Below are 113,809 nucleotides of genomic sequence, written 5' to 3'. Positions count from 1 at the left end.
TATCCTGGGCACCGTCATTGGACAGGTGCCGAGTGTTGGACGTTCCCTTCGTGCGCAGGCTTTGTTCAATCGCTTCGATAACCTGCGGCTGTCTGAGGATGGTCGCGAAATGCCGCTGCAGGATATTCTGGCCCAACAACGTCTTTGCTTCGGTATTGACCGCAATAATCCGTTCCGTCTGGTCAACCATCAGCGCGGGCATCGGGATGGCGGTTACAATTTCTTCAAGTTGGTCGTTGGTCATAAAGGGGCAGTTCTCTTAGCAACGCAGTTGGACGCTAGGATAGCTCTCGCATTGTATCGCGAAAATGACGCATGTTTTCTTGATAATGCAAGGCGCTGAAGGTCAGTTTCTGGGCGGTTGCAGCGTCGATCTCGCGCACCACTTTACCCGGTGATCCCATGACCAGAGAGTTATCCGGTATCTCTTTTCCTTCGGTCACCAAAGCCCCTGCCCCGATCAGACAGTTTTTGCCGATCTTGGCACCGTTCAACACGATGGCCCCCATTCCGATCAGGGTATTATCCCCGATCGTACAGCCATGCAGCATGACCTTATGCCCAATCGTGCAGTTCTTCCCGATGGTCAGAGGATACCCCGCATCAATATGCATCACGCAGTTTTCCTGAACATTGCTGCCCTCACCAACCCGGATTTCTTCGTGATCAGCGCGGATCGTACAGCCGAACCAGACCGAGGCCCCCTGTTCAAGCACGACTTTGCCGATCAGATTGGCGTCTGGGGCGACCCAGGTGTCCTCGTGGATTTGCGGTACATCAGAGCCAAGGGCATAGATGGTCATGACTGATCCTCGAATTCGTTTTGCAGCGTACGGACATGATCCTGAAGCTTGGGTTGCTGGATACGCCGCATTCGCTCGGCACTGACGATGGTTTTCAGCTTTTCTTCGGTCTCGTCCAGATCGTCATTGACCAGCACATAGTCGTAATATCCCCAATGACTGATCTCATCCCAGCTTTTGAGCATCCGCTTGGAAATAACCTCTTCACTGTCCTGACCGCGGCTTTCCAATCGGCGGCGCAATTCGGGGATCGACGGTGGCAGGATGAAAATCGACAGGGCGTGTTTGCCCAGATCCGAGTTCCTAATCTGCACCTCGCCCTGCCAGTCGACATCAAACAGAACGTCCTTGCCGTCATTGATGGACTCGCGGACTGGCCCAGCCGGAGAGCCGTAGAAATTGCCAAATACATGGGCATGTTCCAGCATCTGTCCCTCGGACACCTGCTGTCGAAAGGTATCTTCGGTCAGGAAATAATACTCACGCCCATGTTCTTCCCCAGGCCGGGGCGCGCGTGTTGTGGCCGAAACCGAGAACTCCAGATCTGTGTCCCATTGCATCAAACGCTTGGCCAACGTGGATTTCCCTGCGCCCGAAGGCGAGGACAGAATGATTAATAGGCCGCGTCGATCCGCCATCAGGGCGCTCCTGTCATTATTCTACGTTCTGCACTTGCTCGCGCATCTGATCTATTACCGCCTTTAACTCAAGCCCAACCGATGTCAAATCGGCGCTTTGTGCCTTGGAACACAGCGTATTGGCCTCGCGATTGAACTCTTGCATCAGAAAATCAAGCTTGCGCCCCACGGCGGCATCCTGTGCAAGCAAATCGCGTGCGGCAGTGACATGGGCTTTCAGCCTGTCAATTTCTTCCGTTATATCCGACTTGACTGCGATCAGAGCCAGCTCCTGTGCAACCCGGTCCGGATCCGCGCCTTGCGCATTATCCATCACGCGCTGCAGGTTTTCTTGTAAGTTTTCAGCGATTTTATCCCGGCGCTCTTCAGCGAGCTTGGCGGCTTGCTCCGTAAGGCTTGAAACCTGCGATAGCTGCGCCTCCAGCACATCGGCCAGGGCCCGGCCTTCGGATTCACGCATCTTAATGAAATCGCTCAGCAAATCTTCTAACGCGTCGGTCAGATGTTTGACCAAGGGGGCCGGGTCATCCGCATCCCCACCGGTTTCCAACATGCCTTTGACAGCAATAAGCTCGGCCGCCGTCGACGGGGCCAGCGCTAGTCCCCGTTCTTCTGCCATCGTCTGCGTTCGCGCCAGAGCATCCAGAGCAGCGGCCATCGCAACTGGATTCAGCACGAGATCGGCTGTCGTTTCCTCGCGGCTCAGCTTGAGCGAAAGCGTCACATTCCCCCGGCCCAGGCTTTTCGAAATCCGTGAACGAAGCGCGGTTTCGAGCCCGGTGAGCCATTCAGGCACCCGCAGACGCATATCCAGCCCTTTGCCGTTTACGCTGCGCAACTCCCAGGTCCAGCTATGTGAACCATGTGTTCCCTTGCCCGAGGCAAATCCGGTCATGGATCTGATCATGCCTGTCTTCTCCGCTTTGCCCGCCCAGTGTTCTTGTCCGCACCTAATGCCATCCTCGTGTGCAGGGCAAGAGTTTGCTGAGAATGACAGCGTCGGACAGAGGTTAACCATTCATTAAAGAATTACTCCAAAATTGACTCAACCCGTGCCAATCTCGTCTAGGCAAGTACCGACAAGGCGCAAAAGCTCCCGGTATCTTGCATTTTATGAAAATGACGGTCGATTGCAGTTAGGGTGATGAAAATGAAGATCTTTTTCGGTAACGGTTCCGGGACTAAATTTGGAAAGATCGTCGCAATGGATCGTTTTGACAGTGGGCGCAGTCTATCGCCCATACGACAGGCCGAAGCGTACTGGACAGCCTTGCTGTCCGGCGATGGTGTTCCTATGCGATCTCAGATCGACCCGCGCGGGCTTGAGAATATCCTGCCTAACACCTTCATCCTTGAACGCATTGCACCCGGTCTGGCCCGGTTTCGTCTAGCCGGCAGTCACTTGAACACACTGGCGGGTATGGAGGTCCGGGGAATGCCGCTGACCGCTTTTTTCGAACCCAGCGCACGAACTCAGGTTACGGAAGTCCTTGAACAGGTTTTTTCCGGTCCTGCCATTGCTGAACTTGAATTGGCCTCGACCGGTGGGTTTGGGCGCACGGATCTTCAGGCGCGAATGATCCTTTTGCCGCTGAAAAGCGATTTGGGCGATGTCAGCCGTGTTCTTGGCGTCATGGTCAGTGACGGGACGATTGGGGCAACCCCTCGGCGCTTTGATGTAAGCCATCATAAACTGCGTGCTGTGTCAGAAATACATGCGCCTCAACAACCGGTTCAGCCTGTTGTCGAAGGATTTGCCGAAGAACAACAAGAGTTCAAACGTCCCGGATCTCACCTTCGATTGGTCGTATCACGGGATAAGTAACGAGTAACGCGTGTTAAATGTAAAGAAGGCGGGCCAATTAGACCCGCCTTTTTAAAACCGTCTGACCAAGTGGTTAGGAGGCTGCGCGTTTGCCGCGGTTCCGGCGCAGATCTGTCAGTTCTTCCGCAACAAGGAAGGCCAGTTCCAACGACTGCGACGCGTTCAAACGTGGATCGCAGGCAGTGTGGTAACGGTCTGACAGATCTTCTTCTGTTACAGCGCGTACACCTCCAGTGCATTCGGTCACGTCTAGCCCCGTCATCTCAAAATGCACACCGCCGGGGATCGTGCCCTCGGCCTGATGCACACCAAAGAAGTCGCGAACTTCGCGCAGCACGGAATCAAAGGGCCGGGTCTTATAGCCGGTGGCCGATTTGATCGTATTGCCGTGCATTGGGTCACAGACCCAGGTCACCTTGGTGCCCTCTTCCTTGACGGCTTTGACCAGACGCGGCAGATGCTCTCCCGCCTTGCCTGCACCAAACCGCGCGATCAGGGTCAGACGCCCTTCTTCGTTTTCCGGGTTCAGTTTGGCCATCAAAACTTTGAGGTCTTCGGCAGATGTCGTCGGACCGCATTTCAGACCGATCGGGTTCAGAACGCCGGAACAGAATTCAACATGCGCGCCATCAGGTTGACGGGTGCGGTCGCCAATCCAGATCATGTGGCCGGACCCGGCCAACCAGTTGCCCGATGTAGAATCAAGACGGGTCAGCGCCTCTTCGTATTCAAGCAGCAGACCTTCGTGGCTGGTATAGAATTCAACCGACGAGAATTCATGCGTTGTGTCCGCGGTGATGCCCGCAGCCCCCATGAAATCAATCGAATCCTGAATTCGGTCAGCAATTTCAGAGTATTTCTGAACATCCTGGCCATCGGCAAAGCCGAGTGTCCACGAATGCACATGGCTCATATCGGCGAAACCACCGGTCGAAAAGGCGCGCAATAAGTTCAATGTTGCCGCTGCCTGCGTATAGGCTTGCAACATCTTGGACGGATTCGGAATCCGCGCCTCGGGCGTGAAATCCAGCTCGTTGATGATATCGCCGCGATAGCTGGGCAGCTCAATGCCATCCACCACCTCTGTCGGTGCGCTGCGCGGTTTGGCGAACTGTCCAGCCATACGGCCCACTTTGACCACCGGCACCTTTGCGCCATAGGTCAGAACCATGGCCATCTGCAGCATCACCTTAAAGGTGTCGCGGATCGCATCCGCGCTGAATTGTTCAAAGCTTTCAGCACAGTCGCCGCCCTGCAGCAGGAAGGCCTCACCCCGCCCCGCAGCACCAAGATGTTGCTTGAGCCGACGTGCCTCACCTGCAAACACCAGCGGCGGATACTGCGAAAGCTGAGCCTCGACTTTTGCCAGCGCGGCTGCGTCTGTATAGTCTGGCATCTGAACCCGGGGCTTGTTGCGCCAGTTCGTTTTTTGCCATTCGGTCATAGCTTTGATCTCCGCTGAAGTATTCAAGTCGCCTCTATACAAAAACGTTTGATGAGAGGCCATATACGATTTGGACCTCTTGACGTCGCAAACAAGCTTTGATCATGGTGGCGGTCAAATCTGTCGCCGGACGTAGGGTCAAACGGCGCCGAATCAAGGACACCTCGCCATGCAAGAGCAACGCCAAGTTGTCACGGTGGAAACCACTGCGGCCAGCCCTCGTCATTTCGTGTTTGTCCTGTTGGACAAATTCTCGCTGCTGTGTTTCGCATCCGCGCTGGATAGCCTGCGCATCGCAAACCGCATGGCCGACAAAGAGCTTTACAGTTGGAGCCTGTCTGGCGAAGGCGGCGAGACGATCAAATGCTCCGCCGGGACCGAGTTCAAACTGGACGCTGATCTAGCCGAGCTGCAGCGCGATGACGTCGTGCTGATCTGCGGCGGTGTCGATGTTCAAGCCGCTACCACCAAGAAAATTCTGAACTGGGTCCGCCGCGAAGCACGCCGGGGATTGCGCATTGGTGGGCTGTGTACGGCAGCTTATACCTTGGCCAAGGCGGGTTTGCTGGATGGCAAGCGTGCGACGATCCACTGGGAAAACTCGGACAGTTTCACCGAAGAATTTGATGAGGTCGAACTGACCAAATCCGTATTCCAGATTGACGGAAACCGGATGACAACAGCCGGTGGTACTTCCTCTATCGACCTGATGCTGAAAATCATCGCCGAGGATTTCGGGGAAGACCTTGCCAACGCGGTGGCCGATCAGCTGATCTATTCCTCGATCCGTACTGATCAGGACACCCAGCGTCTGTCGACCCCGACACGGATTGGGGTGCGCCATCCCAAGCTGAGCCAGGTCATCCTGATGATGGAGAAGAACATCGAAGAGCCGATCTCGCCTTCGATTCTGGCCAAAGAGGTCGGCATGTCCACACGGCAGCTAGAGCGTCTGTTTCGCCGTTACCTCAGCCGGTCGCCTAAACGCTATTATATGGAGCTGCGCCTGCATAAGGCCCGGAACCTGCTGATGCAGACCGACATGAGCGTGATCAACGTGGCGCTGGCATGCGGGTTTGCCTCGCCTAGCCATTTCTCGAAATGCTACCGGGCGCATTATAACACCACGCCCTATCGTGAGCGCGGTGCGCAAAGCGGGCGCTTGTCTGTTTAATCGCTGGGGGTCATGCGAAAGACAGCGCCCTGCCCGACGGAAATAAACCAGATTGATCCATCCGGTGCCTCGACAATGTCGCGGACGCGTTCCGTCTGAGGGCCCTTGATCTGCTCGACCTCAGTCAATGGAGTGCCTTCAAGCCGAGCAATGTAGTCGAATTTGAGCGACCCGACGAATAGATCACCCTTCCATTCGGGCCAAAGCTTGCCTGAATAAATCAAAAGGCCGGATGGGGCGATGGAAGGGTCCCAATAGAATTCAGGCTGCACCATCCCCGGTTTTGCCGTCCCCTCGCCGATTGTTTGTCCGGAATAGTGCTTGCCATAGGAAATCACCGGCCAGCCATAGTTCCGCCCCGGCCGGATTAGGTTCACTTCATCACCGCCCTTGGCTCCATGTTCCGATACCCATAGTTGCCCCCGTGCATCCAGCCCTGCACCTTGGGGATTCCGGTGGCCATAAGACCATATCTCTGGCTGAATTCCCGGTTGTCCGACAAATGGATTATCAGCCGGCACCGAGCCGTCCCGGTTCACACGGATCACCGAGCCGTTGTGACTCGATTGATCCTGGGCGGTCGGGCGATCACCACGATCGCCGATAGTGACAAGTAAAGTCCCCTCCTTTGCTTCGACAACACGAGAGCCAAAATGACGCCCAGAATCCCAACCATTTTCAGCTTCGAAAATCGTGCGCAGATCGGTCAGCTCTGATCCGTCTTCGGACAGGCGCGCAATCGCAAGTGCAGTGCCTGCCCCCTTTGGTTGAGGCTTGGAATAGGTCAGGAAAACCTCACGGCTTTGCGAAAAATCCCTGGCAACGGTTACGTCCAGCAAACCGCCCTGCCCCTTTGCAACCACATTGGGAGTGCCTTTGACGCGAGCTATGTTTCCCTCCGACACGAACAGAAGATCACCGTCGCGCTCAGTTACCAGAAAGGACATGTCAGGCAGGATACCGACTGCCCAGGGCGTATCGAGCCCCTTCACCATCGCCGTCACACGCGCCGATCCGGAGCTGGTAGTTAGCGATTCTGCCCCGGCCAACCCTGAAACAACAGAAAAGATGAAGATCATAGCTAGTCTGAACATCTCGTTCTCCTTACCGAAAACACCGCGCCGGGCACATCTGAACAACTAGAACTGTGCGCCACAAAAACACGTTTGCGTTAGGACTTTTCTTTTTCGAACAGCTTGCCTAGGGTCGTGCCCAGAACGAATACGTTCACAACTGGGAGTAACCATATGAAAAAGCTGCTTACAGCAACTGCAGCAACCGCCCTTCTTTCGGGCGCAGCTATGGCCGAAGACGTCACATTGGGTGTTCTGTTCGGCTTTACCGGACCAATTGAATCGCTGGCACCCTCAATGGGCTCAGGCGCAGAACTGGCAATGGCCGAAGTGACCGAATCCGGCAAATTGCTGGATGGCTCTACCGTCACTGCATCGCGCGCTGATACTGGCTGCATCGACAACGGTCTTTCCACCTCGAACGGTGAACGCATGATTGCCGACGGCGTTGCCGGCATCATTGGCGGTGACTGCTCTGGCGTGACCGGAGCGATCCTGCAGAATGTCGCGATCCCGAACGGGATGGTCATGATCTCGCCCTCGGCCACCTCGCCCGGTCTGTCGACCATGGAGGATAACGGCCTGTTCTTCCGCACCGCCCCTTCGGATGCGCGTGAAGGTCAAGTGATGGCAGATATCTTGAATGATCGCGGTATCACTTCAATCGCACTGACCTACACCAACAACGACTATGGCAAGGGTCTGGCAGACGCGATCCAGTCCTCGTTCGAGGCATCGGGCGGCGAAGTCACAATCGTGGCAGCGCATGAGGATGGCAAAGCGGACTACTCGGCCGAAGTTGGCGCGCTGGCCTCGGCCGGTGGCGACATTCTGGTTGTAGCCGGGTATCTCGATCAGGGCGGATTGGGCATCATTCAGTCGGCGCTGGACAGCGGTGCATTCGACACGTTCGGCTTGCCCGGCGGCATGATCGGTGACTCGCTGCCCGCAAATGTCGGCCCCGACCTGAACGGCTCGTTCGGTCAGATCGCCGGTTCAGGTGGTGAAGGTGCTGAAAAGTACTTTGCCATGGCCGAAGCCGCCGGTTTTGACGGATCGTCGCCCTATTCGCCTGAAAGCTATGACGCCGCAGCGCTGTTCATGCTGGCGATGCAGGCCGCTGGTTCGACCAACCCGGCCGACTACGGCAGCAAGATCCTAGATGTTGCCAACGCTCCAGGAGAGAAGATCTATCCGGGTGAGCTGGCCAAAGGTCTGGAACTGTTGGCCGCTGGTCAGGACATCGACTATGTCGGCGCGTCCGGCGTTGAGCTGATCGGCCCCGGCGAAAGCGCAGGTTCGTATCGCGAGATCGAAGTCACCGACGGCGAAAACAAGACCGTCAACTTCCGTTGATTTTGACCTAAGAAGACCTGAAAATAAGCAGCCCGGACCTTGTGTCCGGGCTGCTTCAGTGAAAAAAGACCGCACCTCTTCAATGAGGGTGTGAAAACAAGAACGCCGAAAACGGCGGCTAGGGGAAAAGATGATCGTCGTCGAGGACGTGCATAAGCATTTCGGCGGGTTTCATGCGGTGGATGGGGCATCGCTGGAAATCCAGAAGGGTTCGATCACCGGCCTGATTGGGCCGAACGGGGCCGGAAAGACAACTCTGTTCAACGTGATCGCGGGTGTACTCCCGCCCACCTTTGGACGCGTGTTCATGGATGGCGAGGACATAACCGGCTTGCCACCACACGATCTGTTTCACAAAGGTCTGCTGCGCACTTTTCAGATCGCGCATGAGTTTTCCTCGATGAGTTGCCGAGAGAACCTGATGATGGTGCCCGGCGCGCAATCCGGGGAATCACTTTGGAACACCTGGTTCGGCCGCAAACGCATCGCTAATGAAGAGCGCGCGTTAATGGCTAAGGCCGATGAGGTGTTGGAGTTTCTGACCATCGAACATCTGGCCGATCACAAGGCCGGTCAGGTCTCGGGCGGGCAGAAAAAGCTGCTGGAACTTGGCCGTACCATGATGGTCGACGCCAAGATCGTGTTTCTGGACGAGGTCGGCGCGGGCGTGAACCGCACCCTGCTGATGACCATCGCCGACACGATTCTGCGACTGAACAAGGAACGCGGCTATACTTTCGTGGTTATCGAGCACGACATGGATTTCATCGGCAAAATCTGCGACCCGGTCATTTGTATGGCCGAGGGCAAGGTTCTGGCCCAGGGCACTCTGGACGAGATCAAAGCCAATGAGCATGTGATCGAAGCCTATCTGGGCACCGGCCTGAAGAACAAAGACAAGCTGGAGGCCGGGGCATGAGCGATAATCCTTATCAGGATGACCACGGCAACAAGGATGCCTCGATCACCAATACACACGGCATGGGCACAATGACGCCCGCACATCGCAAAAGCGGAAAGACGCACCGCGTCGAAGGTGGCCCATTCCTGATCGGCGACACCATGACCGGAGGCTACGGCAAGGGCCCGGATATCCTGCATGATTGCACGATTTCCGTCGACGCCGGTGAAATCGCTGTAATCGTTGGCCCCAACGGCGCCGGTAAATCCACTGCAATGAAGGCCGTGTTTGGGATGCTGGATGTCCGCGCGGGATCTGTGCGACTGGACGGAGAAGACATCACCAACCTGTCGCCCCAGGATCGGGTGATCAAGGGGATGGGCTTTGTTCCGCAGACCTCGAACATCTTCACGTCGATGACGGTCGAAGAAAACCTTGAGATGGGCGCGTTCATCCGTCGTGACGACTTTTCAGACACGATGGAACAGGTCTATGACCTGTTCCCCATCCTTCGTGACAAACGCAACCAAGCCGCCGGAGAGCTATCGGGCGGTCAACGCCAACAGGTCGCCGTGGGTCGTGCGCTGATGACTCAGCCTAAGGTGCTGATGCTGGACGAACCAACCGCCGGTGTCTCGCCCATCGTGATGGATGAGTTGTTTGATCGAATTATCGAGGTTTCCCGCACTGGCCTGCCGATCCTGATGGTCGAACAGAACGCCCGGCAAGCGCTGGAGATCGCAGATAAGGGATATGTGCTGGTTCAGGGGCGGAATGCCTATACCGGCACGGGCAAGGAACTGCTGGCCGATCCCGAAGTTCGTAAGAGTTTCTTGGGGGGGTGAGATGAATAGATTTAGCTGTCTCGCCGCCTTCTTCGTCTGTCTTTTGGGAACCGTCGTTTCTGCTGAGAACACGGTAGTTCTATCAAAACAAATTGAAGCAAAAGTTGTGCTTCGTTGTACGTTTGAGGATAAACGAACTGTGCTGCTTTCCGCGACCGAACACCAAGTAATCTGGCAAGAAAACGGCTCTGAATACCCGACTAGTGATTGGACACACATCCGGATCACACACGATCCTATCCTTTCAGTCTTTGCATATGGCCCAGGCATCGGCAGTCCAAGGCTCGATGTGTTTCAAGGCGTTTTTAACGCCGACAAACCTAACTATGAGCTCGGGACTGCAATCATAAGCGACACACTGGTTGGGCGCGACAAACTACTGACAAGGTCAGTTGAAGGTTTTTGCGAAGCGGAGAATCAAAACTAATGGACTTCCTCAACGCCCTAGTGGCGCTCTCCAACTTCGTCCTTGTTCCCGCAATCGCCTATGGCAGCCAGTTGGCGCTGGGCGCGTTGGGGGTGACGTTAATCTATGGCATCCTGCGGTTCTCGAACTTTGCCCATGGCGACACGATGGCCTTTGGTGCGATGATCGCCGTGCTGGTCACATGGGGCCTGCAGGCCGCCGGGGTCAGTTTCGGGCCGCTGCCAACCGCTCTGCTGGCCCTGCCCTTTGCCATTCTCGGCTGTATCGTTCTGGTTCTGATCACGGATCGGCTGGTGTACAGGTTCTACCGGGAACAAAAGGCCAAGCCGGTCATTCTGGTGATCGTCTCGATGGGCGTGATGTTCATAATGAACGGGCTGGTGCGGTTCATAATCGGGCCGGATGATCAAAGGTTCTCGGACGGTGAGCGGTTCATCGTTTCGGCGCGGGAATTCAAGGCAATGACCGGGCTGCGTGAGGGGCTGGCGATCAAGACCTCTCAGGGCATCACCGTGGTTGTGGCCGTTGTCGCCGTGGCACTTTTGTTCTGGTTTTTGAACAAAACCCGCACCGGCAAGTCGATGCGCGCTTATTCGGATAACGAGGATCTGGCGCTGCTGTCCGGCATCAACCCTGAACGTGTGGTGATGATCACCTGGATCCTTGTCGCGGCGCTGGCGACAACTGCGGGTGTGCTTTACGGGTTGGACAAGAGCTTTAAGCCCTTTGTCTATTTCCAGCTTCTGCTGCCGATCTTCGCTTCGGCCATCGTCGGCGGCCTCGGCAACCCGTTGGGCGCTATCGCGGGCGGGTTCATCATCGCGTTTTCCGAGGTGACGATCACCTATGCGTGGAAAAAGGTGCTGACCTATATGGCACCGGAACATCTAGAGCCTTCGGGATTGGTCCAATTCCTGTCCACCGATTACAAATTCGCGGTCAGCTTTGTTATCTTGCTTATCGTGCTTCTGTTTAAGCCCACAGGTCTGTTTAAGGGGAAAGCAGTATGACCGAGACTGTCAAAAATACGCTGCTTTTCGTGGTTGTTGGCGGCCTGATCCTGTTGACCGGATTCACGCAAAGCTGGAATTCGGCGATCCTGATCCTGAACATGGGGCTGATCTCGGCCATCATGGCGCTTGGGGTGAACTTGCAATGGGGCTTTGCGGGCCTGTTTAACGTTGGTGTTATGGGCTTTGTTGCGCTGGGCGGGCTGGCAGTTGTGCTGGTCTCAACCCCGCCGACACCCGGCGCGTGGTCATCCGGAGGATACGGGATCGTCCTTGCGTTGCTGTTGGGGGCTGCAACCGTCGTTGCGGCGGTTCTGGTGGCAACAAAAATACCGAGGGGCCGTGTACAGACGATTGCCATCGTCGCGATTCTGATCGCCGGGTTTTTCATTTACCGTGCGGTGTTTGACCCCAGCGTTGCTGGTGTCGAAGCCATTGACCCAGCCGTTGCGGGCAACCTTGGCGGGTTGAATCTGCCGGTTCTGTTGGCCTGGCCCGCGGGCGGTGTGCTGGCCGCCGGTGCCGCTTGGCTGATCGGCAAAACTGCCCTTGGCCTGCGCTCGGACTATCTGGCGATTGCGACGCTTGGGATTGCCGAAATCATCATCGCAATCATGAAAAACGAGGACTGGTTGGCCCGAGGTGTCAAGAATGTCTACGGCATCCCGCGCCCCTCGCCCGTGGTCGGCTATGAGGTTGAGCTGCAGCAGGATCCATCCTTCATTGCCCGTGCCGATTGGTTTGGGCTGGACCCTGTCATCGCCTCGACCCTGTCGGTCAAGCTGGGCTATTCCCTGCTGTTCATGGTTGTTCTTCTGATCCTGCTGTGGATGGCCCAGATGGCGCTGCGCAGCCCCTGGGGCCGCATGATGCGCGCCATCCGTGACAACGAGGTTGCAGCCGAGGCGATGGGTAAAGATGTCACCCGCCGCCATTTGCAAATCTTCGTTCTGGGCTCTGCCATCTGCGGTATCGCGGGCGCGATGATGACAACGCTGGACGGGCAGTTGACGCCGGGTACCTACAACCCTCTGCGCTTTACATTTCTGGTCTGGGTCATGGTGATCGTGGGCGGATCGGGCAACAACTTTGGTGCTGTGCTGGGCGCGTTCCTCATCTGGTTTCTGTGGGTCCAGGTCGAACCGATTGGGTTGTGGCTTATGAACCTGATCACGTCCGGAATGCCCGATGGCAGTGCGCTCAAGACGCATCTGATCGACAGCGCGGCCCATATGCGACTGTTCACGATGGGGTTGATTCTGCTGATTGTTCTTAGATTCAGCCCAAGAGGGTTGATCCCCGAGAAATAGGGCCACAGAACCTCCAATATATGGAACCGCGTCAAGAAATTGGCGCGGTTTCTTGCTTTTGAGTGAGGAACTTACTAGAGCAAATCATCGGCCTGACATGTTTCACAGTCGTGTTCACCAATTATTTGCCTTTGTGCAGACTACTACCATTTGCCCGCAGGGAATAGAAAACACCGATGAAAACCACTCTTACAAAGACACTCATTCTGTTGCCGGTTCTTGCCTCTTTGACCGCATGTATTCCGTCACCAAAAGATCTGGAAACCACTCCGGTCAAAGTCCAGACCCCCAAGGGCGTGGTGACATGCCAGCTCTACCGGCAGAACCGCGTGGACTGGGACCGGGCAATCGACTTTCCGGCAACAAAAATGTCCGTCCCCGAGGCTGATGCATATTGCAGACAAGAAGGCCAACGCCGCCTGAAGTGACCGTTGTGAGGCCGGGCAATTAGCCCGGCCCGCCATTCAACGATTACGAAATAACCCGCCCAGAATGCCTCGGACGATCCTGCGCCCGGTTGTTCCCTTAAGCTCCTTAATGACAGCCTCGCTCATGGCGGTGGCAAAGGTGTCTTTCTTTCGCACGATCCGCGAAGAAGACCGCGTTACTTTGCTACCTGAGTATCGGCGAGCCGTGGCAAATTCGCGTTCTGCAATCGATTGAGACTCAAGCTGTTCTTCTGCCTCGGCTGCGGCCTGTGCTGCGGCATCAGTCCGCGCCTGGAGCATCTCAAAGGCTGATCTGCGATCTATGCGGGTTTCGTATTTGCCTTTCATCGGAGACGCATTCATTACCGTTTGCCGTTCGGCAGCGGTAATCGGCCCCAACTGTGACCCAGGGGGACGGATCAAAGTGCGTTCGACGATGCCCGGAACCCCTTTCTTTTGCAGCATGGATGTAACCGCCTCGCCCACGCCAACCTCACGGATGGCGGCCTCAGTATCAAAGGTTGGATTCTCGCGGTAGGTTTCAGCCGCAAGGCGAAGGTTTTTCCTGTCTCGGGCGGTGAAGGCTCGCAAAGCATGCTGTACCCGGTTACCCAACTGACCCAGAATGTCTTCTGGGATGTCTGCCGGGTTTTGCGAGATGAAATAGACCCCTACGCCCTTTGATCGGATAAGGCGGGCGACCTGCTCGACCTTGTCCACAAGCACTTTGGGCGCGTCTTCGAACAACAGATGCGCTTCGTCAAAGAAAAATACCAGCTTGGGTTTGTCCGGATCGCCGACTTCGGGCAACTCTTCAAACAGTTCGCTCAGCAGCCATAACAAGAACGTCGCATACAGTCGAGGTGATCCCATCAGCTTGTCAGAGGCCAGGATGTTCACCATGCCATACCCGTTGGCATCGGTGCGCATAAGATCGGCCAGTTCCAGGGCAGGTTCGCCAAACAGATTGGTGCCCCCTTGATTTTCAAGAACCAACAACCGTCGCTGGATGGCACCGATCGAGGCGGTTGAGACATTCCCATAGCGCAGCGAAAGATTTGCTCTGTTCTCTCCGATCCAGACCAACAGGGCTTGCAGATCTTTCATATCCAACAGGGGCATACCTTCTTCATCGGCAACCCGAAATGCAATGTTAACAATGCCTTCTTGTGCTTCGCTCAGGTCCATCAGCCTGGACAACAACAAAGGTCCCATCTCGGATACTGTGGTTCGAACCGGATGGCCTTGCTGACCGAACAGATCCCAGAAAGTGACCGGGCAAGCGGCATATTCGTAATCCGTGAATCCGATGGTTTCGGCACGCTTCTGAAATGCCCCATGTAGCTTGTGACTTTCACTGCCCGCCAACGCCAAACCAGACAGATCACCTTTGACGTCAGACAGAAACACCGGCACCCCGGCCTTGGAAAACCCCTCGGCCAGGATCTGAAGCGTCACGGTCTTGCCAGTACCGGTCGCACCGGCAATCAGGCCGTGGCGGTTGGCGTATTTCAACGACAACGTCTGCCGTTGGCTGTAATCTGCGCCACCACCGCCAAGAAATATGTTCTCACTCATATGTTTAAGGCCCTGTTTCCTACCGATCTCCGCCCAGCATACAAAGTTAACCTTTGGCTGCGATAGTTTTCTGGTTGTTCGTGTATGAGAATTGCGCGGTCAACAAACTTCCTCCCTGTCGACTGGCCGCGCGTTCACGCGCGGCCCTTTTTCCACCATAGCTTCATAATTAAATTTTCAGGTTAGCAGTTGACCACCGCGCCGCCCTCTCGTAACGTCTGCACATAATTAAGTCGGCCGGTCCGACGGGGAGAAAAATTCATGAAAGGGAGCCGCTCCACCGGCTCCCTTTTATCTTGGCCACACGTGTTGCCCACGGGGCCTCAGGCGAGATTCCGATCACTTCTGTCTTTTTACGCTGCATAATGCCTGACACTGCGCGCCAGTGGTGCTAGACCCGGCGAAAAGCCACATCAACAATCACGAGGCAATTATGTTCAGGACACCGATAAAGCTTGTTGCGGCAGCTTTTCTTTTCAACGGCGCCGCCCTGGCGCAAGAGACCACCGACACGACAGAACCTGCCACCGAATCCCCTACGACCGAGCAGGTGGACAATGGTCTCGACCTGGGGCAGCCGGTCGATGAAACCGTCAAGGTCGGACAGCGCTATGACAAAGAAAAATTCGGCGACTGGAGCCTGAACTGTTTGAAGATGAACGCGGGCAAAGATCTGTGTTCGCTGCTGCAGGTCATAAATGGCCCGCAAGATGTGCCTATGGCTGAGTTTTCCATGTTCCGCCTACCCGAAGGCGGTTCGGCTGTAGCCGGAGCAAATATCTTGGTTCCGCTTGAAACACTGTTGCAAGCGCAGCTGACCCTCTCAATCGACGGGGCGCCTGCCAAACGCTACAACTATTCGTTTTGTAACCCTGTTGGCTGTGTTGCCCAAATCGGCCTGACCCAAGGGGATATCGATGCAATGAAGCAGGGTAGCAAGGCGACTTTGACCATCGTTCCAGCGCCCGCGCCGGATCAGGTGATCGAACTTGACCTGTCTTTGTCCGGGTTTACTGCAGGCTACGACATTGTTGATGTCGCAACCAACTGAAGACTACATTTCGAGAAAGCCGTTTAACCCAGCGGCTTTCTCAAATCCGCTTTAAGGCAAGTACTGCGTTCAGACCTCCGAAAGCAAAAGCGTTGCTTAGCGCAACCTCAACTTTCGCTTCGCGTGCCTCGTTGGGCACAACGTCCAAAGCACATTCTGGATCAGGTTCTTCGTAGCCAATCGTCGGTGCAATCACCCCATCTCGCAGGGCCATGATACAGGCCAAAAGCTCTACCGCGCCGGTTCCGCCAATCAAGTGACCATGCATCGACTTGGTGGATGAGATCAAAAGTTCGTCCGCATGCGGGCCGAAAACGCCAGCTACAGCGGCACATTCCGTTTTGTCATTGGCCGCAGTACCTGTGCCATGGGCGTTGATATAACCCACCTGATTGGCATTCAGGCCAGCATCAGACAACGCCCCTGACATCGCACGGGCAGCGCCCTGCTTGCTGGGCATTACAATGTCTGATGCATCCGAGGTCATCGCGAAACCAACAACTTCGCACAAAATTTCTGCCCCACGCGCCTTCGCGTGTTCGTATTCCTCGAACACGAAGATGCCCGCTCCCTCTCCTTGCACCATACCGTTTCGGTTGGCGCTAAAAGGACGACAGGCATCCTTGGACATCACCCGCAGCCCTTCCCAGGCCTTAACGCCACCAAAGCACAACATGGATTCTGAGCCGCCGGTGATCATCGCAGGGGCCGCCCCGCTGCGCACCATCTGAAAGGCTTGCGCCATCGCATGGTTCGATGAGGCACAAGCAGTCGATACCGTAAAGCTGGGACCTTTGAGGTTATGTTCCATCGATACGTGGCTTGCCGCCGCGTTGTTCATAAGTTTTGGTACAACAAATGGATGGACCCTGTTCTTCCCGTCCTCATAGACTGAACGGTAGTTGTCGTCCCAGGTCGAAACGCCACCACCTGCTGTTCCCAGAACCACGCCAGATCGTGCAGCCAACTCACCGTGGAATTCGATCCCGGACTGATCTATGGCCTCTTTGGCCGCGGTCAGGGTAAACTGTGTAAACCTGTCATACAGAGTCATCTGTTGGCGGTTGAACCGACCCTCGGCTTCGAACCCCCGGACCTGCCCACCGATCTTGATCGCCAACCTGTCGACGTCTCGAAATTCAAGTTCCGAAATGCCACAACGGCCTTCCCGCATCGCCTCAAGCGTATCTGGAACTGAATGACCAAGCGAATTGATCGTGCCTGCCCCGGTTATTACTACCCGTTTCATTTGCTTGGGTCAGGCCTTTTCTGCCACAAGCTTTTCGATCCCAGCAATGATCGCGGCGACATTTGAGATGTCAAAGTCACTGGCCGTTGGTTCATTGGCATTGAACGGAACGGTAATGTCGAACTCTTCTTCGATGGCAAAGATACTCTCGACCAGCCCCAGGCTGTCGATCCCCAGATCTTCGAGCGTACTTTCGGGCGTCACATCCGAAGGCTCCAACACGGCTTGTTCGGCAATGATGGCAATGACGCGGTCGGTGATGCTCATATCGATCCTCTGATTATCACGTTGAATGTGATTTAATCGCTCGGAGGCTGTTTGGAAACAGCCTTTTTCAACGCCTCCACGTCACGAAGCATCCGCGGCAATCTGCGCTGCGCCTTATAGACATCTGTAAAGGTTTCCATCTTCACAGCCGGGTAGCCCATCAACACACGACCGGCAGGTACGTTTGACAGGATTTTGGTACCACCGCCGACAATCACCCCGTCGCCAACGAAAATATTGTCCGAAACGCCTGACTGCCCACCCAGAACCACGTTATTGCCAAGCTCAACTGAACCGGAAATACCAGACTGACCACACAGCAGACAGTCATTACCAACGCGCGTGTTGTGGCCGATATGGACCTGATTATCCAGTTTTGTGCCATTCCCGATGCGAGTATTACGAATGGTCCCGTTGTCGATCGTACAATTCGCACCGATTTCGACATCGTCGCCAATTTCCACAGAACCAAGCGAATGAATGCGCAGCCAGCTTTGCGCGCTGGCGTCTCCTGCATCCCCCAAGGTCTTGCGCGCGTTCTCTACCCCCGATACTTCGGGCGTAACAAAACTGAACCCGTCGCTACCGATCCTTGCACCTGGTTGCGCGATAAAACGATCCCCGATCTGCACACGGGCACCAATGCTGACCATTTCGCGCAGAACCGCGTCTTCGCCCAACACAGCATCCATGCCTATGACGCAATGCGGTCCGATATTCGCCCCTCTGCCAACCCGGGCCCGTGCACCAATGACTGCCAGAGGGCCGATTGAGACCCCATCTGCCACATCCGCAGTTGGGTCGATGACTGCCGAAGGGTGAACCCCGGACCCAAAGCCCTGCCCTTTATCCAGCATGGAGGTGATCCCGGCCATCGCCATGCGCGGTCGTCGAACGAATATTGCTGCCTTAAGGCCCAACGCCTGCCAGTCAGCACCTTCCCAAAGGATGGCGACCTGCGCCGAACCCGATCCCAGATCCTCGGCATATTTCGGCGACATCGCCATCGCCAGATCAGTGGCAGTTGCATCCGACGGTTCAGCAGCAGCATGTACGACCAGGCTGGCATCGCCCTGGAACTCAGCGTCAAGGGCATCTGCGATTTGTTGAACTGTATATTTCATGTGGGGCTTCCCGGAACTAGGACCTGCCCCCGGTGATTACCCCTGAACGTCCGGCAGGGCCACCCCTGCTTTCTGCAGAGCATTCCAGATTTTCTGATCACGGCCATAGACGTCGCGTCGGTACTGTACCTCACCTTTCGGGCCAATAAAGGCAGTGCGGTAAATCAAGTGGACAGGAACATGCTGCTCAAGTTTCACAGTGGTCTCTTTTCCAGTTGCGAGAATCCGATGGAAAAATGCCTTTGGGTTTTCTTCTTGCTTCGCCAACAGTGCGTAAGCGAATTCGAAAGGCTGAGCCAATCTGATACAACCATGCGAGAAGGCACGAGATTCCCGAGCAAACAAACTTTTCTGCGGTGTATCATGCAGATAGATGTTGTGCTTGTTGGGGAACATGAACTTCACCAGCCCCAGGGCATTGCTTTTGCTGGGCGGTTGGCGCATCGCAAAAGGAAAGTTGCTTGCGGTGAACTGAGTGAAATCTACTGCCCCGCGATTGACCTGGCGACCACTGCGATCGGTAATCTGAATATGCCCAACGGCATTTGGGTTGGACTGCAGCTGCGGCAGGTATTCCTTGGTGATGATCGAGCGTGGGACATACCAGCTGGGGTTAATGACCATATGCTCCATCTTGTCGGAAAACTCGGGGCTCCGACGATCATGGGTGTTCTTGCCGATCACAGCGCGGGTTTCAAAGGTAATAAAGCCGTCATCAACAATCTTGGCTGAGAAATCAGCCTGATTGACCAGAATGTGGCGTTCACCGCGCTCGCGCGGCAACCAGCGCTCACGCTCCAGCGCGACATAGACGGCCTTCAGACGATCCGAAGCAGTGCGGTTCAATTCAGTAATTGTGCCCGGACCCGCGACGCCATCTGCGGCAAGACCATGTGCGATTTGAAACCGCTGAACACCTGCCAGCAAGGCATCGTCAAAAACAGGGCTGGCTGTTGGGTTCATAAAACCCATTTCAACCAATCTGTTACGCATCGCTATTACGGCGGGTCCCGTATCTCCCAGCTCTAGCTTTGCTTGTGGAACAGTAGTTCCCCAACCGCCTTGGCGAACCAATTCTTCCAGCGCAAGTTTCTGCTTCATCAAAGCCCGATACTGGGTCGAGCTTGGCGCCAACTGATCGAAATAGGCTGCATCCTCCGAGGTCGTCAGTCCACGCAGATGCCCTGCTGTCGAGGTCGGCTCGACCTTCCTGACTAATCCATCGTCTATATCGGATGGTCGTAAAAGGCCTGTCCTCATGTCCTGAGCATAGGCTGCAAAAACGCGTGTCAACTCGACCTCGACGGCCCCAAGCTCACGCGCTGATTTTGCTGATTGAAGTCGGTCAACCAAGCCCTGCGCATCATAGGCGTTCGCGGGTAGCCCGTGTAATTCGACCGCAGAAAGCCCCTCAATCAACCGTTGACGACGTTCAGCATGTGCAGCCGTGTCGCCAACCCAAACAGGCACGAATCCTCTTTCACGGTAGAAATCGGCAATCTCAGACCCGGAAGGTGCAAATTCGGCAACCGCCATCTGGAATGCGGTGTCAGGCTTGGCCTCAGTGTTCGCCATCGCCGAAGACGTTAGAAAACATGCGGCCAAAGCAATACCGGTGCTTGCACGAAGAACAGAGAACATTTGGAGCCCTTGAATTTTCAATATAATACGCCGTTTCAGGCAATGCCGAACAATTATGGTTTTGCTTGAAACCCATTGTCTATTCACAAATGCATCAATTTCGTGCTTATACCCAAGCGTGATGCTTGTTTGCATCGGACAGATTTCGGCGACGGCCTAAGACGTTGGATCTTTGCCATTTTGCACCACCTGCGCAAAAAACTGCCGAAAATTCCCCCTTGAAAAGATGAATTTGAAAGACTTCTTGGCCGCCCTTCACGACTGTGTCATAAATCCCTCATCTGGGATGGGAATAAATTAATACAGCGCGCGTAACATCGTGTGCAGGCAGGAACAGTACGGGACGAAACACAAAATGACGACGAGCAGTTCCTCGGGTTTGACCCGGCGTGCTTTATTGGGCGCATTCGCAGCTACAGCAGTTGTAGCGACTCCAACCTACTCCAATGCAGCAGGATTCCTTCGTGGCGGTGGTGATATTCGCCGTATTCGCATGTATTCCGGACGCACTGGCGAGCGGATCGATATGATCTATTGGGTTGACGGTAAATACATCAAAGACGCGGTCAAAGAAGTGAACCACTTCATGCGCGATTGGCGCACCGACCAGGCCAAAGATATGGACCTCCGCACGATCGACATCATGGCGGCGTCGCATAATCTGTTGGATGTCAACGAACCCTATATGCTGCTGTCGGGCTATCGCTCGCCGCAGACCAACGCGATGCTGCGGTCACGGTCGCGCCGTGTTGCCAAGAATTCGTTGCACATGAAAGGCCAGGCAGCCGACCTCCGCCTGTCATCTCGTTCGGTCTCGCAAATGGCCAAAGCGGCGATGTCTTGCCGTGCTGGTGGTGTTGGCAAATACCACCGCTCGAACTTCGTGCATATGGATTGCGGTGTGGTAAGAAGCTGGGGCGGTTGATCCGCCCCGCCCGTCGTCAAGAGAAGTTTGTCGGTCACGTAACCGTTTGAATGAGCAGATTTATCTGCCATTGTGGAGGTGCTATTCTACTCAGGCAGCCTCATAAATCCTGCGCAAACCGGCTGTTGCAGGTGATCTTCAATACGAGCCCAAATATTCAAGAAATGGCGCACCTGAGAGGATTCGAACCTCTGGCCTCTGCCTTCGGAGGGCAGCGCTCTATCCAGCTGAGCTACAGGTGCCTGAGCCGTTAGCTAACCTTGTTCCGGTCCGGGTGCAACTGAAAATCGACCCGGATCAAACAGGTTTCACGCGAACAGATCATGCGCAAGTTCAAGCGCTTCGATCAAGGTATCGACCTCATCTTTCGAGTTATAGAGACCAAAACTGGCGCGGCATGTCGCGGTGACTCCGAGGAAATCCATCAATGGTCCAGCACAATGGTGCCCGGCCCGAACAGCGACGCCCTTTTTATCCAAAATCGTCGAAATGTCATGTGCGTGGCCTGCACCGTCCAAAGTAAAGCTGAAGATCGCCGCTTTGTCCGGCCGTGTCCCCTGAAGCTGAATCCAGTTCAGCCCCGCAAACCTCTGCATCGCATAGTCTCGGATCCCGGCCTCATGAGCAGCAACGTTGTCCATCCCCAAATCCATCAGATAGTCCAGAGCGACGCCCAGTCCGATGGTTTGCACTATGCCAGGAGTTCCCGCCTCGAATTTCATCGGTGGATCATTGTAGATCACCTGATCCTTGCTGACCTCTTTGATCATGTCACCGCCACCGATAAACGGGCGCATTTCGGCCATCCGGTCAGATTTGATGTAAATCGCTCCCGATCCCGATGGGCCATAAAGCTTATGCCCGGTGATGGCGTAGAAATCGCAGCCGATATCCTGGACATCGACCGGCATATGCACGGCGCCTTGACTGCCATCCACCAGCACCGGGACGCCTTTGGCATGGGCGCCTTCGGTGATTGCTTTGACATCCACAACCGTGCCCAACACGTTCGAACAATGGGTCACCGCGACCAGCTTGGTTTTTGGACCGATGGCATCAATGACAGCTTGCGGATCAAGCCCGCCATCCGCATCCACATCCACCCATTTCAGCACCACTCCCTGACGCTCGCGCAGGAAATGCCAGGGTACGATGTTTGCATGATGCTCCATCACACTCAGGACGATCTCATCCCCGGCCTGAAGACGCGGCATCGCCCAGCCATAGGCGACCAGATTGATGCCTTCGGTCGTGCCCGAGTTCAGAACAATCTCATCTTCATCCGTTACGCCCAGAAATCGGGCAATAGTTCCACGAACGGATTCGTATTTCTCGGTCGCCAGATTGGACAGATAGTGCAGCCCGCGATGCACATTTGCATATTCTTCGGTATAAGCCCGCGTCACAGCGTCAATGACAACCTGTGGCTTCTGAGCTGATGCTCCATTGTCCAGATAGGTCAGCGGCTTGCCGTTTACCTCTCGGGACAGGATCGGAAAGTCAGCGCGAATTTTCTGCAGATCGAACATCGTATTTTTCTTCCCTAGACCGGGCCGCTGGGTGTGAACATGAGGACAAATGAGATTGAAATCAGTGCGGATAACAGAATGACCCCAAAAGATTTCAGCATCGAGTTGAACTTATGAGCTTCATTCAGGAAATGCATTGAGACGTAAAGGCTGACAAGTGCGGTTGCCAGCAAAAACATGACCATCATAAATGGAACAACCATCGAAACGATCAGCGTCACCGACATCGCTGCGATCTGAAGGAATTGCAGCCAGATCGTCAGGATCAGGATATCTTTGAATGTCGCAACGCCCCCGATAGTACGACCAACAAAAAGAAGAGCCACCACGCTGAGCAGCATCGCGCCTGACGAACGTAGAAGGTTCAGAATAACAGGATCAGAAACGGGAAGCGGTTCACCTTGCGGGACAGGGACCATCTGTTCGATACCAATTTGGATGGCACCGTTCAGAACGACAGCCAGAAAGAATGCCAGCCAGACAACTTCACGCCCGGGACGCAGATCCAGCAACCGTCTTGCCGCTTCGGCAGGGTTGGTCAGGGTCAGAACAGCAATCTGACTCAGCACGGCCGGATTCATTCCGCATACCTTTGCGCTTGCCTAAGGCCCGAAAACCAGAACCACAGGAATACGACGAACCAGACCAACCCGACAGTGGTCATGGTTGTCCCCTGACCGATAAAACCAGCGACAAGGCCGTTCAGCAAAATCAACGGCGTCGAGGATAGTAACGCCCAGAACAGAGCCAACCTTGCGCCATAGGCAGTCCCCTTTCCGCCGAACAGACGCGCCGCACCGTGGGACACGAAGGCCAGAAGGTAAAAGAACAGCGGCAAGATAATGACAGTTCCAAGCAAGGCACCGCCCAACAGCATGTTAAGTTCGAGGTCTTCGAGATGCGCCCGCCGGGACAAACGTGGCAGTTGCGCAATGAATGCCACCACGCAGAACGCCATTACAAAGACCAAAGCGCGGTCCTCACGTTCGCCCAAATCCAAAAGCCGGCTTACAACCCGGCCTGGTCCACGGTATGTGGCCACTATATCCGACGTTACCGGCATCAGCTTCGCCGCGAAAGCCAGCCTTCAAGGCGGTCAACCATAGCCTCCGCAAGGCCTTCATCCTCGATCTCTTCCACAGCCTCGGCTAGGAACGACAAAGTCAGCAAATTTGTTGCCTCTTTGACGGGCACACCCCGAGACCGCAGGTAGAACAGAGCCGTTTCATCAAGCGCACCTGATGTCGAACCGTGCGAACAGACTACGTCATCGGCATAGATCTCAAGCTCGGGCTTGGCGAGGAACTGACTATCATCATCCAGCAGCAAAGACTGGCTGATCTGATACCCGTCTGTTTTCTGGGCGCCCTCTTTCACAAGGATCTTGCCCTGAAACACGCCGGTCGCGCCGTTCCGCAGCACCTTCTTGAACACTTGGCGGCTTTCGCAACCAACCGCGTCATGGGTGACGAATACCGTGTCGTCATGGTGAAAGTCGCCATCTCCGACGCAGGCACCGGCCACGTGCGCCACCGCATCATCGCCGGTCAATTCGATCACCTGTTCGTTCCGGGTCAGAACACCGTTCATGGTCAGGGTGAAGGATTTGTAGACAGAATTGGCACCCAACCGTGTAAACATATGCGTCGCCGCACGACGCTCGTGGTCACGACCCTGGGCCCGCACATGGTGCAGCGAGCCACCATCGGCAATGTCAATTTCCATACATTTGTTGAAACGCGATGCCGCCGGCCCGTTTTCGAGAATGGTAACCTCGGCGTCAGTTTCGACCCGCACTACGTGATGCAGGATCGCATCCGAATCCTCGGACGCATGGCGATAGATCAGGCTGATCGGTTTCGATGGCTTACCGGTCACATGGATGGCCACTCCGTCTGATGCAAATGCGGTGTTCAATGCGGCCAGCGGGCGCTGAACCGGGACTTGTCCATTTGCTTCGAGAACGCCGTACAAGTCTTTGGCCCAATGGATATCTTTGCAGCAAATATCTTCAAGCCGGTCGATCGAAACACCTTCGAGCGTCAGATCATCGGACTCTTCGGGATTGAACACTCCGTCAACGAAGACAATCTTCAAGCGATCGAATTCATCGAACATTTGCGGCTCGTCCGACTCGAACAGCGCCGCATGCGCTGCATCAGCCGATACGAGCGTATCGGGTTGGGTGTATTTCCAGTACTCGTCGCGCCTGCTGGGCAAGCCCATTTGGCGCACACGGGCAATTGCGTCCTCGCGCGCAGCGCGAGTACATCCGGCATCGGGCAACGACAGGACAGCCAGCCGCTCCTCCGTCGCAGTCTGTTTTGCTTGGGGCAACGCCATCAGTTCACCTCGGCCAAAATGTCGGCATAACCGTTGTTTTCAACCTCAAGTGCCAACTCGGGACCGCCAGTTTTTACGATCCGCCCGTCGGCCATAATATGCACGACATCAGGTTTGATGTGGTCCAGAAGGCGCTGATAATGCGTGATAACAAGGAAGCCACGCGCCTCGTCGCGCAGCGCGTTCACGCCCTCGGCAACCAGTTTCATCGCGTCTACATCCAAACCAGAATCTGTCTCGTCCAGAATGCACATTTTGGGCTCGAGCATGGCCATTTGCAGTATTTCGTTGCGCTTTTTCTCACCGCCAGAAAAGCCAACATTCACAGGGCGCTTCAGCATATCCGCATCGATCTTTAACGATTTGGCCTTGGCGCGCACCTCTTTCAGGAAATCGGCTGCTGAAAGCTCTTCTTCCCCGCGGGCCTTGCGCTGTGAGTTCACAGCGGTGCGCAGAAAGGTCATGTTGCCAACGCCTGGGATTTCAACCGGATATTGGAACGCCAGGAAAACACCGGCTGCTGCGCGCTCTTCCGGTTCCATCTCGAACAGGTTCTCACCACCAAGGGTCGCCGAGCCTTCAGTCACTTCATACCCATCCCGACCGGACAGCACATAGCTGAGCGTCGATTTGCCCGAGCCATTTGGCCCCATGATCGCATGTACCTTGCCAGCCTCAACCTTCAGGTCGACACCTTTGAGGATTTGCTTGTCTTCTTCTTCAAGTTTGACGTGCAGGTTTTTGATTTCCAGCATGTTTAATTCCTTTGACGTATCGCAAGAGGGTCATGCCCCCTGTATGTTCTGAATTCAGGGAAAGTCGGGATTAACCCACAGATCCTTCGAGACTGATGGCCACCAACTGCTGGGCCTCCATCGCAAATTCCATCGGCAGTGCCTGTAGCACGTCCTTGCAGAACCCGTTGACAACAAGGGCCACGGCCTCTTCCTCGTCCATTCCGCGCTGACGGCAATAGAATAGCTGATCATCATCGACCTTCGACGTCGTCGCTTCATGCTCGACGCGCGATGAGTTGTTCTTGACCTCGATATAGGGCACCGTATGCGCCCCGCATTTGTCGCCGATCAACAGGCTGTCACACTGGGTGTAATTCCGGCTGTCCTTGGCTTTCGGATGCATCGAGACCAGCCCGCGATAGGTGTTCTGCGCCTTGCCCGCGCTGATCCCTTTCGAAACGATCCGAGACTTGGTGTTCTTGCCGAGGTGGATCATCTTGGTGCCAGTGTCGGCCTGCTGATAGTTATTGGTAATCGCGATCGAATAGAACTCACCTTGGCTTTCATTGCCGCGCAGGATGCAGGACGGGTATTTCCATGTCACGGCCGAGCCGGTCTCCACCTGCGTCCACATCACCTTGGACCGGTCGCCACGGCAATCCGCGCGCTTGGTCACAAAGTTATAGATGCCGCCCTTGCCATTCTCATCCCCAGGGTACCAGTTCTGAACGGTCGAGTATTTTACCTCGGCGTCTTCTTCGATGATGATTTCGACGACCGCCGCATGCAGCTGCGCAGTGTCGCGCTGAGGCGCAGTACAGCCTTCCAAGTAGCTGACATAGCTGCCTTTATCGGCAATGATCAGGGTCCGTTCGAACTGACCTGTGTTCTCCGCATTGATGCGGAAATAGGTGCTCAGCTCCATCGGGCAGCGTACGCCCGGCGGGATGTAGACAAATGACCCGTCCGAGAACACGGCCGAGTTCAGCGTGGCATAGAAATTGTCCGATACCGGAACCACCGTGCCAAGGTATTTCTTGACCAGCTCGGGGTGTTCCCTGATCGCTTCAGAGATCGAGCAGAAGATCACACCTGCCTTTTTCAATTCCGCCTGAAAAGTTGTGCCAACGGACACCGAGTCGAACACCGCATCCACGGCCACCTTGCGGCCCTCAGCAGGCATATCCTCAGCACCTTCGACGCCAGCCAGAATCATCTGTTCTTTCAGTGGGATACCAAGCTTTTCGTAAGTGGCCAGCAGTTTCGGATCCACCTCATCCAGCGATTTCGGCTTTACCTCCATCGATTTCGGACGGGCATAGTAATACTGGTTCTGAAAGTCGATTTCGGGATAGCTGACCATCGCCCATTTCGGCTCTTCCATCTTGGTCCAGCGTTCGAACGCGGCCAGACGCCATTCGGTCATCCATTCCGGTTCTTCATTCTTGTCCGAGATCAGACGGACGATATCGGGGTTCACGCCTTTTGGGGCGTATTCCATCTCGATATCGGTGTTCCAGCCGTATTTATAGGTTCCGGCCTCGCGCACCGCATCAACGGTTTCCTGATCGACACCTTCTTTTACCTGAGTCTGGTCCAAAGCGGCCATGACTTATCCTCCGTCAGATCACGCGGCACGCGCGCGATGCTTTTTCTCTTTTTCCAGCCACGTATCCGCGAAACGCAGCACATCATCTTCTGTTGTCCAAGGGCCGAGCGATACGCGAATTGCGCTGGCTGCCGTTACCTCGTCATATCCCATTGCCGTTAGAACTCGGCTGGTCTTTACCTTGCCACTTGAACAGGCCGATCCTGCGCTGATCGCAAATCCAGCCAGATCCATCTGCATAACCTGCGTCTCCCCTTTCCATCCGGGAGTTGCAAAACACAAAGTGTTGGGGAGTCGCTCCTGATCTTTCCCGACAAAAATAGTCGCTTTCGATCCGGCCTCAAGTGTGTTCTCTAGAATATTTCTAAATTTAGTAACATTTTCCCAAACACCGTTAGCCAGATCTTTCACTGCGGCCTCGGCAGCGGCACCAAAACCCGCGATTCCAACAACGTTTTCCGTCCCGGAGCGCCGGCCCATTTCCTGCCCGCCGCCAACCGCAAGCGGGTTGATGTCCAGCCCTTGTTTTAGGATCAGGGCGCCAACACCCTTAGGACCGCCGATTTTATGCGCCGAAAGAACCGCCATATCCGCATCGCTCCAGGCGAAGGAAAAGGGAATACGGCCAACAGCCTGTGTAATATCCAGCAACAACCAATCGGCGCGCCGTGCGCCATAGGGCCACTGACCTTCGACCTTTTTCGGTGGCAAGGTAACGATACCTGTTTCCGAATTCGCCAACCCCATTGCTAAGATGTGACCAGGTCCGAACGGGCGTTCGTTGCAGTTCGATAGATCAAGATGCGACCAAAGCGCGTCATGCGCCGTTGCATCGACGAACACATCGCAATTATTCGGTCTATTCTGCAGGACCCGAGCCGCTTCGGTCGCACCTGAGGTGAAAATAACTTCCTGCGGTCGGCACCCGACAGCTTCGGCCACCTGCGCCCGTGCACGCTCGACCATGGCCTTTGCCCCTCGTCCTTCAGCGTGAACCGACGAAGGGTTACCGATCTGATCCATTGCCGTGATCATCGCATCGCGCGCTTCGGGGCGAATTGGCGTTGTGGCGTTATGATCCAGATAAACACGATTCATGGATGCACCTTTTGGCAGCCTAAGGGACTTGGACAAAGCAAATTCATCTTACTCGTCCACGACCGCAAACAGATTAGGAACAGCCGGACAGGGCGCCAAGTCGTTCCTGATCACATCAGAAAGCCGCGTTTGATGCAGAAACACATAAACATGGGCACTCAGCCCTTCCCACAATCGGTTGGTCAGCGATTGCGCACGACTGCCCGATGAGGCCCCGGATGCCCCTGCCCCTTTTTTCAACGCGTCTACAGTTTCGTCGACGGCGGACAGAATTTCGACTACACGGATTTCCGACGCAGGGCGCGCCAACCGATAACCTCCGCCCGGACCGCGCACTGACGAGACAAGCTCGGCCCGGCGCAGCTTTACGAACAGCTGTTCAAGATAAGGCAACGAGATGTCCTGCCGTTCGGAAATTTCGCTCAGCGTTACCAGTCCGTCAGAAGACTGAAGAGCGATATCAGCCAAGGCCACCATCGCGTAACGACCCTTGGTCGAAAGCTTCATTCTCATTCCCTTATGGCAGTTAACGCGCGAAATCATTGACGCCGCCGCTGCCAGTGCGTATCTCCGACTGACAGCGCCCTTGCGCCGACTATCACAATTAGAACCGTTCTAAGGTGTCCGACGATTATCGTCAAGTATTTCCGGACACCCAGAAGAAAAAGACAGGACCTATGCACACATGCCCGAGGTGATTTTTCCCGGACCCGAAGGCCGCCTGGAAGGCCGCTACCACCCGCAAAAGGAAAAAGACGCACCGATCGCCATCGTGTTGCACCCGCATCCTCAATTTGGCGGGACCATGAACAACAAGGTGGTCTATAATCTGCACTATGCGTTCTACAACATGGGTTTCACTGTGTTGCGGTTCAACTTTCGCGGTGTTGGCCGCAGCCAGGGCGAATATGACCAGGGCGTAGGCGAGCTGAGTGATGCGGCATCGGCACTGGACTACCTGCAGTCGATGAACAACAATTCGAAACACTGCTGGGTCGCAGGGTTCTCGTTCGGAGCCTGGATCGGGATGCAACTGCTTATGCGCCGCCCTGAGATAACCGGTTTCATCAGCGTTTCTCCGCCAGCCAACATGTATGATTTCTCGTTCCTGGCGCCCTGCCCCTCTTCGGGTCTGATTATCAACGGATCCTCTGATCGGGTAGCCCCGCCTGCAGACACCACTGCATTGGTTAACAAGCTGCATGAACAGAAGGGCATCACAATCACCCATAACGAAGTTGAGGGTGCTGACCACTTCTTTCAGGATCGCCACATGGATACGCTGATCACTGATGTAAGTGACTATGTGAAACGGCGGCTGACAGAGAACACGCGCTAATGTCCGACACGATCATCAGGCTTGCTTCCAAGCTGGCCGAAGACACAATGAAAGTGATGGACGAAACAGGAAACGACCGCTTCTTCATGGAAGTTGGCGAAGTGATCGGGGCGTCCTCACAAACATTGGAAGAAGCATTCCTGACCGAGATCCGTGTCCGGATGGCCGAACGTAAGGCCCGCAAGTTTGTCGTCGAAAAATTGACCGAACATCGGTCAAAACTGAAAGCTATAGAAAAACAATGACGCAAAGACTGTCCGCGCAAATCGACTTTCTTAAACGCGCGGACAGGTTGAAATCTGTCAATCGTGCCAACGCCTTGTTGGATCAGTCTCGCCCAGAGAACGCGGCTGAGCATAGTTGGCAACTGGCGCTTTGGGCCCTGGTTTTGGAACCCGTTGCCGGGCCAGACGTGAATATCGACCGCGTGATCAAAATGCTACTGCTGCATGATCTGGTCGAAATCATCGTAGGCGATCACCCGATTCACCTGAAAACAGATTGGAAAGCACTGGAATTGGCGGAACAAACAGCTGCTGAAGAGCTGTTTGGCATGCTGCCTGCTGATCAGGCCACGACGTTTCTGGCTCTTTGGCAAGAATTCGAGGCCGACACCACTCCGGACGCGAAATTCGCCAAGATTCTGGATCGGTCGCAACCGATGTTTCAGGTGCTGTGTGCAGAACGGCCAAACCCAGAGCATTTAGCTGTCGTGAATGACAACCTGAAACAAGGTCGCGCTGCCTATCTGCAACAAGCTTTCCCGGACGCATATAATCTTGCCCAAGCACTGCTGAATGGAGGCAAACTCGAAACCTCCGAGCTTTCTTTGCGTTTGGGTTTCTTGTCCGAAACTGACCAACTCAAATCGGTTCAGCGCGCATCGCGTCTGCTCTATGATAACCGGTTTGAGAATTCAGCCGAACATTCCTGGCACATCATGCTTTTTGCCTGGGTCCTGTCCGAATATGCAGCCCCTTCCGTTTCTGTAAACCGCGCCCTCAGAATGCTTTTGCTGCACGACATTGTTGAAATTGACGCCGGTGATCACCCAATTCATGGGCAGGTCGACCACGCGGCACAAGCCGCCGAGGAACTTGCTGCGGCGCAAAGGTTGTTTGGAATGCTCCCAGAGGTGCAAAATCAAGAATTCATGTCGATCTGGCAGGAGTTTGAACAGGCTGAAAGCCCCGATGCCTGTTTCGCCAAAGCGATTGATCGCTTCCAAACCCCGGTTGGCAACCTCGAGACAGGAGGCGGTTCCTGGATTGATTACAACGTCACATACGAACAAATCCACAGCCGTGTGGGCACGGTGATTATTCCCGGTGCACCAGCCCTGTGGGCATGGCTGGATCCGTTGCTTCGGGGTTACTTTTCTGAGACTGCAGAAGGCTGAAAACACAGCGGAAAAAGGAGCATAACACCCCTTTTTCCTGTATTCGGCAGTCGCTTAAACCGATGTACCAATCAATCGCTCAACATTTCGGGCTGCTTTTGTTTCGACGGACCCCCCGCCAGCAAGCCACCCAAGCGCAACAATAAGTGCCGAAAGAGCGATGACGTATTTTGCAAATTTCGTCATGGCGATACTCATAAAAAAACACGATAAAACCCGGACAAAGTATCACATTGCCGAAAATCCACATAGTCGGGTAATCCTGACCCCTGACGGATGCCTGTAAACTCCTGCTATCGCTTGCGCGTATCGGTCATTTCGTGCTCAACCCAATGCAACCTTATTGAATGCGAGACCACCGTGCCCAAAGCATATCTTCTACTGCTGTTGGCAGTTGTTGCCGAAACGATTGGTACAACTGCACTTCAGGCCAGCCAGCAATTCAGCCGGTTCTGGCCGTCAGTGCTTGTGGTTGTTGGCTATGGAATTGCCTTTTATCTGATGGCCCTCACGCTCAAATACATGCCGGTTGGTATCGTCTATGCAATCTGGTCCGGTCTTGGAATCGTGCTGATTGCCATCATCGGTTTCATTGTCTTTGGTCAGAGGCTGGATTTACCCGGGATTGCTGGACTCAGCATGATTTTGGGTGGAATACTAATCATACACCTCTTTTCCGGTACAGCAGGACACTGACGATCGGTTAGGGCTGGCATATTTCGCCGAGCCGCGTTATGCGCGCGTCAACTTCCCGTTCAAAGGCTGACCTCTCATGGACCTGCGCAATATCGCAATCATCGCTCACGTGGACCACGGCAAAACAACGCTGGTCGATGAGCTGCTAAAACAATCCGGTGCGTTCCGGGAAAATCAGGCTGTCGCAGAACGCGCCATGGACAGCAATGACCTCGAGCGTGAGCGTGGTATCACCATCCTTGCAAAGGCCACTTCGGTGGAGTGGAAAGGCACGCGGATCAATATTGTCGACACGCCGGGCCACGCCGATTTCGGCGGCGAGGTTGAACGCATCCTCAGCATGGTCGACGGCGTTGTCCTGCTGGTCGATGCTGCCGAAGGTCCAATGCCGCAGACCAAATTCGTGACCTCCAAGGCGCTGGCGCTGGGTCTGCGTCCGATTGTGGTGCTGAACAAAGTCGACAAGCCCGACGCCGAACCAGACCGCGCGCTGGACGAATGCTTTGATCTGTTCGCAAACCTTGGTGCGGATGACGATCAGCTTGATTTCCCTTCAATGTACGCCTCAGGCCGGTCGGGCTGGGCAGATATGGAGCTGGAAGGACCCCGCAAGGATCTGTCAGCACTGTTCGACCTGATCGTTGACCACGTCCCTGCTCCCAAACAGATCGAACGCAAGGACGAACCCTTCCGGATGCTTGCCACGACACTGGGCAGCGACCCGTTCATCGGTCGCATTCTGACTGGCCGTGTCGAAAGTGGTACGCTCAAGGCAGGTGACACCCTCAAGGCGCTCAGCCGGGATGGAACACTTATCGAGAACTTCCGCGCCTCAAAAATCCTGGCTTTCCGCGGTTTGGGGCAGCAACCCATTGATGTGGCCGAGGCGGGCGATATCGTTACCATCGCAGGTATGAGCAAAGCGACCGTGGCAGACTCGCTTGTTGCCCCACAGGTCGAAGACGCTCTGCCTGCGCAGCCGATCGACCCGCCGACAATCACAGTGACCTTTGGTATCAACGATTCGCCCCTTGCCGGCCGAGACGGTAAAAAGGTTCAGTCCCGTGTCATTCGCGACCGTTTGATGAAAGAAGCAGAATCAAACGTCGCCATTCGCATTACCGACACGCCGGGCGGTGAGGCCTTCGAAGTTGCGGGACGCGGCGAATTGCAGATGGGTGTTCTGATCGAAAACATGCGCCGCGAAGGGTTCGAGCTGAGCATCTCTCGCCCACAGGTCCTGTTCCGCGAAGAAGACGGTCAGCGCCTGGAGCCCATCGAAGAAGTCACCATTGACGTGGATGACGAGTATTCTGGCTCGGTCATTGAAAAGATAACAGGTGTCCGCAAAGGTGAACTGGCCGAGATGCGGCCTGCTGGTACAGGCAAAACCCGCATCATCGCCCATGTGCCGTCACGCGGGTTGATCGGATATCACGGTGAATTCCTGACAGATACACGCGGTACTGGCGTTTTGAACCGTGTGTTCCACGACTGGGCACCGCATAAAGGGCAAATTCCGGGCCGCCGCGCAGGCGTTCTGATCTCGATGGAGAACGGACAGGCAGTTGCCTATGCCCTTTGGAACCTCGAAGAGCGTGGCCGCATGTTTGTTGGCCCTCAGACCGATGTATATCAGGGTATGGTTATCGGCGAGCATTCGCGCGACAACGATCTTGAGGTTAACCCGCTGAAGGGGAAAAAGCTGACCAACGTCCGGGCCAGCGGATCGGATGACGCTGTGCGCCTGACACCCCATATTCAGTTCTCGTTGGAAGAGGCGATCGCCTATATCGACGATGACGAACTTGTCGAAGTGACCCCGAACGCAATCCGTCTGCGCAAACGCTTTCTGGATCCGCACGAGCGCAAGCGTATGGCAAGATCTGCCTGATCATTGCAGTGATGCAGTTCACAGATTGGAAACAATAACACAATCGTGACATATTTGCGCACACGCGTATTAAGGCCCATCCTGGAAGGCTCGCTCTCAAAGCGGGCCTTCTTTTTGTTTTACCTACACTTTCTTCTTTAAGTTGTTTCACTTTTAACATTCACAATTTTAGGAAACTTGTAATTCTGGCTCAAAAGGGATGTATTTGTGTCCAAAGTATGGCACCTGTTTGCCTGCCAAGTTTTGAGTAATGAGTATCAAGGAGTAGCGCCATGCGCATTAAGTCTCGCTTACTTTCAATAGTATTTGTTTCAGCAACATTCCCAGTTATTTCAGCTGTATCCGCTTCAGCTTCAGACATGTGTACAATACGAACAGCCAAACAGTCGGTATCGACTGAAACGCTTTGTGCATGTTCTGTTGTAGACGCCCGGATGCTTCGCTATTTGCAGCGACGCTCAGATTTCGAGGACATCTTGTCCCGTACATTGGAGAGTTGCCCAGCTTTTGCAGCAGTTCTAACTGACTTTCCAACCGCATCTATTCTCGGAAATGAGCAACGATCAGGAGACGGCCCTGCTGATGAAAATGGCGGTGGTGGTTCCGGCGGCGGCGGCGGTGGTACCGGCGGTGGCGGCGGGGGCGGTGGTACCGGCGGCGGCGGTGGCGGTGGCGGTGGCGGCGATGGTGACGACGGCGACGATGGTGATGACGGCGACGGCGGCGACGGTGGTGACGGCGGCGACGGCGGCGAAGGTGGTGACGGCGGCGAAGGTGGTGACGGCGGCGAAGGTGGCGACGGCGGCGAAGGTGGCGACGGCGGCGAAGGTGGTGACGGCGGCGAAGGTGGCGACGGCGGCGAAGGTGGCGACGGCGGCGAAGGTGGCGACGGCGGCGAAGGTGGTGACGGCGGCGAAGGTGGTGACGGCGGCGAAGGTGGTGACGGTGGACCCAAGGGCAACCGTTCTGGCCATAGCGACGGAACCAATCCAGGCGGCCAATCTCAGAACCCGAACGGTACCAACAATCCGGGCAACCCTAAGTAAGCTAATTTAGTACTACAGAAAATGGCGAAGCTGCTGCTTCGCCATTTTTGCATTCTAACCAGCTAAGATTAGCTTTCCTCAGCTTCTGCCGAAGACCCCGACCCATTTACTGGGCCGCCGAGGGTCCTGCATCCGCAGAAACAGATATCGTGTCGCCGACCAGGGTTTGATGCGGTTGGTTACGTTATCCAGAACCAGATCGCCATTGACCGAGCGATAAACCAAAACCGCATGAGAATTTCGCTGCGTATCCAGTACAGTCGCGATCAAAAGTTTGTTCGGATCGACGCCCGCACGGATAAGATCCCTTTTCTTCAACAGAGCAAAGTCTTCGCAATCCCCACCGCGCGAAGTCGGCAGTGCCCAACGTTCCCGAGTTCTATATTGGGCCTGATCAGTAACCGAGCGGGTGGTTGCGTTTACCTGGCGGTTGACCTTTTTGATGATCTGCATCTCTTGCTGGCTCGACATTGAATTCGAAGCCTTGCTGGAACATGCCCAAGAGTATTGACGGCACAGTTGCCGCGCTCCAGACGGCGGGGGCGAAGATGCGACTGTGCGGATGAAGTTGCCTTCCCGCGCTTGCGCATCTGGTGCCACAACCGAAGACCCCAACGCCAATGCGAGGATTCCTAAAGTTCTACCAAAACCAGTCCAGATCCGCGCATTAACGGCCCTAAATTCCGTACCCATGGTCGCCATGCCTGTCCCTCGATCCGTGTTTTCCCTGCGATTGCCGCAAAACAGGACCATATTCCGTTTTCCGAAACTATCGGTAAACACGCCTAATTGTGCAATCTGTCTCAAATCTTGCAACTAAAAGAGGCGGAATTCCGTCATTGAAAATGGCATTTTTGGGTAAGAATCTGGCGCTGCTCGCCACATTCGAAACACGAACCCCTTGGCAGGCCCGACATCAAGACCCGCTAACCACTTGTAAATAAAATATTTATGGGACTTCAGGTCGACGCTTGCCGCAACGTCATAATTGGGCGGCTATCTTTTGGCTGAAAACCGCCCAATGAATAAGCTGACAGGGGTATTAAATCCCTGATCGCACGGGGTGATTCTAATCTGTGATCTCTACGACCACCAATTCCCGCTCACTTGCACCACGCGCGTGATCCAGTGCTTGCTGATATTCCACCGAATTATAACACTCTACAGCGGCTTCCAATGAGGGGAATTTGGCGACAACGTTGCGCGGCCGTTCTTTGCCTTCCAACTGCACGTATCGCGCAGCACGCGCGATAAACGCACCACCGTGTTTGGCAATCGCTGGCCCGGCGAGCTCGGCATATTTTCCATAGGATTCGGCGTCAGTAACACTGACATGTGCAATCCAAAGTGCGGACATTTTGTTAACCTCCAAGAATATTCTCTGCAGCCTTGATCGCGGCATCAGCATTCGAAGCGTCCTTGCCACCACCCTGCGCCATATCAGGGCGTCCACCGCCACCTTTTCCACCAAGTTCAGCAACCGCCGCCCGAACCAGATCCACGGCCGAGATTGCATCCGTCAAATCAGCTGTGACACCGGCCGCGACGGCTGCTTTGCCGCCCGTATCCGCTATCAGCAACACAGCACCCGATCCAAGTCGGCTTTTGTGTTCGTCGATCAACGCGGGCAAGTCCTTGCCAGATACGCCAGTAAGGGATTGAGCCAGGAACGAGATACCGTTTACCGTTTTGGCCTCAGCGCTACCGCCCTGCCCCGAACCACCAGCCATCGCGAGATCGCGGCGCAGCTGCGCAACTTCATTTTGAAGGGATTTACGTTCATCCAACAGAGCTTTGACACGAGATACAACGTCATCAGGTTGCGCTTTCAGTTCAGATGCGATCTGCCCCAAACGTTGGTCCTGGTCGGTCAGGTAAACCATGGCTTCGTCACCGGTAAGCGCTTCGATCCGCCGGACACCGGCACTGCTGGCGCTATCCCCCAATACAACTAGCGCGCCAATATCACCGGTCTGGCGAACATGCGTTCCACCACACAGTTCGATCGACCAGGTCTCACCATCCTGGCCTTTGCCAGTTGGCGCTTTGCCCATCGAAACCACGCGAACTTCGTCGCCGTATTTCTCACCAAAAAGGGCCTGCGCACCCAGTTCCCGGGCATCATCCGGTGTCATGATCCGGGTCTCGACGGTCGAGTTCTGGCGGATGAAAGCGTTGACCGAGCGTTCAACTTGCCGAATTTCCTCGGGGTTCATCGCCTTCGCGTGGCTAAAGTCGAACCGCAGCCGGTCAGCCGCATTCAAAGAACCGCGCTGCGCAACGTGGTCACCCAGTGTTTCCCGCAATGCTTCGTGCAGCAAATGTGTGGCCGAATGGTTGGCCCGGATGGCGGTGCGGCGAACATGGTCTACCTCAAGCTCAACTGCGTCTCCCTTGGACAAGGTACCGTGATCGACCGTGACCCGATGCGCATAGATTTTGCCATCCGCAAATTTCCGGGTGTCCTCGACCCGCGCGACATCATCACGCTCTTCCAGACGACGAATTTCGCCGGTGTCGCCTATCTGACCACCGGATTCACCATAAAACGGGGTTTGGTTCGCAACGACCCAGCCGGAACAACCTGTCTCGATCTTGTCGACCAAAGCGCCATCCACGACCATTGCCGCGACCTGTCCTTCAGCCTTTTCTGTATCGTATCCAAGAAAATCCGTAGCGCCCGCGATATCCAGAACGTCAAACCAAACGGCTTGGTCCGCTGCTTCCCCTGATCCAGCCCAGGCAGCGCGTGCCTTGGCCTTTTGCTCGGCCATCGCCGTATCAAACCCGTCAGTATCAACCGTCCGGCCTTTTTCACGCAGTGCATCTTGTGTCAGATCAAGCGGAAAACCGTATGTATCATACAGCTTGAAAGCGGCCTCTCCAGACAGTGCCGCACCCTCTGGCAAGTCAGAGACCTCGTCATCCAACAACTTCAGGCCGCGATCCAATGTTTGCTTAAAGCGGGTTTCTTCCAGCAACAGCGTCTCTTCGATCAGCGACTGAGCCTGGCCAAGTTCGGTGTACTGAGCACCCATCAGTTGGACCAATGTCGGCACCAGCTGATACATCACCGGATCCTTCGCACCCAACAGATGCGCATGCCGCATCGCACGACGCATGATCCGCCGCAGCACATAGCCGCGCCCGTCATTGCTGGGCATTACCCCGTCTGCAATCAGGAACGAGGTCGACCGCAGGTGATCCGCAATCACGCGGTGATGTACGTTTTGTTTCCCATAGGGATCGACATTGGTGGCACTCGCCGAGGCCTCGATCAAGGTCTTGAACAGATCGGTGTCATAATTGTCATGGCTTCCTTGCAATAGGGCACCAATCCGCTCCAGCCCCATCCCGGTGTCGATAGACTGCATGTCGAGCTCGACCATCGAGCCGTCCTCGAACTGTTCGTTCTGCATGAAAACGATGTTCCAGATTTCGATGAACCGGTCACCGTCTTCCTCGGGCGAACCAGGAGGGCCGCCCCAGATATGATCCCCGTGGTCGTAGAAAATCTCGGTGCAGGGACCGCACGGGCCGGTCGGTCCCATCTGCCAGAAATTGTCACTGGTTGCGATACGGATGATCCGATCTTCGGGGACGCCCACCTTCTTCCACATCTCGAACGCTTCGTCATCGGTGTGGTAAACCGTTGTCAGAAGGCGGTTTTTATCGACACCGAATTCCTTGGTGATCAATTCCCATGCGAATGGAATTGCTTCGGGCTTGAAGTAATCGCCGAACGAAAAATTGCCCAACATCTCAAAGAATGTGTGGTGACGCGCAGTATAGCCGACATTGTCTAGGTCGTTGTGCTTGCCACCGGCCCGAACACATTTCTGTGCTGTCGTCGCGCGCTGATAGTCACGGGTTTCGACACCGGTGAACAGGTTTTTGAATTGCACCATACCCGAGTTGACGAACATCAATGTCGGGTCGTTGCGTGGCACCAGGGGACTGGATGCCACTACTTCGTGCCCCTGTTTGGCAAAGTAGTTCAAAAAGGTCGATCGGATTTCGTTCAACGTTGACATAGGGCTCTCTCGGCGCGCAATCAGTTTGTTTCAAAAAGGGTTTATCCGCCTCCCCCGGGATAGTCCACAGGCGAGCGTCGCAGAACGGAACAAGGCGGCCCTGACGGACCGCCTTGTTCGGAATATGGTTCGTTCTTAGGAAAGAGCTGCGAAAATCGCTTTCTTCCCGAACCACTTATGCCTCGAGGATATCATCCTCTTCCGCGCCGGGCGGCACATCGAATTCCAGCCCATGTGCCGCGCGAATCTTGTCCTCGATCTCAAACGCGATGCGGTTGTTGTCGCGCAGATACTGCTTGGCATTCTCACGCCCCTGCCCGATCCGCTCATCACCATAGCTGAACCACGAACCCGATTTCTCGACCACACCGGCCTTGACGCCCAGATCCAGCAGCTCGCCCATTTTACTGATGCCTTCGCCATACATGATGTCGAATTCAACTTGCTTGAAGGGCGGTGCCACTTTGTTTTTAACGACCTTCACACGGGTCTGGTTGCCAACAACCTCATCCCGGTCCTTGATCGCACCGATCCGACGAATATCCAAACGGACCGAGCTGTAGAATTTCAGGGCGTTACCACCGGTGGTGGTTTCCGGGCTGCCGAACATCACGCCGATTTTCATCCGGATTTGGTTGATGAAGATCACCATACAGTTCGAGCGGCTGATCGAACCCGTCAGTTTACGCATTGCCTGGCTCATCAGCCGGGCCTGCACACCAACGCTGCTGTCGCCCATATCGCCTTCGAGTTCAGATTTCGGCGTCAGCGCCGCGACCGAGTCAACCACGACCATGTTAACCGCGCCCGAACGGACCAGCGTATCGGTAATCTCAAGCGCCTGTTCGCCGGTGTCGGGTTGCGAAATCAGCAACTCGTCCAAATCGACGCCCAGTTTGCGCGCATATTGCGGGTCCAACGCATGTTCCGCATCGACAAATGCGCATACACCGCCATGTTTCTGCTGTTCTGCGATGCAGTGCAGTGTCAGCGTAGTTTTGCCCGAACTTTCCGGGCCATAGATTTCAACGATCCGGCCCATCGGCAGGCCGCCAATTCCCAGTGCGATATCCAGACCCAGCGATCCGGTCGAACTGGCGTCGATGTCCTGCTTGGAATCCTCGCCCAGCTTCATGATCGAGCCTTTGCCGAACTGCCGTTCGATCTGTGCCAGCGCGCTGTCGAGCGCCTTTTGCTTATCTGCGTTTTTCTTGTCGCTCATCGTCAGAAGATCCGCCATTGTCCTGTCGCCTTCCCTTTTGTCACACCCTTGAACGGGCGGCAATCGCTGCTTTGTTCGCCTCTTGTTCCTTATGGGACCAAAAAGAGAACATTTCAACTAAAACTTACATTACTTACTGTTCTGTAATTGTATTAAGGAGTCGTTTACGCCAATCTGAGCTGGAGATAATTACTGCCGATGGACGAATAAATGCTTGTTTTTTATAAAGAACGCCTTGCGTTTCTGGCTGTCCCAAAAACCGGCAGCACCGCTTATCATACGGCTTTGCGGGACCGTGCCGATCTGGTTGTCACCGATCCGCCAGATCTGAAACACGCACCTGTCCGCCGGTATGATCGGTTTTTCCAGAACATTTTCCGTAAAATGTACGATACTGAGATGGAAATCATGGCGGTTGTTCGTGAACCGGTCGATTGGCTGGGCAGTTGGTACAGGTTTCGCGGCCGCCAAGAGCGTCTTGACCACCCGCATTCAACACATGACCTGAGCTTTGATGATTTCATCCAGGCCTATATGCGCACACCCCGACCTGAATTTGCCGATGTCGGCAGTCAGAGCCAATTTTTTCGCACCCGCAACAACGGGCGTGGCGCCACCCATGTCTTCAAATATGAAAACCAGGACAAAATTCTCGATTTCCTGCAAAACCGCTTGAATATGGATATCCGGCTGCAACGCGAAAACGTGTCACCCACACGAGACCTAACACTGGGCGCAGAGACATTGACCAAGTTCCGCAACACACACTCCGCGGAATTCGATTGCCACGCCTCGGCACTTTGAAACCCTAATTGATCTGCTGAAAAACAGCTTCGGTCAGTTGGTTTAGTGAAAATGGTTTGGGCAGGAAAGTTGAATCGGAAATCTCTGGTCCGGAATCGCCAAACGCACCCTCTGTGTATCCAGACATGAATATGACCCGGACATCTGGCCTGTTCTGCTTAGCCATACGAACCCAGGTCGGACCATCCAATCCGGGCATGACCACATCGGTGACGAATGCGTCGACATTCAATGTGCCATCTTCGAGAAGCCTCAGAGCCTCTTCTCCCGAATCGGCCTCGAGCACAGTGTAGCCTTTCAACCTCAGTGCGCGGGTCGCAAAGGCCCGAACCGGGGCTTCGTCTTCGACCAGCAGCACGACACCCTCACCCTGGCGAACCGTTGGATTCTCAGGGGATTGCGCAGGCGCTGCCTCGGTTTTTTTGGGGGCGGTTGAAACCGGCAGGTACATAATAAACTCGGTCCCTCTCCCCTGAATGCTGTCGACAAAAATAAAACCACCGGTTTGCTTTACAATTCCGTAGACAGTCGACAGGCCCAAACCTGTCCCTTCACCCGTGCGTTTGGTTGTAAAGAAAGGCTCGAACACTTTCTGTAGCTTATCGGGGGCAATCCCCGTACCGCTATCAATGACTTTGACGGTGACGTATTCACCAGGTTGTACCGTAGCGCGATCCCTTGTGAAGCGTTCTGTCAGCACGACCACTTCGGTTTCGATCCTGACCTCACCACCTTCAGGCATTGCATCGCGGGCATTTACGACAAGGTTCATCAACACCTGCTCTAGCTGGCGTTTATCCGCACGAACCGCTTTCAGAACGGGATCGTGGCTGAGTGTCAGCTTAATCTTTTCTCCGACCAGACGATTTAGCAGATGAATAAGGTCTGAGATCGTATCTCTGAGATCCAGGATTTCCGGCTGCAAAGTCTGTTTGCGCGAAAAGGCCAGCAGTTGGCTCACCAAAGCTGCAGCACGGTTTGCGTTCTGATTGATTTGTACAAGATCCCCGTAGTCAGGGTCATTCTGGTCGTGCCGCAAAAGCAGAAGATCGCAATGTCCGGAAATCGCCGTTAGCAAATTGTTGAAATCATGCGCTACACCCCCAGCCAGTTGGCCAACGGCCTGCATTTTTTGTCCCTGCACAAATTGCGCCTCTAAAGTCTTGAGTTCGGTAGCATCATTCAGAACCGCAATCAGTCTGACTTCTCCCTCGCTCAGCACACGTTTCAATGTGACCTGTACGAATATCTCGCGGTCTTCCCGTGTCAGCCTCAGGAATTCAGATCGTGAAACGGCGCCCTCATTTGAAGCCTGCTTCAGCCAATCCAGAACCGGATACCCCAGACCATGCATGATATGCACAACATTGGATTCTCCGGGCTCTATGTTTCCGACAAGACGCGTTGCCAGCCTGTTGGCCTCAAGGATGCTCCCGTCGGGAGACAGGGTCATTACCGGGACCGGAAGATCCACAAATGACGCGCCAATTCCACTTTCCTGTGCACGAACAAGCGGTAGAATAAGCAGATCGCGCGTGGTTCCTGACCGAGACAGTTCGGCCATCGTAGCCGGAATTGGCCCCTGTGCCGTCTGTACCTGCACAACCTCACCCAATTCGGGCTGCACGCCAGTCAGAACCTGTGCAAGGTTGTCGGGTCGTTGCCCCAGGATTTGTTCCGCCGCCCCGTTGATCCGCAGCAATGCTCCGTTTCTGCCTTCGGTCAAAATGGGCACAGGCACAGCATCCCACTGACCTGTTCCATCCAGATGAAACCGCCAAAAGAAAAAGTTTTTCCCAATACCGAGAACAGAAATCGGTACGGTTGTCTCTAAAGTGACAACGTCTTCTCTTGCACGGCCATGGATCTCGGCCAAAGACTGCAGGCGCAGCAGAATTGCCGACGGGTTGGCAAAAATAGACTTTAGACCTTCATCCAGCCGGTTGCCGGGAAAAACATGGAGCTGAGCCCGGGCATGAGAATTGCAAATCAGAACATCACCCTGTGCATTGGCAATCGCGCAAGGGTACAGTTCTTCTTCGGCAAAAACCTCCATAACCCTAAGCTCTCGACGTACCGAGTCGTCGGAAATCAGCGCCCTCACCACGACCAACAGTGATGCAGAAAGCAAAGACACACCTGCCACCACAAGGCCGAGATTCCAGGCTTGGGGAATGATTCCTGCCAGCGGCAGCAGTGAGAGCAACACCCCTAGCGCAACCAATGGTGCTAGACGCAAACCACTTGGTGTATTTCGTAACTTTGGGTCAGAATAGAAATCTGCGGTATCGGACATTAAATACTCAACTTGCCGGGCTAGGTGTAACCCAACGCAAAAGGGTTAACGCCCACTTAACTAACAAAGTGAGCAATTCTCCTTTAGGTTGCTATTTGTCCGCCAACTACCGCGTCAAGTGTGACGTGAAAAACCCGTCAGTACCGTGTGATACATACCACGTTTTGCGAAACTTCTCGGTCCATTCGGAGTGCGCCGCCACGAACGCATCGACCACTGCACCGTTTTCGACCTCGAGCATGGAACATGTTGCATATGCAAGAACACCCGCTGGCCCCACCAAAGGCGCGACATCATCAAGGATCGTCCGCTGCGTTTCCGTAAGCCGGTTCAGTCCATCTTGTGTAAGAGACCATTTTCCCGCCGGGGCGCGACGCCAGGATCCGCTGCCTGAACAGGGGGCATCCGTCAGCACAATGTCGAATGGTGCCTGCGCAGAGATCTCGTCATTGGTCAGGAGCGTTATCTGTGCACCCGCTCTTTCGGCTCGGGCGGGCAAATCACGCATTCGCGCCGCATTAACGTCATGCGCGAACACATCTACACCGTGATGCGCGGCCAAGGCCAAGGCTTTGCCGCCACCGCCGGAACAATAGTCCAGAACCCGCATTCCGGGGTTTAGGTCCAATGATTCAACGACGGCCTGGCTCGCCGCATCCTGCAGTTCGACCAATCCATCAGTATAGGCGCGGCTTCCTGAGATTTTCCGCTCGCCCTCGACAACTTCGAGTGCGGTCGAACAAGCGGGATGTGGCCTCGCTTGGATGCCGTCCGCCAGCAAGACCGAGACCGCCTGATCGACACTCGACTTAATCAGATTGACCCGCAAATGAATCGGGGCCCGAGCGCGCAATGCCTCGGCCACTGGAAGGGTCAAATCACCCAAAGACTCTTGAAAGGTTGGCCAAAGCCATTCCGGTATGTCGTATTTCTGGGCGTCGGATTCACATGGTTTAGCCTGTTCGTGTTCATCCAAACTGGCTGGTGCGTACCCTTCGCCATTGAATATCTGATCCAGATCGACTTCTTGCATGCGCATCGCGCCGATCATCAACCCCCGACCGGTTTCCACCCCACCTGCCGCCGCAAATGACCTTTTGCACCGCAAAGCACCAAACACGTGGTCGCGAATAGCAGCCCTGTCTTTGGAACCGGCGAAACGGCTTCGCCGCGCCCAACCTGTCAGGGCCTTTTCGACCGGGGCACCTGAAAGAATCTGATCAAGAATTTCGATGGAGGCCTGAACACGTGCGGCGGGGGTCATTTCATTCTCCGTTATAGTGCAGGGCAAAAACGCAAAGCGGCGCCCTCACCGGGGCGCCGCAGTTCAGGTTCCGGCAATTTACATCACTCGATAATTCGGGCTTTCACGTGTGATTTGCACGTCATGCACATGGCTCTCCTTCAGGCCAGCCCCTGTGATTCTGACGAAGTTGCAGTTCTTTCGCATCTCTTCGACCGTGGCGCAGCCGGTATAACCCATGGCTGCGCGCAGGCCGCCGACCAGTTGATGCACAACCGCGCTGGCCGAGCCCTTGTAAGGCACCTGCCCTTCGATCCCTTCGGGCACCAGTTTGTCGCTGGCGGCATCCTTCTGGAAATAGCGATCCGCAGAGCCGCGTGCCATCGCGCCTAGACTGCCCATGCCGCGATAAGATTTGAACGACCGGCCCTGATACAGGATTACTTCGCCCGGGCTTTCATCTGTTCCGGCGATCATTGAGCCAACCATGGCACAGGACGCACCCGCCGCAATCGCCTTGGCAAAATCGCCCGAGAATTTGATACCACCATCCGCGATAACCGGCACATCGCCGGCGGCCGCGGCGCAATCCATGATCGCAGTCAGCTGCGGCACGCCCACACCGGCCACCATCCGCGTAGTACAGATCGAACCCGGCCCGATCCCCACCTTGATGGCATCCGCGCCTGCGTCGATCAGCGCCTTGGTTGCGTCCCCAGTGGCGACGTTACCGGCAATGATCTGCACCTCGTTCGACAGGGTCTTGACCCGCTTCACCGCGTCCAGCACCCCTTGAGAATGCCCATGAGCGGTGTCTACAACGATAATGTCGACACCGGAATCCACCAGTTGTTCGGATCGTTCGAAACCAGAGTCTCCAACCGACGTCGCTGCCGCGACTCGCAGACGCCCCAACCGGTCTTTGCAGGCCGTTGGGTTCAGCACCGCCTGTTCAGTATCTTTTAAAGTCAGCAGACCCGTCAGCTTGCCCGCCCCGTCCACAACCAGAAGCTTTTCGATCCGACGCGCGCGCATCAGGCTTTTGGCCTCTTCCAGATCGGCGGGTTCCTGAAGCATCGCCAGATTGTCCGAGGTCATCATCGCGTGAACCGGCGTATCATCCGAAGTCGCAAAACGCATATCACGGTTGGTCAGAATACCGACCACGCGGCCTTCTTCGTCCACCACGGGAAAGCCGGTGAAGTTATAACGCTGCACCAACGCGTTGGCGTCCGCCAGCGTCTGATCCACCCGCAGTGTCACCGGGTTGTAAACAATACCGGATTCAAATCTCTTGACCCGCCGAACCTCTCGGGCCTGCTCTTCGATCGACAGGTTCTTGTGAACCACGCCGATGCCGCCCGCCTGCGCCATGGCGATGGCCATGCGCGCCTCGGTCACCGTGTCCATCGCCGAGCTGAGCAGCGGGATGTTCATGGTGATTTCCCGCGTCACGCGCGTGGTCGTATCCGCCGTGGCCGGCAGCACAGAAGATGCGCCCGGAACCAGAAGAACGTCGTCAAAGGTGAGTGCCTCACGAATCTGCATCTGTTAACCCCATGCAAAAGCCCGTTTGACGGTGACCCTATTGCATGGATTGCATCTAAGGAAAAGCCCCCGACATAAACTAGTTTTTACCTGCTGGTCGGTGCTGCGGCAAAAAACGACGCAACGCACACAAAACGTGCCGCTGAATGGCCTTTCCCTTTGCGTACAAAACCATATCTTGCCCGACATAGGCGCGAATATAAAAGGCAGGCCAATCATGACCACCGACCCTCTTGTTGTCTTTACCCCATCGGGCAAACGCGGGCACTTTCCCGTAGGCACTCCGGTTCTGACTGCGGCACGGCAACTGGGTGTGGATCTGGATTCCGTTTGCGGTGGACGCGGGATTTGTTCGAAATGCCAGATCACACCAAGCTATGGCGAGTTTCCCAAGCACGGCGTGACCGTAGCCGACGGTGCACTAAGCGAATGGAACGCGGTTGAACAGCGCTATGACGACAAGCGCGGATTGAAACCCGGCCGCCGTCTTGGATGTCAGGCCACGGTTCAGGGGGATGTGGTGATCGACGTGCCACCAGAAAGCCAGGTGCACCGTCAGGTCGTACGCAAGGCCGCCACAGCACGCGCCATCACAATGGATCCGGCCACCCGGCTGTATTTTGTTGCGGTAGAAGAACCCGACATGCATTCACCAACCGGCGATCTGGAACGTCTGGAACGCGCGCTGCGCGAGCAATGGAACGTCGAGGCCGTTACGGCTGATCTTTCCTTGTTGTCCAAACTGCAGCCTATATTGCGCAAGGGTAAGTGGGAGGTCACCGTTGCGGTGCATAAAGGCCACAAGGACGAGGTCGCACGGATCGTGGAAATCTGGCCTGGATTGCACGAGAACGGACTTTTCGGTCTGGCCATCGACCTCGGCTCTACCACGATTGCAGCTCACCTGACCGATCTGGACACAGGCGAGGTCAAGGCATCTTCAGGCCTGATGAACCCCCAAATCCGCTTTGGCGAAGACCTGATGAGCCGCGTGTCCTATTCGATGATGAACCCTGGCGGCGACAAAGAGATGACCCGAGCCGTTCGCGAAGCGATAAACGATCTGACAACATCCATCGCGGATGAGGCCGGGATTGACGCCAACCTGATTGTCGAAACGGTGTTCGTCTGTAACCCGGTCATGCACCATCTGCTGCTTGGGCTGGATCCGGTCGAGCTGGGCCAAGCGCCCTTTGCCTTGGCTACGTCCGAAAGCATGTCTTTGCCCGCGCGCGAAATGAATCTGACCAACATGAACCCACGTGCGCAGGTCTACATCCTGCCCTGCATTGCGGGTCATGTGGGTGCGGATTGTGCGGCGGTTGCCTTGTCGGAAGAGCCCGGCAAATCCGAAGATCTGGTTCTGATCGTAGATGTAGGCACCAATGCTGAGATTTTGCTGGGCAATACCAGCCGGGTTCTGGCGTGCTCCTCACCGACCGGCCCGGCCTTTGAAGGCGCGCAGATCAGCTCTGGTCAGCGTGCCGCCCCCGGTGCGATCGAACGGATCGAGATTGATCCTGTCACTAAAGAACCCCGTTTTCGCGTCATCGGGTCCGAGAAATGGTCGGATGAAGAGGGTTTTGATCAAGACATCGCAACCACTGGCATCAGTGGCATCTGTGGATCAGGCATTATTGAAGCGGTGGCGGAAATGCGTATGGCGGGTTTGCTGGATGAAAGCGGCCTGATCGGATCCGCAGAACAAACGGGCACATCACGCAACGTCCCCGAGGGGCGCACCCATTCCTATCTGATCCACGACGCAAGCGCCGAAGGCGGCCCACGTATCACAGTCACTCAGGGCGATATTCGCGCGATTCAACTGGCGAAATCCGCGCTTTATGCAGGCGCGCGGCTTTTGATGGACGAAATGAACGTGGATACTGTCGACCGCATTGTTCTTGCTGGTGCCTTCGGCGCGCATATTTCGACCAAACATGCAATGGTTCTGGGAATGATCCCCGATGCGCCCTTGAACAAGGTCTCAAGCGCGGGCAACGCCGCCGGTACAGGTGCCCGGATCGCACTGTGCAATATCGGATCGCGGAGTGAGATTGAACGCGTAGTGCGCGAAATCACCAAGGTTGAAACCGCCATCGAGCCCAAGTTTCAGGATCATTTCGTGGCAGCGAACGCGATCCCCCATAAGACGGATCCATTCCCGGAATTGGCCAAAGTGACGACCCTGCCCTCGCCCTCGTTCAACACCGGTGGCGGCGATGATGATAGATCCGGCCGTCGGCGTCGCAGACGGTCATAGTCGTTTCAGACGATGTGCCTGACCATGGTCGCGCTATCTGATGCCAGACCGGATGTAGAGATTTTGGAGCGGGTAACGGGAATCGAACCCGTAACAAGAGCTTGGGAAGCTCGTGTGATACCTTTTCACCATACCCGCAGCTGCGTCTTGAATAGCACCGGTTCAAGATCGGGTTCAAGGCGTTTCGGCCCGGATCATTCAGACGAAACACATTTGCCAAACAAAAAAGGCCGGATCAAAAGACCCGGCCAGCATGTTGTTTTATAACGCTTATGCGCGACGGCGACGGCCACCGCCGCGACGACCACCTCCAGTCCCTTCGGCACCGGCTTCGCTGGGGGCTTTGTTGAACTTGATCCAAGCCCCGCCATGCGGATCGTTATTGGTCAGCAAGTTGGCGGCGCGGATGGCCTCCATCTCTTTACCGGCGCGCGGCAAGGTCGAACCCAGGCCAAACAGCTGACAGAAGGTTTCGTCATCCATATCCGCAGGCAGAATGATCCCCTTTGCCTCAACTTCAGCCTTCTTCTCGGCCAGTTTCTTTGGACCAACCGGCAAGGCAACAGGGTTCATGATCGCCGAGGTCATGCCAGCGCCCATCGCCATCGGCAGGAAGGCGTTGTTGATACCATGGCGGTTCGGCAGGCCGAACGAGACATTGGACGCCCCGCAAGTGGTGTTCACACCCAGTTCCTCACGCAAACGACGAACCAGAGCAAACACCTGCTGACCGGCAGTTGCCATTGCGCCAATAGGCATCACCAGCGGATCGACCACGATGTCATGGGCCGGGATGCCGAAATCAGCGGCCCGTTCGACAATCTTTTTGGCCACTTCGAACCGCACATCGGGGTCTTCCGAAATCCCTGTATCGTCATTTGAGATCGCCACCACAGGGACATTGTATTTCTTGACCAGTGGCAGAACCAGCTCCAGACGATCTTCTTCACCCGTGACCGAATTCAACAGAGGACGGCCCTCTGCCGCCTCAAGACCGGCCTCCAAAGCACCGGGAACCGATGAATCGATGCACAGCGGCACTTCGACCAGCCCTTGCACCATTTCAACGATCTTGCGCATCAGCGGCGGCTCGGTCTCGTTCGGATTGGGGTTCGAGTTATAGACAACGCCCGCATTGATATCCAGAACGGTCGCACCGGCCGCAACCTGCGCGAGGGCGTCCTTTTCGACGGTCGAAAAATCGCCTGCTTCCAGTTCCGCCGCCAGTTTCTTGCGGCCTGTCGGGTTGATCCGCTCACCGATCACGCAGAACGGTTCGTCAAAGCCCAGGACGGCGGTTTTTGTTTTTGATTCTACGACTGTACGGGTCATGTCCGATCCTTAGGAGTTTACAGGCTTTGCCGAAGCGCCGCCGTTGTTGATGGCCCAGTTGGCGTTGGTCTTGATGCCGCCAAGCGGGAAGAAATGTACGTTTGTAATATTGAAATCAGGGTTGGCCGCTTTGTGGTTGGCCAATTCGGTGATCACATCCGTGGGCTCATAAGGTAGCAGCAGCTTGGACACATCCATAGCGCGCTTTTGCAGAACCTTCAGCGATGGACCAACGCCGCAGGCGATGGCGAATTTGATCAGTGTTTGCAGTTTTGCCGGACCGGCGATGCCGATATGAACCGGAATGTCGATCCCCGCCTCTTTCAGGCTGTCGGCCCAGGCGATGATCGGTTTGGCGTCAAAGGCGAACTGAGTGGCCAGCGCCATTTCCGCATCCGTGGTCTCAGAGAACTTCTGTTTCCAACGCAGCGCATCGTCAACATTCTTGGTCGATCCGTCAGGGTCGATGTCCTTGTTGCCTTCAGGGTGGCCCGCGACGTGCAGACGCTTGAACCCGGCCTTGTCGAACAAACCAGTTTCCAGCAGCTGCATCGAGCTGTCGAAATCACCATGAGGATTCGCGACACCACCGGCCAGCAACAGCGCCTGATCCACACCTGCTTCACCCTGGTACATGGAAATCCAGTTTTCCAGCGTCGCCGTGTCTTTAATGATCCGCGCCGGGAAATGCGGCATAACAGGATAGCCGTCCGCCGCGATGCGCTTGGCGGTCTTGACCATGTCTTCGATCGGAGTGCCTTCGATATGGGCAATATAGACGCGTGTGCCTTCAGGCAACAAAGCGCGAAAATCCTCGACCTTCTCGGCGGTGCGCGGCATCACCTCAATCGAATAGCCCTGCAGGAAGGCTTCGACGGTTGGATTTACCGGACCGTTTTCGGCGGCATCACGTTTCTTGAAGTTCAGCAAAGCCATAGCGGCCTCCCATATAGATTTCGAGCTCATGCCCAACCGTCATTGGCGATCAGAGCCTTGATACGGTCCTGATCATATTCCGTTTCCAAACGCACAGCCTGCTGTTCGGCAATTTCGGACGGATCGCCCTCAACCGCGAAAGGCGCGGCCTTGCGCCATTCGGCCAGATAGGCATCGCTGTCCTTGGCGTTCACCTTCATGGCGGCGCGGTCAATGGCTTGCTCGAACCGTTCTTCCAACTGCCGTTTTGCGCCCCGGCGGCCCTTGCCGACGATGACTTGGGCGGGAATGTCGCGCCAGTATACGATGGTGACGTCAGGCATCTGCTTTGATTCCTCCTAACCAGATGGACCGGTTCTAAACTTCAATGTGGTCGCAGGTCGGTCGATTTTCGACACAAGGCGCATTTCAAACGACGTTTTCACCTACAACGGGATACACGGCTTGTAACGAATTGTTCCTGTAAACCGCACCTCAAAATTCTCATCACTTTAATGAGTATCTTGCACGAACCAAAAGGCCGACCTATGGTCGGGGTAACTCGTAAATCGGAGGGCGTTGAAGATGGCGCCCAAGCGTCCCAAAGGTGCGGGCGCGTTCCCGAAGGCGGTCGAAAGCCCCGCGCCGGCAAGACCCGATCCTGATGCGCTTTATGCCGCGCTGGATTTGGGAACAAATAGCTGTCGCATGTTAATTGCCCAGCCCAAGGGCAGCGGGTTTCATGTGGTGGACAGTTTCTCTAAATCCGTGCAGTTGGGCGCGGGCTTAGAGCGGACGGGGCGTTTGTCTCGGTCGTCGATGGCGCGCACCATTCAGGCGTTGCGCATTTGCCAGCAAAAGCTGAAACGCAACAAGGTCAAGCGGATGCGTCTAGTCGCAACCGAGGCTTGTCGCCGTGCAAAAAATTCACGTGAATTCATTCGCCAGGTAAAGGGTGAAACCGGGTTGACGCTTGAGATCATCCAGCCCGAGGAAGAAGCGCGCCTGGCCGTAATATCCTGTGCCCCGCTGGTGTCCACTAAGACAGAACAGTTGTTGGTTGTGGATATTGGCGGCGGTTCGACAGAGCTTGTCTGGATCGACATATCCTCGCTTCCGCGTCGGGATCGCCCGGCGGCGATTATGCGTCTGCATAATGGATTTCATACAACAGATAGCCCGTTTCCTGCAGCCAAGGTTGTGGATTGGATCAGTGTTCCCCTCGGCGTTGCGACGCTGCGCGATCAGTTCCATGATGTCGAAGATGATGCGGCGCGGTTTGCTTTGATGAGCTGGTTTTTCGAAGAAAACTTGGCCGATTTTGCGCCTTATAAGGATGAACAAGCCCGCGAAGGTTTTCAGATCGTCGGCACCAGTGGCACGGTTACGACAGTCGCAGCCTCACATCTGGGATTGAAGCGGTATGACCGGACCAAGGTAGACGGTTTGCGCATGACAAGCGATCAGATTGACAAAGTGATACGCGGGTATCTAGAACTCGGCCCACTGGGGCGGCGGAGAGATCCGCGTATCGGCGATGACCGCCAGGCCCTGATCATGTCCGGCTCGGCCATATTGCAGGCTTTGTTACGATGTTGGCCAACCGACCGTCTTTCAGTGGCGGACCGGGGGCTGCGCGAAGGCCTGCTTTATGCGCAGATGAGCGCGGACGGTGTATTGGAAGACGGACCGTTCTGATGGCGAAGACACCTACTGGCAAAAACAATTCAGGCCGCGGGCAGCGCGACCTGAAGGTTAAGGTCAAAACCGCCCGCGGGCGCAAAATCAGCTCGACCCGGTGGTTGGAACGTCAGCTGAATGACCCCTATGTCAAGCGCGCGCAGGTCGAAGGCTATCGAGGGCGGGCGGCGTTCAAGATATTGGAACTGGACGATAAATTCCGCTTCCTGGTTCCAGGTGCGCGCATCGTCGATCTGGGTTGCGCCCCAGGAGGCTGGCTGCAGGTTGCGGTCCAGCGCGTTAATGCATTGGGTGAGAAAAGCGGTAAGAAAATCGGCACTGTTCTGGGTGTCGACATACAAGAGGTCGAACCGGTGGCCGGGTCCGAGGTTCACCAGTTGGACTTTATGGAGGACGATGCCGACCAGAAGGTCAAAGACTGGTTGGGTGGCAAAGCTGACGTGGTGATGTCAGATATGGCTGCTGCGTCCTCGGGGCATAAACAAACCGACCATTTGCGGATCATGGCCTTGTGCGAAACCGCCGCCTATTTCGCCTTTGATGTGCTTGAACAGGGCGGAACATTTGTCGCCAAGGTTCTGGCCGGAGGAGCCGAAGGGGATCTGCAGAAGATTCTGAAACAGAAGTTTGACAAGGTAGCGCATGTTAAACCACCGGCATCCCGCGCCGACAGTTCGGAAAAATTCGTTGTGGCAACAGGATTTCGCGGCTGAAGTTAATCTGCGAAGTCAGCCAGAGAACGCGCAAGGCGCTGTTCGCGCAGCGAAGATATTGCGTTTCCTTGCAACAACAATGCTTCACCGTGACTGATATCCGTCGCCGGTTTTGCCCGTAATTCTTCAATCCGCCGGGTCAGCGACGATGGATTTTGCGATTTCGCGCTTTCGGGCAGTTTGGTCATGAGGCCTCACCTTGATGCGTATGGGGTCACAGTCCCATGCAGTTTGGGTAAGAAACGTGCCGATTTCATGACGCAAACCGGGCTTTGAATTGCTATTTTACAGCCCCGGCTACCCTGCCCTTCAGGTTTGTCCGTTACTTTGATCCTGCAAATCCATCAGCGCGCCGTTGAATTCAGCGCCCAGAATCAGGATGGCCGCGCATAGATACAGGAAAATCAACGCAGCCATCGCCCCCGCAAGACCAGCATAAGTAGCGCTGTACGAGGCGAACTGTCCGATATAGATCGAAAAGCCCCAACCGCCCATCGCCCACAGAGCGAGTGTCAGTACAACGCCCGGAAGGATTTGCCAAAGCCGATGGCGGCGCGTCGGCAGCACAAGATGTGCAACGATAACTGTGCCCGCAGGAACCGCCACGGTAAAAGTCCAACGCAATCGATCAACAGACAACCAGTCTGACACGTTAACATCCGTCTTTTCGGACACGAGGCGCGTGTAGACTGGCAAGACGACTTCGACGGCGGCGATGGCCAGAATGGCCGCCCCGCCAACAATCACCAATCCCAGGCACAGCAAGCGTGTCTTCCAGAATGGCCAGGCGTCATGATCATGATAGGCCTGGTTCATGGCCGCCCGCACCGCAACTACGCCGTTTGAGGCAAAGAAAATGGCCAGCAAACCGCCCAGGGTGATTACCCCCGAACCTGATTCCGCCAGGACCGAGCGCAACTCTCCCACAATCGGGCCGGCGACATCTTTTGGCCAGGCGCCAAAGATCAGTTCGATCAGCTCGTCCGTGACATAATCCTGAGACAGCGTACCAGCCAGTGCCACAGTGAACAGAACAAACGGAAACAGGGCCAGCATCAGGGACATGGCAACGTGGCTGCTCATGACCATGCCGTTTTTGGCCCCAAATCGCCCCAAGGCCAGCCAAAGGGCTCGAATTACTCTTCCAGTCAGGGGAATCAAACTTGTCGTCATCCGAAAACTCTACCCTGACTGTATTCGAACCAGAACCGGCAAAACCCGACTGGACGCAATTAACCAACTCCAAATGTTTGGTTGCATTGCATAATCCCTTTGTCCCGTGCAGGATCGAAACGAAACCTACACAAAGCCGGGCGAAAAATGCCAACCAGCGACCAGAACCCAAGCATACCGAACAGGTTGCGCCTTTCGGTTGTCCGCGACACCGCGATTGTCGTGTCACTGATCGTATTGGGGCTTTATGCGGGCTCGGCTTTTCTGATCCCGCTGACCATGGCCTTGCTGATCAACGTCCTGATCATCGCGCTGAGTGACCGGGTTATTGCGCTGACCAAGGCTCCGGTCTGGTTGGCTAACCTGGCTGGAGTGACCGTGGTTTTGGTCGGGTTGTTCATGATCATGTATATTCTGGGCAATCAGGCGACGCAGTTTGCACGCTCGATCAATACATACGAAAGCCAGTTCGACGAGGCCGTTAACCGCATAAACGACCTTGTGGGCAACGATATCACGGCCTTCATCCGGGACAATCTGGTCAACATTGATATGTCTTTCGTCGCCCGGATGTTGCTGGGCAGCGCGACGTCTTTGCTGAACCAGTTTTTCCTCATCAGCCTTTACGTTGCCTTCCTGATGGCCGAACGTCTGGCGTTCCGAAAAAAGATCCGTATGGCCGCCGGTGACCCTAAAACCGGTGCCGAGTTCGCTTTGGTTCTGGACGCGATTTCCTTTAGTCTGCAGCGTTATGTCGGAGTGAAGACCTTTATCAGCCTGATAACGGCTGGAATCAGCTATGTGGTCTTCAAAACCCTTGGTCTTGAGTATTCCGAGACATGGGCCGTGCTGACATTTGCCTTGAATTTCATACCCTCGATTGGGTCGATTATTGCCGTTTTGTTTCCAGCGGCGATTGCGCTGGTCCAATTTGAAAGCATCGGGCCGATTCTGATCATAGTTTTCGGCTGTGGCACGCTTCAGTTCATGATCGGTAATTTTCTGGACCCGGCCATGCTGGGCCGATCGCTGAACATGTCGACATTTCTCGTCATTCTGGCACTTATGTTCTGGACCACGGTCTGGGGTCTGATCGGAGCCTTCCTGAGCGTTCCGCTGACCGTCTGCATCCTGATCATCTTCAGCCATATACCCGCATTGCGCCCGATCGCAATTTTAATGTCCCTGAATGGTGAACTCGGCGACGAAGGGCCGCCATCGGGGAATACAGTCTGAACAGGCCAATCCCCAATGCAACTTGAAACACTAAGGAAAATGCCAGGATCGAATCCTCCATGCTGACACTCTTTGTTTCCCTCTTTGTCCTATGTTTGTACCTGACCGCCGCGGTCTTTTCGATACGCGCCGCTCAAACAGCGCGCACACCGCAGGGTGCCGTGGGATGGGTGGTCTTTTTGATCTCGGCGCCGATAGCTGGCGTACCGCTGTACTTGTTTCTGGGACATCATCGTTTTCGCGGGTATCGCCTGGCCCGAAAGCACGCTGAGACTGTTGTCGAAGGGATAAAAAGCTTTGCGGATTTTTCGCGCCCAGATCCAGGCATGATCACGATCAATCCGCTCCCTTTCGAAGAGCTTGCGCATCTTCCCATATCACGCGGCAACGGTGCAGATTTGCTTGTCGATGGGCAGGCAACCTTTGACGCTATCTTTCAGGCTATCGACGCGGCTCAGGACTATGTGCTTGTCCAGTTCTACATCGTGCGTGATGACGGATTGGGGCGGCAACTGCAAAGCAAACTGATCGCTGCCGCAGAGCGCGGCGTGCAAGTTCGCTTTATGACCGACGCCGTAGGCAGTTATGGCCTACCGACAAGCTACATCACGTCGCTGCGCGCGGCGGGAATTCACGTTGCCGGTCAGCATGAAAAGCGTCATCCAGGACAGCGATTTCAGCTAAACTATCGCAATCACAGGAAAACGGTGATCATAGACGGTGAAATCGGCTTTATCGGCGGCCACAATGTCGGCGACGAATATCTCGGTCAGTCCGCAAAGTTCGGACATTGGCGGGACACACACATAAGGCTGACTGGACATATCGTGCGCCAACTACAACTGATCTTTACAGAGGACTGGTACTGGGCGCATCAAGAAGACCTGATAGATCAACTGGCCTGGGCGGGTCAGGAATCTGATCAGGACATGAACGCCCTTCTCGTCGCCACAGGTCCGGGGGACGAAACCGAAACCGGCGCCATGATGTTCTTTTCTGCAATCACGGAAGCAAAGGAACGATTGTGGATCGCATCCCCCTATTTCGTTCCTGATATCGACATCATGACCGCACTTCGCCACGCCGCAATGCGCGGGGTAGATGTTCGCATTCTGGTTCCCGACGTGATTGATCACCGCTTGCCTTGGCTGGCGGCCTTTGCCTATTTCGACGAGATCAGGGAATGCGGCGCGCGGGTCTACCGGTACACTGATGGATTCATGCATCAAAAAGTATTTCTGGTGGACGACACTCTGACCGCTGTTGGCACTACCAATCTGGACAACCGTTCTTTCCGCCTGAATTTTGAGGCGATGGCCCTGTTCTTTGACAAGGACGCGGCCCATGCGGTTCACAACATGCTGCTAATGGACTTTGAATCCAGCTATGAGCTGGACAAAACCTTGCCCGAACAACCGGCCTATATTCGGTTCGGCTCGCCTCTGGCGCGGTTGTTCGCACCAATCCTTTAAAGGATCGACTCTTCCTGCAGCACCCGCGACATGACTGCGACCAAAAAGGCTGTGGACAGCCCAAATGCCAAAAGCCCGGTGACCGAGGCGAAGGCACCAAAAATGCGCAGCCCGTCGTCCAGAACAATGTCGCCGTAACCCAGCGTTGTGAACGTAACCAAAGAGAAATACAGCGCCGAGTTCCAGTCCGCCAGAACATCCCCAAAGACCCAGACAATCGCCCAAAGCCAGACCTGAAAGGTATGGATCATCACGATAAAAATCAGCGCGATAGTCAGCGGGCTTGCAATGGTGACGAACCTTTTGCTTTTTTCCAGTTTGATCGACATCACCCGGATGATCTGCATGCACCAGGTCAGCAGGGCAATTTCGATCAAAAAGCAGATACCCAAATAAACGCTTCCCCAGATAATCTGCTCGGATAAGGTCACCGGCGCCCATCCCCTCTGTTTTTAAGTCTCGTCACAATCGCTTCAATTGCAGGATTGGGCAACCCTGCGTCTGCGACGAATGGAAACGATGGCGCCATTGAACTGGACACCGCCTCGGTCGGCTGCAAATTGTGAGTGGCAGAATACAGGGCGCCTATGAATGCTGCTTAAAATAACTGATGTCCATAAATCATATGCAAACGGTCGACCGATTTTGAACGGAGTATCTCTGTCGTTGGACTATGGCCAAACGCTTGCCCTAACCGGGGAAAGTGGCAGTGGCAAAAGCACGCTTCTAAATCTCGCAGGTGCGCTGGACATATTCGATGCGGGCGAAATCTCACTGGGCGGAACCAACCTGTCCACACTAGACGATACCGGGCGCGCAGCCCTTCGGCGCGAGCGTGTGGCCCTGGTATTCCAACAGTTCAATCTGATCCCGTCGTTGACGGTCGGCCAAAACCTGTCCTTCCATGCCCGGCTTGCCGGTAAATATGATCCGGACTGGTGCGATCATCTTGCCGACAAACTGGGATTGCGGGACCTGCTAGACCGCTTTCCCGAGAACCTGTCAGGCGGCCAGCAGCAACGCGTTGCCATCGGACGCGCCCTTGCGCCGCGCCCCAGTCTTTTGCTCGCGGATGAACCAACAGGAAATCTGGATGAGGTCGCAAGCACCAATGTATTGGATTTGATGCTTGCTCTGGTCGCCGAGACCAGCGCTGCCCTGCTGTTGGTGACACATTCGCAGGACATCGCGGCCCGTCTGGACCAACAGGTCCGCCTGTCCGGCGGTCATATCTCGTGACTTTGGCCATCATACAGGCGTTGATGTCGCACTGGCGTGCCCATTGGCTTCAGCTGTTAACCTTGTTGACCGGCATTGCGCTTGCGACCGGGCTATGGTCGGCAGTTCAAGCCATAAATTCCGAGGCCCGGGCAAGCTATCAACGGGCCAATGATCAACTCTCATTTGGTCAATACGATGAATTGCACGCCACCTCGGGGAATTTGACGATCGACCATTATGTCAGCTTGCGTCGGGCTGGCTGGCAGGTCGCTGCGGTGCTTGAGGGGCGTTGGCGCCATAGCGGGCGCAATCTGCAGGTCATGGGGGTCGACATGGTCGCCTTTCCACCCCTGCCCGCCCTTAGCCGTCTGGAACAAAGCGATACGCCGCCCGATCCCGCAGACATGCTGACCGCGCCCGGCAGGATACTGGTCGCGCCGGAACTGGCCCAGGTTCTGGAGCAAGCCAGCGACCTGCCGCCGATCCTGTCCAGCGACGCGCTGCCGCCTGATCTGGTCTTTACCGATATTGGCATCGCCGAACAGCTGCTTGACAAAAAGGGGCAGATTTCACGTCTGGTCATCCTGCCTGATCAACCCCGAGCGATCCCTCCGCTTGAGCAGATCGCTCCTGATCTGACACGAATTGCAGCCTCAACCAGATTGGACACGGCTCAACTGACAGAGAGCTTCCACCTCAACCTCTCTGCCTTCGCGCTTTTGTCCTTTGCCGTTGGGCTGTTCATCGTCCATGGCACCGTCGGGTTGGCTTTTGCGCAGCGCCGAGCGATCATCCGGACAATCCGTGCGCTGGGCGTATCGATGCGCCGGATCATCTGGATCATCCTGGCCGAACTGTCGCTGTTGGCCCTGATTGGAGGGGGCGCCGGTCTGGTCCTGGGGTTCTTGCTGGCCGGGGCCTTGCTGCCCGACGTGGCATCCACCCTACGCGGGTTGTATGGTGCACCAGTTGAAGGTCAGCTATCGCTTCAACTGCACTGGGTTCTCGCGGGCTTGGCCATGGCCCTGTTCGGAACGCTCTTGGCCAGTTCTCAGGCTTTGTTCCGATTGGCTCGGCTGCCGCTGTTATCAAGCCCGGGTCCGCAGGCCTGGCGGGGGGATGACACTGCAACCAAAAGATTGGCTCTGATCGGAGTATTCCTGATTGGGTTGGGGATCGTTTCAATCTTTGTGGCCGACGGTTTGGTCGCAGGGTTCGTGCTGGTTGCCGGAATCCTGACGGGTTCTGCGTTGATTTTACCGTTTCTCTTGCTGATCGCAGTAACCGGACTTCAGAAGCTACAGAACGGCCCGGTCAGACAATGGGTATTCGCCGACATGCAGGCGCAACTGCCCGGTCTCTCTTTGGCCCTGATGGCATTGATGTTGGCATTGGCCGCGAACATCGGCGTGGGCACCATGGTGTCGAGTTTCCGGCTGACATTTACCGGGTGGCTTGACCAACGACTGACATCAGAACTGTATATAACCGCATCCGACGAACAACAGGCGCAGGACATCAAGAAATGGCTGCTGCCTCAGGTCGACGCCGTTTTGCCGATCCGCAGCGTCGAGCTGGCGCACGGAAGCGGCCCCTTGTTTCTTTACGGGGTGGTGAACAATCCGGTTTATCAAGAAAACTGGCCGCTGATCGCCTCAGTGCCCGGAGTATGGGATCAGGTGATGTCCGGAACCGCCGTTCTGATCAACGAACAGCTTGCGCGCAGATCCAGTCTGTGGCCCGGAGATCAAATCACGCTCCGCCCGGGTCACAAGCTGGTCATTGCAGGGGTCTATTCTGATTATGGCAATCCAACCGGACAAGCCATCGTGTCGATGGAGCTTTTGGAAGACATCGCACCCAATACCGAGGAACGGCGATATGGCGTTCGCATGCCCCCTGATCAAGCCAGCGATGTTGCCGAAAGGCTTCGGGCGGAATTTGACCTTCCTCCGCAGGCAGTCGTTCATCAAGCTGACATGAAGGCCCGATCCACGGAAATCTTCGAAGACACATTTGTGGTGACCTCTGCGCTGAATATCCTGACGCTCGGGGTTGCTGGATTTGCGATCCTGACCAGCCTGCTGACGCTTTGGACACAACGGTTGCCTCAGATCGCCCCGGTCTGGGCGCTTGGCCTGACGCGGGCGCAACTGGCGCGGTTTGAACTGACGCAGAGCGTGCTTCTCGCCTCTCTGACCGCCGCGCTGGCCTTGCCGCTTGGGTTGGTTCTGGCCTGGACGTTGCTGACGGTCATCAATGTCGAGGCGTTTGGCTGGCGGTTACCAATGTACCTATTCCCAAGCGACTGGTTCTATCTATTTCTTCTGACCTTACTGGCCGCTGTTATCGCCGCTGCGGTTCCAGCCCTTCGGTTGCTGCGCATCCCGCCTGCCGAGTTGTTAAGAGTGTTTGCCAATGAACGCTAAAGTCTGGTTCCTAATTCTGGCCCTGCTATTGCCCGCCCAACTTCGGGCGCAGGGCTTTGCCGGTCTTGGAGGTGAGGCCGACGGGTTCGACGTCCCCCAGCTTGGGTATCAGTTGAGCTTTCCGCAGGATCACGGTCCCCATCCCACTTTCAGGATCGAATGGTGGTATCTGACCGCAAACCTGAAAGGAGAAGACGGGCGCGATTATGGGGTGCAGTGGACGTTGTTCCGCTCGGCGCTGAAACCCTATGAAGAGCAATCCTGGCAAAGCCCGCAGCTGTGGTTGGGCCATGCGGCCCTGACCACCCCCGACGCCCATTACTTCGCAGAGCGCCTGTCGCGCGGCGGGATCGGTCAGGCCGGGGTCACCGCCACCCCATTTGAGGCCTGGATCGACGAGTGGTACATGCGTGGCCCAGACTTTGATAGGCTGGAGCTGCGGGCCAATGGTGCTGATTTCGGATACGATCTGTCACTGCGTGCAATGGGGCCTTTGGTCTTTCACGGAGATGCCGGGTATTCGGTCAAATCTGCGCAGGGGCAGGCAAGCTATTACTATTCACAGCCGTTTTTCGACGTGACAGGAACCCTGCATTTGCCGGATGGGGATGTTGCGGTAACCGGACAGGGCTGGTTGGACCGGGAATGGTCCTCGCAACCTTTGGCCGAGGATCAAAGCGGATGGGATTGGTTCTCGCTCAGCTTCGAGGGCGGCGACAAGCTGATGGCCTTTCGCCTGCGCGGAGAGGCTGAGGATTTCACCTCTGCCACGTGGATCGGCAAGGATGGCGAAACCACCGCGCTTGCCGATGGCTCTGTTTCTTTTGAACCGCTTCAGACCGCTCATGTCGCTGACCGGGATATCCCGATTGAATGGCGTGTTACACTCCCCGCCCGCGGGGTGGATATTGTCGTCAGCGCCCTGACACCCAAAGCCTGGATGGCAACCCGCTTTGCCTATTGGGAGGGGCCCGTTAAGGTCTCAGGCAGCCATTCAGGCCGTGGCTATCTTGAAATGACCGGGTATTAGATCATCGCACCACGTAGACCGAGACTGTCGAATGCCGCACGACGCGCGCAGCATTCGGACCCAGCAGGTAATCCTTGAAGTCCGGCTTATGCGCCCCAATGACGATCAGGTCAGATCCGGCGCTTTCTGCGGTTTTCAGGATCTCCTGATAGGCCGTGCCCGTGGCCACCACATGGCGGATCTTTTCATTGCGCTCACTGCCCAATGTTGATGCGCACAGCTCGGTCAGTTGTTTCTGCGCCTCAGCCAAAGCCTTTTCATGGAAATCCGCCTGGAAAAAGCCGGACACCCAGCTTTCTCCAAAATCGGGCAGAACGCTGACCACATCCAGCTGCGCCCCCTCCAAATCGGCCAATGCAGCGGCCTTTTGAAGGACCGGGCCATCAATTTTGCCATTGCTGATATCAACAGCACACAGAACAGAACGTGTCATGCGGGCACCCCTTGTCTGGCGGCACGGCCGCGTTGCAGGAAGGCGATCAGACCCAACAGGATCATCGCCGGGATATAGACCAGCTGCTTGGGTGGCTGGCTTGACGGCAGGCTGACCGAGGTCAGGCGCACGGCCTCATCCCCGTAATAGTCGAAGATGCTCAGATCATCGGCAACAGGCGCGCCGAACAGCGGCTCTTCCAGTTTGATCAGACCGTCCTCTTCGATCAGCAGTAGACCCATCGCATCAACCCGTGCAGGACCGCCGTCTTCGTCGCCGACAGAGACGACAACCGTGGTATCCACCATCTCAAGCGTGTCGAAATCCGGGCCGCTGATGACCAGACGTACCTCGGTTCCGGGCGGTGTTTCCCCGATCGTTTCGGTGAAAGCTGCCGGTTCAACGGTCTGATATGGGGGTGAAATCCTGTCCATAAAGTAATCCGGACGGAATAGTGCGAAAGCAACCGCGACCAAGGCAACGCTCTCATAGATCCGGCTGCGGGTCAGGAAGTAGCCCATCGTGCCCGCCGTAAAGACAAGGATCGCTATCGTCGCAAATATCGCAACGATTATCCCTTCGACCCAGGTCACATCAATCAACAGAAGGTCTGTGTTGAAGATGAAGACAAACGGCAACGCGACCGTGCGCAGGCTATAGAAGAAGGCGATGAATCCGGTCTTGATCGCATCGCCCCCCGATACAGCCGCAGCCGCGAAACTGGCCAGCCCCACGGGCGGTGTCACATCCGCCATGATGCCAAAGTAGAAGACAAACAGATGCACCGCGATCAGCGGCACAATCAGCCCGCTCTGCGCGCCCAGCTCCACGACCACACCGGCCATCAAAGAACTGACGACGATATAGTTCGCAGTGGTCGGCAGGCCCATGCCCAGGATCAGGCTGAGGATACCGACCATGATCAGCATCAGGATCAGATTGCCGCCAGACAGGAACTCGACCAGATCGGCCATCACTTGGCCCACACCGGTCAGGGTAACGGTTCCCACGATCACACCCGCCGTGGCCGTCGCCAGCGCGATACCGATCATGTTGCGCGCGCCGTCGATCATGCCCTGCCACAGATCCGCGACACCGTCGATGAACGCGTTGTAGAGGTTGCTTTGCCCCCGGAACATCGCCTTCAGCGGTTTCTGCGTCAGCAGGATCACAAACAGCAAGGACGTGGCCCAAAAGGCCGAAAGACCGGGCGATTTCTGTTCAATCATCAGGAAATAGACCAGCACGATGATCGGCAGAAGGTAATGCAGACCGGCCTTGTAGATCTCGCTAATGACCGGCAGCGTCACCTCTTTGGCATTCGGGTCATCGGGTTCCAGATCGGGCACTTGTGCGGCCAGATACAGCAGCGCCACGTAAATTGCGCAGATGATCAGGCTGAGGACCAGACCGGCCGAGTTCGGCATCCAATTTGTCACTGCTTCCACAGGGAATTGAGAGCCATAGCAGAGCCCAGCAAAAACAATGAAGAACGAGAACATACCAACCACGGTACGTGCCAGCTTCACTTCGCGGTCGCCCAATGTGGGCATGTTCCGCTTTACGGCTTCGAGATGCACGATATAGACCAGAGCAATGTATGAGATCGCCGCTGGCAGGAAGGCGTGGGTGATCACCTCGACATAGGAAATACCCACATATTCTACCATCAAGAAGGCTGCAGCGCCCATGACGGGTGGCATGATCTGCCCGTTCACCGAACTGGCGACCTCAACCGAACCCGCCTGTTCGCTGCTGAACCCAACACGTTTCATCAATGGAATGGTGAAGGTACCAGTAGTCACAACGTTTGCTATGGACGAGCCCGAGATCAGACCGGTCGCAGCTGAGCCCACAACCGCCGCCTTGGCGGGGCCGCCGCGCAGGTGACCCAGCGCGCCAAAGGCCATCTTGATGAAATAGTTCCCTGCCCCGGCCTTATCCAACAAGGCGCCAAACAGAACAAACAGGAATACAAACTTGGTCGAAACACCCAAGGCGATACCGAACACGCCCTCGGAGGTGATCCACATATGGCTCATCGCCTTTTTCAGGCTGGCGCCTTTCCAGCGGATGACTTCGGGCACCCATTCGGATGATCCAAAGAAGACATAGGCCAAAAAGATCGTCGCAATGATCGCCATCGCCGGGCCAAGCGCACGGCGCGCGGCCTCGAACAACAGCAATAGCCCACCCAGCGCGATCCACTTGTCAGTGTTGTCTGCCAGCCCTCCGGCATCGACGATCTTGGTATAGAAGAAATATCCGTACAGCGCCACAAACGCGCCCAGAAGGCCCATGATCCAATCCTGCACAGGGATATAATCCCGTGGGCTGGATTTCAGCGCCGGATAGGCTGCAAAGGCCAGAAACATCGCAAAGGCCAGGTGAAACTGACGCGAATTGTTAACCACGCTGCCGGGCAACACATAGTTCGCCAGGGGCGAAGCAAGTACGACCTGAAAGATCGACCAGATCGCCGCCACGATCGCAAGGAAAACGCCTACATTCCCAACCGGATTACGCCCTCCGGCATCTGAAGATGCGACCAGATCCTGTAGTTCTTCTTCGGATAGCGGGCGGTTCGATTGTGTCTCGGAACTCATGAAAATGTCTCCCCGTCGTGGCCATTTGCGGCCTTCTGCATCACCCGCTTGATACGGGTTTTGTGCGGGGCGCCCGACGGGCACCCCGCGTCAGGTCTGGCTTATTGAATCCAGCCTTTTTCTTTATAGTACTTCTCGGCACCCGGATGCAGCGGGGCTGACAAGCCGTCCGCGATCATCTCTTCGGGCTTAAGGTTGGCAAATGCCGGGTGAAGCTTTTTGAAGTCATCGAAGTTCTCGAAAACCGAGCTGACAACCGCATAAACCGCATCATCCGACACGTCCGCCGAAGTCACGAAGGTCGCGCCAACGCCGAATGTCGCGGTATCACCATCCGACCCGCGGTACATGCCGCCGGGAATGGTAGCTGTACGGTAGAACGAGTTGTCGTTGACCAGCTTGTCCACGGCCTCGCCGCTGACATTGACCAGAACCGAGTCGCAAGCCGTGGTGGCTTCTTGAATCGAGCCCGAGGGGTGACCCACGGTATAGACCATTGCGTCAATCTGGTTGTCGCACAGGGCTGCGGACTGTTCCGCCGCTTTCAGTTCGGTCGCCAGTTCGAAATCGTCAGTGGACCAGCCCATTTCGCCCAGCAGAACCTCCATGGTGCCACGCTGACCGGAACCGGGGTTACCGATATTTACGCGCTTGCCTTTCAGGTCTTCGAAATTGGTCACACCGGAATCGGCACGGGCCACAACGGTAAATGGTTCGGGGTGAACCGAGAAGACGGCGCGCAGGTTTTCAAACGGGCCGGCCTCTTCGAATTTCGAGCTGCCGTTATAGGCGTGGTACTGCCAGTCGGACTGCGCGACACCAAACTCCAGCTCGCCTTCGCGAATGGTGTTGATGTTGTACACGGAACCGCCGGTCGATTCGACCGAGCAGCGCACGCCATGTTCCTTGCGCCCTTTGTTGACCAGACGACAGATTGCACCGCCAGTTGGGTAATACACCCCGGTCACGCCACCTGTGCCGATCGTGATAAACTCTTCGGCATAGGCCGCAGGCGCCATCAGAGCCGCCGTGACAACCGCGCCGAGGCTAAGCTTGCTGCTGTTTTTCATAAGTGAACTCCCATTATTTTTCTGGTGGGAGACACATCAAAGCGCCGGATAAATGGCCCTGCGATATGCAACAACGCCCGCTATACAGCAGGCATATCTTTGATTTTTCAGAATCTCCCAACCCGTAAGAGGTTTCATTCTGAGCATTAGCTTGTCAAGGCCAGCAGGTCACCAAAGCAGGCGTATCCTCAGATTTGACAAGCCCCCCTGAATTTTCCCCGCCTTTGAAGCTTTTCTTGCGCATCTGCCCCGCAGTGACCGCAAACACATCCAATTATGCGCTTTTGACATCGGGAATCCTGACCAGAACGCGAAAGTGTGAGTTGGGAATGCGAGCAATTAGAACTGCCGGAAAGAAAAAACAGAAGGCCGGTTCCCCTAACCCTCTGTTTTTACTTTGGTACCCAAGGCCGGACTCGAACCGGCACGGTATCACTACCGGGGGATTTTGAATCCCCTGCGTCTACCATTCCGCCACTTGGGCCACGGACACTGAATTAGCGTTCAAAATCGAGAAGGTCCAGAGGCAAAAAACACCCTGATTGAGGAATGTTCCAGCCTGCAAGGTTGACGGCCTGCGGGGCGCATGATTTGGCTTACCCAACACATGTACAGGGAAATTGCACCTGATGCTGCGACCTCTTTATGACTGGACCATTCGTCTGGCAGAACACCCGAATGCCTTGTGGGCGCTGGCTATTGTTTCCTTCATCGAAAGCTCTTTCTTTCCGATACCGCCGGACGTTCTAATGATTCCCATGATCCTTGCCCGACCCTCCCGGGCCTGGCTGATTGCTTCTGTTGCACTGGTAGCTTCGGTTTTGGGCGGAATGTTAGGCTATGCAATCGGCGCGTTCTTTTATGAAAGCCTCGGCCAGCCCATCCTTGAATCCATGGGCAAAGCCCACGCCATGGAAGAGTTCAACACACGGTTCAATGACTTTGGTTTCTGGGCTGTTCTGGCCGCTGGGGTTACGCCTTTTCCCTATAAGGTCATCACCATCATGTCCGGCTGGACAGGGATGCCCCTGGGCACCTTCATTGCCACCTCGATCCTGGCCCGAGCGATCCGGTTCTTCATCGTCGCCGGTCTGCTTTGGGGGTTCGGAGAGCCGATCCGCACCTTCATAGAAAAGCGGCTGGGCCTTATGTTTACCCTGTTCATCATCCTTCTGTTCGGCGGGTTCCTAGCGGTGAAATTCTTATGACACGACGAAATTTACTGATCCTGATTGCGACGCTTGGGTCTATGGCGTTGTTACTTGGCGCCTTTGCCTTTCAGTATCTTGGTGGGCTTCCACCTTGCAAACTGTGCATTTGGCAACGCTATCCACATGGCGTCGCCATCCTGATCGGCGCTGTGGCGCTGGCATTGCCACGACATTCTGTCTTGCCCCTATTGGGTACACTGGCGGCGCTGACCACTGCGGTCATTGGTGTCTATCACGCTGGTGTAGAACGCGGTTTGTGGGAAGGTCCGTCAAGCTGCACATCAAGCAGCATCGGCGGTCTGTCGGCAGAAGAACTGCTGGATCAGATCATGTCGGCACCACTGGTACGCTGTGATGATATTCCATGGGAGTTATTTGGTGTTTCCATGGCCGGATGGAATGCCGCTTTGTCTGTCGTTCTGGTTCTGCTCTGGTTCGCCGCGTGGCGTGAAGGCCGTTAGAGCTCGTCCAGTTCCGCATCCCAATAGAGAAAGTCGATCCAACTGTCATGCAGGTGGTTCGGTGGGAATTTTCGTCCAACGTTGCGCAAAGCCTCGGCATCCGGCTGCCGCGGAGGCTTGCGCAATGTCATTCCTGCTTGCCGCAGTGATTTAGACCCTTTGCGCAAGTTACATGGGCTACAGGCCGCAACAACGTTTTGCCAGCTTGTCACCCCGCCCGCCGCGCGCGGGATCACGTGATCAAAGGTCAGATCCCCACGGCTGCCACAGTATTGGCAGCGGAATTCATCCCTCAGAAATAAATTAAAGCGCGTGAAGGCCACGCGCTTTCTGGGTTTTACATAATCTTTCAGCACAACGACCGAGGGTATTCGTATCTCGGTGCTCGGGCTTCGGACAACTTCGTCATATTCGGCGACGATATCCACCCTGTCCAGCCAGGCAGCTTTTATGGCCTCCTGCCACGGCCAGAGCGATAGTGGATAGTAGGACAAGGGGCGGTAATCGGCGTTCAAAACCAATGCCGGATGATGCTTGAGCGCACCAGGTTCCCTGACAAATTCGGTTCTGAAGTCTCCGTCCATATCAGAATCGCTCCACGCTCTGCTCTGCCTCTTTTGACATCAGAGCGGAGAACCCCCGCCCCGGCCTTAGCTTTACTATATATCGTGTTAAAGCTCTGACAAGCCCTGAGTTTCCACAATATCTCGGGGATTGAGTATTCCGAATCCGTAACAGGCCGATGACAGTTATCCACAGGTTGCACCAATTCGTTCGCCGGGCTATGGCGGGTGAATGTCCTGGTTCATCCGCTTCAATAAACCATTCAATGTATTGCCGCAGTTCACGGATCGCGCGAATGCGGAGTCTCCGCGCAGTACGCTGTCGGATTTCATTGATCTGCCGGACGTGTATCCCGCCGGGCGATTGGACCGCGATAGCGAAGGTTTGATGCTGTTGACCGACAATGGTCACCTTCAGGCGCAGATAGCCGATCCCAAGCATAAAATGGCTAAGACCTATTGGGTGCAGGTCGAAGGGGAGCCAGACGCCTCCGCCCTAAAAGCCCTGCGCGAGGGTGTTAAGCTGAAGGAGGGCTTGACCCGCCCTGCCAAGGCGCGATTGATGGATCAGCCCGAGGCATTATGGCCGCGCGACCCGCCGATCAGAGTGCGGCAGACGGTGTCGGATTGTTGGGTCGAACTGGTCCTTCGAGAAGGTCGAAACAGGCAAGTGCGCCGAATGACGGCGGCCGTTGGGCACCCGACCCTTCGACTGATCCGCGCCCGGATTGGCGACTGGACATTGGACGGGCTTGAGCCGGGGCAATGGGATAGCCTATCTATGCCTGCCCTCGCTCCATCTTCTTCGCGCAAACGGGACCGGCGCCCACGTCGGTGACCGATACGCCTATTTGTGATAGGATAGAGGAATGAAGGTATCACCTGACATTCCGCAGCCAACCGGCCTTTTAGAAGCGTCACTTTATGTCGACGACCTGGATGCTGCAGAGCATTTCTATGGGGACGTTCTGGCGCTTGAGCAAATCCAGCGTGTCGCCAACCGGCATGTGTTCTACAAGGTGGGTGGTTCAGTTTTGCTGCTATTCAATGCGGCAGAGACCGAAAAACCTCCGGGCAACCCGCGCCTGCCTGTTCCCGCCCATGGCGCCCAAGGTCCGGGTCATGCCTGCTTTGGCATGGCGCGCGCGCAAATCGCGGTGATGCGAAAACATCTTATAGACTGGAACGTGCCCGTAGACGCTGAATTTGAATGGCCGAACGGAATACTGTCTCTATACGTTCGCGACCCGTCCGGGAATTCCATCGAATTCGCCGAGCCTTCCTTATGGGACTAGGATCACCGCAGCGGTTTCTTGTCACCTCCCGTGATCCGATAGATTAGACTTTCAGTCACTCCGACCTTGCCCAGCACCGCCTGAAATGTTGCCATGTGCGGCGTGGCAAAATGCGCCTCGAGCGCGGCCTGACTTTCCCATTCTTCGTAGATCCGAAACCGATTGGCATGACCCAGAATTTGGCTGAACTCATAAACCAGACAACCCGATTCCTTGACTGTCTCGGCGACCATCTCTTGCGCGGCTTTGGCAGCTTTTTCAACTCCTTCCGGCGCAACTTCAACTGTTCCCGTCACGATCAGCACAGCGTGTCCTTCCTCAGTTCATACCGTTTGGAAATCCGGTCGACCGGCGTTCCATCCTCTAACGGCACACCATAAGCCACCGAGTAATCCCGAAACCCCATCTTGCCATAATATCCGAGACCAGGGGCATTGTCGGCGCGAATGGTTGCGTTGAGATATTTCAACCCGAGCCCTGCCGCAAATTTGGAAGTTTCTGCAAACAGGGCACGCCCTGCCCCTTTCAAAGGCGGTTCACGGCGCGAGAACGTGGCGATATCCCCGCAATCGTCGGGAAGCCTGTCATTCACCCCTAGCCATTGAAACCCGGCGACCTCTCCGGCCTGATCCAGCGCCACGTGGCAGCATATCTTATCCTGCCCCTCCAGATAGCTCTGTGCAAACTGCGCTTCAGAGAAAGGGGTTTCATTCGCGGTCGTACCACCAATGGCGATGATCTGGTTGAGCAAATCGCAAGCTGCTGCGACATCCTCGGGCATCATGGGGCGGACCGCAATCATTGCTTAAAGGCTCAGCTTGTCACGCATGAAAGCCAGTGCGACGCTAAGACCATCCGGGGCAATACCGTGGCCGGTGCCCTTCATGACATGGGCATAGACCTCTTTGAACTCAGCCGCTTGCAGGGCCTCGGCGGCTTCGGGCAATGATTGTGGCGGCACGACGTCATCGGCGTCGCCATGTACCAGTAGGACCGGCATGCGGCTGACTGTTTCATCCGGCAGCAGATCGGGTTCCAGAAGGCGTCCTGAAATGGCTACTATCCCGGCCACTGGGTCCTCGCGGCGCGGGGCAACATGCAGGCTCATCATCGTGCCTTGCGAAAATCCGAACAGAACCACCTGCTCGGGCAGAACGTCTTCGTCCACCATCAGCGCATCTAGGAAAGCGTTGAAATCATCCGCCGCCATGTCCATGCCACGGCGCGCCTCTTCCTCGGACGAGCCATCAATCCACGGGATCGGGAACCACTGAAAGCCATTGGGCATACCCGGGATCTGCTCGGGCGCGTCAGGGGCAACGAACAGCGTGTCCGGCAAGTGCTCGCCCAACACATCGGCCAGCCCCAGCAAGTCTGCCCCGTTGGCGCCATAGCCATGCACGAACACCACGACCGAGCGCGTATCGCCCGAAACCGGCTCTTTTCGGAGCGCATTCAAAACCCGTGTCATCTGATCCCTTCTCGTTCTTTTGCGACCCGGTAATAGGCCCACAACACCCGCGCTGCAACCGACCGCCAGGGTGACCACGCTTCGGCCATCTGGCGCAGTTCTTTATCCGTAGGGCGCTTGGGTAAATCATAGAGGATGCGCGCGGCCTCTTGCAGCGCAAGGTCGCCCGGCGCAATCACATCGGCACGGCCCAGAGAAAACATCGCGTAAATCTCGGCAGTCCAGACGCCTATGCCTGAAACTTCGGTCAGGATCGCCACAACATCCTCATCAGGTGCGTCGCGTAACGCTTTGTAATCAATACGAGCCTCCGCAAGCGCCCGGGCATATCTGATCTTTTGGCGGCTTAGGCCCACCGCGCGCAAATCCTCATCCATGGCCCACATGATTTTGCGTGGACCGGTCAGCTTTGCATCCTGCAGGCGTTTCCATATGGCATTGGCCGAGGCCACGCTGACCTGTTGGCTGACGATCGCGCTGAGCAGCTGGGCAAACCCGTCAGGCTTACGGCGCAGCGGCAAAGGCCCGGTCTGGTCCATCGCAAAAGCCATGCGCGGACAGATATCCGCCAGCCATTTGGCCCCCTCGTCCACGCAATCGGGGGTTTCAATGATACGTCCGACGGACATGCGCGCTCCGGCAAATTGGTCAGCAGCACGTTAGGGTGCTTTGTCGCAGATGCAACCGTCTTGTATGACCCGGCTTTCATCGCTACGCATTGGCGCATGACAATGACACCCACGATCCCGGATAACAGTCAGGCCAAGCGCAATGTCGCTGTTCTGGTCGCAGCTCAGGCCATTCTGGGATCGCAGATGCCGATGATCTTTATTGTTGGCGGTCTGGCCGGGCAGTCGCTGGCCACCAATGCCTGTCTCGCAACCTTGCCCATCTCGCTGATCGTGCTGGGGTCAATGCTGGCGGCAACGCCGATTTCCGCCATAATGCAACGCTGGGGACGGCGCGCAGGGTTTCTGGTTGGGGCAACGGCAGGTGCCTGCGGGGGTCTGGTTGGGGCCTACGGTTTGTATCTGGCCTCGTTCCCGGTCTTCCTGGCGGGCAGTCTGCTGACCGGCATCTATATGAGCGCGCACGGATTCTATCGCTTTGCCGCCGCGGACACAGCCTCGGACGCCTTTCGCCCTAAGGCAATCTCATACGTCATGGCCGGCGGTCTGGCCGCCGCGCTCATTGGCCCCCAAATCGTTAAGCTGACCTCTACCGCCTATGTGATCCCATTCCTGGGCACCTATCTGGCGGTGATTGTGCTCAACATTCTGGGCTCGGTCTTGTTTTTCTTTCTGGACATCCCCACGCCTGCAAAAGCCGCTGAGGGGGCCCCGACCGGACGCACCCGGCTTGAGATGCTAAAGACGCCGCGCATCGCCGTGGCCATCATCTGCGCAATGGTTTCTTATGCGTTGATGAATCTGGTCATGACATCCACTCCGCTGGCAGTAGTTGGTTGTGGCTACACAGCCAATGACGCGGCAGATGTGGTCTCTTTTCACGTTCTCGCCATGTACATCCCCAGTTTCTTCACCGGCCAGTTGATCGCCCGTTTCGGCGTCGAAAAGATCGTAGCTCTTGGTCTGGCAATCCTTGCCGGTGCTGGCGTTGTCGCCTTGCAAGGGGTTGAGCTCGAGAACTTCTTCATCGCTCTGATCTTGCTGGGCGTCGGTTGGAATTTTGGCTTTATTGGCGCGACCACCATGTTGGCGGCATCGCATGACATCAACGAGCGTGGCCGCATGCAGGGTCTGAACGACCTGCTGGTATTCGGTGGCGTAACACTGGCTTCGCTTGCTTCGGGTGGATTGATGAACTGCTCTGGCGGCTCACCGGTTGAAGGCTGGACCGCGGTCAACCTTGCCATGGTTCCATTGTTGACTCTGGCTGGGGGCGCACTGCTGTGGTTGGTTCTGCGCCCGTCCGATCCCGAAACGGTCTGAGGTCTACCAGCGACCCCGGACCACCTTCCACATCAGGGAAACCCGGCGCCGAACCTCACCCTGCATCAAATTCCCTGCGGCCACGCGATCTGGCTGAGCAATCGCCTTGCGCAACACCCATTCAGATTGCCAACCCGCCAAAAGCGCCGGGCGCGCCTCTGGTGAAATCGCCAGACGCTGTCCCTGTGCGCGCCGTAACCGGTTCAGAGCCTTTTGCGCCAGATCGCGCACTGCATCGGGTGTTCCATCCAACAAAGGAATACGCCCGCGCGCCTCAAGATCCGGGATTGCGCGCAACCAGTTCGCCACGCCAACGGCATAGCCGAAATCTCGTAACACAGGCTCGTCGGCCTCACCCAAAGATTGCGCCGACGCCACCATCAAACTGGCCGAGCTGTGATTTAGGTAGGCCTCGAGATGGGCCTCGTCCTCAAAAGGATCGCGATAAATATCCCAGCGCCTTACGGCCACGTATTCATCCAGCATCGCCGCCAGATGCGGGGACAGAACCTGCGATAACGGCGTCACGACCTCATGTCGACGCACAGCCGGACCTTCAGCAATTTCCTGCAATGCATCGCGCCACCATTGCAGGCGCATCTCGGCAATCATCGCCTCTTGCGTGACCCAGGGTGCTCGGGCGACCTCGACATTCAAGGCATAGATCGGAAACAGAACCGAACGTGCGGAAACCGGCGCGGCCATCGCCGCCATGAACCGGTCCGGATCGGCGCGATGCACCAATGCAGCACAGGCTTTCAGATCGTCATTGAACTGCACCGTCACTCGGCCACCACCGCCCGAGGACGGCAATCCCGTACAAGCTTCCACTGGATCGCATCCAATAGGGCCTCAAACGACGCATCCACTATGTTCGCGCTGACCCCGACAGTTGACCAGCGCCGCCCCTGCCCGTCTTCGCTGTCGATGATGACCCGCGTCACGGCCTCGGTTCCGCCTTGGGTGATCCGCACCTTGAAATCGACCAGATGCATGTCGTCCAATATCCGCGAATACTGCCCCAGATCCTTGGCCAGAGCCTTGGCCAAAGCGTTCACCGGCCCTCGGTCGCTGCCATCTTCGTCCAGAGACTCACTGACCGACAGCTTCTTTTCCCCGTCGACCTTCACCACGACAACCGCCTCGGACAGGCTGACCATCTTGTCGTATTTATTCTTCCGCCGCTCAACCGTGACCTTATAGCGTTTGACCTCGAAAAAAGCGGGCAACTGACCCAGCTCATCGCGCGCCAACAGCTCAAAACTGGCCTGGGCGGTGTCATAAGAATAGCCTTCGGCCTCGCGCTGCTTGATCCGGTCAAGAATGCGCCCCAGCGCCGGATCACCACTTTCCACGCTCAGGCCGGCCTCAGTCAGGCGTTTACGCAGATTCGACTGCCCCGCCTGGTTCGACATCGGGATGATCCGTGCATTGCCGACAGTCGCCGGATCGACATGTTCGTACGTCGACGGATCCTTCAGGATCGCGCTGGCATGCAGCCCCGCCTTATGCGCAAAAGCAGACGCCCCCACATAGGCCGCCTGCTTGCTGGGAACCCGGTTCAGGATTTCGTCCAACATACGGCTGACCCGTGTCAGACCCGCCAAGGCCTCGACGCTGACCCCAATATCAAACTGCGACACATAAGGTTCTTTCAGCAGCAAAGTGGGGATCAAAGCAGTCAGGTTTGCATTCCCGCAGCGTTCGCCCAACCCGTTCAGGGTTCCCTGAACCTGACGCACGCCCGCATCCACAGCAGCGAGCGAGCACGCAACTGCGTTTTCCGTGTCATTATGGGTATGAATGCCCAAACGATCACCTGGCAAACCTGCAGCAATCACCTCGGATACAACCCGCGACACTTCACCGGGCAATGCGCCCCCATTGGTGTCACACAGAACAACCCAGCGAGCTCCGGCCTCTAAAGCGGCCTTGCAAACCTGGACCGCATATCCGGGATTGTCCTTGTAGCCGTCAAAGAAATGCTCGGCGTCAAACAACGCCTCACGCCCCTGCGCCACGATATGCGCAACTGAGGCGTGCACGTTCTCGACATTCTCGTCCAGAGTGATCCCCAGCGCTTGGGTCACGTGGTAATCATGCGACTTGCCCACAAGACACACTGCCTTCGTGCCAGCGTTCATCACCGCCGCTAGAACATCGTCATTCTCAGCCGACCGGCCCGCGCGTTTGGTCATCCCAAAAGCAGTCAACCGCGCCGCAGTTTTCGGCGCGGCATCAAAAAACGCACTGTCAGTCGGGTTCGCACCGGGCCAACCACCTTCGATGTAATCCACACCCAACTCGTCCAGAGCCTGCGCGATCTGCACCTTCTCAGCGGTCGAGAACTGCACGCCCTGCGTCTGCTGCCCATCGCGCAAGGTGGTGTCGTAGAGGTAGAGGCGAGTTTTTGTCATAACACTCCCTCCAACTTGGTAAGGTCAAAGCCGGTACCAGGAACCAACTCTACACCTTCTTTGCTCATCCGCACTTCAAGGCCAGCGGCCACATATACTGCTTTCAGGCGATCCACCTCTGAGAAATCCTTGCTCTGCATCGCCCCGGCCCGCGCTTCTGCCAGTTTATCCGCATACGACCCCAAATCCACTGAGGCCAGATCGGCCCATGCACCCATTTCGGGCATCAACAGACCCATAACCTGGGCGCCAGCCAACAGGCTTGCATGGTCACCTTCGGACGCCAGCCGGTATAGCTCAGTGATGGCGCCCGCTGTGTTCAGATCATCGCTCAGCGCAGCGATGACCGCGGGCGCCGCGCTGGCGGCGGGCTCGATGCCTGCTGTCAGCGCCCGCCACTTGCGCAGCGTTGCCTCGGCTTCACGCGCCTTTTTCTCAGTCCAGTCCATCGGCTTGCGATAATGGGTCTGTAGGAACACAAAGCGAATTATCTCACCTGGCACTTTCTTTTCCAAAAGGTCGCGCACGGTGAAGAAATTGCCCAGCGATTTGGACATTTTCTTACCCTCGACCTGCAACATCTCATTGTGCAGCCAAACCCGTGCAAACTCGCCATGCGGGTGAGCGCATTTGCTCTGGGCGATCTCGTTTTCATGGTGCGGGAACATCAAATCGTTGCCACCACCGTGAATGTCAAAGCTCTCACCCAACAGCTCATAGCTCATGGCCGAGCATTCGATATGCCAACCCGGACGCCCTCGGCCCCAAGGAGACTCCCACCCTGGCAACTCGTCGGTAGACGGTTTCCACAGAACGAAATCCATCGGGTTCTTCTTATACGGCGCAACTTCGACCCGGGCACCCGCGATCATGTCATCCACGGACCGACCGGACAGGGCTCCGTACTGCTCTTTCCAACTGTCCACCGCGAACAGAACATGCCCTTCGGCCGCATAGGCGTGACCCTTGGCAATCAGATCCTCGATCATCGCGACCATCTGAGTAATATATTGCGTCGCGCGCGGCATCTCGGTCGGCTCCAACGCCCCCAGCGCGCCCATGTCGTGCAGATACCAGCCAATGGTCTCATCCGATCGTTCCTGCACCAAATCCTCCAGCGACCCTTTGGCCCCGGCCTTTTGGCGTTCCAGGGCGGTCGCGTTGATCTTGTCATCCACATCGGTGAAATTGCGCACATAGGTCACATGATCTGCGCCATAAACATGCCGCAGCAAACGATAGAGCACATCAAACACGACCACGGGCCGCGCGTTACCCAGATGGGCACGGTCATAGACGGTAGGTCCACAGACATACATCCGCACATTGTCGGCGCTGATCGGAACGAAATCCTCTTTTGTCCGTGTCCGTGTGTTGTGCAGTTTGATCGTCTTCATCTGTCGGCTCCTAAGAACGGCATAGCGTCTCGCGTTGGCGCGGGCTTAGCAACTTGTCTCAGGGAAGAAAACGAAAGAAACCGGCCCGCTTGATAAATCAGCAGGTAATGCAGCAGATAATGATGCAGGTCATCCGGTTCATGGATCATCCTCTAGCACGGCTATCCCGCCGCGCCAAGCCTTACGTTCTATCATGACCAGGGAGTGATTGGCGAACGCCTTGAATTGGAATAGGAAATTGACGCCATGTTCCGCAAACACCTGACCTTCATGGTCGTGAATTCGGCAGCTCAGATCAGATTCAATCTGGAAATCTTGCTAGAACCGGAATGTCGTACGCAGGTTGAACACATTCGAATCCAGCCCCCCATTCGATCGGGTAACGTCATTGAAATTCTGGCGCAGCGCCTCACCGCTGATGACGAAATTATTGCCAATCGGATAAGCGACACCAATGCCATAAACCGCTGCGGTATCGTTTTCGACCGTGGAATCCACGCGCGCCGCACCGATAACTACATATCCCAACGCATTGCCGAAATCGTATCCGCCGCGCAATTTCAGCCGGGTCATGCTATCCAGACTGCCTTCGCCCTGACCAAGATTCAGCGACAGCCGGTTATACTCAAGCTCACCACCCAACACGAACTTGCCGAAATCAAAGTCATACCCGAGATGAGGACCAAAGCTGGTGTCGCTGCCGCTTGAACCATTCGGCCCGTCTGCATCAGCATAGCCAAAGCTGAATCCCGCATAGGCACCGCTCCAATCCTCGGCCAAAGCCGGTGAGAAGCCGGATGTCGCCAGAGCAACAATTAATGCGATATGCACCTTCCTACGATTCACCAAAAACCTTTCAGCAATGCTTTCGAGTATTCAGATCAATTTGCTACAAACTGGGCCGCATTCGTTAAAAAAGTGTTTAGCCTAGAGGCCCAATTCAAGTAAGCACAGGAATTATAGCAGATTTCGACCGCCTCGGGGAAAAATATCTTTAGGCAACAATCACTTGAGAATTTGCTTCGCTTTTCGGCATCAAGGTCGCAAATAGAACAGATAATGCCGTTCTGAATTGGAACACTGCGGCCAATGGATGAGGAACCAAATGCAGAACGAATTTTGGAAAATCCACCTGATCAGCCGCACAATCGGCGCGGATCGGGGACGTGCTGCCAGGGGGCGGCCGTCAGGCTTTTTGTAAGGCCTCTCAAAATACGTTTCTCACTACTGGATCCTAAACATGAACGACCAACCCCGTAACTCTTCCCGCAGTGGCGGACGTGCTGCGCGTCGTGCTGCCCGCGCATCTGCTCTGCCTGATCATCTGCGCCCTATCCGCCCGGGAATGGAGGGCGGACGCTACAAGCCACTGACTCAGCCACAAGTCGAACGCATTCACGAGGCCGCGCTGCAGGCGCTTGAAACCATAGGTCTGGCGGATGCTCCGCAAAGCGGGATCGACTATCTGGTTGGCGCAGGCTGCACACTTGGCGACGACGGGCGCATCCGGTTTCCGCGCGCGCTGGTTGAAGACACCATTGCCAAAGCCAACCGCTCGGTCACATTGTTCAGCCGGGATGGTCAAACTGACCTGGAATTGTCGGGGGCAAAGGTTCACTATGGGACCGCCGGTGCCGCTGTCAGTATGGTTGAAGTCAACGGCCGCGAATACCGCGATTCGACTGTGCAGGATCTGCACGATGCCGCGCGGATTTGCCAACAGCTGGACAACATCCATTTTGTCCAACGCCCGATGGTTTGTCGCGATATTTCCGACAATCTCGAGATGGACCTGAACACGATTTACGCTTGTAGTTCTGGTACTTACAAGCATATCGGCACATCGTTCACCGATCCTAGTTATGTCGCGCCAGCGATGGAATTAATCCACATGATCGCAGGCGGTGAAGACAAGTGGCGCGAGCGGCCATTCATCTCGAACTCGAACTGCTTTGTCGTACCGCCCATGAAGTTTGCCACTGAAAGCTGTCAGGTGATGGAGGAATGCATCAAGGCAGGAATGCCTGTTCTTCTTCTTTCGGCCGGAATGGCAGGTGCAACTGCTCCGTCCACAATCGCAGGCGCCATTGCCCAGGCGACAGCAGAATGTCTTGCCGGTTTGGTTTATGTAAATGCCATAAAGCCCGGTGCACCAGCGATTTTTGGAACCTGGCCCTTTGGGTTGGACCTTCGGACAGGCGCCATGTCCGTAGGATCTGGTGAACAGGCTCTGCTCAGCGCAGGCTGTGCCCAAATGCACAAGTTTTATGATCTGCCAGGCGGAGCCGCCGCAGGCGCATCGGATTCCAAATTGCCCGATATGCAAGCGGGATGGGAGCAGATGTGCTCGAACGTCATGGCCGGCCTGTCGGGCCTGAATATGGTTTATGAATCCGCCGGAATGCACTCGTCTCTGTTGGGTTTTTGCTTTGAAAGCCTGATCTTAGGGGATGATCTTATCGGACAGGCGATGCGCTGCGTCCGCGGGATCGAAGTATCTGACGAAACACTGGCATTGGATCAGATGGCCGAGGTTTGCCTTGGTGGACCCGGTCACTATTTGGGAACCGATGCCACACTTGGGCGCATGCAGGCCGACTATGTGTATCCAGCACATGGAGATCGAACGTCTCCGAAAGAATGGGTCGAGCTTGGCAAACCTGACTTGATCGAAAAAGCGACCGCGCGAAAACTGGAAATCCTGTCGACCTCTTCGCCAGCACGGTTCGATCCGGCATTGGATGCGCAGATTCGCAGTAAATTCAACATTCACCTACCCCGATAAACACCTAGAAAGGCGGCCAGAATTTTCGTCTGGCCGCCTTGAAAATTTGTTAATCAGCCGTTTGTAGATGGCAGCAACCCGGCTTCCTGCGCGATGGTGATCTCATCCTGATCCAGCGCGCCGTCACCATTTGCATCCATCGCCGCAAATCCGTTTGCGTCGACGTCCGGCACGACTGCCTGAACCTCTTCGATTGTCAGAACGCCGTCCCCGTTGGTATCCGCCGTAGATTGCGCGAGGGCCAAAGTGGGCAGAGCAAGAGCAAGTGCGGAAAAGGTCGCCAGAGTATTCGGTTTCATTGTGATGCCTCCTGATAGAGTTTGTGTGTTTTGTGTCCGGACAGGCATCAGAAACACGCAATCACCACCGGTTGTCAGCCGCTCACTTCAATCGCTTTGATTTCGCGCCAAACTCCGCGTGTTTGCCAGAGTCGCATCCGCGGTCAGTCGCTCGGCAAAATTCCCTCAAACCCGCTCGGCGGTTCTTGCCCGACGGGAAACGGGTAATCCGGCGAGGCTCTGCCGAATTCGCCGTTTTTAGGTAAAAAGAAAGGGGGCCGAAGCCCCCTGTCAGTTTCGCCATCCAGGCTCCATTCGTTGACCGCCCGGTGTTTTGTTTGCCTGCGGCCTGGACGTCGCATGGAACGAGCGCACCCGTTCCGTGAAAGAGTGGGAAAGAGCATATATTCCGCCCCACCCTGTTCCCGGCCAACACGGGCATGTCGGCCGAGTGGACCAAGGCATCGAAGGTAAGTCTCTGCGCCTTGCTCCGTATTCGTCGGGGCCGGTAACTGTGGCAGCTTCCGACCCCTGCGCCCCGGGTTGCCGGGGCGCTTAACTCAGCTACACCCGCTTGTTGAGCCGCAGGTGTTGCACTTCATGCAGGTGCCGTTGCGCACCAGCGTGTAGTTTCCGCATTCACCGCAAGGATCGCCCTCATAGCCCTGCATCTTGGCTTTGGTGCGGGCATCCATTCCGGTTGCGGCGGCGGATTCAACCACCGGAGCTTCGAAAGTGGCTGCGGTTTCGGCCATGCCGTTAACCACGGTTTGTCCGCCATTGAGAACCATCAGTTCCTGCGGCATCCGTTTGCGCAGATACCCGGTCGAGCTGATTTGTTTCAGAACTTCCAAAGACTTGGATGCAGCGCTTTCGCTGATCTCGGACACGTTCGAGACACCCTCTTCCTCACCCCGACCCAGATCGTCAAAGCTTGCTCCTTCTGGCTTCACATGAGCCAGATCGGTGCGATCCAGATAGGACACGGCCAGTTCGCGGAAGATGTAGTCCAGGATCGACGTCGCATTTTTGATCGAGTCGTTGCCCTGTACCATCCCAGCGGGCTCGAACTTGGTGAAGGTAAAGGCATCCACAAACTCTTCCAGCGGCACGCCATATTGCAGGCCAACCGACACGGCGATGGCAAAGTTGTTCATCATCGCCCGGAAGCCCGCGCCTTCCTTGTGCATGTCGATGAAGATCTCACCCAGTTGGCCGTCTTCGAACTCACCGGTGCGCAGATAGACCTTGTGGCCGCCGACAATCGCTTTTTGCGTATAGCCCTTGCGGCGATGGGGCAGTTTTTCGCGATGGCTGCGGATCATTTCCTTGACCACAACCTTCTCGATCACCTTCTCGGCCAGAACGACGGCTTTTTCCTGCGGCGTCCCGGTTTCCAGAACTTCTGCTGCCTCTTCGTCATCCTCGACCAGCGCGGCTGCCAATGGCTGCGACAGTTTAGAGCCGTCGCGATACAGCGCGTTGGCCTTCACACCCAGCGACCAGGACAGCTCATAAGCTTTCTGGCAATCCTCGATGGTGGCGTCATTCGGCATGTTGATCGTCTTGCTGATCGCACCCGAAATGAAGCTCTGCGCTGCAGCCATCATGGTGATGTGGCTGTCAACACCCAGGAAACGCTTGCCTTTCTTGCCGCACGGATTGGCGCAGTCGAAGATCGAATAATGCTCTTCCTTCAGATGCGGCGCGCCTTCCAGCGTCATGGTTCCGCAGACGTGGTCGTTGGCCGCGTCGATATCCGCCTTGGTAAAGCCCAGATGGCGCAGCAGATCGAAGGTCGGGTCATTCAGCTTGGTCGCAGGAATGCCGAGAACGCCGGTGCAGAAATCCTCGCCCAGAGTCCACTGGTTAAACACGAACCGGATGTCGAAGGCGCTTTCCAGCGCGGCATCCACTTTGGCCAGTTCATTGGGGCCAAAGCCGTGACCCGTCAGGGAGGTGTGGTTGATCCCCGGAGCGTTGCCGATGGTGCCATGACCAACCGCGTAGCTGACGATCTCTTCAATCTGAGCCGAGGAATACCCCTGCTTTTCCAGCGCTGCAGGCACCGAACGGTTGATGATTTTGAAATACCCGCCACCGGCCAGTTTCTTGAACTTTACCAAAGCAAAGTCCGGCTCGATCCCAGTGGTGTCGCAATCCATCACCAGACCGATGGTTCCTGTTGGCGCAATCACAGTGGCCTGCGCGTTGCGATAACCGTTCTGCTCACCCAGGCTCAGCGCTTCGTCCCAAGCTGACATCGCCAGATCAACCAAACGTTTATCCGGGCAGTTGCCATGGTCCAGAGGTACAGGCTTCACTGCCAGTTTCTCATACCCTTCAGTCACACCCTGAGATGCGCGTCGGTGGTTGCGGATGACCCGAAGCATGTTATCGGCGTTGCGCTCATAGCCATTGAACGGCCCCAGTTCGCCGGCGATCTCGGCCGAGGTTGCATAGGCAACACCGGTCATGATCGCGGTCAGCGCGCCACAGATCGCGCGGCCTTCATCCGAGTCATAGCTATAGCCCATGTTCATCAGCAGACCGCCGATATTGGCATAGCCCAAACCCAAAGTGCGGAAGTCATAGGACAGCTGCGCGATTTCCTTGGACGGGAACTGCGCCATGGTCACCGAGATCTCCAGCGTTAGAGTCCACAAGCGCGAGGCATGCATATAGTCCACTGCCTGGAACTCATCATCTTTGAGGAAAGTCAGCAAGTTCATCGACGCAAGGTTACAGGCCGTATCATCGAGGAACATATATTCCGAACACGGGTTCGATCCGCGAATCTCCCCATCTTTGGGGCATGTATGCCACTCGTTGACTGTGTCGTGAAACTGGATGCCGGGATCGGCGCAGGCCCAGGCCGCGTGGCCAACCTTTTCCCACAGGTCGCGCGCCTTGACGGTCTTGGCGACTTTCCCGTTTGTGCGGTTGACCAGCTCCCAGTCCGCGTCCTTCTCGACAGCGGTCAGGAAGGCGTTGGTTACGCGAATCGAGTTGTTCGAGTTCTGGCCCGAAACCGAGCTGTAGGCTTCCGAATCCCAATCCGTATCGTAGGTCGGGAATTCGATGCTATCGTGACCCTGCTTGGCGTAATCCAGAACGCGTTTGATGTAAGTCTCGGGGATCGCAACATTTTTCGCCTGGCGAACCGCCTTTTTCAGGCTGTCATTCGTCTTGGGATCATACGCGTCTTCCTGCGCGCCGTCCCAGCTGCGGATGGCCTCGAAAATGCCGTTCAGCATCTTCTCGTGCATCTTCGATCCGGCAACGATCGAGGCCACCTTCTGCTCTTCGATCACCTTCCATTCGATGAATTTCTCGATGTCTGGGTGATCTGCATCGACGATGACCATCTTTGCTGCTCGACGGGTCGTGCCGCCTGATTTAATCGCGCCAGCGGCGCGGTCGCCGATCTTGAGAAAGCCCATCAAACCCGAGGATTTACCGCCACCCGACAGTGCCTCGCCCTCGCCACGCAGGTGGCTAAAGTTGGTCCCGGTTCCGCTTCCGTATTTGAACAGGCGCGCCTCGCGGACCCACAGGTCCATAATGCCACCCTCGTTCACCAGATCATCATCTACGGACTGGATGAAACACGCATGCGGCTGCGGATGCTCATAGGCGGATTTCGATTTGGTCAGTTTGCCTGTCTTATAATCGACATAGTGGTGCCCCTGTGCTGGGCCATCGATTCCGTAAGCCCAGTGCAGGCCGGTATTGAACCATTGCGGGCTGTTCGGCGCAGCGCGCTGAGTCGCCAGCATATAACGCATCTCGTCGAAATAGGCGCTCGCGTCATCCTCGGTCGAGAAATAGCCACCTTTCCAGCCCCAATAGGCCCAGGCGCCGGCAAGACGGTCAAACACCTGCTTGGACGAGATTTCGCCCCCAAATTCAGCGTCCTCAGCCGGAACAGAACGCCACAGGAATTCAGGGACATCCTTTTCCTTGACCTTCTTCAGCTTGGTCGGAACGCCTGCCTTGCGGAAATACTTCTGCGCGATGACGTCGCTTGCGACCTGGCTCCAGCTGGTTGGAACCTCGATATCGTCCAGGCGGAAAACGATGGTCCCATCCGGGTTTCGGATTTCTGACGTCGCAGAAGCGAACTTAAGCTCTGCATAAGCATCCTGTCCCGATTTGGTAAATTTTCTGTCAATCTTCATGTCCGCCGCCCTAGATTCAATCAACTTGTCCCTTGGCTTTTGATCCCAATAAACGGACCATCTGCCCTAACCGAAAATCTTGGGCGCAGGAAACCGGCCGCTGCCCGAAGCAACGTGACCCCGTTCCGACGGACGCACGTAAGTATGATGTGCTCTCCAGCCCTCGCCCTATGCCACGTTCTGGATTTTCTACCAGATTTAGTGGCAGCACTTTCGGCCTATACAATCTGGCGTATTCACACATAGATCGTCAACGGCCTTTTTCCGCCATTTTTGGAATCTTTTATGTTGACCGATCCGCATAGACAAACTGGTGAAGGACAGTTTCCGATTCCTCCACAGAGTTATCCGCCATGGTTCGCCATCACCTAGCCAAGTCCGTAATACGATTAACCGTTCTTTCCGGCTTACTTATCGCGATTTGATAAACCAGCCTTAAGATGTCTAGGTTGAAATAGAATCAGCATCCGGCCGATTTCGACATTACTCAGAGGTGCGCGTAAAAGCACATCCAACAAAGGGCAGACCGATCAATGACCGCGTTTCGAATAATTTCCCTGTTTGCCCTGATCGTGGCCTGCACACCACAAGAAACGCCCGCCACATCGCGCAGCGCGCAGTTCTCGGCCTTTCCCGACAAGTTGTTTGCTACGTTCGAGACATCATGCAACGGCCCGGGTGAGGAATTTAGGAAAATCGGAAATCGTCAGTTCGAGTGTCAGGAACTTCTGCCTCCGAAGACCACAGCCTACCTGATTCTCAATTATGACGGCTATCCACAGAACCTACCCAAAAGTGTGACTCGGCTGACCGCCGAAAAAAATGCAGGTGGCTATCTGGTTGAAGCGGATCTTTTTTTTAATGTGCCGCGCGAAACAGGGCCTGCTGCAAAAGTCCCTGTAGAAAGCAAAGAATTGGATAAAACCCTTAGCGCCATCTATCGAACGATGGGTGGGTCGCCATTTTAATTTTTGAAGAAGTGGTCGGGGCGGCAGGATTCGAACCTACGACCCCCTGTACCCAAAACAGGTGCGCTACCAGACTGCGCCACGCCCCGAACCGTGCGCCTTCCTAACCGTGCCGTTCTGATTTGAAAAGCCCTAACAGGGCCAAATTGCCGGACCATGTGAAAAAACTTTGTGCTGGATCTGTGTTCCAGGCGTGATCAGATAACGATCTGCGAGACCAGCGTTGATTTCCAACACCGCGAATACCGAATCGCCCCCTCCGATGGGGGTCAAATCACCGGGAATCGCGTTGTGATGAACTTTCGTTACCATACCCGTCTTATCTATGAAGATCAGGTCCAGAGGAATCAGCGTGTTCTTCATCCAGAACGCAACAGGTTGCGGCGGGTCGAATACAAACAGCATCCCTGAACGTACCGGAAGCGATTCTCGAAACATGAGTCCGCGCGATCGCTCCTGCGGCGACACGGCGAGTTCAATATCAAAGCCGATTTGGGACTTATCATTTTTCAGGCTAACACGATCTGTACGACAGGCGGCGTCTGCGCCACCGGCCCAAAGTAACAAGACAACAGTCAGAACCTTGAAAAGCCCTGCCATGACAGATCAGTCATCCATAGCTGCTTCCCAGGCCATAACCTGGGCCGCCATCCGACCACGCTGTCCGTCTATGACCCGCATGGCCAATGCTTCACCGGGTTGTAGATCCGCAAGCCCCGAACGGCGTAGAACCTCAATATGCAGGAACACATCCTCGCCACGCCCGAATACATTAGCGAAGCCAAACCCTTTGCCCTTGTCGAACCACTTAACCCGCGCAGCCACCAAAGGGGCCGCTGCAATCTCAACTGGATCAAGTTCAGCAAAATCCGCGAGCATCATCGTATCGGCGCGCGCTGGCGGATCGACGCTGATGACTTCGACAGCTTGCACACCGCGATCAGTGCGATGCGTCATAATTTCGATGCCCGCCCCGTCTGCAACCGAGCTTTGACCGAAATTACGCAAAACGTTTACGTGCAGCAGAATATCCGGCCCACCTTCATCCGATACGACAAAGCCGTATCCTTTGGCAGGGTCGAACCATTTAACGTGTCCTCGGACGCGGTACATGTTGTTCAGATCTTCTGGCACTGTGGTCCCACTGCGTTTTTTTTCACTTTATTAAGGGTCCGATGTGTATGGGATTGACGCGCAAATTCAAGGTGAAAAATCCCTTTGTTATCTGCGCATTGCAATTCGCGACACGTGAACGTCATGGATTCAACCTCTGAATCTGCCATTCGGAAGCAGCGTCATCCCGGCACCACCTGAACCTGTCATGCAGACGAAATGCGCCGTCTGCCCAGAATTCGATTTCCGTCGGCACAAGCCGGTAGCCACCCCAAAATTTAGGGCGCGGAGGATTTGGGCCAAGCCTTGCGGTCACTTTCGCCACATCCGCCATCAGCGCGGAACGGCTGCTAAGCGGCTGAGATTGCTTGGACGCCCATGCACCAAGCCGACTTTTCAATGACCTGGAGGCATAATATTCATCAGCCTTTGGTCCATCCTCGCGCGTGATTGTACCACGAACGCGGACTTGACGCCGCAAAGATTTCCAATGCATCACGAAGGCCGCCTTGCCAGCATTGTCCAACTCGCCTGCCTTGGCACTTTCGTAATTTGTGTAGAAGACGAAGGCGTCGGCTTCGATCTCTTTCAACAGCACCATTCGTACATTGGGCATACCATCTTCGCCCACGGTTGCCAGTGCAATCGCGTTAGGATCGTTGGGTTCACTTTTCACAGCTTCGCCCAGCCACCGCCCTGCTATTGCAAATGGGTCGGTTCCTGCGAAGATGCCATCACGTTCGCTCATTTCCATCCCCTGGAAACTATTGAGGGATACCCTAGGGCGAGTTCCCGCCACGGGCAAGAGTGCACGGCCTTGAAGCAGACCAGCCAATGGCATAAACCAACGCAACATAACGCGAAGACAGGCGGAGAACCGAACATGTCAAATCAGTTGATGGCCGGAAAGCGCGGCCTCATCATGGGACTGGCCAATGACAAATCAATCGCATGGGGAATCGCCCGCGCCTTGTCCGAGGCCGGGGCCGAGTTAGCATTCTCATATCAAGGGGATGCCTTGAAAAAGCGCGTTGACCCTCTGGCGGCACAGCTGGGCAGTGAGATCGTCCTGCCTTGCGATGTCAGCGATGAAGCCTCGATCGACGGTTTGTTCGATGCGCTGTCCGAGAAATGGGGAAAGCTGGACTTTGTTGTCCACGCAATCGGTTTTTCAGACAAGAATGAGCTACGCGGGCGCTACGTTGATACGTCGCGGGCGAATTTCAACCTCACGATGGACGTGTCGGTTTATTCCTTTACCGCCGTGATGCAGCGTGCCGAAAAGATGATGACCGAAGGCGGTAGCGCCATCACCCTGACCTATTACGGCGCCGAACAGGTGATGCCGCATTATAATGTCATGGGCGTTGCCAAAGCCGCGCTGGAAGCATCGGTCAAATATCTGGCCGAGGATTTAGGCAAGGACGGCATTCGTGTGAATGCAATCTCGGCCGGGCCGATCAAGACGCTGGCCGCCAGCGGTATCGGCGACTTCCGCTATATCATGAAGTGGAACGAGTATAACTCACCCCTGCGCCGCAATGTGACCATCGACGATGTTGGCAACTCGGCGCTTTATCTGCTTTCCGATCTAAGCGGCGGTGTCACTGGTGAGAACTTGCATGTGGATTCGGGATACCACATCGTCGGTATGAAAGCCGTTGATGCTCCAGACGTTGAGAAGGGTTGAATCATGAGTGCCAAGGACCGCCTGCCCCACGAAAAAGGCTTTCACATCAGCTGGGATCAGATTCACCGCGATTCCCGAGCGCTCGCTTGGCGGCTGGATGGGCAAGGTCCGGATGATGGAGCCTGGCGTGGCGTCGTTGCCATTACCCGTGGCGGCATGGCACCGGCGATGATTGTCAGCCGCGAGCTGGACATTCGCACAGTCGACACGATCAGCGTGCGCTCCTACCATCATCAGGATCAAGGCGAAGCCGAAGTGCTCAAAGCGCCCGACGCTGACCTCATGGGCGACGGCACCGGAATCCTGATCGTCGACGATCTGGTCGACAGTGGCAAAACTCTGGAACTGGTACGGGCGATGTATCCCAAGGCGCATTTCGCGACGGTTTATGCCAAGCCGAAAGGCCGCCCGATGGTTGACACTTTCATCACCGAAGTCAGCCAGGACACCTGGATTTTCTTCCCGTGGGATATGGCTTTGCAATATGTCGAACCCTACCGGGGCACGGATTGATCCGGCCCAAGCGCAGCAACTGACTGGGGCGCAGAGATGACCCGGACACGCACCGCCGCCACCTTTCCGCCCCCAGTCATGGAGGCGCGCCGGTGGATCGAAGGCGTGACCTTCCCTGAAGAGCGGCCCTTGATAAACGTAAGTCAGGCGGCCCCCGTCGATCCGCCTCCACTTGAGATGCGTCAGGCGATGGCGGCTTATGCGTCGACCGAGGATTCCGCTCATCTCTATGGCCCGGTTCTGGGCAACAGCGCCCTCAGGTCTGAGCTTGCCAGCCAGATTTCGGAGCATTATGGCGCACCTGTCGTACAGGAACAGGTTGCGATTACCTCTGGCTGCAATCAGGCCTTCGCCGCTGCGATTTCCTCCATCACAGACCAAGGGGATGAAGTCATTCTGCCCACGCCGTGGTATTTCAACCATAAAATGTGGCTGGATATGACAGGTGTTAACGCCATTGATCTGAGAACTGATGATGGACTGTTGCCAGAGGTGAACGCGGCGCGGGATTTGATAACGGATAAGACCCGCGCCATTGCTCTGGTCACCCCGAACAATCCCGGCGGTGTCGAATACCCGGCTGAGCTGCTGCGCGCGTTTTTCGAACTGTCGCGCGAAACCGGAATTAAGCTTTTGGTTGATGAGACCTACCGCGATTTCGACAGCCGCAGCGGCCCGCCCCACGATCTGTTCGCTCAGCCGGGCTGGGATGACACTCTGATTCATCTATATTCGTTTTCAAAGGCCTACCGTCTGACCGGTCACCGAGTAGGTGCTGTTGCGACCAGTCCGTCGCTGCTGTCTGAGATTGAGAAATTTCTGGATACCGTCGCGATCTGTCCAAACCAAATCGGTCAGTTTGGTGCGTTTTGGGGGATGCAAAACCTGTCGCAATGGCTGGCCGATGAACGAAGGGAAATCCTCGACCGTCGCGCTGTCATTACAAGACAACTTCCCAAACTGACCAGTAAAGGATGGCGGTTGCTTGGGTTGGGCGCCTATTTTGCCTATTTCGAACACCCGTTTGACATCTCTTCGGATGATTTGGCCCGTCGGCTGGTTACGGATGCCAGCATTCTGTTGCTGCCAGGCACGATGTTCATGCCCGATCACGACCCGGCCGGGAAACGACAAGTCCGCATCGCATTTGCCAATCTTGATCGCAACGGAATTACGGAATTGTTTGACCGCCTGCACGCTCTCTCCTTCTAAGCTTGCCCCCCGGCGGTGCGCGTCGTATTCAGGGCCGCAACCGACAGGGCAAATACTTGCCGAATAAAACAAGAGGGCACCATGGCCGCAGGCATGAAAAATCTATCAAAGACCTTTGTCTGGATCCTCATGGGTCTTTTGATGCTGGGCCTTGCAGGATTTGGCGCGACCAGCCTGACTGGAACTGTGCACACTGTGGCGCAGGTGGGCAACGAAGATATCTCGATTGACGATTATGTCCGCGAACTTCAGCGAGAAATCCGCGCGGTCGAAAGCCAGACCGGCCAGCCCCTGCAAATGTCACAGGCCCGCGATTTTGGCTTGGACCAGCTAGCTCTGTCGCGCCTCACCGCGCTGGCGGCTCTGGATAACGAAGTTGGTCTGCTGGGTATTTCGATCGGCGATGAAAATTTGCAGGAAGAAATCGTCTCGATCCCTGCGTTTCAGGGGCCTGATGGTTCTTTCGACCGTGAGGCATATCGCTTTCAGCTTGAACAGGTTGGCATGACCGACACCGAGTTTGAAACCGATCTGAGGAAAGAATCCGCACGGACCATCGTGCAGGATGCCGTGGTCAGCGGAGTAGAAATGCCCTCGATCCTGACTGAAGTTCTGACAGACTTTGTCGGTGCCCGCCGCAGCTTTACTGTTGCAACCGTTTCACCCGAAGCTTTGGCAGAGCCGGTTGCAACCCCAACCGATGAACAAATCCAGGCCTATTACGACGAGAACCAGGACCAGTTTTCCCTGCCCCGCACCAAAAAGCTGACCTATACGATTCTGTCGCCCAATATGCTGCTGGATAGTGTCGAGGTGGACGAAGATTCAGTTCTCCGGCTTTTCGAACAGCGCGCAGACGAGTTTCAGCAACCCGAACGCCGCCTTGTTGAACGCCTTTCTTTTTCTGATGACGCAGCTGCGCAAGATGCCATGGCACAGATTGAAGTTGGCGGGACAACCTTCGAACAACTTGTCCGTGACCGTGAGCTTGAGCTGAGCGACGTGGATCTGGGCGACGTTACCCGCGACGACCTAGGCGATGCGGCCGAGGCCATTTTCGCGGCTGAACTGGACACTGTTGTTGGACCTCTGCCCTCGGTATTCGGCCCTGCCCTTTTCCGTATCAACGGCTCGCTGGCTGAGAACAACACTCCCTTCGAAGACGCCGCCCCAGCTCTGCGCGAAGAGTTGGCCGCAGACCGTGCGCGCCGCCAGATCGAGGCTCAGTCCGAAGACATCAATGACCTGCTTGCAGGCGGGGCAACACTTGAGGAGTTGGCAGCCGAGACCGGGATGGAGCTGGGACAGATCGATTGGACTCGCGCCAGTCAGGATGGCGTGGCCGCATATGACGGTTTCCGCAGTGCAGCCGAAGCCGTGCAAGACGGAGATTTTCCCGAGATTGCATTCCTTGAGGACGGTTCGATCTTTGCGCTGCGCCTGAACGAAACGCTGCCTCGTCGGCCTGAACCGCTGGAATCAGCGCGTGATCGCGTTGCGGCGGCCTGGACACAGGTTCAAACTGACAAAGCGTTGGAAGACCACGCGAATGCCGTGTTGGAGCAGTTGCAGGAGAACGGGGATTTCACCACGACCGGTCTACCTCACCGCGTGGAAAACGCTCTGACACGAACTGCATTTCTAGAAGATGTACCCGCAGGGTTCATGCCGGAAGTGTTCGACATGGAACTAGGAAGCTATCGCGTCGTTCCCGGTGCCGGGGTCGCGTTGATCGTTCGACTTGACGAATTGTTGCCCCCTGCCGAGACCGATGAACGCCGTCAGGTTCAACAAGCGCTGGCCGCTCAGCTGAATCAGGCTCTGGCACAGAACATTTTCGATGCCTATGTTCGCGACGCCCAGGCCCGCGCCCGTCCTGTGGTGGATCAGCAAGCACTGAACGCCGTTCAGGCGAGCTATTAATTAAGAGACCGAATATGGCCCTGACCCCAGAGTTTGACAGCTTCGCCCGCGCCTATGAGGCCGGCGAAAACCAGGTCGTTTACACCCGTCTGGCAGCCGATCTTGATACGCCTGTCTCCTTGATGCTGAAACTGACCGGCGCGCAAAAAGACGCCTTTATGCTCGAGTCGGTGACTGGTGGCGAGGTCCGCGGACGGTATTCGATCATCGGTATGAAACCCGACCTGATCTGGCGCTGTCGCGCTGAGACCTCGGAACTGAACCGCTCGGCCCGGTTCGACCCGGACGCTTTCACGGCGCAGGATGGCGATCCTATGGACAACCTTCGGACGCTTCTGGCCGAAAGCCGGATCGAGCTGCCTGATGACCTTCCACAAGCTGCGGCGGGACTATTTGGCTATCTCGGTTATGACATGGTGCGCTTGGTCGAGCATCTGCCGAACATCAACCCCGACCCTCTGGGCCTGCCGGATGCCGTCATGCTGCGCCCTTCTGTCGTCGCGGTTCTGGATGGTGTGAAGGGCGAAGTCACGGTCGTTTCCCCCGCCTGGGTCAGCGATGGCCAGTCGGCCAAGGCTGCATATGCCCAGGCTGCCGAGCGCGTCATGGACGCAGTGCGCGATCTGGAGCGGGCGATGCCTGCTGAAACACGTGACCTTGGCGATGCGTACGAAGTCGCCCCGCCCGTCTCGAATTTTACCAAATCCGGCTATCTGGAGGCGGTCGAGAAAGCCAAGGAATACATCCGCGCTGGTGATATCTTTCAGGTAGTGCCAGCGCAGCGCTGGACGCAGGATTTCCCGCTGCCTCCATTTGCGTTGTACCGGTCGCTGCGGCGAACAAACCCGTCGCCCTTCATGTTCTATTTTAACTTTGGCGGGTTTCAAGTGATCGGCGCCAGCCCGGAAATCCTGGTGCGCGTGTTTGGCAATGAAGTCACCATACGACCCATCGCCGGGACGCGCCCACGTGGAGCGACCCCGGAAGAGGACAAAGCTTACGAAATTGAGTTGCTGGCCGACAAGAAAGAACTGGCCGAACATCTGATGCTGTTGGATCTAGGCCGTAATGACACCGGGCGCGTTTCAAAGATCGGAACGGTGCGCCCGACCGAAGAGTTCATCATTGAACGGTACAGCCATGTTATGCACATCGTTTCAAACGTTGTGGGTGAGTTGGCCGAGGGTAAAGATGCGCTGGACGCCTTTTTTGCGGGAATGCCCGCGGGGACTGTCTCGGGCGCGCCCAAGGTACGAGCCATGGAAATCATTGATGAGCTTGAGCCGGAAAAACGCGGTGTCTACGGCGGCGGCGTCGGTTATTTCAGTGCCGGCGGAGACATGGACATGTGTATCGCCCTGCGAACGGCCATCGTTCAGGATCAAAAGCTATATATTCAGGCCGGTGGTGGCGTTGTGTATGATAGCGATCCAGAGGCTGAATTCATGGAAACCGTCCACAAGTCCAACGCCATCAGACGCGCTGCGGCTGACGCGGCCCGATTTACGCTGTCCGGCAAGAATTGATAAAGGCAGCCCGTCTGGGCTGCCTGTTTCGGGGAAGGATGTGATCGGGCTTATTGTGCCCCTTGCATCATCACCGCCGAAATAGGCGCCATTGCTACGCGGCCTCCGCGATCTTCCAGACCCCAAAGCAGCAAGGCGGATATGGTATCCGGGCGCAACCGGCCCAACATGACAACAGTGCCTTCCTGCCCGGCCCGGAACGCAGCCTGGTCCAGGAAACGTCGCATGATTTTTGCATCCTGCCGCGCGCCGTCGATATCTCTGAAAATTACCGCAGACGGAATTCCATTACGGGAGGCCAACTTCTGTACCGTGTTGAGCCCGTTATCCTGAGTGATCAGTCCTCGACCCGTTCCACCGGCGATGGCGGCGACCTGATCCGCCAGTTTCCGGTTACCTTGGATGCCGGATCCATCACCTTCAAGAATTCCTACCGTTTCGGGCAACGCTTCAAGCCACACCGAAAGCGATACCTCAGCATCCTGTGCGCTGGCCGCCTTGGGCAGGTCAGCAGTGACCATCACTTCGAACCCGGCCGCCCGATGTCGAGCCATTTTCTCAGCTGCATCGGGGTCTGATGGGCGCACCGCAAACGTAAGCGGATATGGGAAATCCTTAAGCGCCTCGGCGCCATATGCACCTTCATCGTCAATCAGAATGATCGACATGAGGGGTTTGGAATCCGGATTGTCAAACTTCTCTGCGAAGGCCTCGATCGGTTTACCTACAGGAACCTCTTCCTGCGGATCTTGGGCTGCTTCATCATCTCGTTCAGTCAAAGGCACTACACGACGCCCGATAGTGGTATTTCCCGACGAGCTGTCCTCTGCGCCGATCTGCGGAACCGAGGCGATACGCGGTAGCGGCTGACTGGGCAGCGTGTCCTCGTCCCCTTCCACTGCGATTGGGTTATCCTCCGGATTCACCTCCAGCTCGATTGATTCCGAAGGCGAGACTTCAGGCAAGGGCTCGGCAAGAGCAACCTGATCAGCCGGTGGCTCAGGGGCATCTTCTGCGGCATCTGGGCTGAGGTCGGCAAGCGGCGCAGGCTGAACGGGGACAGGCATTCGCGGAACGACCGGGGCCTCACTCGAGATGCTTACGGAATCGGCCTCGCTCGGCGTCGGCGCCTCGACCGGAACGCTTACGTCATTCACGACCGGCTGGCTGTCCGGGGCGTTCTCAGCTTCGGATAAACCGGCCAGAGAATCCTCTTCTTCGACTTCATTCTCGGGCGTCTGCGCAGGGAGTTTGAGCAGATCGGCATCTGCACCCGCCTCAGCGACAACCTCGGAGCTCTCCGACGTCTGCACCGGTGCAGGTTCTGGTGCGACTGTCGCTATGGACGGCTTTTTCGACAGCGGCGCGTTGAGCGATAAGACTGCCCCCAGCACCACAACGACAACTGCGCCTGCGATCATTCCGCCGACAAATCCGCCCATAATATTTGCCTCTCGCCTTAGTCCTGCTGCCTTGCCCTTGCACCATCTGTTGTGGCACCTGCCTGCAGGACCGCCAAGTTCGGGATGCACCCTTGACGCTGCCCCACAAGCCTGAGCATGTATGTGCCAACACTATACCGTGGCCTTGGGTTGCATCGCCAGCCCGAAATGACCAACACGAGACAAGAGCCAAATGCTGCTGCTGATCGACAACTACGACTCATTTACCTACAACCTCGTACATTATTTAGGCGAACTTGGCTCGGAAATGGTCATTCGAAGGAATGACGCGCTGGACGTGCAAGAAGCGATGGCCATGAACCCCGCTGGCATCCTGCTCAGCCCTGGCCCTTGCGACCCTGACCGGGCAGGCATTTGCCTTGCCCTGACCGAGGCAGCCGCCGAAACACGGACGCCTTTGTTGGGTGTCTGCCTTGGCCATCAGACCATAGGTCAGGTTTTCGGTGGAAAAGTCACGCGTTGCCATGAGATTGTGCATGGCAAAATGGGAACAATGCACCACACCGGTAAAGGTGTGTTCGCGGGCCTGCCCACGCCGTTTGAGGCGACGCGCTATCATTCGCTGATTGTGGATCGCGATACTCTGCCCGATAGCCTGGAGATTACGGCGGAATTGGAAGATGGCACCATAATGGGCCTCCAGCACCGCGAACTGCCCATTCATGGCGTACAGTTCCACCCGGAATCCATCGCTTCCGAGCACGGCCACGCGTTGCTCAAGAATTTCCTGTCCGAGATGAAAGTTCCCGCATGAGCGACGCCCTGAAACCGCTGATCGGAGTTGCCGCCGACCGCCCCCTGACACGCGCCGAAGCGGAAGAAGCCTTTGGGATCCTGTTTGACGGCGCCGCAACACCCAGCCAGATTGGCGGGCTTTTGATGGCTATGCGCACACGCGGTGAGACCGTCGATGAATATGCCGCCGCCGCTGCTGTGATGCGTGCAAAATGCAATGCAGTTCAGGCACCAGCTGGCGCGATGGATATCGTAGGCACCGGCGGTGACGGCAAGGGAACGCTGAATATCTCGACCGCGACCGCCTTTGTGGTTGCGGGTGCCGGTGTCACCGTGGCCAAACACGGCAACCGGAACCTGAGTTCTAAATCCGGAGCCGCAGATGCGCTAGGCCAGCTGGGTATCAACGTTATGGTCGGCCCGCAAACCGTTGAAAATGCACTGCAAGATGTCGGAATCGGATTCATGATGGCCCCCATGCATCACCCGGCGATTGCGCATGTCATGCCCACCCGGCAAGAGCTTGGGACACGGACGATCTTTAACATTCTCGGTCCGCTGACCAATCCGGCAGGCGTCAAGCGGCAGTTGACCGGAGCCTTTAGCCGAGAGTTGATCCGCCCGATGGCCGAAACGTTGGGCCTGCTTGGGTCCGAACGCGCTTGGCTGGTGCACGGATCGGACGGCACAGACGAATTGACCATCACGGGTATCAGTTGGATTGCGGCCCTCGAAGACGGCACAATCAAAGAGGTCGAGCTTCACCCAGAAGATGCAGGGCTGCCGGTACATCCCTTCGAGGACATTCTCGGCGGAACCCCCGAGGAAAACGCAGTAGCCTTCCGAGCTCTTCTAGACGGTGAGGCTTCCGCCTATCGCGATGCGGTATTGTTGAATGCCGCAGCAGCCCTGGTCGTCGCAGAGGCCGCTGCTGATCTGCGCGAAGGTGTCGCAAAAGCCGCTGAAAGTATCGACAGCGGAAAAGCCAAAGACAAGATCGCGGCCCTGGCCCGCATTACTCAGGAGGCCGCATGACCGAAACGGTTCTGGACAAAATCAAAGCTTACAAGCTCGAAGAGGTCGCTTCGGACAAGGCCAATAAGTCTCTGGAAGCTGTTGAAAACGAAGCAAGATCAGCCTCTGAACCGCGCGGATTCGCATCGGCGTTGCAAATGGCTGTACGTAGCGGGTACGGGCTGATTGCAGAAGTCAAAAAAGCCAGCCCCTCCAAAGGTCTGATCCGCGCTGACTTTGATCCACCAGCACTTGCACAAGCTTACGAAGAAGGCGGCGCTGCCTGCCTTTCCGTGTTGACCGACACGCCCAGCTTTCAGGGTGCCAAAGAGTTTCTGGTTCAGGCACGCGCAGCCTGTTCTTTGCCGGTTCTACGCAAAGATTTCATGTACGATCCCTATCAGGTGGCTGAAGCCCGCGCTCTTGGGGCGGATTGTATTCTGATCATCATGGCATCGGTTGATGACAGCCAGGCCGCTGAATTGGAACAGACCGCCTTTGACTGGGGCATGGACGTTCTGATTGAAGTTCATGATGAAGCCGAGCTGGAACGTGCAACGCAGCTCAAAAGCCCGTTGATTGGGATAAACAACCGTAATCTCAAGACCTTCGAGACCACTCTTGATACGACACGCCGCCTGTCAAAACTTGTCCCCGCTGACCGGACCATCGTTTGTGAAAGCGGTTTGAGCACTCCAGCAGACTTGGCCGATATCGCCCGTTACGGTGCGCGTTGTTTTCTAATTGGCGAAAGCCTGATGCGTCAGGATGACGTCGCAGCAGCGACACACGATCTGCTTTCGCGTCCGCTCAGCCCGGGTGTGATGTGATGCCGCTGACTCATTTTGATGCCCAGGGTCAGGCTCATATGGTCGATGTGTCGAACAAGCCCATCACGGATCGTGTCGCCATCGCAGCGGCTCATATCACGATGGCACAAGATACGTTCGACTTGATCGCAGAAGGTCGCGCCCAAAAAGGTGACGTCTTGGGGGTTGCACGTCTGGCCGGTATCATGGGGGCAAAGAAGACACCCGATCTGATCCCACTATGTCACCCACTGCCAGTGACCAAAGTTACCGTAGACCTGACACTGGACCAAGAATTACCCGGCATACAGGTACAGGCAACCGTCAAGACATCTGGTCAAACCGGCGTGGAAATGGAGGCGCTGACAGCGGCCTCAACTGCCGCACTGACCATATACGACATGGCCAAAGCCGTCGATAAGGCAATGGAAATTGGCGGCATTCGCGTCTTGCTAAAAGATGGTGGTAAATCAGGTCGTTACGAGGCGAAATGATAACCGTTGAAAGCGCCCGGGCGCAGCTATTCGATCTTGTAAACACCCTCCCCTCTGAGCCGGCTCCCTTGATGGATGCGGCGGGTAGAGTACTGGCCGAGGATGTAGCAGCCACACGCGATCAGCCGCCATTCGCCTCGTCCTCGATGGATGGCTACGCGGTAAAATCGACCGAGGTCGAGCTGCACGCCATGTTCAAAGTCATTGGCGAGGCTGCGGCCGGTCGGCGATTTGACGGTCAGGTTGGACCCGGACAGGCGGTTCGGATCTTCACTGGCGCCCCTATTCCTGAAGGTGCAGATTTTGTTGTCATTCAAGAGGATGTTGATCGCCGAGGTGACCTGATCACCATTTCTGATCTGCCGGGCCCTAAATCCAACATTCGTCCAAAAGGCGTCGATTTCGAAATTGGCGCCAAGATTACGGCTCCACGTCGTTTGCGCCCCGAGGATCTGGCGCTTTTGGCGGCGATGAATATCCCCATGGTGCCGGTTGCACGTAAACCCGTGGTCGCGCTGATCGCAACCGGGGATGAATTGATCATGCCTGGCGAAACACCGGGACCGGATCAGATAATCGCCTCAAACACCTTTGGTATCAAAGCCTTGCTAGAGGATGTTGGAGCGCATGTTCGGGTTCTGCCTATCGCCTCTGACACGGGTTCGTCCCTTGAGACCGCTTTTGCCCTAGCAGCCGACGCTGATTTGGTGGTTACGATCGGCGGTGCCTCGGTTGGGGATTATGATCTTGTCTCTCAGGTCTCCACCGCACTGGGGTTGGAGCGGAGTTTTTACAAAATCCGCATGCGCCCCGGCAAACCGCTGATGGCCGGTCGCTTGGGCGATAGCGTGATGGTTGGACTTCCGGGTAATCCGGTCAGCGCAATGGTTTGCAGCTATCTGTTTCTTGCCCCGATGATCCGTAAGATGCTGGGCCTGGAACAGGTTCTGACCCCGCTTCAAAGCGCCAATTTAACCGAGGCAATCCCCGCGAATGGGCCGCGAGAGCATTACATGCGTGCCATCGTGACCGCGGACGGGATAAAAGCCTGCCAAAACCAGGACAGCTCGCTGCTCAGCGTCCTCGCCGAAGCAAACGCGCTTTTGGTTCGGCAACCGAATGATCCGGCGCGCCTGGCCGGTGACGAAGTGATGTTCCTCCCGATCTGAGTCCCTACAAGATCATTGACACAAAACGTGAACATGCGTAGAACAAAAGAAAACGTATGAGCGACGAGGTGTGAGCAATGCTGACCAAGAAGCAGTTGGATTTGTTGGAGTTCATCCATAAACGCGTTCAGGCGGATGGCGTCCCCCCAAGTTTCGATGAAATGAAAGCTGCGCTGGACCTGCGGTCCAAATCCGGCATCCATCGGTTGATCACAGCGCTTGAAGAACGCGGCTTTATCCGTCGTCTGGCCCATCGTGCCCGGGCCATCGAAATCGTCAAACTTCCTGAAAGCCTGGGAGGAGAGCCAACAGTCGCTTTCAAGCCCCGTGTTATCGAAGGTGACAAACCCGAAGGCAGACGCCCCGCGAATTTCGAACCAGTGACCGTAGACGCAATGGAATTGCCGGTCATGGGACGCATCGCAGCAGGTGTTCCGATCGAGGCGATCAGCCATGTCTCGCACCGCGTTGCCGTTCCCGGCAGCATGGTTTCCGGCAGAGGTGAGCATTACGCGCTTGAGGTGCGTGGCGACTCGATGATTGACGCTGGTATCAACGACGGTGATGTGGTCGTCATCCGCGAAACCTCTGCGGCTGATAATGGCGATATCGTTGTCGCGCTGGTCGAAGATCAGGAAGCAACGCTCAAACGGTTCTATCGGAGAGGTCAGGCGATAGCGCTTGAGGCTGCCAACCCGGCCTACGAAACGCGTGTACTGCCCGAAGATAAGGTCAAGGTTCAGGGCCGTTTGGTTGGGCTGATCCGAAGCTATTGATCTTTAGCTGTCTGGCGACCACAGCCTTTTGCCTATGACTTCGGCACTGGTCATTACGTTTCCGCTGGACAGTGCAATACTTCCTGTCTTGTTCAACAACTCGGGATCAATCACCATACAGGTGCCGGACAGCTGGACCGGAACAGCAGAGATGACGATTTGGTCATCTGCACATTCGCTGAATTCGCGCGCAGATCGTTTGCCGGTGAGGTGAATCAGCTCTTTGCCCTGCCAGAAATATCTTTGCGACAGATCTTTCCCATCGGGCCAGCGATTTGCGGCAGTTTTCTGGCTCGCGCCGTCTCCGTCGTTTTCAAGCCATACGGTTGCAATAAATTTGCTGCCCTTTTCCTTGCTCAGCGCGCGCCCCTGATCAGTCATCACACCAACTAACCCACCGGAGTCTGCGACCAAAACTTCCGGACGGTTACCCTGCCCCCAAAGCGCAATCGCCACCATGCAAGGTGCGACGCCGACCCACCTTGCCCCACCGCGCCACAAGGCGATCCACAGCGCGCCCAATGCAAATATGGGCAAGACGTAGGACGGTGGACTGACCACATAACCTTGCGCACCTTCCAGTCCCGAGATCCAGTCTGAAACCGCCAGAATCCATTCCAACCCTGCCCCCATGACCGCCAGCCCAATCCACTCAAGCCCGAATGGCGCCAGGATTGCGGCAATAACGGCCGCAGGAACCACGACGGTTCCCATCACCGGGACCGACAGCATATTCGCAACCAGCCCATAGTGAGACAATGAATTGAAATGCGCCGCCCCAATCGGTGCGGTGGCAAGCCCCGCTATGGCAGATGACATCAATACCCCGATAATGGGCCGTAGCCATTTCGGCCCGAAAGCAGAACCGAAACCGCGTAAGGCTCCGAAAACGGCCACCAGTGCCGTTGTTGCAGCAAAGGACATCTGAAAACCGGGGCTTAACAGAGATTCTGGTCGCAACGACAGCACGATAAGGGCAGCGACGGCCACCGCGCGTAGCGAAATTGACCTTCTGTCGATCAAAATGGCCCCCAGCATTACGCTGACCATGATAAAGGCCCGCTCTGTTGCGACATTCCCGCCAGACAGCAATAGATAAACAACCGCCGCGACCAAGGCGCAAACCGCTGCAAGCTTGCGGACCGGAAGTCTAAGAGCGAGCACCGGGACAGCAGACAGCGTGACCCTGCAGATCAGATAAACAAAACCTGTCAGCAACCCCATATGCAATCCGGATATCGCCAACAGATGAGCCAGATTAGATGCCCGTAGATTGTTCAGCGTTTCCTGCCCCATTCCGCTGCGATCACCCGTCGTGACAGCCGCGGCGAAACCTCCGACCTCTCCAGGCAGCAATGCGCGCACATGTTCAGAAATCGCCATCCTCCACGCCGTGATGCGGAGATTGGTCCTGTCCGGCGGGGCAACCGACATCACCGGTACGCGCGTGTATCCGACTGCCCCTAAACGTTGAAACCATGCGTGGCGACGGAAATCGAAACCGCCGGGCTCTACCGGCCCCTGAGGCGGCGACAGATGACCTGTTGTCATGATCCTTTGCCCAGGAACCAGCGCGACATCCCCACCATGCAGGGAAAGTCGGACGCGCCGCGGTCGTCGATCCAAGGGCACGTCCCCTAATCGCACCCGATCGAGCGTCACCCGCAGCGCATCCGACGCAGAGCGGTCTATGGCGACAACACGTCCCTCGACCGGGCCATAGTACCGCCAAGATAGAACCGGCTCTGCCACCGTATGGGCACGTGCGCCGGCCAGGATGAACCCGGCAGCGATCAGTGCCCCCCCGATTGCCAACGGAGCCCAGCCAGACCGCGATTTGCGGGCCATCCCCATAGCCGCAACAATTACCGCGCTGAAACAGACGTAAATCTGCCACCCCGGCTCGAACCGGAGCGCGAAATACAGGCCGATGCCACTGGCCAAGCACACTGGTGACCACTGAAACAAACAGCCTGTCTGGTTCAGCAATGCGGTCTCGACCCGTGCCAGAACACGCATGGTTGCCCCCGTCCTTCGGGCTCGTTAGACAGGCGCCAAGTTAAGCCCGACACGGTTACCAAAAGGTTAATCCACACTATGTCCGATCAGGTCGTCACCCGTTTTGCACCTTCACCCACTGGTTTTCTTCACATCGGCGGCGCGCGCACTGCATTGTTCAACTGGCTCTTTGCTCGGGGACGTGGTGGCAAGTTCTTATTGCGGATTGAGGACACGGACCGCGAACGCTCAACGCCAGAGGCTACTGCAGCAATTCTTCAGGGGATGTCCTGGTTGGGCCTGGACCATGATGGCGATGTGATCAGCCAATTCGAAGGCGCCCCGCGTCATGCTGAAGTGGCACATCAGCTGCTGGCGGACGGCAAAGCCTACAAATGTTTTTCGACCCAGGACGAGATCACAGCTTTTCGCGAACAGGCGCGTGCAGAGGGAAAATCGACGCTGTTCCAGAGCCCCTGGCGCGACGCTGACCCTTCGACCCAACCTGACGCCCCATATGCGATCCGCATAAAGGCACCGCGGGACGGGGTCACCGTGATCCGCGATCAGGTTCAGGGCGACGTGACAATCCGCAACGATCAGTTGGACGACATGATCCTGCTGCGCTCGGACGGAACACCGGTTTATATGCTGGCGGTTGTTGTGGATGATCACGACATGGGTGTGACCCATGTTATCCGGGGCGACGATCACCTGAACAATGCCGCACGCCAGATGATGATCTATGAAGCCATGGGTTGGGATGTTCCGGTCTGGGCACATATTCCGCTGATTCATGGTCCGGACGGCAAGAAACTATCCAAACGTCACGGAGCTTTGGGTGCCCAAGAATATCAGGCGATGGGGTACCCGGCCGCGGGTATGCGCAACTATCTAGCCCGTCTCGGCTGGAGCCATGGGGATGACGAATTCTTTACAGATGAGCAGGCGAAAGAGTGGTTCGATCTGACTGGAATCGGTAAAAGCCCTGCACGGTTCGATCTGAAAAAGCTCGAGAATCTATGTGGTCAGCATATTCCAATCACTGGCGATGCCGCATTGCGGCAGGAAATTCAGGGATACCTGGCGGCGGCGGGACTGCCCGCTCTCACCAATGCACAATCAGGTGATCTGGAACGTGCGATGTATTGCCTCAAGGATCGGGCACGCACATTCCCGGAACTCCTTGAAAAAGCGCATTTTGTGCTGACGTCACGCCCGATTAAACCTGATGAGAAGGCTGCAAAGGCGCTGTCCTCTGTATCCGACGGTATACTGAGTGAATTGACGCCGCACGTGCAAAATGCTAGCTGGACCCGGAACGAACTGGAGAGTGCCCTGAACTCGTTTGCAGAAGCGAAAGGGCTAAAGTTTGGCAAGCTAGCAGGGCCATTGCGCGCTGCATTGGCTGGTCGGGCTGTAACGCCTTCGGTTTTTGATATGATGCTTGTGCTTGGGCGGGATGAAACCCTGGCACGGCTCTCCGACGCAGCGACATAACCAAAGGTTTCACATTTGGGTAACGCTGCTCCGCTAACACCCGGGCTGCGCCCCTGTGCGCAACCGTTGCCCGCCGAAACGGACGACGATCCGTTTCACGTATGAATGAGGAAGGGACATTATGACCGACAGCAATAAATCAGCCACTTTGACCGTACATGGTAAAACATACGAGTTGCCGGTTCATTCGCCTACCGTGGGACCTGATGTCATCGACATCCGCAAGCTGTACAGCGAAGCGGATGTGTTCACCTATGACCCCGGCTTCACCTCGACAGCCAGCTGCGACAGCACCATCACCTATATCGACGGCGAAAAAGGTGAACTGCTGCACCGTGGCTATCCGATCGACCAGTTGGCCGAGAAATCGCATTTCCTCGAAGTGTGCTACCTGCTGCTTTACGGAGAGCTGCCGGCGGCCAAGGAACTGGAAAAGTTTGAAACCACGATCACCCGCCACACCATGCTGCACGAACAGATGCAGTATTTCTATCGTGGCTTCCGCCGTGATGCGCATCCGATGGCGATCATGGTCGGTGTCGTGGGCGCGATGTCTGCGTTCTATCACGATTCGACCGATGTTTCCGACCCGCATCAGCGTGAGGTCGCATCCCATCGTCTGATCGCCAAGATGCCAACCATCGCTGCCTGGGCTTACAAGTATCACACCGGTCAGCCCTTCGTGTACCCGCGCAACGATCTGGATTATGCGTCAAACTTCCTGCGCATGTGCTTCAGCGTCCCTGCCGAGGAATATGAGGTGAACCCAATCCTCAGCCGCGCGATGGACCGCATCTTTACTCTGCACGCGGATCACGAACAGAATGCCTCGACTTCGACTGTGCGTCTGGCCTCGTCCTCGGGGGCGAACCCGTTTGCGTGCATTGCCGCTGGTATCGCGTGTCTTTGGGGCCCTGCCCATGGCGGCGCAAACCAGGCCTGCCTTGAAATGCTGGAAGAAATTGGCACGGTTGACCGTATCCCTGAATATATCGCCCGCGCCAAAGATAAGGCCGATCCGTTCCGCCTGATGGGCTTTGGTCACCGCGTCTATAAGAACTTTGACCCGCGCGCCAAGGTTATGAAGCAATCCGCCGACGAAGTGTTGGATCTGCTGGGGATTGAGGACAATCCCAAGCTGCAAGTCGCCAAGGCGTTGGAAAAACAGGCGTTGGAAGATCCGTATTTCTCCGAAAAGAAACTGTTCCCGAACGTGGACTTCTATTCGGGAATCATCCTCGAGGCGATGGGTTTCCCGACGTCGATGTTCACCCCGATTTTCGCACTGTCGCGCACCGTTGGCTGGGTCAGTCAGTGGAAAGAGATGATCGCAGATCCACAGAACAAAATCGGCCGCCCGCGCCAGCTCTATCTGGGCGAAACCAGTCGCGATTACGTGGACATCGAAAAACGCTGATTTCGATTCCCAACAAACCAAACAGCCCCGGACCAGAATCCGGGGCTGATTTGTTAGAACAGCGTCAACTGGTCCCCGGCTTGGGGCGGGATATCGAACAAATCGCACCGCAGCTTCGGGGTGCGCGTTGCAAGGCCTAGCCGCTTTACAGCCAGTGAAAACCGTTTAGCCACCATCTCGGCATATTCGCCCTCACCGCGCATTCGGTGGCCCCAACGCGGATCATAGTCCCGGCCCCCGTGCATTTGCCGAAGCTTGGACATGACTTTTTCGGCGCGCGTTGGCTCTTGCTCTTGCAGCCAGGTTTGCCAAAGTTCCGAAACTTCGCGCGGCAACCGCAGCATAATCCAGCTTGCTGCATCCGCCCCGGCATCCCTGCCCGCCTCTAACAGGCTTTCCATCTCATGATCTGTCAAACCGGGAATAGAAGGAGAGGTCATGACCCGCACCGGAACCCCCGCTTCGGTCAGCCTGCGAATGATTTTCAGGCGCCGATTTGGCGCGGGCGCCCGTGGCTCCATTCGGCGCGATAAATCCGCATCCAACGTGGTCAGAGATATCCCGACCCGAACCAAACCCTGTTCCGCCATCTGTGCGAGCAGATCGAGATCACGTTCGATCAATGCCCCCTTGGTCACAATCGCAACCGGATGGCGAAACTCTGTAAGCACCGACAAACAAGACCTTGTGATTACAAGGTTTTTTTCAACTGGCTGATAAGGGTCTGTATTGGTTCCAATCGCAATCGGCGCAACACTGTAACCTTTCGCAGAAAGCTCTTTGCGAAGAAGCTCGGCCGCATTGGGTCGGGCAATCAAGCGCGTCTCAAAATCCAGCCCCGGCGACAGACCCAGATAGGCGTGGCTGGGCCGTGCAAAGCAATAGATGCAGCCGTGCTCGCACCCCCGATAGGGGTTGATCGAACGATCAAATGGCAAGTCGGGGGAGCGGTTATAAGTGATTATGCTGCGTGCCGTCTCGTGCCTGACTTCAGTCCGCAACGGAGGAAGATCGTCATCATACCCCCAGCCGTCATCGCAGGGGATTGTGTCAAACCGTTCGAATCTGCCTGCCGTATTTTCCGTGGCTGCTCGCCCCTTGGCAATGGCCGAAGGAAGGTTTGTTCTACTTTTGTTCATGCTATTTGGTATATGGAATATCGACCGGTCCGGCAAGCGGCACATTTACCTTGCTGAGGCATCATCAGAACCCCAATCAGGCCCTGAACAATTGGTGCATTTGAACGAATTGCAGGATGTTCATGTGTAAAATGACGTCGAGATAACGACAAATTTGGCCTATAGGTCGGTCTCGGAACTGCCAAGGTCGCAATCGTCACAGTAGTATTACGGCGAAATGGCCAAAACGGAAAAAATGCCACCACGGGCGCAAGGCCCGAACAGCTCAGGGAAACGCCCCATGTCCGATGAAGAAGACATCGTCCTGTCCGAACTGAACGACGACGAACTGGTCGAACAGATGTTCGATGACCTTTACGACGGTCTGAAAGAAGAAATCGAAGAAGGTGTGAACATCCTGCTGGAGCGCGGATGGACACCTTATGACATCCTGACCAAGGCACTGGTCGGCGGCATGACGGTTGTGGGCCACGACTTCCGTGACGGCATTCTGTTCGTACCCGAGGTCTTGCTGGCCGCAAACGCAATGAAGGGCGGCATGTTTATCCTCAAGCCGCTGCTGGCCGAAACCGGCGCACCGCGCGTTGGTAAAATGGTGATCGGCACTGTTAAAGGCGACATTCACGACATTGGCAAAAACCTGGTGTCAATGATGATGGAAGGCGCCGGATTCGAGGTTGTTGATATCGGCATCAACAACCCCGTCGAAAACTATCTGGAAGCGCTTGATACCGAACAGCCCGATATTCTGGGCATGTCGGCCCTGCTGACGACGACCATGCCATATATGAAAGTCGTGATCGACACACTGATCGAACAGGGTCGGCGCGACGACTATATCGTGCTGGTTGGCGGTGCGCCTTTGAACGAAGAGTTCGGCAAGGCGATCGGTGCTGATGCCTATTGCCGTGACGCGGCCGTAGCTGTTGAGACGGCAAAGGATTTTGTCTCGCGCAAGCACAATCAGCTGGCGGGTTGATCGACATCTAGACCAATTCAGGGCCGTCCGATTTTCGGGCGGCCTTTTTCATTTATTCACCCTACCCTGATCCGAAGCCGACATTATGTGTCGAATACGGGCTTGCCAGCCACCGAATAAGCCGATTTTCTAGATAACGAGAAAGAGGCGCGAAATGACTCAGGACCAACTTCCCGACGATGCCAGCCTGACAACGCAGGGCTATTCAGACCATCACGGCGCAGGGCGAATTCTGTTATTGGCCTGCGGTGCGCTGGCGCGGGAAATCCTGGACCTAAAGCGTCGTAATGGCTGGGATCATATGGAACTGACCTGCCTGCCCGCCATCTTGCACGTCCACCCGGAACGGATCACGCAGGCGGTGGAAGAGGCCGTTGCCAAACACCGCGACCAATACGATAAAGTTTATGTCGTCTACGCAGATTGCGGCACCGGTGGCCTGTTGCAGAAAGCCTGCGGGGAGATGGGCGTGGAGATGATTAAAGGGCCCCACTGCTATTCTTTCTTCGAGGGGAACCAGGTCTTTGAAAATCGCGGCGAGGATGAAACTACAGCGTTCTACCTAACAGATTTTCTGGCACGTCAATTCGATGCCTTCGTCTGGAAGCCGCTGGGGCTGGATCGGCACCCCGAGCTTAGGGAAATGTATTTCGGCAACTACACGAAACTGGTTTATCAGGCACAGACTGATGATGCGGTTCTGACCGAACGCGCCAAGGAGTGCGCAGACCGAATGGGCCTGGCTTTCGAGCGCCGATTTACCGGCTATGGTGATCTGCAATCCACGCTGAGCGACTGGGCCAGCCGCCCGCTTTAGGCGGCCTCTATCGCGACCTCGCGGATACGGTCGATCATCGCCCTCAAACCGTTAGATCGTTGCGCGGAAAGATGATCGTTTAACCCCAGCCGCGCCAGTTCGCCTCCTGCGTCAACCTGAGGGACTTCTTGAACCGGCAGGCCGTTATATAGGGATCGCAGGACCGCAATCAGGCCCCGCACGATCAGAGCATCACTGTCGCCGTCAAAATGAAAAGTCCCTCCGTCGACACTGGGATGCAGCCAGACCTGGCTGGCGCAACCATGGACTTTAGTTGCAGGCACCTTCAACGCATCATCCAATGGCGCCATCGCTTTCCCCTGCTCGATTACATGGCGGTACCGGTCTTCCCAGTCCTTCAGGAATTCGAAATCTTCGACGATTTCTTCAAAAGCAGGTGTCGCCATCTCGGGGCTGTCCTCTCATTGGGTTCACATTTTTGAACTATGATCCTGACCAGCATCTGTCCAGCCCCCCACGTGGCTTTTCAAACCCGGAAAAGTGCGATAACTCATTGCCATATAGACTGCTCTGGGTGTTGTGACGATGAAGAAATCACTGTCTGTTCTTTTGGCTGCTGCCTTGACCCTGTCGGCTTGCAGCGCTTGGCGTGATTCTCGGGTCAACCCGACAAACTGGTTTGGGTCCAGTACTCCGGCACCCTCTGAAGTATCTGTGAATGATGCCAATGCACTGGTTCCTCAACAAGCCGAAGGTGTTGGCATATTTTCAAAGCCGGAAGCCGTGGACATGAGCTTCCCGATCGCCAAAATCGAAGAACTGCGGATCGATCCAATTCCGAATGGAGCTATCGTTTACACGACTGGGATTGCTGCAAGGCAAGGCGCCTATAATGCGCGGCTTGTTCGTGTTGAAAGCGAAGAGAATGCAAAAAACGGCATTCTCGAATTCACGTTCCGTGTCGACTACCCGTCATATGCGACAAGCCAGGGGACCGAACGGTCCCGAAGGGTATCCAATGCAATCAATATCAGCCGAGACGAGCTTGTAAACATTCGGCTGGTCCGCGTCAAAGGGGAACAAAATGCCCTGGAATCCCGCCGCAGATAATTCCTGCTAAAGCTCTACGACCGTGACGGTCTGCCCTTTAGCTGCCAGGGCGATTTTGCCATCGCACAGTTTCAGGGCATCTTCGCCGAATACCTCGAACCGCCAACCGGACATTGCAGGTAATTCCCGTTCACCGGCTGCGATCTGATCCAGTTCGGAACTGGTAGCAATCAGTTTGGCGGCCACGCCCGAGCTTTCCGTTTTTGATTTCAGCAGCACCCGCAATAGGTCGGCAAGCGCAGGATTTACCTTCAACTTGTCACGGCTGGTATCAATCTTGGGCAATTTTTCTGGTGGGCAATTCACACCCTTTTTGACGGCGGCCAGAATCCCATCCGCAATGACCCCTTTGCGGGCCTCGCGCAGCAGCAGACGCGATCCACCCAAATCTGAGAAAGATTTCGGCTTGGTCGATGCCAGTTCGATCAGCGCGTCATCTTTGAACACCCGGCTGCGCGGTACGTTGTTTTCCTGCGCATAGGCTTCGCGGAACTCGGCCAACTCGCGAACAACAGCCAAAAACTTGGCCGAGTTCGTCCGGGTTTTGATACGCTTCCACGCATTTTCGGGCTGAATCTCATAGGTGCCGGATTGCGTCAGCGTGCGCAGCTCTTCGGCGACCCAATGGCTGCGCTTGGTTTTCGTCAACTCGGCCGACAGATACTCATAGATTTTCCGCAGATGCGTTACATCTGCCAGGGCATAGGTCTTTTGCGCCTCGGACAGTGGGCGGCGTGACCAGTCGGTGAATCGAGAGGTCTTGTCCACGCCTTCCTTACAAATCTTGCGCACCAGGGTTTCATAACCAACCTGCTCGCCAAATCCGCAGACCATGGCGGCGACCTGCGTGTCGAACAGAGGATTGGGGAACACACCCGCCTCAACCCAGAAAATCTCGAGATCCTGACGGGCTGCGTGAAATACTTTGACCACGCTTTCATCGGCGAAGAGCTCGTACAAAGGCTCCAGAGTCATCCCTTCGGCCAACGGGTCGACCAAAACGGCGCTGTCTTCGTCGGGCGACGGGACCGCCAGTTGAAGCAGGCAAAGTTTTGAATAGTAGGTCCGTTCGCGCAGGAACTCGGTATCTACGGTTACGTAATCAAAGGCCGCAGCCGCTTTGCAGAAATCGGCCAGCTCTTGCGTCGTCGTGAGGGTTTTCATTCGTGGTGCTATTCTTGCTTTTGTTTTTAATCACCCGTCAGTCCTACACGTTTCCGGGCCGTCGGGCGAACCATAGGCCGAATGGCAACCGCGTGTAAATCACCCCGCGGGATTCACGGCAAAAGCACCGGTGTGCGGTCATTTCCGGCAAAGCGGCGCAATACGGCCGGATAAAGCCTGTGTTCGTAGGTCAGAACGCGCGCCGCCAAAGTCTCAGGAGTGTCTCCAGCCTCAATATTCAGGCGGGCTTGCCCCAAGATTGGGCCATCGTCCAGAGCTGCGGTCACTTCGTGAACCGAGCATCCATGCTCGATATCACCTGCTGCAATCGCACGGGCATGGGTGTTCAGACCCTTGTATTTTGGCAACAGTGACGGGTGGATGTTCAGCATCCGACCCTGAAAGCGCAAGACGAAATCACCGGTCAACACCCGCATGAACCCGGCCAAACACACGATGTCCGGTTGTGCTTGCTCTAACGGTTTCAGCAGCTCGGCCTCAAAAGCCGCGCGGTCGCTCTTGAATGGCCTGTGATCTACGGTTGCGGTTGCAATTCCCCGATCAGCCGCCTTTTTCAGTCCCCCAGCCTCAGCATCGTTCGACAAGACCAAACAAGGTCTGGCCGGATGGTCACCGGTCATGCTGTCGACCAGAGAGACCATATTCGACCCCCCGCCCGAGAGCAGAATGGCGACGCGCTTATGGCTCACAGCAATTTGCCCGAATAGGCCACTCCTGTGGTGTCGGTCACGGTGCCAATCCGCGAAACCGTCTCACCAGCTTGGGCCAGCAGTGGCGACAGGTCGTCGGCCTGCTCTGCGCCGCAAACCACGATCATGCCGATGCCGCAGTTGAAGGTCTTGAGCATCTCGGATTCAGCAATACCGCCGGTTTCGGCCATCCAGCGGAATACGGGTGGCAGATCCCAGGAGCTCAAGTCGATCTGGGCACCCAACCCTTCGGGCAGCACGCGGGGCAGGTTTTCGGTCAGGCCACCGCCGGTGATATGGGCAAGCGCATGCACCCCGCCTGTCCGGATCGCCTGTAGCGCAGGTTTCACGTAAAGGCGCGTCGGGGTCAGCAGTGCCTCGCCCAGCGATCCATCCCCAAAGGGCGATGCCGCATCCCAACCCAGGCCCGAGATCTCGACCAGCTTGCGCACTAGCGAATAGCCATTGGAATGCACCCCGTTTGAGGCCAGCCCAAGCAACACGTCACCCTGTTGAACATCTGCAGGAAGGTGTGCGCCGCGCTCCATCGCACCGACTGAAAACCCGGCCAAATCGAAATCACCATCGGGATACATGCCCGGCATCTCGGCAGTTTCGCCGCCAATCAATGCGCAATCCGATTGAACGCAGCCTTCGGCAATGCCCTCAATGATCCGTGCGGCGGTCTCGGTATCCAGTTTGCCTGTGGCGAAATAGTCGAGGAAGAAAAGTGGCTCGGCCCCCTGACAGATCAGATCGTTGACGCACATGGCCACAAGATCGATACCGACGCCATCGACCAGGCCTGTATCAATCGCGATCCGCAACTTGGTGCCAACACCGTCGGTGGCGCCGACAAGAATCGGATCCCGATAACCTGCATCCTTCAGGTCGAACAATGCGCCGAACCCGCCCAGCCCGCTCATCACGCCGGATCTGTTGGTCCGCTTGGCAGCAGGTTTTATCCGGTCGACCAGAGCATTCCCCGCATCAATATCAACGCCCGCATCCGCGTAGGTGATTCCGTTTTTGCCTGCTGTCATGGCCAACCTCTTTTGAATGGTTCCCGCGCGGGTTAGTCGATTGTTGGAGATGTTGCAACGGTCAGGCTTGACGCGGGCGTTCACCATGATAGGCAAAGCGCCTAGGCGGGCCTGTAGCTCAATTGGTTAGAGCAGAGCGCTCATAACGCTTTGGTTGGGGGTTCGAGTCCCTCCGGGCCTACCAAAATCCGCATATTTCCCTTTAAAAACAACGCTCGATTGGCCCGAAAATTGAGAGAGATGCTCCACGACCTAACAATAGGTTGCGAGGCAAGTGCCCCACGATTTCAAGACAAATCTTCGATTCCCGCTCGGGATATCCCGGTAGCTTTTCAGGCGCTTGAATCAGTTTATCGGTCACTGAACATCCGACAATCCAAGATGAACTCACACCGGATTTGGCAGAACAGAGGTCCGGTGCACGATGATCTAGCGACCGATGATAATATCGGCACACAGACCGCCCAGATGTTCGCTTTTGCCCAATCGAAGCACGCCGCCATGGGCTCGGGCGACATCTGCCACAATGGCCAACCCCAGACCAACACCGCTGCCTCGATTCTGGTTGCGCGCCGGATCCAATCGCGAGAAAGGTTTGACCGCTTCGGTGCGCTGCTCGGGCGGAATACCCGGACCATCATCTTCGACGCGGATACGCAGCGATTTGGAGGAGACCGACAGGCTGATTTCAGCGCGATTTCCGTACCTGACCGCATTCCCGATCAAGTTCTCTACCGCGCGACGAATAGCCGTCGGGCGCAACATCGCGGTTCCTGCGCCATCAACCTTTACCAATTCGACCTTATGCCCTGCCCTGCACGCATCCTTGACGATCTGCCGAAGGAACCTCTCAGGGTCTACGGATTCCGGCGCCACCTCTGCCGCTCCTTTGGAAAAGTCCAAAAACGCGTCCAGCAATAGTTGCATTTCATCCACGTCCTGTTGCAATGGCGCTGCCTCACCTTCGGGCAACAAAGACAGCCCAAGCTTGAGACGCGTCAAAGGCGTTCGCAAATCGTGGCTGACACCGGACAGCATCATGGTGCGCTGCTCCATCTGACGCTCTATCCGGGCGCGCATATCCAGAAACGCACTGCCAGCCGCTCGCACCTCGATCGCGCCGCCTGGCGAATAAGGAACAACCCGCCCGCGTCCGAACGCCTGTGCAGCCTCGGCCAGACGGGTGATCGGTCGTAGCTGGTTGCGCATGTACAAAAACGAAATGGTTGTCATGATGATCGCAAAGAACAAGACGGTCACAATCAACTGATGCGGCGCGGTTGGGGACAACCGCCGACGGTCGAAAGTTAGCTGCAATACACCCAAATCCGTCTGCAGATACAATCGAGCCTCCTGCCCGCTTGGCAAGGCGACCGCTACAAGATCGGGAAGCAGGGCGCGCAACTCGGATTCGACTTGAGGTGCAATGAAATCATACCAGCGGCGATTCCCGATGACTGGCGTTTCGTTTATCCCGAGAAACCGCAGTTTCATATCAAGCGCGGCCAGATCGGGCCGAAGTTCGGCCACCGCCTGTTGCTGCGTTTCAGAATGTTCTATCACATCCGTAACAAGCGTAACCTCACGCGATGCGGCACGAGTCATTTGCGCAGTGACATCTTCCAGGTGCTTTTGCAAAAAGGCGACACTGATCACCAGCAGCATCACCACCACCGGCAAAATGAGAATCAAAGCCGCCCGTGCGTACAGGCTGCGCGGCATATAAAGTTTGAGCCATTGCGTCGTCATGGGTTAAACCTAACGGGCTGTTCAGACGAGAGAAAGAGTGCAGAATGCAAGCACCGGACGATTTCAATCCAATGCCAGGTCGAGATGACGAATTACAACCGGGCCTGAGGCGGATTCTTGCCCCCAACCCGTCTCCGATGACATATCGCGGCACCAATACATACTTGCTTGGCCAAACCGATCTTGCGGTGATTGACCCCGGCCCTGCCAATGCGGACCATCTGGATGCAATCCTGAACGCGGTTAAACCCGGACAACGGATCAGCCACATCATTGTCACACATTCTCATCTGGACCACTCTCCGCTTGCTGCACCGCTGGCCGAACGAACGCAAGCAAAGATCATTGCTTTCGGAGGCCCCGAAGCAGGCCGCAGTGAGGTGATGGCCGAATTGGCTACTCAGGGGCTCGCAGGCGGAGGTGAAGGGATCGACACGGCGTTCCGCCCGCATATCGAAGTCGAAGATGGAGATGTAATCGCCGCCGAAGGGTGGCAGTTGAATGTGATCCATACGCCCGGTCATCTTGGTAACCATATCGCGCTGGGTTGGGGGGATGTCTGCTTTACCGCCGATCATGTGATGGGTTGGGCCAGTTCACTGGTGTCACCACCTGATGGTGATCTGACCGATTTCATGGCGGCTTGCGAAAAGCTAGGGCAACATAACTGGTCCGTATTCCACGCAGGGCATGGCGCACCGATTAACGACCCTGCCAAAAGGCTCGATTGGTTGATCACCCACCGGCGCGCCCGGGAAAAACAGATTCTGTATGCTTTGGAAACCAGGCCAGGGACCGCCCGGGAATTGGCCGAGCGAATCTATACCGAAACCCCCGCCGCCCTGTTGCCCGCTGCCGAACGGAATGTATTCGCCCATCTCGTTGATCTTACGTGCCGATTTCTGGTTGCACCGCAGTCAAAATTATCTGTCGGCGCGATCTTCGCCAGAACCCCATAGATGCCGAGGTAATTTTTTTTCCAAAACCGCGCTTCCCCTCTGGACGGCGAAATTTCGGGTTGCTATATGGCGCGAACCGTTCCGGCGTAGCTCAGCGGTAGAGCAGTTGACTGTTAATCAATTGGTCGTAGGTTCGATCCCTACCGCCGGAGCCAATTTCCCCAAAACACACCGCAAATTATTATGGATGCCCGCCTTCGCTGTGTGCATGTTTTTTCGACGAAAAAACTCACACCCCCCTCTGGACGGCGAAGAGTCGGGTTGCTATACGGCGCGAACCGTTCCGGCGTAGCTCAGCGGTAGAGCAGTTGACTGTTAATCAATTGGTCGTAGGTTCGATCCCTACC

General features: G+C 56.0%; 109 protein-coding genes and 7 tRNA genes (1 of these 116 cut by a window edge). 52 read left to right on the top strand and 64 right to left on the bottom strand.

The window, feature by feature from the left end; all coding sequences use genetic code 11:
• The 4 genes in view from AC2FH9_RS00580 to AC2FH9_RS00565 are tightly spaced (at most 34 nt apart) and all read right to left on the bottom strand, a layout consistent with a single transcriptional unit that may run on beyond the window.
• Positions 1-244, bottom strand: the start of a protein-coding gene (locus AC2FH9_RS00580; protein ID WP_496870423.1) for an ATP-binding protein. The gene continues 803 nt to the left of window position 1, outside the view; the window shows 244 of its 1,047 coding nt (coding positions 1-244); its start codon is at positions 242-244; its stop codon lies beyond the left edge, outside the window.
• A 34-nt stretch (positions 245-278) separates the two neighbouring features.
• Positions 279-803 carry a gamma carbonic anhydrase family protein gene (locus tag AC2FH9_RS00575; protein ID WP_496870422.1) on the bottom strand — a complete coding sequence of 175 codons (525 nt, stop codon included), beginning with the start codon at positions 801-803 and terminating at the stop codon, positions 279-281.
• On the bottom strand, positions 800-1,441 hold the full coding sequence (gene gmk / locus AC2FH9_RS00570; RefSeq protein ID WP_142633784.1) for a guanylate kinase: 642 nt from the start codon (positions 1,439-1,441) through the stop codon (positions 800-802). Before gmk ends, AC2FH9_RS00575 begins: the two co-directional genes overlap by 4 nt.
• Before the next feature lie 16 nt (positions 1,442-1,457).
• A complete protein-coding gene (locus AC2FH9_RS00565) occupies positions 1,458-2,348 on the bottom strand; it encodes a YicC/YloC family endoribonuclease (RefSeq protein WP_496748939.1) in 891 nt (296 codons plus the stop codon).
• Positions 2,349-2,591: 243 nt separating this feature from the next.
• Between AC2FH9_RS00565 and AC2FH9_RS00560 the strand changes: the two genes are divergently transcribed.
• Complete coding sequence (locus AC2FH9_RS00560; protein WP_496870421.1) at positions 2,592-3,266, top strand: PAS domain-containing protein; 675 nt, start codon at positions 2,592-2,594, stop codon at positions 3,264-3,266.
• A gap of 73 nt (positions 3,267-3,339) precedes the next feature.
• Here AC2FH9_RS00560 and AC2FH9_RS00555 read toward each other — a convergent pair whose 3' ends face one another.
• A complete protein-coding gene (locus tag AC2FH9_RS00555) occupies positions 3,340-4,710 on the bottom strand; it encodes a class II 3-deoxy-7-phosphoheptulonate synthase (RefSeq protein ID WP_496870420.1) in 1,371 nt (456 codons plus the stop codon).
• Between the two features lie 169 nt (positions 4,711-4,879).
• Between AC2FH9_RS00555 and AC2FH9_RS00550 the strand changes: the two genes are divergently transcribed.
• Positions 4,880-5,884: a GlxA family transcriptional regulator gene (locus AC2FH9_RS00550; protein WP_496691228.1), complete on the top strand. Its 1,005-nt coding sequence runs from the start codon at positions 4,880-4,882 to the stop codon at positions 5,882-5,884.
• On the opposite strand, the gene AC2FH9_RS00545 is transcribed toward AC2FH9_RS00550, so the two are convergent.
• Complete coding sequence (locus AC2FH9_RS00545) at positions 5,881-6,978, bottom strand: PQQ-dependent sugar dehydrogenase (protein WP_496870419.1); 1,098 nt, start codon at positions 6,976-6,978, stop codon at positions 5,881-5,883. The two genes, AC2FH9_RS00550 and AC2FH9_RS00545, sit on opposite strands and share 4 nt — an antisense overlap.
• A 153-nt stretch (positions 6,979-7,131) precedes the next feature.
• Here AC2FH9_RS00545 and AC2FH9_RS00540 point away from each other — a divergent pair, with 153 nt between their 5' ends.
• From AC2FH9_RS00540 to AC2FH9_RS00510, 7 genes are all read left to right on the top strand, one after another.
• Positions 7,132-8,313, top strand: coding sequence for an ABC transporter substrate-binding protein (locus AC2FH9_RS00540; RefSeq protein ID WP_496870418.1), 1,182 nt, complete (start codon positions 7,132-7,134; stop codon positions 8,311-8,313).
• A gap of 130 nt (positions 8,314-8,443) precedes the next feature.
• Positions 8,444-9,232 (top strand): ABC transporter ATP-binding protein, encoded by a 789-nt coding sequence (locus tag AC2FH9_RS00535; protein ID WP_496870417.1) that lies wholly within the window; start codon positions 8,444-8,446, stop codon positions 9,230-9,232.
• On the top strand, positions 9,229-10,059 hold the full coding sequence (locus tag AC2FH9_RS00530) for an ABC transporter ATP-binding protein (protein ID WP_142633769.1): 831 nt from the start codon (positions 9,229-9,231) through the stop codon (positions 10,057-10,059). The genes AC2FH9_RS00535 and AC2FH9_RS00530 overlap by 4 nt, the downstream gene beginning before the upstream one ends.
• Before the next feature lies 1 nt (position 10,060).
• Positions 10,061-10,486 carry a hypothetical protein gene (locus AC2FH9_RS00525; protein WP_496870416.1) on the top strand — a complete coding sequence of 142 codons (426 nt, stop codon included), beginning with the start codon at positions 10,061-10,063 and terminating at the stop codon, positions 10,484-10,486.
• The gene (locus AC2FH9_RS00520) at positions 10,486-11,496 is read left to right on the top strand and encodes a branched-chain amino acid ABC transporter permease (RefSeq protein WP_496693159.1); all 1,011 of its coding nucleotides are present in this window, start codon (positions 10,486-10,488) and stop codon (positions 11,494-11,496) included. Before AC2FH9_RS00525 ends, AC2FH9_RS00520 begins: the two co-directional genes overlap by 1 nt.
• Entirely contained in the window at positions 11,493-12,806 is a 1,314-nt protein-coding gene (locus AC2FH9_RS00515) for a branched-chain amino acid ABC transporter permease (protein WP_496708458.1), read from the top strand. Before AC2FH9_RS00520 ends, AC2FH9_RS00515 begins: the two co-directional genes overlap by 4 nt.
• A 176-nt stretch (positions 12,807-12,982) precedes the next feature.
• Positions 12,983-13,234: a hypothetical protein gene (locus AC2FH9_RS00510; RefSeq protein ID WP_142633761.1), complete on the top strand. Its 252-nt coding sequence runs from the start codon at positions 12,983-12,985 to the stop codon at positions 13,232-13,234.
• A 36-nt stretch (positions 13,235-13,270) separates the two neighbouring features.
• Here the strand turns inward: AC2FH9_RS00510 and AC2FH9_RS00505 are convergent, their stop codons facing one another.
• Positions 13,271-14,812: a helicase HerA-like domain-containing protein gene (locus AC2FH9_RS00505; RefSeq protein ID WP_496870415.1), complete on the bottom strand. Its 1,542-nt coding sequence runs from the start codon at positions 14,810-14,812 to the stop codon at positions 13,271-13,273.
• Between the two features lie 433 nt (positions 14,813-15,245).
• Here AC2FH9_RS00505 and AC2FH9_RS00500 point away from each other — a divergent pair, with 433 nt between their 5' ends.
• The gene (locus AC2FH9_RS00500; RefSeq protein ID WP_142633757.1) at positions 15,246-15,863 is read left to right on the top strand and encodes an invasion associated locus B family protein; all 618 of its coding nucleotides are present in this window, start codon (positions 15,246-15,248) and stop codon (positions 15,861-15,863) included.
• Positions 15,864-15,903: 40 nt separating this feature from the next.
• Here the strand turns inward: AC2FH9_RS00500 and AC2FH9_RS00495 are convergent, their stop codons facing one another.
• From AC2FH9_RS00495 to AC2FH9_RS00480, 4 genes are read right to left on the bottom strand one after another with little or no spacing between them, the layout of a single operon-like run.
• Complete coding sequence (locus tag AC2FH9_RS00495; protein ID WP_496870414.1) at positions 15,904-17,112, bottom strand: beta-ketoacyl-[acyl-carrier-protein] synthase family protein; 1,209 nt, start codon at positions 17,110-17,112, stop codon at positions 15,904-15,906.
• Positions 17,113-17,121: 9 nt separating this feature from the next.
• The gene (locus AC2FH9_RS00490; protein ID WP_496870413.1) at positions 17,122-17,379 is read right to left on the bottom strand and encodes an acyl carrier protein; all 258 of its coding nucleotides are present in this window, start codon (positions 17,377-17,379) and stop codon (positions 17,122-17,124) included.
• 32 nt (positions 17,380-17,411) lie between these two features.
• Complete coding sequence (lpxD, locus tag AC2FH9_RS00485; RefSeq protein ID WP_271947158.1) at positions 17,412-18,503, bottom strand: UDP-3-O-(3-hydroxymyristoyl)glucosamine N-acyltransferase; 1,092 nt, start codon at positions 18,501-18,503, stop codon at positions 17,412-17,414.
• A gap of 36 nt (positions 18,504-18,539) precedes the next feature.
• Positions 18,540-20,078, bottom strand: coding sequence for a L,D-transpeptidase family protein (locus tag AC2FH9_RS00480; protein ID WP_496708461.1), 1,539 nt, complete (start codon positions 20,076-20,078; stop codon positions 18,540-18,542).
• Between the two features lie 421 nt (positions 20,079-20,499).
• On the opposite strand from AC2FH9_RS00480, the gene mepK reads away from it, so the two are divergent.
• The gene (gene mepK / locus AC2FH9_RS00475) at positions 20,500-21,069 is read left to right on the top strand and encodes a peptidoglycan L,D-endopeptidase MepK (RefSeq protein WP_142633747.1); all 570 of its coding nucleotides are present in this window, start codon (positions 20,500-20,502) and stop codon (positions 21,067-21,069) included.
• 165 nt (positions 21,070-21,234) lie between these two features.
• On the opposite strand, the gene AC2FH9_RS00470 is transcribed toward mepK, so the two are convergent.
• The 9 genes from AC2FH9_RS00470 to iscR form a co-directional block, all read right to left on the bottom strand.
• A tRNA-Arg gene (locus AC2FH9_RS00470) sits at positions 21,235-21,311 on the bottom strand.
• A 66-nt stretch (positions 21,312-21,377) separates the two neighbouring features.
• Positions 21,378-22,598 carry a cysteine desulfurase gene (locus AC2FH9_RS00465; protein WP_496870412.1) on the bottom strand — a complete coding sequence of 407 codons (1,221 nt, stop codon included), beginning with the start codon at positions 22,596-22,598 and terminating at the stop codon, positions 21,378-21,380.
• Between the two features lie 14 nt (positions 22,599-22,612).
• Positions 22,613-23,179, bottom strand: a complete 567-nt coding sequence (locus tag AC2FH9_RS00460; RefSeq protein WP_142633743.1) for a YIP1 family protein — start codon at positions 23,177-23,179, stop codon at positions 22,613-22,615.
• Positions 23,176-23,661, bottom strand: a complete 486-nt coding sequence (locus AC2FH9_RS00455) for a YIP1 family protein (RefSeq protein WP_496675646.1) — start codon at positions 23,659-23,661, stop codon at positions 23,176-23,178. The genes AC2FH9_RS00460 and AC2FH9_RS00455 overlap by 4 nt, the downstream gene beginning before the upstream one ends.
• Positions 23,661-24,941: a Fe-S cluster assembly protein SufD gene (gene sufD / locus AC2FH9_RS00450; protein ID WP_271947165.1), complete on the bottom strand. Its 1,281-nt coding sequence runs from the start codon at positions 24,939-24,941 to the stop codon at positions 23,661-23,663. Before sufD ends, AC2FH9_RS00455 begins: the two co-directional genes overlap by 1 nt.
• The gene (gene sufC, locus AC2FH9_RS00445) at positions 24,941-25,696 is read right to left on the bottom strand and encodes a Fe-S cluster assembly ATPase SufC (RefSeq protein WP_142633737.1); all 756 of its coding nucleotides are present in this window, start codon (positions 25,694-25,696) and stop codon (positions 24,941-24,943) included. Before sufC ends, sufD begins: the two co-directional genes overlap by 1 nt.
• Positions 25,697-25,766: 70 nt before the next feature.
• A complete protein-coding gene (gene sufB, locus AC2FH9_RS00440) occupies positions 25,767-27,287 on the bottom strand; it encodes a Fe-S cluster assembly protein SufB (RefSeq protein ID WP_496748925.1) in 1,521 nt (506 codons plus the stop codon).
• 18 nt (positions 27,288-27,305) lie between these two features.
• Positions 27,306-28,385, bottom strand: a complete 1,080-nt coding sequence (locus AC2FH9_RS00435; RefSeq protein ID WP_496870411.1) for a cysteine desulfurase family protein — start codon at positions 28,383-28,385, stop codon at positions 27,306-27,308.
• A gap of 48 nt (positions 28,386-28,433) precedes the next feature.
• Positions 28,434-28,892 (bottom strand): Fe-S cluster assembly transcriptional regulator IscR, encoded by a 459-nt coding sequence (iscR, locus tag AC2FH9_RS00430; protein ID WP_142633731.1) that lies wholly within the window; start codon positions 28,890-28,892, stop codon positions 28,434-28,436.
• Between the two features lie 178 nt (positions 28,893-29,070).
• Here iscR and AC2FH9_RS00425 point away from each other — a divergent pair, with 178 nt between their 5' ends.
• The 3 genes from AC2FH9_RS00425 to AC2FH9_RS00415 are packed head-to-tail and all read left to right on the top strand — an operon-like array spanning position 29,071 to position 31,123.
• The gene (locus AC2FH9_RS00425) at positions 29,071-29,724 is read left to right on the top strand and encodes an alpha/beta hydrolase (RefSeq protein ID WP_142633729.1); all 654 of its coding nucleotides are present in this window, start codon (positions 29,071-29,073) and stop codon (positions 29,722-29,724) included.
• On the top strand, positions 29,724-29,969 hold the full coding sequence (locus tag AC2FH9_RS00420; protein ID WP_142633727.1) for a hypothetical protein: 246 nt from the start codon (positions 29,724-29,726) through the stop codon (positions 29,967-29,969). Before AC2FH9_RS00425 ends, AC2FH9_RS00420 begins: the two co-directional genes overlap by 1 nt.
• Positions 29,966-31,123: an HD domain-containing protein gene (locus AC2FH9_RS00415; protein ID WP_496870410.1), complete on the top strand. Its 1,158-nt coding sequence runs from the start codon at positions 29,966-29,968 to the stop codon at positions 31,121-31,123. Before AC2FH9_RS00420 ends, AC2FH9_RS00415 begins: the two co-directional genes overlap by 4 nt.
• A gap of 54 nt (positions 31,124-31,177) precedes the next feature.
• Here AC2FH9_RS00415 and AC2FH9_RS00410 read toward each other — a convergent pair whose 3' ends face one another.
• Positions 31,178-31,309: a hypothetical protein gene (locus tag AC2FH9_RS00410; protein ID WP_271947174.1), complete on the bottom strand. Its 132-nt coding sequence runs from the start codon at positions 31,307-31,309 to the stop codon at positions 31,178-31,180.
• A gap of 174 nt (positions 31,310-31,483) precedes the next feature.
• Between AC2FH9_RS00410 and AC2FH9_RS00405 the strand changes: the two genes are divergently transcribed.
• On the top strand, positions 31,484-31,819 hold the full coding sequence (locus AC2FH9_RS00405) for a DMT family transporter (RefSeq protein ID WP_142633723.1): 336 nt from the start codon (positions 31,484-31,486) through the stop codon (positions 31,817-31,819).
• Positions 31,820-31,895: 76 nt separating this feature from the next.
• Complete coding sequence (gene typA / locus AC2FH9_RS00400) at positions 31,896-33,713, top strand: translational GTPase TypA (protein ID WP_271947178.1); 1,818 nt, start codon at positions 31,896-31,898, stop codon at positions 33,711-33,713.
• A 190-nt stretch (positions 33,714-33,903) separates the two neighbouring features.
• Here the strand turns inward: typA and AC2FH9_RS00395 are convergent, their stop codons facing one another.
• The 6 genes from AC2FH9_RS00395 to recA form a co-directional block, all read right to left on the bottom strand.
• Complete coding sequence (locus AC2FH9_RS00395) at positions 33,904-34,074, bottom strand: hypothetical protein (protein WP_185956608.1); 171 nt, start codon at positions 34,072-34,074, stop codon at positions 33,904-33,906.
• A gap of 202 nt (positions 34,075-34,276) precedes the next feature.
• Complete coding sequence (locus tag AC2FH9_RS00390) at positions 34,277-34,714, bottom strand: hypothetical protein (RefSeq protein ID WP_496870409.1); 438 nt, start codon at positions 34,712-34,714, stop codon at positions 34,277-34,279.
• 123 nt (positions 34,715-34,837) lie between these two features.
• On the bottom strand, positions 34,838-35,452 hold the full coding sequence (locus tag AC2FH9_RS00385) for a transglutaminase-like cysteine peptidase (RefSeq protein ID WP_496704921.1): 615 nt from the start codon (positions 35,450-35,452) through the stop codon (positions 34,838-34,840).
• Between the two features lie 376 nt (positions 35,453-35,828).
• Entirely contained in the window at positions 35,829-36,116 is a 288-nt protein-coding gene (locus AC2FH9_RS00380; protein WP_142633718.1) for a DUF1330 domain-containing protein, read from the bottom strand.
• 4 nt (positions 36,117-36,120) lie between these two features.
• Entirely contained in the window at positions 36,121-38,793 is a 2,673-nt protein-coding gene (alaS, locus tag AC2FH9_RS00375) for an alanine--tRNA ligase (protein ID WP_496870408.1), read from the bottom strand.
• Positions 38,794-38,968: 175 nt separating this feature from the next.
• The gene (recA, locus tag AC2FH9_RS00370) at positions 38,969-40,033 is read right to left on the bottom strand and encodes a recombinase RecA (protein WP_142633714.1); all 1,065 of its coding nucleotides are present in this window, start codon (positions 40,031-40,033) and stop codon (positions 38,969-38,971) included.
• Between the two features lie 192 nt (positions 40,034-40,225).
• Between recA and AC2FH9_RS00365 the strand changes: the two genes are divergently transcribed.
• Positions 40,226-40,819 (top strand): sulfotransferase family 2 domain-containing protein, encoded by a 594-nt coding sequence (locus AC2FH9_RS00365; protein ID WP_496748916.1) that lies wholly within the window; start codon positions 40,226-40,228, stop codon positions 40,817-40,819.
• Between the two features lie 4 nt (positions 40,820-40,823).
• Here AC2FH9_RS00365 and AC2FH9_RS00360 read toward each other — a convergent pair whose 3' ends face one another.
• From AC2FH9_RS00360 to guaB, 3 genes are all read right to left on the bottom strand, one after another.
• A complete protein-coding gene (locus tag AC2FH9_RS00360; protein WP_496870407.1) occupies positions 40,824-43,115 on the bottom strand; it encodes a hybrid sensor histidine kinase/response regulator in 2,292 nt (763 codons plus the stop codon).
• 106 nt (positions 43,116-43,221) lie between these two features.
• On the bottom strand, positions 43,222-44,379 hold the full coding sequence (locus AC2FH9_RS00355; RefSeq protein WP_496870406.1) for an RsmB/NOP family class I SAM-dependent RNA methyltransferase: 1,158 nt from the start codon (positions 44,377-44,379) through the stop codon (positions 43,222-43,224).
• A 78-nt stretch (positions 44,380-44,457) separates the two neighbouring features.
• Positions 44,458-45,906: an IMP dehydrogenase gene (gene guaB / locus AC2FH9_RS00350; protein WP_281972072.1), complete on the bottom strand. Its 1,449-nt coding sequence runs from the start codon at positions 45,904-45,906 to the stop codon at positions 44,458-44,460.
• Positions 45,907-46,123: 217 nt separating this feature from the next.
• On the opposite strand from guaB, the gene AC2FH9_RS00345 reads away from it, so the two are divergent.
• Positions 46,124-48,169 carry an ASKHA domain-containing protein gene (locus tag AC2FH9_RS00345; RefSeq protein WP_496870405.1) on the top strand — a complete coding sequence of 682 codons (2,046 nt, stop codon included), beginning with the start codon at positions 46,124-46,126 and terminating at the stop codon, positions 48,167-48,169.
• A gap of 64 nt (positions 48,170-48,233) precedes the next feature.
• On the opposite strand, the gene AC2FH9_RS00340 is transcribed toward AC2FH9_RS00345, so the two are convergent.
• From AC2FH9_RS00340 to AC2FH9_RS00325, 4 genes are all read right to left on the bottom strand, one after another.
• Positions 48,234-48,307 (bottom strand) — tRNA-Gly (locus AC2FH9_RS00340).
• A 132-nt stretch (positions 48,308-48,439) separates the two neighbouring features.
• On the bottom strand, positions 48,440-49,501 hold the full coding sequence (locus AC2FH9_RS00335; RefSeq protein ID WP_496691210.1) for a methyltetrahydrofolate cobalamin methyltransferase: 1,062 nt from the start codon (positions 49,499-49,501) through the stop codon (positions 48,440-48,442).
• Between the two features lie 9 nt (positions 49,502-49,510).
• On the bottom strand, positions 49,511-50,437 hold the full coding sequence (locus tag AC2FH9_RS00330) for a methylenetetrahydrofolate reductase (protein ID WP_271948061.1): 927 nt from the start codon (positions 50,435-50,437) through the stop codon (positions 49,511-49,513).
• 26 nt (positions 50,438-50,463) lie between these two features.
• On the bottom strand, positions 50,464-50,760 hold the full coding sequence (locus AC2FH9_RS00325; RefSeq protein ID WP_142633696.1) for a virulence factor: 297 nt from the start codon (positions 50,758-50,760) through the stop codon (positions 50,464-50,466).
• A 241-nt stretch (positions 50,761-51,001) separates the two neighbouring features.
• On the opposite strand from AC2FH9_RS00325, the gene AC2FH9_RS00320 reads away from it, so the two are divergent.
• Together AC2FH9_RS00320 and AC2FH9_RS00315 are read left to right on the top strand one after the other, a co-directional pair.
• Complete coding sequence (locus tag AC2FH9_RS00320) at positions 51,002-52,114, top strand: Ppx/GppA phosphatase family protein (protein ID WP_142633694.1); 1,113 nt, start codon at positions 51,002-51,004, stop codon at positions 52,112-52,114.
• The gene (locus AC2FH9_RS00315) at positions 52,114-52,830 is read left to right on the top strand and encodes an RlmE family RNA methyltransferase (RefSeq protein WP_142633692.1); all 717 of its coding nucleotides are present in this window, start codon (positions 52,114-52,116) and stop codon (positions 52,828-52,830) included. The genes AC2FH9_RS00320 and AC2FH9_RS00315 overlap by 1 nt, the downstream gene beginning before the upstream one ends.
• A gap of 2 nt (positions 52,831-52,832) precedes the next feature.
• On the opposite strand, the gene AC2FH9_RS00310 is transcribed toward AC2FH9_RS00315, so the two are convergent.
• Positions 52,833-53,018 (bottom strand): hypothetical protein, encoded by a 186-nt coding sequence (locus AC2FH9_RS00310; RefSeq protein WP_142633690.1) that lies wholly within the window; start codon positions 53,016-53,018, stop codon positions 52,833-52,835.
• A gap of 121 nt (positions 53,019-53,139) precedes the next feature.
• Complete coding sequence (locus AC2FH9_RS00305; RefSeq protein ID WP_142633688.1) at positions 53,140-54,003, bottom strand: YihY/virulence factor BrkB family protein; 864 nt, start codon at positions 54,001-54,003, stop codon at positions 53,140-53,142.
• Positions 54,004-54,150: 147 nt separating this feature from the next.
• Here AC2FH9_RS00305 and AC2FH9_RS00300 point away from each other — a divergent pair, with 147 nt between their 5' ends.
• Complete coding sequence (locus AC2FH9_RS00300) at positions 54,151-55,239, top strand: AI-2E family transporter (protein WP_496870404.1); 1,089 nt, start codon at positions 54,151-54,153, stop codon at positions 55,237-55,239.
• Between the two features lie 59 nt (positions 55,240-55,298).
• Positions 55,299-56,711 (top strand): cardiolipin synthase, encoded by a 1,413-nt coding sequence (gene cls, locus AC2FH9_RS00295; protein ID WP_496870403.1) that lies wholly within the window; start codon positions 55,299-55,301, stop codon positions 56,709-56,711.
• On the opposite strand, the gene AC2FH9_RS00290 is transcribed toward cls, so the two are convergent.
• The gene (locus tag AC2FH9_RS00290; protein ID WP_271947221.1) at positions 56,708-57,142 is read right to left on the bottom strand and encodes an ion channel; all 435 of its coding nucleotides are present in this window, start codon (positions 57,140-57,142) and stop codon (positions 56,708-56,710) included. The two genes, cls and AC2FH9_RS00290, sit on opposite strands and share 4 nt — an antisense overlap.
• A 160-nt stretch (positions 57,143-57,302) precedes the next feature.
• On the opposite strand from AC2FH9_RS00290, the gene AC2FH9_RS00285 reads away from it, so the two are divergent.
• From AC2FH9_RS00285 to AC2FH9_RS00275, 3 genes are read left to right on the top strand one after another with little or no spacing between them, the layout of a single operon-like run.
• Entirely contained in the window at positions 57,303-57,950 is a 648-nt protein-coding gene (locus AC2FH9_RS00285; protein ID WP_496870402.1) for an ABC transporter ATP-binding protein, read from the top strand.
• Between the two features lie 23 nt (positions 57,951-57,973).
• Positions 57,974-60,361: an ABC transporter permease gene (locus AC2FH9_RS00280; RefSeq protein ID WP_496870401.1), complete on the top strand. Its 2,388-nt coding sequence runs from the start codon at positions 57,974-57,976 to the stop codon at positions 60,359-60,361.
• Entirely contained in the window at positions 60,351-61,391 is a 1,041-nt protein-coding gene (locus tag AC2FH9_RS00275; RefSeq protein WP_496748904.1) for a lipocalin-like domain-containing protein, read from the top strand. The genes AC2FH9_RS00280 and AC2FH9_RS00275 overlap by 11 nt, the downstream gene beginning before the upstream one ends.
• A 1-nt stretch (position 61,392) precedes the next feature.
• On the opposite strand, the gene AC2FH9_RS00270 is transcribed toward AC2FH9_RS00275, so the two are convergent.
• The 4 genes from AC2FH9_RS00270 to AC2FH9_RS00255 all read right to left on the bottom strand — a co-directional run bounded on the left by AC2FH9_RS00270 (position 61,393) and on the right by AC2FH9_RS00255 (position 65,984).
• Entirely contained in the window at positions 61,393-61,824 is a 432-nt protein-coding gene (locus tag AC2FH9_RS00270) for a universal stress protein (protein WP_271947228.1), read from the bottom strand.
• On the bottom strand, positions 61,821-64,430 hold the full coding sequence (locus AC2FH9_RS00265; RefSeq protein ID WP_496691202.1) for a TRAP transporter permease: 2,610 nt from the start codon (positions 64,428-64,430) through the stop codon (positions 61,821-61,823). The genes AC2FH9_RS00270 and AC2FH9_RS00265 overlap by 4 nt, the downstream gene beginning before the upstream one ends.
• 101 nt (positions 64,431-64,531) lie before the next feature.
• Positions 64,532-65,500, bottom strand: a complete 969-nt coding sequence (locus AC2FH9_RS00260; protein ID WP_142633669.1) for a TAXI family TRAP transporter solute-binding subunit — start codon at positions 65,498-65,500, stop codon at positions 64,532-64,534.
• A 398-nt stretch (positions 65,501-65,898) separates the two neighbouring features.
• Positions 65,899-65,984: transfer RNA gene (locus AC2FH9_RS00255), tRNA-Leu, on the bottom strand.
• Between the two features lie 145 nt (positions 65,985-66,129).
• Here AC2FH9_RS00255 and AC2FH9_RS00250 point away from each other — a divergent pair.
• Together AC2FH9_RS00250 and AC2FH9_RS00245 are read left to right on the top strand one after the other, a co-directional pair.
• Positions 66,130-66,708, top strand: a complete 579-nt coding sequence (locus AC2FH9_RS00250) for a YqaA family protein (protein ID WP_496870400.1) — start codon at positions 66,130-66,132, stop codon at positions 66,706-66,708.
• Positions 66,705-67,172: a disulfide bond formation protein B gene (locus AC2FH9_RS00245; RefSeq protein ID WP_496870399.1), complete on the top strand. Its 468-nt coding sequence runs from the start codon at positions 66,705-66,707 to the stop codon at positions 67,170-67,172. The genes AC2FH9_RS00250 and AC2FH9_RS00245 overlap by 4 nt, the downstream gene beginning before the upstream one ends.
• Here AC2FH9_RS00245 and AC2FH9_RS00240 read toward each other — a convergent pair.
• Entirely contained in the window at positions 67,169-67,756 is a 588-nt protein-coding gene (locus AC2FH9_RS00240) for an HNH endonuclease (protein WP_142633663.1), read from the bottom strand. The two genes, AC2FH9_RS00245 and AC2FH9_RS00240, sit on opposite strands and share 4 nt — an antisense overlap.
• A 211-nt stretch (positions 67,757-67,967) precedes the next feature.
• On the opposite strand from AC2FH9_RS00240, the gene AC2FH9_RS00235 reads away from it, so the two are divergent.
• The gene (locus AC2FH9_RS00235; RefSeq protein ID WP_496870398.1) at positions 67,968-68,573 is read left to right on the top strand and encodes a pseudouridine synthase; all 606 of its coding nucleotides are present in this window, start codon (positions 67,968-67,970) and stop codon (positions 68,571-68,573) included.
• 31 nt (positions 68,574-68,604) lie between these two features.
• Entirely contained in the window at positions 68,605-69,030 is a 426-nt protein-coding gene (locus AC2FH9_RS00230; protein WP_281994582.1) for a VOC family protein, read from the top strand.
• Between the two features lie 2 nt (positions 69,031-69,032).
• On the opposite strand, the gene AC2FH9_RS00225 is transcribed toward AC2FH9_RS00230, so the two are convergent.
• The 4 genes from AC2FH9_RS00225 to AC2FH9_RS00210 are packed head-to-tail and all read right to left on the bottom strand — an operon-like array spanning position 69,033 to position 71,130.
• Positions 69,033-69,326 (bottom strand): putative quinol monooxygenase, encoded by a 294-nt coding sequence (locus AC2FH9_RS00225; RefSeq protein WP_496870397.1) that lies wholly within the window; start codon positions 69,324-69,326, stop codon positions 69,033-69,035.
• Between the two features lie 2 nt (positions 69,327-69,328).
• Entirely contained in the window at positions 69,329-69,832 is a 504-nt protein-coding gene (locus AC2FH9_RS00220) for a GNAT family N-acetyltransferase (RefSeq protein WP_496748899.1), read from the bottom strand.
• A gap of 3 nt (positions 69,833-69,835) precedes the next feature.
• Complete coding sequence (locus tag AC2FH9_RS00215) at positions 69,836-70,501, bottom strand: alpha/beta hydrolase (protein ID WP_281994579.1); 666 nt, start codon at positions 70,499-70,501, stop codon at positions 69,836-69,838.
• On the bottom strand, positions 70,498-71,130 hold the full coding sequence (locus tag AC2FH9_RS00210; RefSeq protein ID WP_496870396.1) for a DNA-3-methyladenine glycosylase family protein: 633 nt from the start codon (positions 71,128-71,130) through the stop codon (positions 70,498-70,500). Before AC2FH9_RS00210 ends, AC2FH9_RS00215 begins: the two co-directional genes overlap by 4 nt.
• A gap of 96 nt (positions 71,131-71,226) precedes the next feature.
• Between AC2FH9_RS00210 and AC2FH9_RS00205 the strand changes: the two genes are divergently transcribed.
• Entirely contained in the window at positions 71,227-72,453 is a 1,227-nt protein-coding gene (locus AC2FH9_RS00205) for an MFS transporter (RefSeq protein ID WP_142633649.1), read from the top strand.
• A 3-nt stretch (positions 72,454-72,456) separates the two neighbouring features.
• Here AC2FH9_RS00205 and AC2FH9_RS00200 read toward each other — a convergent pair whose 3' ends face one another.
• The 4 genes from AC2FH9_RS00200 to AC2FH9_RS00185 form a co-directional block, all read right to left on the bottom strand.
• The gene (locus tag AC2FH9_RS00200; protein WP_496870706.1) at positions 72,457-73,233 is read right to left on the bottom strand and encodes a squalene/phytoene synthase family protein; all 777 of its coding nucleotides are present in this window, start codon (positions 73,231-73,233) and stop codon (positions 72,457-72,459) included.
• 2 nt (positions 73,234-73,235) lie between these two features.
• Positions 73,236-74,870 carry a citramalate synthase gene (gene cimA, locus AC2FH9_RS00195; protein ID WP_496870395.1) on the bottom strand — a complete coding sequence of 545 codons (1,635 nt, stop codon included), beginning with the start codon at positions 74,868-74,870 and terminating at the stop codon, positions 73,236-73,238.
• Entirely contained in the window at positions 74,867-76,267 is a 1,401-nt protein-coding gene (gene cysS / locus AC2FH9_RS00190; protein ID WP_496870394.1) for a cysteine--tRNA ligase, read from the bottom strand. Before cysS ends, cimA begins: the two co-directional genes overlap by 4 nt.
• Positions 76,268-76,585: 318 nt before the next feature.
• Complete coding sequence (locus tag AC2FH9_RS00185) at positions 76,586-77,098, bottom strand: outer membrane protein (protein ID WP_142633643.1); 513 nt, start codon at positions 77,096-77,098, stop codon at positions 76,586-76,588.
• 409 nt (positions 77,099-77,507) lie between these two features.
• Between AC2FH9_RS00185 and AC2FH9_RS00180 the strand changes: the two genes are divergently transcribed.
• Positions 77,508-79,052, top strand: coding sequence for a trimethylamine methyltransferase family protein (locus tag AC2FH9_RS00180; protein ID WP_496748894.1), 1,545 nt, complete (start codon positions 77,508-77,510; stop codon positions 79,050-79,052).
• Between the two features lie 53 nt (positions 79,053-79,105).
• Here AC2FH9_RS00180 and AC2FH9_RS00175 read toward each other — a convergent pair whose 3' ends face one another.
• Both AC2FH9_RS00175 and AC2FH9_RS00170 read right to left on the bottom strand, forming a co-directional pair.
• Complete coding sequence (locus AC2FH9_RS00175) at positions 79,106-79,351, bottom strand: EF-hand domain-containing protein (RefSeq protein WP_496748892.1); 246 nt, start codon at positions 79,349-79,351, stop codon at positions 79,106-79,108.
• Positions 79,352-79,890: 539 nt separating this feature from the next.
• A complete protein-coding gene (locus AC2FH9_RS00170) occupies positions 79,891-83,511 on the bottom strand; it encodes a vitamin B12-dependent ribonucleotide reductase (protein WP_496870393.1) in 3,621 nt (1,206 codons plus the stop codon).
• 533 nt (positions 83,512-84,044) lie between these two features.
• Between AC2FH9_RS00170 and AC2FH9_RS00165 the strand changes: the two genes are divergently transcribed.
• Positions 84,045-84,479, top strand: coding sequence for a hypothetical protein (locus AC2FH9_RS00165; protein ID WP_496675753.1), 435 nt, complete (start codon positions 84,045-84,047; stop codon positions 84,477-84,479).
• Between the two features lie 12 nt (positions 84,480-84,491).
• On the opposite strand, the gene AC2FH9_RS00160 is transcribed toward AC2FH9_RS00165, so the two are convergent.
• The 4 genes from AC2FH9_RS00160 to pdxH all read right to left on the bottom strand — a co-directional run bounded on the left by AC2FH9_RS00160 (position 84,492) and on the right by pdxH (position 86,340).
• Positions 84,492-84,568 (bottom strand) — tRNA-Pro (locus AC2FH9_RS00160).
• Between the two features lie 43 nt (positions 84,569-84,611).
• On the bottom strand, positions 84,612-85,079 hold the full coding sequence (locus AC2FH9_RS00155) for a DUF192 domain-containing protein (protein WP_281972048.1): 468 nt from the start codon (positions 85,077-85,079) through the stop codon (positions 84,612-84,614).
• Between the two features lie 6 nt (positions 85,080-85,085).
• Positions 85,086-85,592, bottom strand: coding sequence for a cold-shock protein (locus AC2FH9_RS00150; protein ID WP_282021219.1), 507 nt, complete (start codon positions 85,590-85,592; stop codon positions 85,086-85,088).
• Positions 85,593-85,734: 142 nt separating this feature from the next.
• Positions 85,735-86,340, bottom strand: a complete 606-nt coding sequence (gene pdxH / locus AC2FH9_RS00145; protein ID WP_496691194.1) for a pyridoxamine 5'-phosphate oxidase — start codon at positions 86,338-86,340, stop codon at positions 85,735-85,737.
• A gap of 135 nt (positions 86,341-86,475) precedes the next feature.
• On the opposite strand from pdxH, the gene fabI reads away from it, so the two are divergent.
• From fabI to trpE, 5 genes are all read left to right on the top strand, one after another.
• The gene (fabI, locus tag AC2FH9_RS00140) at positions 86,476-87,282 is read left to right on the top strand and encodes an enoyl-ACP reductase FabI (RefSeq protein ID WP_142633624.1); all 807 of its coding nucleotides are present in this window, start codon (positions 86,476-86,478) and stop codon (positions 87,280-87,282) included.
• Positions 87,283-87,285: 3 nt separating this feature from the next.
• Positions 87,286-87,795: a xanthine phosphoribosyltransferase gene (gpt, locus tag AC2FH9_RS00135; protein WP_496688181.1), complete on the top strand. Its 510-nt coding sequence runs from the start codon at positions 87,286-87,288 to the stop codon at positions 87,793-87,795.
• A 36-nt stretch (positions 87,796-87,831) separates the two neighbouring features.
• Entirely contained in the window at positions 87,832-89,007 is a 1,176-nt protein-coding gene (locus tag AC2FH9_RS00130; protein ID WP_496870392.1) for an aminotransferase, read from the top strand.
• An 81-nt stretch (positions 89,008-89,088) separates the two neighbouring features.
• A complete protein-coding gene (locus AC2FH9_RS00125; RefSeq protein ID WP_496688185.1) occupies positions 89,089-90,930 on the top strand; it encodes a peptidylprolyl isomerase in 1,842 nt (613 codons plus the stop codon).
• Between the two features lie 14 nt (positions 90,931-90,944).
• Positions 90,945-92,456: an anthranilate synthase component I gene (gene trpE, locus AC2FH9_RS00120; protein ID WP_142633617.1), complete on the top strand. Its 1,512-nt coding sequence runs from the start codon at positions 90,945-90,947 to the stop codon at positions 92,454-92,456.
• 50 nt (positions 92,457-92,506) lie between these two features.
• Here the strand turns inward: trpE and AC2FH9_RS00115 are convergent, their stop codons facing one another.
• Positions 92,507-93,898 carry a divergent polysaccharide deacetylase family protein gene (locus AC2FH9_RS00115; RefSeq protein ID WP_496870391.1) on the bottom strand — a complete coding sequence of 464 codons (1,392 nt, stop codon included), beginning with the start codon at positions 93,896-93,898 and terminating at the stop codon, positions 92,507-92,509.
• A 193-nt stretch (positions 93,899-94,091) separates the two neighbouring features.
• Here AC2FH9_RS00115 and AC2FH9_RS00110 point away from each other — a divergent pair, with 193 nt between their 5' ends.
• The 6 genes from AC2FH9_RS00110 to lexA all read left to right on the top strand — a co-directional run bounded on the left by AC2FH9_RS00110 (position 94,092) and on the right by lexA (position 98,916).
• The gene (locus tag AC2FH9_RS00110) at positions 94,092-94,673 is read left to right on the top strand and encodes an anthranilate synthase component II (protein WP_496700418.1); all 582 of its coding nucleotides are present in this window, start codon (positions 94,092-94,094) and stop codon (positions 94,671-94,673) included.
• Entirely contained in the window at positions 94,670-95,689 is a 1,020-nt protein-coding gene (gene trpD, locus AC2FH9_RS00105) for an anthranilate phosphoribosyltransferase (protein ID WP_496708488.1), read from the top strand. Before AC2FH9_RS00110 ends, trpD begins: the two co-directional genes overlap by 4 nt.
• Complete coding sequence (gene trpC / locus AC2FH9_RS00100; protein ID WP_496785059.1) at positions 95,686-96,498, top strand: indole-3-glycerol phosphate synthase TrpC; 813 nt, start codon at positions 95,686-95,688, stop codon at positions 96,496-96,498. The genes trpD and trpC overlap by 4 nt, the downstream gene beginning before the upstream one ends.
• Positions 96,498-96,971 (top strand): cyclic pyranopterin monophosphate synthase MoaC, encoded by a 474-nt coding sequence (gene moaC, locus AC2FH9_RS00095; protein ID WP_496748883.1) that lies wholly within the window; start codon positions 96,498-96,500, stop codon positions 96,969-96,971. The genes trpC and moaC overlap by 1 nt, the downstream gene beginning before the upstream one ends.
• A complete protein-coding gene (locus tag AC2FH9_RS00090) occupies positions 96,968-98,140 on the top strand; it encodes a molybdopterin molybdotransferase MoeA (protein WP_496870390.1) in 1,173 nt (390 codons plus the stop codon). Before moaC ends, AC2FH9_RS00090 begins: the two co-directional genes overlap by 4 nt.
• Before the next feature lie 77 nt (positions 98,141-98,217).
• Positions 98,218-98,916: a transcriptional repressor LexA gene (gene lexA, locus AC2FH9_RS00085; protein ID WP_281972042.1), complete on the top strand. Its 699-nt coding sequence runs from the start codon at positions 98,218-98,220 to the stop codon at positions 98,914-98,916.
• A 3-nt stretch (positions 98,917-98,919) separates the two neighbouring features.
• Here the strand turns inward: lexA and AC2FH9_RS00080 are convergent, their stop codons facing one another.
• Positions 98,920-100,935 (bottom strand): ComEC/Rec2 family competence protein, encoded by a 2,016-nt coding sequence (locus AC2FH9_RS00080; protein WP_496870389.1) that lies wholly within the window; start codon positions 100,933-100,935, stop codon positions 98,920-98,922.
• Between the two features lie 78 nt (positions 100,936-101,013).
• Here AC2FH9_RS00080 and gltX point away from each other — a divergent pair, with 78 nt between their 5' ends.
• Together gltX and gltA are read left to right on the top strand one after the other, a co-directional pair.
• Positions 101,014-102,414, top strand: coding sequence for a glutamate--tRNA ligase (gltX, locus tag AC2FH9_RS00075; RefSeq protein WP_496695569.1), 1,401 nt, complete (start codon positions 101,014-101,016; stop codon positions 102,412-102,414).
• Positions 102,415-102,535: 121 nt separating this feature from the next.
• On the top strand, positions 102,536-103,831 hold the full coding sequence (gltA, locus tag AC2FH9_RS00070) for a citrate synthase (RefSeq protein WP_281972039.1): 1,296 nt from the start codon (positions 102,536-102,538) through the stop codon (positions 103,829-103,831).
• Positions 103,832-103,884: 53 nt separating this feature from the next.
• Here gltA and AC2FH9_RS00065 read toward each other — a convergent pair whose 3' ends face one another.
• A complete protein-coding gene (locus tag AC2FH9_RS00065) occupies positions 103,885-104,970 on the bottom strand; it encodes a PA0069 family radical SAM protein (RefSeq protein WP_496870388.1) in 1,086 nt (361 codons plus the stop codon).
• 280 nt (positions 104,971-105,250) lie between these two features.
• On the opposite strand from AC2FH9_RS00065, the gene AC2FH9_RS00060 reads away from it, so the two are divergent.
• Together AC2FH9_RS00060 and AC2FH9_RS00055 are read left to right on the top strand one after the other, a co-directional pair.
• Positions 105,251-105,949: a corrinoid protein gene (locus AC2FH9_RS00060; RefSeq protein ID WP_271947279.1), complete on the top strand. Its 699-nt coding sequence runs from the start codon at positions 105,251-105,253 to the stop codon at positions 105,947-105,949.
• Between the two features lie 154 nt (positions 105,950-106,103).
• Complete coding sequence (locus tag AC2FH9_RS00055; protein WP_496792599.1) at positions 106,104-106,766, top strand: DUF1638 domain-containing protein; 663 nt, start codon at positions 106,104-106,106, stop codon at positions 106,764-106,766.
• Here AC2FH9_RS00055 and AC2FH9_RS00050 read toward each other — a convergent pair.
• Positions 106,763-107,173: a SufE family protein gene (locus AC2FH9_RS00050; protein WP_496870387.1), complete on the bottom strand. Its 411-nt coding sequence runs from the start codon at positions 107,171-107,173 to the stop codon at positions 106,763-106,765. The two genes, AC2FH9_RS00055 and AC2FH9_RS00050, sit on opposite strands and share 4 nt — an antisense overlap.
• A gap of 139 nt (positions 107,174-107,312) precedes the next feature.
• Here AC2FH9_RS00050 and AC2FH9_RS00045 point away from each other — a divergent pair, with 139 nt between their 5' ends.
• Positions 107,313-107,837 carry a hypothetical protein gene (locus AC2FH9_RS00045; protein ID WP_496870386.1) on the top strand — a complete coding sequence of 175 codons (525 nt, stop codon included), beginning with the start codon at positions 107,313-107,315 and terminating at the stop codon, positions 107,835-107,837.
• A 6-nt stretch (positions 107,838-107,843) separates the two neighbouring features.
• On the opposite strand, the gene rnd is transcribed toward AC2FH9_RS00045, so the two are convergent.
• The 3 genes from rnd to purM all read right to left on the bottom strand — a co-directional run bounded on the left by rnd (position 107,844) and on the right by purM (position 110,754).
• Entirely contained in the window at positions 107,844-109,001 is a 1,158-nt protein-coding gene (gene rnd / locus AC2FH9_RS00040; protein WP_496691182.1) for a ribonuclease D, read from the bottom strand.
• Positions 109,002-109,114: 113 nt separating this feature from the next.
• Positions 109,115-109,711 (bottom strand): phosphoribosylglycinamide formyltransferase, encoded by a 597-nt coding sequence (purN, locus tag AC2FH9_RS00035; RefSeq protein ID WP_496870385.1) that lies wholly within the window; start codon positions 109,709-109,711, stop codon positions 109,115-109,117.
• Entirely contained in the window at positions 109,708-110,754 is a 1,047-nt protein-coding gene (gene purM / locus AC2FH9_RS00030; RefSeq protein WP_496870384.1) for a phosphoribosylformylglycinamidine cyclo-ligase, read from the bottom strand. Before purM ends, purN begins: the two co-directional genes overlap by 4 nt.
• Positions 110,755-110,861: 107 nt before the next feature.
• Here purM and AC2FH9_RS00025 point away from each other — a divergent pair.
• Positions 110,862-110,938 (top strand) — tRNA-Ile (locus tag AC2FH9_RS00025).
• A gap of 245 nt (positions 110,939-111,183) precedes the next feature.
• Here the strand turns inward: AC2FH9_RS00025 and AC2FH9_RS00020 are convergent.
• Positions 111,184-112,503, bottom strand: coding sequence for an ATP-binding protein (locus tag AC2FH9_RS00020; protein WP_496708494.1), 1,320 nt, complete (start codon positions 112,501-112,503; stop codon positions 111,184-111,186).
• A gap of 44 nt (positions 112,504-112,547) precedes the next feature.
• On the opposite strand from AC2FH9_RS00020, the gene AC2FH9_RS00015 reads away from it, so the two are divergent.
• From AC2FH9_RS00015 to AC2FH9_RS00005, 3 genes are all read left to right on the top strand, one after another.
• Complete coding sequence (locus tag AC2FH9_RS00015; RefSeq protein ID WP_142633579.1) at positions 112,548-113,462, top strand: MBL fold metallo-hydrolase; 915 nt, start codon at positions 112,548-112,550, stop codon at positions 113,460-113,462.
• Between the two features lie 80 nt (positions 113,463-113,542).
• Positions 113,543-113,617, top strand: a tRNA-Asn gene (locus tag AC2FH9_RS00010).
• 135 nt (positions 113,618-113,752) lie between these two features.
• A tRNA-Asn gene (locus tag AC2FH9_RS00005) sits at positions 113,753-113,809 on the top strand.

The organism is Ruegeria sp. CDSC081 (genome assembly GCF_059610485.1).
Note: the sequence above shows the minus strand (reverse complement) of the source record. Positions and strands in the feature narration are given on the sequence as shown.

Coding starts and splice junctions, on each gene's coding strand:
- AC2FH9_RS00170 (WP_496870393.1), bottom strand. CDS start 83,511: ATGAAGATTGACAGAAAATTTACCAAATCGGGACAGGATGCTTATGCA.
- AC2FH9_RS00345 (WP_496870405.1), top strand. CDS start 46,124: ATGACCACCGACCCTCTTGTTGTCTTTACCCCATCGGGCAAACGCGGG.
- rnd (WP_496691182.1), bottom strand. CDS start 109,001: ATGAAAACCCTCACGACGACGCAAGAGCTGGCCGATTTCTGCAAAGCG.
- AC2FH9_RS00505 (WP_496870415.1), bottom strand. CDS start 14,812: ATGAGTGAGAACATATTTCTTGGCGGTGGTGGCGCAGATTACAGCCAA.
- trpE (WP_142633617.1), top strand. CDS start 90,945: ATGGCCCTGACCCCAGAGTTTGACAGCTTCGCCCGCGCCTATGAGGCC.
- AC2FH9_RS00210 (WP_496870396.1), bottom strand. CDS start 71,130: ATGTCCGTCGGACGTATCATTGAAACCCCCGATTGCGTGGACGAGGGG.
- AC2FH9_RS00380 (WP_142633718.1), bottom strand. CDS start 36,116: ATGTCCGCACTTTGGATTGCACATGTCAGTGTTACTGACGCCGAATCC.
- AC2FH9_RS00165 (WP_496675753.1), top strand. CDS start 84,045: ATGACCGCGTTTCGAATAATTTCCCTGTTTGCCCTGATCGTGGCCTGC.
- AC2FH9_RS00355 (WP_496870406.1), bottom strand. CDS start 44,379: ATGACCCCCGCCGCACGTGTTCAGGCCTCCATCGAAATTCTTGATCAG.
- purM (WP_496870384.1), bottom strand. CDS start 110,754: ATGACAGCAGGCAAAAACGGAATCACCTACGCGGATGCGGGCGTTGAT.
- mepK (WP_142633747.1), top strand. CDS start 20,500: ATGACGACGAGCAGTTCCTCGGGTTTGACCCGGCGTGCTTTATTGGGC.
- AC2FH9_RS00015 (WP_142633579.1), top strand. CDS start 112,548: ATGCAAGCACCGGACGATTTCAATCCAATGCCAGGTCGAGATGACGAA.
- AC2FH9_RS00320 (WP_142633694.1), top strand. CDS start 51,002: ATGGCGCCCAAGCGTCCCAAAGGTGCGGGCGCGTTCCCGAAGGCGGTC.
- AC2FH9_RS00090 (WP_496870390.1), top strand. CDS start 96,968: ATGATAACCGTTGAAAGCGCCCGGGCGCAGCTATTCGATCTTGTAAAC.
- sufC (WP_142633737.1), bottom strand. CDS start 25,696: ATGCTGGAAATCAAAAACCTGCACGTCAAACTTGAAGAAGAAGACAAG.
- cimA (WP_496870395.1), bottom strand. CDS start 74,870: ATGACAAAAACTCGCCTCTACCTCTACGACACCACCTTGCGCGATGGG.
- gltX (WP_496695569.1), top strand. CDS start 101,014: ATGTCCGATCAGGTCGTCACCCGTTTTGCACCTTCACCCACTGGTTTT.
- AC2FH9_RS00175 (WP_496748892.1), bottom strand. CDS start 79,351: ATGAAACCGAATACTCTGGCGACCTTTTCCGCACTTGCTCTTGCTCTG.
- AC2FH9_RS00425 (WP_142633729.1), top strand. CDS start 29,071: ATGCCCGAGGTGATTTTTCCCGGACCCGAAGGCCGCCTGGAAGGCCGC.
- gpt (WP_496688181.1), top strand. CDS start 87,286: ATGAGTGCCAAGGACCGCCTGCCCCACGAAAAAGGCTTTCACATCAGC.
- AC2FH9_RS00110 (WP_496700418.1), top strand. CDS start 94,092: ATGCTGCTGCTGATCGACAACTACGACTCATTTACCTACAACCTCGTA.
- AC2FH9_RS00575 (WP_496870422.1), bottom strand. CDS start 803: ATGACCATCTATGCCCTTGGCTCTGATGTACCGCAAATCCACGAGGAC.
- AC2FH9_RS00275 (WP_496748904.1), top strand. CDS start 60,351: ATGAACGCTAAAGTCTGGTTCCTAATTCTGGCCCTGCTATTGCCCGCC.
- AC2FH9_RS00330 (WP_271948061.1), bottom strand. CDS start 50,437: ATGGCTTTGCTGAACTTCAAGAAACGTGATGCCGCCGAAAACGGTCCG.
- AC2FH9_RS00285 (WP_496870402.1), top strand. CDS start 57,303: ATGCTGCTTAAAATAACTGATGTCCATAAATCATATGCAAACGGTCGA.
- AC2FH9_RS00500 (WP_142633757.1), top strand. CDS start 15,246: ATGTTCAGGACACCGATAAAGCTTGTTGCGGCAGCTTTTCTTTTCAAC.
- AC2FH9_RS00130 (WP_496870392.1), top strand. CDS start 87,832: ATGACCCGGACACGCACCGCCGCCACCTTTCCGCCCCCAGTCATGGAG.
- AC2FH9_RS00265 (WP_496691202.1), bottom strand. CDS start 64,430: ATGAGTTCCGAGACACAATCGAACCGCCCGCTATCCGAAGAAGAACTA.
- trpD (WP_496708488.1), top strand. CDS start 94,670: ATGAGCGACGCCCTGAAACCGCTGATCGGAGTTGCCGCCGACCGCCCC.
- AC2FH9_RS00515 (WP_496708458.1), top strand. CDS start 11,493: ATGACCGAGACTGTCAAAAATACGCTGCTTTTCGTGGTTGTTGGCGGC.
- AC2FH9_RS00150 (WP_282021219.1), bottom strand. CDS start 85,592: ATGTACCGCGTCCGAGGACACGTTAAATGGTTCGACCCTGCCAAAGGA.
- AC2FH9_RS00230 (WP_281994582.1), top strand. CDS start 68,605: ATGAAGGTATCACCTGACATTCCGCAGCCAACCGGCCTTTTAGAAGCG.
- AC2FH9_RS00235 (WP_496870398.1), top strand. CDS start 67,968: ATGTCCTGGTTCATCCGCTTCAATAAACCATTCAATGTATTGCCGCAG.
- AC2FH9_RS00180 (WP_496748894.1), top strand. CDS start 77,508: ATGAACGACCAACCCCGTAACTCTTCCCGCAGTGGCGGACGTGCTGCG.
- AC2FH9_RS00205 (WP_142633649.1), top strand. CDS start 71,227: ATGACAATGACACCCACGATCCCGGATAACAGTCAGGCCAAGCGCAAT.
- AC2FH9_RS00530 (WP_142633769.1), top strand. CDS start 9,229: ATGAGCGATAATCCTTATCAGGATGACCACGGCAACAAGGATGCCTCG.
- AC2FH9_RS00510 (WP_142633761.1), top strand. CDS start 12,983: ATGAAAACCACTCTTACAAAGACACTCATTCTGTTGCCGGTTCTTGCC.
- AC2FH9_RS00055 (WP_496792599.1), top strand. CDS start 106,104: ATGACTCAGGACCAACTTCCCGACGATGCCAGCCTGACAACGCAGGGC.
- AC2FH9_RS00395 (WP_185956608.1), bottom strand. CDS start 34,074: ATGTCTGAAGCTGAAGCGGATACAGCTGAAATAACTGGGAATGTTGCT.
- AC2FH9_RS00280 (WP_496870401.1), top strand. CDS start 57,974: ATGTCGCACTGGCGTGCCCATTGGCTTCAGCTGTTAACCTTGTTGACC.
- gmk (WP_142633784.1), bottom strand. CDS start 1,441: ATGGCGGATCGACGCGGCCTATTAATCATTCTGTCCTCGCCTTCGGGC.
- sufD (WP_271947165.1), bottom strand. CDS start 24,941: ATGGCGTTGCCCCAAGCAAAACAGACTGCGACGGAGGAGCGGCTGGCT.
- AC2FH9_RS00550 (WP_496691228.1), top strand. CDS start 4,880: ATGCAAGAGCAACGCCAAGTTGTCACGGTGGAAACCACTGCGGCCAGC.
- AC2FH9_RS00410 (WP_271947174.1), bottom strand. CDS start 31,309: ATGACGAAATTTGCAAAATACGTCATCGCTCTTTCGGCACTTATTGTT.
- AC2FH9_RS00315 (WP_142633692.1), top strand. CDS start 52,114: ATGGCGAAGACACCTACTGGCAAAAACAATTCAGGCCGCGGGCAGCGC.
- cysS (WP_496870394.1), bottom strand. CDS start 76,267: ATGAAGACGATCAAACTGCACAACACACGGACACGGACAAAAGAGGAT.
- AC2FH9_RS00560 (WP_496870421.1), top strand. CDS start 2,592: ATGAAGATCTTTTTCGGTAACGGTTCCGGGACTAAATTTGGAAAGATC.
- AC2FH9_RS00435 (WP_496870411.1), bottom strand. CDS start 28,385: ATGAATCGTGTTTATCTGGATCATAACGCCACAACGCCAATTCGCCCC.
- AC2FH9_RS00520 (WP_496693159.1), top strand. CDS start 10,486: ATGGACTTCCTCAACGCCCTAGTGGCGCTCTCCAACTTCGTCCTTGTT.
- recA (WP_142633714.1), bottom strand. CDS start 40,033: ATGGCGGATCTTCTGACGATGAGCGACAAGAAAAACGCAGATAAGCAA.
- iscR (WP_142633731.1), bottom strand. CDS start 28,892: ATGAAGCTTTCGACCAAGGGTCGTTACGCGATGGTGGCCTTGGCTGAT.
- AC2FH9_RS00365 (WP_496748916.1), top strand. CDS start 40,226: ATGCTTGTTTTTTATAAAGAACGCCTTGCGTTTCTGGCTGTCCCAAAA.
- lexA (WP_281972042.1), top strand. CDS start 98,218: ATGCTGACCAAGAAGCAGTTGGATTTGTTGGAGTTCATCCATAAACGC.
- AC2FH9_RS00535 (WP_496870417.1), top strand. CDS start 8,444: ATGATCGTCGTCGAGGACGTGCATAAGCATTTCGGCGGGTTTCATGCG.
- AC2FH9_RS00080 (WP_496870389.1), bottom strand. CDS start 100,935: ATGCGTGTTCTGGCACGGGTCGAGACCGCATTGCTGAACCAGACAGGC.
- AC2FH9_RS00050 (WP_496870387.1), bottom strand. CDS start 107,173: ATGGCGACACCTGCTTTTGAAGAAATCGTCGAAGATTTCGAATTCCTG.
- AC2FH9_RS00045 (WP_496870386.1), top strand. CDS start 107,313: ATGAAGAAATCACTGTCTGTTCTTTTGGCTGCTGCCTTGACCCTGTCG.
- AC2FH9_RS00565 (WP_496748939.1), bottom strand. CDS start 2,348: ATGATCAGATCCATGACCGGATTTGCCTCGGGCAAGGGAACACATGGT.
- AC2FH9_RS00490 (WP_496870413.1), bottom strand. CDS start 17,379: ATGAGCATCACCGACCGCGTCATTGCCATCATTGCCGAACAAGCCGTG.
- AC2FH9_RS00125 (WP_496688185.1), top strand. CDS start 89,089: ATGGCCGCAGGCATGAAAAATCTATCAAAGACCTTTGTCTGGATCCTC.
- fabI (WP_142633624.1), top strand. CDS start 86,476: ATGTCAAATCAGTTGATGGCCGGAAAGCGCGGCCTCATCATGGGACTG.
- AC2FH9_RS00420 (WP_142633727.1), top strand. CDS start 29,724: ATGTCCGACACGATCATCAGGCTTGCTTCCAAGCTGGCCGAAGACACA.
- AC2FH9_RS00525 (WP_496870416.1), top strand. CDS start 10,061: ATGAATAGATTTAGCTGTCTCGCCGCCTTCTTCGTCTGTCTTTTGGGA.
- guaB (WP_281972072.1), bottom strand. CDS start 45,906: ATGCAGATTCGTGAGGCACTCACCTTTGACGACGTTCTTCTGGTTCCG.
- alaS (WP_496870408.1), bottom strand. CDS start 38,793: ATGTCAACGTTGAACGAAATCCGATCGACCTTTTTGAACTACTTTGCC.
- AC2FH9_RS00220 (WP_496748899.1), bottom strand. CDS start 69,832: ATGATTGCGGTCCGCCCCATGATGCCCGAGGATGTCGCAGCAGCTTGC.
- AC2FH9_RS00060 (WP_271947279.1), top strand. CDS start 105,251: ATGTCCGATGAAGAAGACATCGTCCTGTCCGAACTGAACGACGACGAA.
- AC2FH9_RS00415 (WP_496870410.1), top strand. CDS start 29,966: ATGACGCAAAGACTGTCCGCGCAAATCGACTTTCTTAAACGCGCGGAC.
- AC2FH9_RS00305 (WP_142633688.1), bottom strand. CDS start 54,003: ATGACGACAAGTTTGATTCCCCTGACTGGAAGAGTAATTCGAGCCCTT.
- pdxH (WP_496691194.1), bottom strand. CDS start 86,340: ATGAGCGAACGTGATGGCATCTTCGCAGGAACCGACCCATTTGCAATA.
- cls (WP_496870403.1), top strand. CDS start 55,299: ATGCTGACACTCTTTGTTTCCCTCTTTGTCCTATGTTTGTACCTGACC.
- AC2FH9_RS00335 (WP_496691210.1), bottom strand. CDS start 49,501: ATGACCCGTACAGTCGTAGAATCAAAAACAAAAACCGCCGTCCTGGGC.
- AC2FH9_RS00250 (WP_496870400.1), top strand. CDS start 66,130: ATGCTGCGACCTCTTTATGACTGGACCATTCGTCTGGCAGAACACCCG.
- AC2FH9_RS00245 (WP_496870399.1), top strand. CDS start 66,705: ATGACACGACGAAATTTACTGATCCTGATTGCGACGCTTGGGTCTATG.
- AC2FH9_RS00115 (WP_496870391.1), bottom strand. CDS start 93,898: ATGGGCGGATTTGTCGGCGGAATGATCGCAGGCGCAGTTGTCGTTGTG.
- AC2FH9_RS00300 (WP_496870404.1), top strand. CDS start 54,151: ATGCCAACCAGCGACCAGAACCCAAGCATACCGAACAGGTTGCGCCTT.
- AC2FH9_RS00545 (WP_496870419.1), bottom strand. CDS start 6,978: ATGTTCAGACTAGCTATGATCTTCATCTTTTCTGTTGTTTCAGGGTTG.
- trpC (WP_496785059.1), top strand. CDS start 95,686: ATGACCGAAACGGTTCTGGACAAAATCAAAGCTTACAAGCTCGAAGAG.
- AC2FH9_RS00240 (WP_142633663.1), bottom strand. CDS start 67,756: ATGGACGGAGACTTCAGAACCGAATTTGTCAGGGAACCTGGTGCGCTC.
- AC2FH9_RS00385 (WP_496704921.1), bottom strand. CDS start 35,452: ATGGGTACGGAATTTAGGGCCGTTAATGCGCGGATCTGGACTGGTTTT.
- AC2FH9_RS00460 (WP_142633743.1), bottom strand. CDS start 23,179: ATGAATCCGGCCGTGCTGAGTCAGATTGCTGTTCTGACCCTGACCAAC.
- AC2FH9_RS00465 (WP_496870412.1), bottom strand. CDS start 22,598: ATGTTCGATCTGCAGAAAATTCGCGCTGACTTTCCGATCCTGTCCCGA.
- AC2FH9_RS00495 (WP_496870414.1), bottom strand. CDS start 17,112: ATGAAACGGGTAGTAATAACCGGGGCAGGCACGATCAATTCGCTTGGT.
- AC2FH9_RS00020 (WP_496708494.1), bottom strand. CDS start 112,503: ATGACGACGCAATGGCTCAAACTTTATATGCCGCGCAGCCTGTACGCA.
- AC2FH9_RS00270 (WP_271947228.1), bottom strand. CDS start 61,824: ATGACACGTTCTGTTCTGTGTGCTGTTGATATCAGCAATGGCAAAATT.
- AC2FH9_RS00480 (WP_496708461.1), bottom strand. CDS start 20,078: ATGGCGAACACTGAGGCCAAGCCTGACACCGCATTCCAGATGGCGGTT.
- AC2FH9_RS00455 (WP_496675646.1), bottom strand. CDS start 23,661: ATGCCGGTAACGTCGGATATAGTGGCCACATACCGTGGACCAGGCCGG.
- AC2FH9_RS00215 (WP_281994579.1), bottom strand. CDS start 70,501: ATGACACGGGTTTTGAATGCGCTCCGAAAAGAGCCGGTTTCGGGCGAT.
- AC2FH9_RS00360 (WP_496870407.1), bottom strand. CDS start 43,115: ATGTCCGATACCGCAGATTTCTATTCTGACCCAAAGTTACGAAATACA.
- AC2FH9_RS00325 (WP_142633696.1), bottom strand. CDS start 50,760: ATGCCTGACGTCACCATCGTATACTGGCGCGACATTCCCGCCCAAGTC.
- AC2FH9_RS00155 (WP_281972048.1), bottom strand. CDS start 85,079: ATGGCAGGGCTTTTCAAGGTTCTGACTGTTGTCTTGTTACTTTGGGCC.
- sufB (WP_496748925.1), bottom strand. CDS start 27,287: ATGGCCGCTTTGGACCAGACTCAGGTAAAAGAAGGTGTCGATCAGGAA.
- gltA (WP_281972039.1), top strand. CDS start 102,536: ATGACCGACAGCAATAAATCAGCCACTTTGACCGTACATGGTAAAACA.
- AC2FH9_RS00310 (WP_142633690.1), bottom strand. CDS start 53,018: ATGACCAAACTGCCCGAAAGCGCGAAATCGCAAAATCCATCGTCGCTG.
- lpxD (WP_271947158.1), bottom strand. CDS start 18,503: ATGAAATATACAGTTCAACAAATCGCAGATGCCCTTGACGCTGAGTTC.
- AC2FH9_RS00555 (WP_496870420.1), bottom strand. CDS start 4,710: ATGACCGAATGGCAAAAAACGAACTGGCGCAACAAGCCCCGGGTTCAG.
- moaC (WP_496748883.1), top strand. CDS start 96,498: ATGCCGCTGACTCATTTTGATGCCCAGGGTCAGGCTCATATGGTCGAT.
- AC2FH9_RS00260 (WP_142633669.1), bottom strand. CDS start 65,500: ATGAAAAACAGCAGCAAGCTTAGCCTCGGCGCGGTTGTCACGGCGGCT.
- AC2FH9_RS00540 (WP_496870418.1), top strand. CDS start 7,132: ATGAAAAAGCTGCTTACAGCAACTGCAGCAACCGCCCTTCTTTCGGGC.
- typA (WP_271947178.1), top strand. CDS start 31,896: ATGGACCTGCGCAATATCGCAATCATCGCTCACGTGGACCACGGCAAA.
- AC2FH9_RS00065 (WP_496870388.1), bottom strand. CDS start 104,970: ATGAACAAAAGTAGAACAAACCTTCCTTCGGCCATTGCCAAGGGGCGA.